Below are 115,343 nucleotides of genomic sequence, written 5' to 3'. Positions count from 1 at the left end.
GATTTCAGTATCTCCGACAAACTTTATTTCGAACCATTGACTATTGAAGATGTCATGCATGTCATCGATTTGGAAAAACCGGAAGGGGTCATCGTCCAGTTTGGCGGACAGACAGCAATCAACCTTGCAGATGGTCTTGTTGAAAGAGGAGTGAAAATCCTTGGTACTTCACTTGAAGACCTGGATAGGGCGGAAAATCGAAATAAATTTGAAAAAGCACTTAAGGATTTAGGCATTCCGCAGCCAAAGGGTAAAACCGCAACATCGGTTGATGAAGCGATCGTCATCGCTGAAGATATTGGTTACCCTGTTTTAGTAAGGCCATCGTATGTTCTCGGAGGAAGAGCGATGGAAATCGTCTATAAACAAGAAGAATTACTGCATTACATGAAAAATGCCGTGAAAATAAATCCAGATCATCCTGTCCTGATAGACCGCTACTTAACGGGTAAGGAAATCGAAGTCGATGGTATTTCCGATGGTGAAACGGTCGTTATCCCTGGAATCATGGAGCATATCGAACGTGCCGGTGTCCATTCAGGTGATTCGATTGCAGTTTATCCGCCGCAAAATTTAACGGAAAAACAAAAAGAAGTAATCATCGACTATACGACCCGATTGGCAAAAGGCTTGAATATAATTGGTCTCTTGAACATTCAATATGTCATCAGCAATGAAGAAGTGTATGTAATTGAAGTGAATCCACGTTCGAGCCGGACCGTTCCATTCTTAAGTAAAATTACGAATGTGCCGATGGCTAATTTAGCCACAAAGGTCATCTTGGGACACACACTAGAAAGCCAAGGTTACCAATCTGGGTTAGTGCCAGAACAAACTGGGGTCTTTGTGAAAGTGCCGGTCTTCTCTTTTGCAAAATTAAGAGGCGTGGACATTTCTCTCGGACCTGAAATGAAATCGACTGGTGAAGTAATGGGGAAAGATAGCACCCTTGAAAAGGCTTTATATAAAGGGTTGGTCGCTTCCGGCTTCAAAATTAAGGGGCATGGTTCGGTGTTATTGACGATATCGGATAAAGATAAGCAAGAAGCGCTACTTTTAGCAAGACGTTTCCATAATATCGGTTTCAAGCTGATAGCCACCAGCGGAACTGCGGCCCTATTGCAGCAATCGGGCATCCCGACTGCGATTGTAGGTAAAATTGGCGAAGAAGGTACAAACCTGCTGGATGTTATCCGGAACGGGGAAGCGCAATTTGTCATAAATACTTTGACAAAAGGCAAGCAGCCGGCCCGGGATGGTTTCAGAATCCGACGTGAATCGGTTGAAAATGGAGTGACATGCTTAACATCACTTGATACGGCAGAAGCTATTTTAAGAGTGATAGAATCCATGACCTTCTCGGCAGAAGCAATGGGAAAAACGGAAAAAAGTCGTGAGGTGAGCTATATATGATCAAGAAGGAAAGAATGAAGGTGTTAAATCATAAGGAGCTGGCCCCATCCATCTTTGAACTTACTCTGCAAGGTGAATTGGTTTCAGAGATGAAGCAACCAGGCCAGTTTGTCCAGGTCAAGACAACAGAAGGCACTGAGCCATTGTTAAGACGCCCGATTTCAATTTCTTCTTACAACAGCAGTGAAAAACAGTTCACGATGATATACCGGGCTGAAGGGAAAGGAACGACGCTGTTATCACAGCGTAAAGAGGCGGAAGCGGTCGATATTCTTGGACCCCTTGGCAACGGATTTCCCGTTCATGAGGCCAAAAAGGGAGAAACGGCATTATTGGTTGGCGGCGGGATTGGTGTCCCGCCCCTGTATCAACTTTCACAGATGTTGGTTGCGAAAGGTGTTAAGGTAATCCATGTATTGGGCTTCCAGACCAAGTCAGCCATCTTTTACGAAAAAGAATTCAGTGAATTAGGTGATACCCATATAGCCACGGTGGATGGTTCATATGGGACAAAAGGATTTGTTACGACTGTAATAGACAACCTGGAGCAAGAGTTTGCAACGATCTTTTCCTGCGGGCCTACACCAATGTTAAGAGCGTTGGAAGCGGGCTATCGTGAGAAAAAGCTTTACCTGTCCCTCGAGGAAAGGATGGGCTGCGGCATCGGTGCATGCTTTGCCTGCGTGTGTCATACAGGGGATGATCCAACTGGATTCAGTTATAAAAAGGTATGCAGCGATGGACCCGTATTCCGGGCAGGAGAGGTGGTACTATGAGCAGGCTTTCAGTTGAATTACCAGGATTACATTTGAAAAACCCAGTCATGCCAGCATCTGGATGCTTTGGATTCGGCCGTGAATACAGTCAATTTTTCGACTTGGATATTCTTGGGGCGATCATGATCAAAGCGACCACTCCTGAGCCGAGGTTCGGTAACCCTACTCCGCGTGTTGCGGAAACCTCTTCGGGAATGCTCAACGCCATCGGTCTGCAGAATCCAGGTTTAGAAAAGGTCATCAGTGAAGAGCTGGACTGGCTAGGTGGGTATGATGTTCCCATCATCGCCAACGTTGCAGGTTCGCAAATAGCTGACTATGTAAAGGTTGCCAGGGAAATAAGCAAGGTGGGGAATGTAAAAGCACTTGAATTGAATATCTCTTGTCCGAATGTAAAAGAAGGAGGCATAGCTTTCGGTACGGTACCGGAAGTTGCCAAAGAGGTAACCAAGGCGGTCAAGGAAGTATCTTCCGTTCCTGTATATGTGAAGCTTTCACCGAATGTCAGTGATATTGTGGAGATGGCCAAAGCTGTAGAAGAAGGCGGGGCCGACGGGCTGACAATGATAAATACATTAGTCGGCATGCGGTTGGATTTAAAGACTGGTAAACCGATTCTTTCGAACAGAACGGGAGGTTTATCTGGTCCTGCAATAAAACCTGTTGCGCTCCGGATGATTTATGAGGTAAGCCAGCAAGTGTCGATTCCAATAATCGGAATGGGCGGCATCGCTACAGCGGAAGACGTCATTGAATTTTTCTATGCGGGTGCCAGTGCTGTTGCGGTGGGAACCGCGAACTTCGTGGATCCCTTTGTATGCCCGACCATCATTGAAGAATTACCGAAATTGTTGGATGAGCTGGGATTTGACCATATTTCAGAATGTACCGGAAGGAGCTGGAAGCAGAATGAAACAGTCACTAATTATCGCTCTTGATTTCCCTGACTTCATTCAAACGGAGAAATTCCTAAAACAGTTCCACTCGGAAAAACTGGCTGTTAAAGTGGGGATGGAATTATTTTATCAGAATGGACCATCAATAATCTCTTTCGTAAAAGAGCAAGGCCACGATGTGTTTTTGGACTTGAAGCTTCATGATATTCCGAATACGGTCAAAATGGCCATGACAGGATTGGCAACTTTAGGTGCCGACTTGGTCAATGTACATGCGGCGGGTGGCCAAAAGATGATGGAAGCAGCCATCGAAGGCCTGGATAAGGGAACGTCCGCTGGTAAAAAACGTCCATTATGCATAGGGGTTACCCAACTGACCAGCACATCACAAGAACAAATGAATGTTGAGCAAAACATTGCCGGATCTCTGGAGGATTCGGTCCTCCATTATGCAAAACTTACTAAACAGGCAGGATTGGATGGCGTCGTCTGTTCCACCCATGAAGTAAAGAACATACATGAACGCATCGGTCATGAATTTTTAACGGTCACACCTGGAATCCGAAATGCAGGAGGACAGACGCATGATCAAAAGAGAATTGCCACGCCTGAACAGGCTAGGGAATTTGGAGCGGATGCCATCGTTGTAGGAAGAGCCATAACGGGGGCTGAAGATCCATTAAGGGCTTATTTGGATATGAAAGCAGCTTGGGAGGGAATATCATGTTAAATAATAAGATAGCTGAACATCTATTGGAAATAAAAGCAGTGTACCTACAGCCGAATGACCCATTTACTTGGGCATCTGGAATTCAATCACCCATTTATTGTGACAACCGCTTAACCCTTTCATACCCAGAGGTTCGCAATGAAATAGCGGAAGGATTGAAAGGATTGATTGAACAGCACTTCCCTGAGGCTGAACTGATTGCAGGCACAGCAACTGCCGGCATTCCGCATGCAGCTTGGGTGAGTGAAAAATTAAATGCACCGATGTGCTATGTTCGATCCAAAGCCAAGGAGCACGGAAAGGGCAATCAAATCGAAGGCCGCGCTGTTCCAGGACAAAAAGTGGTGGTTGTGGAAGACTTGATTTCAACCGGCGGAAGTGTAATTACTGCTGTTAACGCGCTGAAGGAAGCAGGCTGTGATGTTCTAGGAGTCGTTTCGATCTTTACTTATGAATTGGAAAAGGGAAAAGAAAAATTCGATGCTGAGGGCATTATTAACCATTCGTTGAGTGACTACTCGACTTTGATAAAAGTCGCTAATGAAAAAGGGTACATCACGGCAGATGAATTGGAAAAGCTAAAAAAATGGCGGGAGAATCCGGCTGATACAGCTTGGATTTCAGCATGAAAATAGAGGCGGCCCAATCATGGAGGATTGGGCCGCCTCTATTTTTTTACTCCTTTACCGCTTCCTTTAAGCGTATGACGGTATCGGCATCAGGTGTAATATATACGGTCTGCTGCTGCTCATAGATTACGAACCCGGGCTTGGAACCATTCGGTTTCTTAACATGGCGAACTTGTGTGAAATCAACGGGCACTGAGCTCGATTGCTTAGCTTTACTGAAGAAAGCTGCTAATACGGCTGCCTCTTTTATCGTTTCTTCACTTGGCGATTCATTTCGAATCACAACATGTGAGCCAGGTATATCTTTGGTATGAAGCCATATTTCATCACGGCGTGCAAACTTATTGGTTAGGTAATCATTTTGTTTATTATTCTTCCCGACAAAAATGAGATCTCCATCTGTGGCATAATATGTTTCAAGCTGCGGTTTTGCATTTGCAGGCTTTTTCATGCCTTTTTTCTTTTTTTGCCGAATGTATCCTTCTTCCTGAAGTTCTTCGCGAATCTCCTCTATATCTCTGGGTGACGCTGATTGAAGCTGCTGATGCAAGGCTTCAAAGTAGGCCAATTCCAATTTTGTTTTTTCGATTTGTTCTTGGACGACTCCGACTGCATTTTTGGACTTTTGGTATCTGGAGAAGTACTTTTGTGCATTATCTGATGGATTTTTTAACGGGTCAAGCGGGATGGTGACCATACTTTGATCTTCATCATAATAATTGACGACTTCTATTTCCTTCATGCCTTTTTTCATTTGATATAGATTAGCTGTAAGCAGCTCACCGAACAACTGATACTGTTCCCCGCGTTCCGTATCTTTTAATGTACGTTCGAGTTTCCCGATTTTTTTTGAGTTCTTTTCGATTTCATTTGTAATGAAACGTTCTACATCCTGGCTCTTTTGCTTAACCCGATCTCTTTCTGCCTTTCCGAAGTAATAGCGGTCGAGCATCTCGCTCAATGAAGAAAACGTACGTTGATTGCCAGTCAGATGCTCTAGTGAAAGCATATAAAAAACTTCTTTATTTCCATCTTGTTTGATCGTGGCGGCATACTTCTGCTCCGAGATTTCCTGGATAATACTTAAAAATGCTGAAGGAAGGGTCGTGCTGTTGGCAAGTCCAGACCGGTAGACGGCTTCCTTTGCAACTAATGGTGAAACTCCGGAAAAATGGGCAACAAGCTGTCGATCCAGCTTTCCTGCATTGAAGTCGATATTCTTCCTGATATCGTCCTCGGTAGCATCGAAGGGATTATTCTTTTCTTGTGCGGGTGGAGCCTTATATTCCTGGCCGGGCAATATCGCCCGATAACTGTTTACTGCATGTGAAACATGCTTAATGCTGTCCAAAATCATATTCCGTTCTTTATCGACTAAAACAATGTTGCTGTGACGCCCCATGATTTCGATGATTAACTGCTTTTGGGAGACATCACCAAGCTCATTGCGGCCCTTCACTTCAAAAATGATCATCCTATCAAGTTCATATTGATAAATATTTTCTATCGTGTAGCCTTCGAGGTGCTTCCTAAGAAGCATGCAGAACATGGGGGCTTCTTTGGGATTTTCATAGCTTTCTTCAGTCATTTGCACCCTCGAATAACTTGGGTGGGCTGACAATAAGAGCTTATGGTTCTTACCTCCAGCACGAACAACCAGTATTACTTCATTTTTATAAGGCTGATGTACCTTATTGATTCGTCCACCTTTTAATATAGAAGCGATTTCTTCAGTCATCGCTTTCGTAAATAATCCATCAAATGACATTCTATTTTTACTTCCTTTACATAAGATTTTCTAAGATACTCATTTTGCTAGGCGTTATCAGTGCATCAGGACTGCCCATTTTAGCTAATCACAAATTTTAAGCGAACTGGGTGAAAAGCTGAAGCTGCCGTTCGGGAATATTGAATGGATGCTATTTTTATAGGTACCTGAGATTAATCCTAAATTTGACCATCCATCATGATTAGCTCTCGTTCATTCATTATATTATCCGCATCGTTCTTCTTTCCGCAATTCTGTTTAATTATAGCATTATTTTGGACGAGTCTGAATAATCATGGAAGAAGAGCAGGTTGTTTTATGTATCGGTAAGCAGGCAGGTGTTGGATGGGTAAAGCAAAAAGCGCCTGTTGAGATGTATACAGGAGCCTATTTCATTCTATTCAAAGGGATGTGTGATACTTGATGGAGTTCAAGGAAATGAATAATCAAGAAATGGAGAAAGCGCTTCAAACAAACGTTACACACGGTTTGGACGATGATGAAGTAAAGGACAGGCTGCGAAAGCATGGCTTTAACGAATTGAAGGAAGGAGAAAAACAGTCTGCCATTCTTTTATTCTTCGCCCAATTCAAAGATTTCATGGTCATCGTTTTACTTGCCGCGACATTGGTCTCCGGGATATTGGGTGAATATATCGATGCGATTGCCATCATGGCGATTGTTTTTTTGAATGGATTACTTGGCTTTTTTCAAGAACGGAAGGCAGAAAAATCCTTGGATGCCCTAAAGGAAATGGCTGCGCCGCAAGTTAACGTGCTTCGAGGTGGACAGTGGCTGAAAATCCCTTCGAAAGAAGTCGTTGTGGGGGATATCCTGAAGTTTTCGAGCGGTGACCGAATTGGTGCCGATTTACGGATCGTCGACCATTCAAGCCTTGAAATAGAAGAGTCTGCACTTACCGGCGAGTCACTCCCGGCCGTTAAATGTTCCGATCCATTGATGAATGAAGTCGAAGGTATCGGTGATCAGGAAAATATGGCTTTTATGGGAACGATGGTGACAAGAGGAAATGGAGTCGGAATCGTAACCGCTACAGGTATGAATACGGCGATGGGCAAGATTGCGGATCTCCTGCAGACTGCAGAAACAAAAGAAACACCGCTTCAGCGGAGGTTGGAGCAGCTAGGCAAAATTTTGATAGTCACGGCTTTAATATTAACTGTAATTGTGGTCCTGACTGGTGTCATTCAAGGGCATGACCTCTATACGATGTTTTTGGCCGGGGTATCATTGGCTGTTGCGGCGATTCCCGAAGGCTTGCCAGCCATTGTGACCGTAGCCTTGTCTTTAGGCGTTCAGCGTATGATCAAACAAAAAGCGATTGTCCGCAAACTTCCTGCCGTAGAAACACTAGGCTGCGCAACGGTGATTTGCTCAGATAAGACAGGAACACTGACCCAAAACAAAATGACGGTGACGAAGATTTGGAGTGGAGGGAAAACTTGGGATGTCAGCGGTACTGGTTATAAACCTGTCGGAGAGTTTTCTTTAGAGGGAGTTTCAGTTGCCCCGAGAAACCATAATGCATTGCTGCAAATAATTACATTCGGCATGCTCTGTAACAAAGCTGAGTTAAAGGAAAATGGTAAACAATATATTTTAGACGGTGATCCGACAGAAGGGGCGATGTTGGTCGCGGCAATGAAAGCAGGGTTGACGAGGGAACACCTGTCTAAGAGGTTTACGATAGTCAAGGAGTTTCCGTTTGACTCGAGCCGCAAAATGATGAGTGTCATAGTGAAGGATGATAAAGATAATCATTTTGTCATCGCAAAAGGGGCCCCTGACGTATTGATCGCCCAGTCCGATACGATTCTTTGGGAAGGAAGGTCGGAAATATTAAATCGGGAGAGTAAGGAAAGGGTACAGCAGGACATGAATGAGCTTGCCTCGCAGGCACTTCGAATGATTGCTGTTGGTTATAAACCCCTTTCAAAAGGAACGATTTTGCTTCAAGAAACCGAAGCTGAACGCAATTTGACCTTCATGGGACTGCAGGGCATGATCGATCCCCCGCGTCCGGAGGTGAAGCAGGCAGTTAAGGAATGCAGGGATGCCGGGATTAAAACTGTCATGATTACTGGCGACCATGTAATAACCGCAAAGGCAATAGCTAAAGAACTAGGTATTTTAAAAGGAAAAGACCGTGTACTTGAAGGACGGCAATTGGCGGACATGGATGTCGGGGAACTTGAGGAAGTAGTTGAAAGTGTTTCGGTATTTGCCCGCGTTTCCCCAGAACATAAGTTAAAAATCGTAAAAGCCTTGCAAAATAAAGGACATGTCGTTGCAATGACAGGGGATGGAGTCAATGATGCCCCTGCAATAAAATCAGCGGATATTGGTATATCCATGGGCATCACGGGTACTGATGTCTCGAAGGAAGCTTCTTCCTTGATATTGGTTGACGATAATTTTGCCACAATTAAATCGGCCATCAAAGAAGGCAGGAATATTTATGAAAACATCAGGAAGTTCATCCGTTATCTGCTTGCTTCCAATGTGGGGGAGATTTTGGTCATGTTTTTTGCGATGCTATGCGCCTTGCCTTTACCTTTGATACCAATCCAGATCTTATTCGTGAACCTTGTAACCGACGGACTGCCCGCGATGGCGTTGGGGCTGGATGCCGCCGAAGAAGATGTAATGAAAAGAAATCCAAGAAATGCCAATGAAGGTGTTTTTGGAAGAGGGCTTGGCTGGAAGATCATCTCACGCGGTTTTCTGATCGGGGTTTCTACATTGATCGCATTTTATGTTGTATATCGTGCAAATCCCGAAAACCTTGCTTATGCACAAACGATTGCGTTCGCTACCTTGGTACTGGCTCAGCTTATACATGTATTCGATTGCCGAAGTGAACGTTCGATCTTCTCGAGAAATCCATTCGGTAACCTTTATCTAGTGGGGGCGGTATTATCCTCCCTATTATTGATGGTAGCCGTCATGTATGTGCAGCCTTTACAAACAATCTTTCATACGGTACCGATTTCGGGAAGGGATTGGCTATTAGTAATAGGAATGGCATCCATTCCAACTTTTTTACTGGCTGGAACCTTTTTAGCAAGAAAAGCACAATGATATATGATATAATCTTTAAGGTGGTAGAGTCTTGCTCTATTGCCTTTTTATTTTTGTAGTATTTTATTTGTGAGCTAAAGTTTTCGTGCTGTAGCTAATATATAATGAATGTTAAAGGCTAAATTACTACATTATGTTTGATAGGATGTGGAACCATGGTTACCAGTATGACGGGCTATGGAAGAGAAGAAGCGGAAAACGAACAGGTCAAGGTTTTTGCTGAAATTAAGACCGTGAACCATCGTTTTTGTGAATATACCATTCGAATGCCGCGCCAGCTTTTGGTTTTGGAAGAAAAGGTGAAAAAAAAGGCGAATCAATACATAAGAAGGGGACGCGTGGAAATCTTCATTACAGTTGAAGGTGAGAGCCTGGTTTCCAAAAAGGTGAAGATCGATTGGGATCTTGCTGATCAGTATGTGGGATTGATGGAAGAAGTCAAGGGAAAATACAATCTGGAAAGTTCCATTACATTACAGGATATGCTGCAACTTGAATCGATTTTCATAACGGAGGAAGTACCTGCGGTTCCTGCCGATTTGGAATCCCTGTTATTGAAGGCTGTCACGGGGGCATTGGAAAATCTGAAAAAAATGCGGAATCTGGAAGGTCAGGAACTGGCCTTGGACATGAAACGCCAGCTTGAAAAGTTTGGTGAGATTGTAGCAGGGGTCAAAATGCATGCACCTTCAGTCGTCGAAAAATATAAAGCCCGCTTGGAAATCAAACTGGCAGAGTTGACTGAAGGATTGATCGAAGATAGCCGCATTGTGACAGAAGCGGCCATTTTTGCTGATAAATGTGATATAAATGAAGAACTGACCAGACTCGATAGCCATGTACAGCAATTTTCAAGGACGCTTACCCATAGTGAACCAATTGGAAGGAAACTTGACTTCCTTGTCCAGGAAATGAATAGGGAAGTCAATACGATTGGATCAAAGGCAAATGATTCGGCCATTACCAAAGAAGTGGTGGAAATGAAAAGTCTGCTTGAAAAATTAAAGGAACAGGTTCAAAATATCGAGTAGTCAGTTTATGATGAACCTAACAAGGTGACAATAGATATGAATGGGGGACAAAAATGTCAATTAAGCTCATTAATATTGGTTTTGGGAATATCGTTTCCGCAAACCGGATCGTATCCATCGTGAGCCCTGAATCGGCTCCGATCAAAAGGATCATCCAAGATGCCCGAGACCGCGGATCCTTAATAGATGCTACATATGGTAGAAGGACTAGGGCCGTTATAATTACAGACAGCGACCATGTTATCTTATCTGCCGTTCAACCGGAAACGGTTGCCGCACGGCTTCAAGATAGAGATGACAGCGTAGAAGAGGGGTAACTGAAACAATATGAGAGAAAAAGGTTTATTAATCGTTTTGTCCGGTCCATCCGGTGTTGGTAAAGGAACTGTAAGAAAGGCGATTTTTTCTCAGCCAGGAACGGCATTCGAATATTCGATTTCGATGACCACACGGCTGCCTCGCCATGGTGAAGTGGACGGAGTGGATTATTTCTTCAAAAAACGCGAGGAATTCGAAGCACTGATCGAAGAAGGAAAATTGCTGGAATATGCAGAGTTCGTCGGTAATTATTATGGAACACCCGTGGATTATGTCCGTGAAACAATCGATTCCGGAAAAGATGTATTTCTGGAAATTGAAGTTCAAGGAGCTAAACAGGTCCGGGAGAAATTCCCTGAAGGACTTTTCATTTTCCTTGCTCCTCCGAGTTTGACCGAACTCGAAAGCCGCATCGTTACTCGCGGAACCGAGACGGAGGAAGCGATAAAAGGACGGATGAAAGTGGCCAAGGAAGAAATAGAACTTATGGATCTGTATGATTATGTTGTTGAAAATGATCATGTGGATGCCGCATGTGCTAGAATTAATGCAATTGTAATAGCCGAGCATTGCCGTCGGGAAAGAGTTGCTGTTTTATATAAAAAAATGTTGGAGGCGGAATAAATTATGTTATATCCATCAATTGATTCTCTATTACTTAAAATCGATTCAAAATACTCACTTGTATCAGTGGCAGCTAAGCGTGCCAGGGAAATGCAAATTAAAGATAATTGCCTCATAACGAAACCGGTTTCCCATAAATCAGTAGGTCGTGCCCTTGAAGAGATTCATTCCGGTAAGTTGACTTACGATAATTCTTACGAGGAAAACTAAAAGAACACATAGCTTGACCTATCGGGCCTGACACCCTAAAGCAAACAGGAGCGTAACATTTGGAAAGTGCTTCCTTCCTGCGGCCAAGGTGTCAGGCCTGTTTGTTTTGGTTTTAAAAAAGTCCGGAAGTCATTGATGAAAGCAGGCAGAGATATGGAATGTTTAGGGAAATCCATATGTTATTGCGCATTTCGAATGAAATTTCTTCGGTTTTCCGTCATAATTAGAAGAAAATAGAATGTATAGTTAGGGGAAATTTGCATGCTTATCGATAAAAAAGTACTTCTTTGTGTCACCGGCGGGATTGCTGTATATAAGGCTGCTGCCCTGACAAGTAAATTAACTCAGGAAGGTGCACATGTTAAAGTGATCATGAGTGAATCGGCACGTAAATTCGTGACGCCGCTCACCTTTCAAGCACTTTCGAGAAATGATGTGTACACAGATACTTTTGATGAGAAGGATTCATCAGTCATTGCCCACATCGACTTGGCTGATTGGGCTGATATCATCCTGTTGGCTCCTGCTACAGCCAATGTCATCGGAAAGGTAGCCAATGGAATCGCGGATGATATGATTACGACCACACTTCTGGCAACGGAAGCGCCTGTCTGGGTTGCGCCGGCAATGAACGTGCACATGTACGCCCACCCAGCGGTTCAGAAAAATATGGAGACACTTCGGTCGTTTGGATATCAATTCATTGAACCGGGTGAAGGGTATTTGGCCTGCGGTTATGTAGGGAAAGGGCGATTGGAGGAACCGGAAACAATCGTAGAACATCTTAATCGATATTTCGATGAACGCAAATCACACCAACAGCCTCTTAAAGGAAAGAAATATTTAATAACGGCAGGACCGACTCGTGAAGCAATCGATCCCGTGCGTTACGTGACGAATCATTCCAGCGGCAAAATGGGCTATGCCCTAGCTGAAAAGGCAATCGAAATGGGCGCTGAGGTGACATTGATCACTGGCCCAGTGAACTTGACACCACCTTCCAAGGCCAAAGTAATACCAGTGGTATCAGCAGCAGATATGTATGATTCGGTATTCGATCAGTTCGATTCCAGTGACGTCGTAATCATGACAGCTGCAGTGGCGGACTATAAACCGAAGATTTATCATGCTCAAAAGATGAAAAAGCAGCCAGGGGAAAATGTGATTGAATTTGAACGGACAAAGGATATCCTCATGGAACTCGGTGAAAATAAAACTCATCAGTTCTTGGTAGGCTTTGCGGCTGAAACGAACAATGTTGAAGAATACGCAAGAGGGAAATTAGCCAAAAAGAATGCAGATATGATCGTTGCCAATAATGTTACTGCACAAGGGGCAGGATTTGGAACGGATACGAACATCGTGACTATTTACGATAAAGATGGAAGTGCGACCGAACTTCCAAAAATGAGTAAAGCGGATATAGCTAAAAGCATCCTGGCAGAAGTATCTCGCATGCAAAAGGAATGATGTCATATGGATATAGCATCCGTCATCGTGGATGTACCTGCTAAACAAACGGATCGAGAATTCGACTATCGCATACCTGAAAAGTGGAACCAAGTCATCAAACCCGGAATGCGGGTCATCGTCCCATTCGGTCCAAGAATGGTTCAGGGATTCGTCACAGGCTTAAAAGCTAAAAGCGAATTTGCGAAATTACGCTATATAAAAGAACCAATGGATTTGGAGCCCATTCTTAATGATGAATTGCTTCAGCTGGGTGACTGGTTGACCAAAGAGGCGATGTGTTTTAAAATTTCAGCGCTACAGGCCATGCTTCCGGCAGCGATGAAAGCAAAGTATGAAAAAGTGATCAAAGTCGTTGAAGATAAAAAGGATCAGCTGCCTCCCTTCATTCAAAACCTTTTCGGGAAAAATGATTCAATATCTTGGAAAGACGTGATTGAAGGGGAGAACGCCTCCCTTTTCCAAAAGGAAATGGAAAATGGCAATCTTGAGCTTGTATATAATGTGAAAAACCGACTTAATAAGAAGACAGTCCGTGTCATAAAATCTTTGCTTTCCCCTAAGGAACTGAAAGAAATGGCATCAGCCATGTCAAGCAATGCAAAAAAACAACAGGAACTCCTTCAATACTTTACTGAACATCAAGAACCCATTCCGTTAAAAGAATTGCTTGAATTGATGAACACATCAAGCGGTACCGTCAAATCCCTAGTGTCAAAAGGGGCCTTGGCGGAAATGGATCAAGAAATATACCGAGATCCTTATGAAAACCGTGTGTTCGAAAAATCCACTCCCTTTACACTTACAGCTGAACAAACAGCTGCCTTGAAGCCTATCCAAGAGAAAATATATCATGATGAACATGATGTTTTCCTTTTATATGGTGTAACCGGAAGCGGGAAGACGGAAGTGTATCTACAGGCTATTGCCTCTGTCATTGAAAAAGGGAAGGAAGCCATCATGCTTGTACCTGAAATCTCTTTAACTCCACAGACGGTGAAGAGGTTTAAGGAAAGGTTTGGGGAGCAGGTAGCTGTCATGCATAGCGGTTTATCCGTAGGTGAAAAATATGATGAATGGCGGAAAATTCACCGTAAAGAAGTAAAAGTTGTGGTGGGCGCGCGTTCCGCCGTGTTTGCTCCTTTTGAAAACCTGGGGCTGGTCATCATTGATGAAGAGCATGAATCCAGTTATAAGCAAGAAGAAACGCCAAGGTACCACGCCAGGGACGTTGCCATTGAAAGAGCAAAATCATATAGGTGTCCGGTTATTCTTGGCAGCGCGACACCTACACTTGAATCTTTTGCGCGAGCCAAGAAAAATGTCTATAAATTATTGACACTTAGCCAGAGGATGAATAAAAATGCGTTGCCAGCAGTGGATATTGTAGATATGCGCGAAGAACTAAGAACGGGAAATCGTTCCATGTTTTCGGAACTGCTCTTTACCAAGCTGAAAGACCGGCTTGAGAAGGGGGAGCAAACAGTTCTGATGCTAAATAAAAGGGGGCATTCTTCCTTTGTGATGTGCCGAAGCTGCGGATTGGTCATCAACTGCCCTAATTGTGACATTTCACTCACATATCATCGCTTTAATGATATAATGAAATGCCATTATTGCGGTTTTGAAGAGGGAATGCCTTCCGCTTGCCCTGAATGTGAAAGTGAACATATAAGGTTCTTCGGTACAGGCACTCAAAAGGTTGAAGAAGAGCTTGCGAAAATCCTCCCTGAAGCACGGGTCATACGGATGGATGTTGACACGACGAGTAAGAAGGGTTCGCATGAGCGGTTGCTGAATGCCTTTGGTGAAGGGAAGGCCGATATATTGTTAGGCACCCAAATGATTGCCAAGGGCCTTGATTTTCCTAATATCACCCTTGTTGGAGTCCTTTCAGCCGATACGATGCTGCATCTGCCTGATTTCCGTTCTTCGGAAAAGACATTCCAGCTGCTGACACAGGTCAGCGGAAGGGCAGGACGTCATCAGCTTCCGGGAGAAGTGGTCATCCAAACCTATACACCTGAGCACTACAGCATCGAGCTTTCTGCCTTTCAGGATTATGATGCTTTTTATGAACGGGAGATGCATCTAAGGAGGCAAAGTCATTACCCTCCCTATTATTATGTTGTCCTTATAACCGTTTCACATGAAGATTTAATGAAGACAGTGAGTGTTACTGAGAAAATCACGAATTATTTAGGCTCACGATTGAATCGGGATTCTATCGTACTAGGTCCGGTTGCTTCGCCCATTAGTCGAATCAACAATAGATATCGCTATCAATGTCTGATAAAATACAAACGAGAGCCGGACCTGAATCAGCATTTACGCACACTTTTGGAGCATTACCAAAAAGAAACCGCTCAGAATCAGCTGCAGATTTCAATAGATTTAAATCCACAGATCATGATGTAATTGTTTAAGAGATGGATGATTACCGCGAGCTGTTACAGCTTGCGTTTTTATATAATGAAGTGTTGTTTTTCATATCTAGGAGGTTACCTTTAATTTTGGCTATTTTACCGATTGTCTTGTTTCCTGAAAAAATTTTACAACAAAAATGCGATAAAGTAACAAGTTTTGATAAAAAGTTGGCAAAGCTGTTAAATAACATGTATGAAACGATGGTGGAGGCGGATGGCGTTGGACTTGCAGCACCTCAGGTTGGCGTGAAAAAGCAAGTGGCCGTCGTTGAAATAGAGGAAGGAGCAGGTGCAATCGAACTGATTAATCCGGAAGTGCTGGAAATGGAAGGCGAACAGACAGGTGTTGAAGGATGCTTGAGCTTCCCGAGTTTATATGGCGAAGTAACGCGTCCATACCGTGTCAAAGTCCGGGCACAAGACCGAAAAGGATCTTTTTTCGAGATAGAAGCGGAAGATTTCCTTGCAAGGGCCCTTCAGCACGAAATCGATCATCTGCAAGGAGTTTTATTTACAAGTAAGGTTTCCCGGTATATTTCGGAAGAAGAGTTAGAAAGGTATGGAGAAGAATGACGAAAATAATATTTATGGGTACACCGGACTTTTCAGTGCCGGTATTGAAAAGAATCATTGATGAAGGATATGATGTGATCGCTGTTGTCACACAGCCCGATCGTCCAGTAGGCCGAAAAAAGGTGCTAACGCCGCCTCCAGTTAAGGTCGAAGCCGAAAAGCATGGGATTCCCGTTTATCAGCCCGAAAAAATCCGTGAAAAAGAAGAACTTGAAAAGATCATCGCATTGAATGCTGACTTGGTGGTGACGGCGGCTTTCGGACAAATCCTTCCGAATGAATTGCTGGATGCCCCTAAGTACGGATGTATTAATGTACATGCCTCCCTGCTTCCAGAACTGCGTGGAGGGGCGCCCATTCATTATTCCATTTTACAGGGGAAAGAAAAGACTGGGATAACCATCATGTATATGGCGGAAAAATTGGATGCCGGTGATATATTAACTCAGGCGGAAGTTGCTATAGAGGAACAAGATAATGTCGGAACGCTGCATGATAAATTAAGCAAGATAGGGTCGGATTTACTTGCAGAGACACTTCCGAAACTTATTAATGAGGAGTTACAGCCGATCAAGCAGGATGAGGCCAGAGCGTCTTTTGCACCTAACATCAAGCGGTCAGAGGAAAGAATCGACTGGTCGAAATCAGGGGAAGACATCTATAACCATGTACGCGGCCTGAATCCTTGGCCTGTTGCTTATACAACCTTAGACGGGTCCATTTTGAAGATTTGGCAGGTAAAGAAACTTGAAGATGGCAATCAGGCTGTGCCGGGCACGGTCATTGATGTACAAAATGATGGATTCATCGTTTCGACAGGCAATGAGACGGCAATACTGGTTACAGAACTGCAGCCTTCAGGAAAGAAAAAAATGCCGGCGAAAGATTACTTGCGCGGAGCCGGATCGTTCATTAAAGCAGGCATGAAGTTAGGAGAACAGAATGAAGCAAACTAAAAAGGGAGTACGTGAAATCGCTCTCGATATTTTGGAATCTGTAGAGAAAAACCAATCCTACAGTAACCTATTATTGAACAACTTGATTAAAAAGCACCAGTTATCCGTCGTGGACAGCGGTTTGCTTACAGAAATAAGCTACGGTACCATACAGCGTAAGATGACTTTGGATTATTATTTGAACCCATATATTAAACAACCTAAAAAAACGCAAAGCTGGGTCATCAATTTACTTAGGCTTTCCGTTTACCAAATGGTCTATTTAGATAAAGTGCCTGATCATGCAATCATTTTCGAGGCTGTCGAAATTTCCAAAAAACGCGGACACAAGGGTACATCTTCGATGGTCAATGGAGTGCTTCGCAACATCCAAAGGAATGGTGTTTCTTCTTTAGATGAAATTAAAGATGATCTGGAACGGCTTTCCATAGAAGTAAGTCATCCAATTTGGCTTGTAAAGCGCTGGGTAGAGCAATTTGGCTATGAAAAAACCAAGGAAATGTGTGAAATCAACTTAACTGCGCCATTACAGACGGGTCGGGTTAATTTAAAGAAGGTTTCACGCCGTGAACTGATCAGCATATTAACGGAAGAAGGATATGATGTTGAAGCAAGTGAAGTCGTTCCCGAAGCAATTGTCAGCTATAAAGGGAATCTTGCTCATTCAGAAAGCTATAAATTGGGTTATTTATCGATTCAGGACGAGAGTTCAATGCTTGTTGCCCATGCATTGGGTGCAAATGAAAATGATGCTGTACTCGATTGCTGTGCCGCACCTGGAGGGAAAACGACACATATCGCAGAAGGCTTGACCACTGGACAAGTATATGCGCTCGACCTTCATGAGCATAAGGTCAAGCTCATTAAAGAGCAGGCGGAGCGCCTAAAGCTCAGAAACAATATTAAGACAATGGCCCTTGATAGCAGAAAAGTGCAAGAACACTTCAATAAGGAAGGTTTTGACAGGGTCCTGATCGATGCACCATGTTCCGGGTTGGGAGTCATGCGCCGGAAGCCTGATGTAAAGTACACTAAAACAAAAGATGATATAATGAAACTCTCAAGTATACAAAAACAATTATTGGAATCGGCTGCCCCGCTTGTTAAGCAAGGCGGACGGTTAGTATATAGTACCTGTACGGTGGATAAAGAAGAAAATGACAAAGTCGCTGCAGCATTTTTGGAAAGCCACCCGGATTTTGAAAGCGATGCAACCTTGTCCGCAAGAATGCCTGAAAGCGTTCAGCCATTCATCGAGGGTCATACGCTGCAAGTTTTTCCGCAATATTTTAGCAGTGACGGATTCTTTATTGCGAGTTTTAGAAAGAAGGTGCTGTAATGGCAGAAATCACTAAATCATCTAGAGTAAGAAAAGATACGACACCAGAAAAACCGTCGATTTACTCATTGGAGCTACACCAAATTAAAGAATGGCTTGTTCAAAATGGAGAAAAGGCATTCCGGGCCGATCAAGTATATGACTGGCTTTATAAAAAACGTGTCTCCAGTTTTGAAGATATGTCCAACCTTTCGAAATCATTACGGGATAAGTTGGAATCGCAATTCACCTTCACAACTTTGAAAACTTTGATTCAGCAAACGTCCAATGACGGAACGATGAAGTTTTTATTTGAACTCCAAGATGGTTATTCGATAGAAACGGTGCTGATGCGCCATGAATACGGAAACTCCATTTGCGTGACAACGCAGGTAGGATGTAGAATTGGCTGTACATTCTGTGCGTCGACATTAGGCGGTTTAAAGCGGAATCTTGAATCAGGGGAAATAGTTGCCCAGGTCGTAAAAGTTCAGCAAGCACTTGACGAATCGGAAGAACGTGTTAGTTCTGTCGTAATCATGGGTATAGGTGAACCGTTTGATAACTACGATAATATGATGTCATTCTTGAAGAACATAAACCATGAAAAGGGCTTGAACATCGGGGCACGTCATATTACCGTTTCCACAAGTGGAATCATTCCTAAGATCTATAAGTTTGCCGAAGAAAGCATGCAAATAAACTTTGCTGTTTCCCTTCATGCACCAAATACGGAATTGAGAAGTAAATTGATGCCGATCAATAAGGCCTACAAACTTCCAGACTTGATCGAAGCAATCAAGTACTATACAGAAAAAACAGGTCGCCGTGTAAGTTTTGAATATGGTCTATTCGGTGGCGAGAATGATACAGTGGAGCACGCTGAAGAATTAGCAGCTTTAATAAAAGGGATAAAATGCCATGTTAACTTAATACCGGTTAACTATGTACCTGAACGCAACTATGTACGAACACCTCGGGACCAAATTTTTGAGTTTGAAAAAACATTGAAGAAGCGCGGCATAAATGTAACGATCCGAAGGGAACAAGGCAGTGATATTGACGCAGCCTGCGGCCAGCTTCGGGCCAAGGAGCGCAAAGAAGAGACGAGGTGACCCTATGAGGGCAATATTTAAGACAGACCGTGGAAAAGTCCGCCAGCATAATGAAGATAATGGCGGAATCTTTAAGAACTCGGAAGGCGTTCGCCTTGCCATCGTTGCAGATGGCATGGGCGGCCACCGTGCCGGGGATGTAGCCAGTGCAATGACGATAGACCTTCTGAAAAAGGGCTGGGAAGTATCAACCGGAATCGAAACGGCAAATGATGCCGAGGATTGGCTGAAGCAGCAAATCTTCTCGGTCAATCAGTTGCTTTTTGAATATGCAGAAGCGAATACGGAATGTAAGGGCATGGGGACCACCATTGTTGCAGCCATTTGCACCGACAAGTTTGCTACGATTGCCAACATCGGGGACAGCCGGTGCTATTTGTATAATGAGAGCGGTTTTAAGCAGGTCACGGAAGATCATTCACTCGTTAACGAATTGGTCCGTTCCGGTCAGATTTCGAAGGAAGATGCCGAAAACCATCCACGGAAAAATGTTTTATTACGAGCCTTGGGGACAGAAATGCAAGTGGAAATGGACATTATGACGGTCATCTTCGAAGAAAATGATTTACTGTTGCTTTGTTCGGATGGATTGACGAATAAAGTGAGTGAACAGGAACTGGAAGAAACGGTAACCAATGGACAGTCACTTGAAGAAAAGGCGAATTCATTAATAAATAAGGCCAATCACTACGGTGGGGAAGATAATATCACACTTGTGCTTGTTCAATTTACTGAAGAAAGTGAAAGCAGGTGAATTGAATGTTGATTGGTAGAAGAATCAACGGCCGTTATAAACTGATCGAGATGGTCGGTGGCGGCGGTATGGCGAATGTTTACCTTGCAAGGGATATGATCTTAGATAGGGATGTCGCATTGAAAATCCTTCGCATGGATTTTAATAATGACGAAGAGTTCATCAAGCGCTTTAATCGGGAAGCCCAATCGGCAACCAGTTTGGCCCATCCCAATATCGTAAGTATTTATGATGTTGGTGAAGAAGATTCCATCTATTATATTGTAATGGAATACGTTGACGGGTTTACACTTAAGCAATACATACAAAAATATTATCCAATTCCAGTTGATGAAGCCTTGGATATCATGAGGCAAATCACGGCAGCGATTTCCCATGCCCATCATAATGGGATCATTCATCGTGATATCAAGCCACAGAACATTTTGATTGATAAAGAAGGAACCGTCAAGATTACGGACTTCGGCATTGCATTGGCACTAAGTGCAACAAACATAACGCAGACCAACGCAGTCTTGGGCTCGGTTCATTATTTATCTCCGGAACAGGCCAGAGGCGGTATGGCCAATAAGAAGTCGGACATTTATTCACTTGGCATCGTCATGTTTGAATTGTTGACGGGAAGATTGCCATTTTCGGGTGAATCAGCCGTGTCGATAGCTCTTAAACATTTACAATCGGAAACTCCGTCGCCAAAACGCTGGAACTCTGAAATACCCCAGAGTGTGGAAAATATTATCTTGAAAGCGACAGCTAAAGATTCATATTACCGCTATGAGAGCGTAGACTCGATGGAAGATGACATACGGACGTCGCTTAATCCTGAGCGTTCAAATGAACTGCCTTTTGCCATTCCCGAAGATCATGATGCAACAAAAGCCATCCCCGTAATAACGGATGATCAGCTTTCCAGCGTCGATGAGACAATCATAAGGGGTCCTGAAAAAAATACTTTAGTTTATGCGGATGATGAGGAAAGTGATTCTGAAGCAGAGAGTAAATCGAATAAGAAACAGAAGAAACAGAAAAAACAAAAAAACAAGTCGGAACATAATGGTAAAAAACGAAAGAACATGCCTGCAATCCTGGTGACCACCTTTTTAGTTCTCGCCCTGCTTGCTGTTTTATCTGTCACTGTTTTACCTCCCCTCCTTGTCTCTAAGGAAGTGACGATCCCGGACCTAAATGGGGAAGAATTGGATGATGCCATTACTGAATTGCTTGAATTGGATTTGAAAGTTGGCGAAACGATCGAGATTGAAGATGAAGAGGTTGAAGCTGGTCTTGTGATCAAAACCAACCCTAAGGAAGGTAGGACGGTCAAGGAAGGTGCAGTGATCGATATTTATCAAAGCATTGGTAAAGAGACGATTTCATTGTCCAGCTATGAAGGTCGAGACTACTCTGATGTTAAATCCCTGCTTGATAAAATGGGATTCAAAAACATAAGCGTGACCGAAAAATATGATGACAGTGCAGCCGGCACGATCATTGAACAATCGCCCTCGGGTGCCTCTGAGGTCGTACCATCCGAAACGGAGCTAGAGTTAACGGTCAGTAAAGGGGCAGATCTGCTGAGCTTGAAGAACTTAACGGGGTTCAATGAAGCTGGCCTTACTGATTATTCCAATGAGAGTGGAATAAAGATCGATGTTGAAGAAAAAATCTATGATGATTCCGTAGCGGAGGGGCTAGTCATTTCCCAGTCACCCGAACCTGCTACGAAGGTGGAAAAGGGCAGTACAGTGAAAGTGGTCATTTCAAAAGGGAAAGAAGAGATTCCTCCCGAGAGTGTAACGGAGGAAATCAAAATCGAGTATGATCCGGTTGAGCCAGGCAAAACGCAAAAAATACAAATTTTCATCGAGGATATCAACAATAGCATGACGGAGCCTAAAGAAACATTCTATATATTGGAAGATGCGAAGAGAACGATTGAATTAATGGTTTCCCCGGATAAGAAAGCAGGATATAAAGTCATGCGGGACAATCAGGTCATCATCGATCAATCCGTCTCATATCCAGAATAAATTTAATAATTAGGAGTGTGGTTATGCCCGAAGGAAAAATTATCAAAGCATTAAGTGGATTTTATTATGTCCTTGATGGTGAAGAGGTTTATCAATGCCGTGGAAGGGGCCTGTTCAGGAAGAATAAGGTAACTCCGCTCGTGGGTGATTATGTTGTTTTTGAAGCGGAAAATAAAACGGACGGGACCGTGACCGAAATAAAACCACGAAAGAATGAATTGATACGTCCGCAAATCTCAAATGTAGACCAGGCAATCCTTGTCTTTTCAGCAGTAGAACCTGATTTCAGTCCGGCATTGCTCGATCGATTTCTCGTACTGATTGAAGATAACGAAATCGAACCGATTATCGTCGTGACGAAACTGGACTTGGTTACAGCTGAAAGCCAAAAGAAATTGTCTCAGTATATCAATGACTATCAGAAACTTGGCTATACTGTACTGGAAACATCTTCTGTTACCGCTGGAGGAATTGAAGAACTAGTGCCTTATTTAGAAGGAAAAACCAGTGTATTTGCCGGGCAGTCAGGTGTTGGGAAATCGTCTTTGCTGAATGCAATCAATCCTGAATTGGCTTTAAAGACGGATGATATTTCTTCACACTTGGGACGTGGGAAGCATACCACCCGCCACGTCGAATTGATTCATATCGGCTCTGGACTTGTCGCGGATACTCCAGGGTTCAGTTCACTTGAATTCATGGAAATGGAAGCTGAACGGTTATCCTATTGCTTCCCGGAAATGCATAAGCATGGGGAAGACTGTAAATTCAGGGCCTGCCTGCACGATAAAGAACCGAAGTGTGCAGTGAAGGAAGCAGTTGATGCCGGGGAAATTCCACGTTATCGATATGAGCATTATATGCAATTCTTAGAAGAAATCAGAGATAGAAAGCCGAGGTATTAAAATGGTTAAAATCGCACCATCCATTTTATCAGCTGACTTTGCAAAATTGGGAGAAGAAATTCTTGATGTGGAAAGGGGCGGAGCGGATTTAATCCATGTAGATGTCATGGATGGGCATTTCGTGCCGAATATAACGATAGGCTCACTAATTGTCGATGCTATCCGCCCCATAACAAAGCTTCCGCTTGATGTTCATTTAATGATCGAACAACCAGATCGTTATATCGAGGCCTTTGCGAAAGCGGGAGCCGATTATATAACTGTACATGTAGAGGCATGCACACATTTGCATCGGACGATCCAATTGATTAAATCTTTTGGTGTAAAGGCAGGCGTGGTGCTTAATCCAGCCACTCCAGCTTCCTTGATCCAACCTATAATCGAAGATATTGACATGGTATTGTTGATGACGGTCAACCCTGGTTTTGGCGGACAAAAGTTCATTAAATCCGTTCTTCCCAAAATTGCCGAAGTGAAGGCGATGGCGGAAATGTATAATCAAAGTCTGGAAATAGAGATTGATGGTGGAGTAAATGAAGAAACGGCTAAACTATGTATTGAACAAGGGGCGACAATCCTTGTGGCAGGCTCGGCAATATATAATCAAGAAGATCGAAACGCAGCGATTCAAAAGATTCGGGGAAAGTGATATAAGCCGACACTATCATATTCGTATGATGGTGATCGGCTTTTTTTATCAATCAAACATAGGAATCTTTGATATGAATATGTATAGAAAAGGATGATTTCGATGATTATTAGTATTATGGCTGGAGGTCCGGAATGTTTTTGGCCGGATCTGACATGGTATAAGGAGAAGACTGACCTTTGGGTCGGGGTTGACAGGGGAGTATGGTCTTTACTTGAAAAAGGTATCGAACCTAGATGCGGTTTTGGGGATTTTGATTCAGTTTCGGAAGATGAATACAGGAAAATTGAGCAAAGGCTGGAACAAATCAATCTATATTCTTCGGAAAAGGATGAAACGGATTTAGAGATCGCATTTAAATGGGCAATAGGGCAAAAGCCAAGTGAAATTCACATTCTGGGCGCAACAGGGGGAAGAATGGACCATTTTCTTGGGAATATCCAGCTGCTCCAAAAAGAAAGTGTCCTCCCTCATCATGGCGATATGGATATATACATAGTCGATCGGCAAAATATATTCACGGTAAAGACAGCAGGTTCATATGAGGTCACTGCTTTGAAAGATAAGAAATACTTGTCATTGCTCCCCGTAACGGCTGAAGTCACCGGCATTACACTTTCGGGATTCAAATACCCGCTGGATGATGCAAGCTTGGAAATAGGTTCGACGCTTTGCATCAGCAATGAACTAATTTCCGAATCTGGGAATGTTTCATTTGAGAAAGGCATATTAATGGTGATAAGAAGCAGTGATTAAAATTCATGCTTAAAGCAGATTCGGATATAATTACGATCATCCTATATCCGCTTAAAAGCTTATGTTGTAATAGAAAAATTCCACTTCATCTTTAATTGTGGGATGCAAAGAGGAGGGGCATGATGAAATTTTATACGATTAAATTGCCAAAAGTTCTGGGCAGTTTGGTAAGGGCTATGCTCGGAGCGTTTAAAAAAGGCTGATACTTATCTCCATGACACCTCTCAAATTAAGGGAGGTGTTATTTTTTCGGTAAAAAGGGGCGGCCATCCATTAATGGGTGAAGGCTCCCTCCTTGATGCAGGAAAGACCCGATCAACGAATTGAAACCATACCCATTAAATACCGGCCATTACAAGTAAAAAGGCATCCTAAGAGGATGCCGTAACATTATACGCGTTCTACTTTGCCCGATTTAAGAGCTCTTGCAGAAACGTATACACGTTTAGGTTTACCGTCAACTAAAATACGTACTTTTTGAAGGTTAGCGCCCCATGTACGCTTGCTAGCGTTCATTGCGTGAGAGCGGCTGTTACCAGAACGAGTTCTTCTTCCAGTGATTACACATTTACGTGCCATGTCAAATTCCCTCCTAACTACAACAAGCTTAAGTTTTTCGCAGTCGTCTTAAGTCTTTGTAAAATACTTTAATAATTTATCATACCTACCGTTAGAATGCAATACTTCAGTTAATTACTTTCAAGAAAAAAACCTTGACATACATACTTCAAAATTGATTTATATATAGTACCGTAAGACATTTACTTTTAAAACCATAGACATTATAGTAAAATGTCTTTAGTTGATTTGATTTTTGGGAGGGAAAAGAAAATGTCTATCGAATTACAAACGAAGTATGGACAAATTGATATCTCTAATGAGGTTATCGCTACTGTAGCAGGCGGCGCAGCCGTTGATTGCTATGGAATTATAGGAATGTCTTCCAAAAAACAATTTAAAGACGGCATTGCCGAAATTTTAAGAAAAGAAAACTTTACTAAGGGTGTAATTGTCCGTCAAGAAGAGGAAGAAGTTCACATCGATATGTATATTATCGTAAGTTATGGAACTAAAATCTCGGAAGTTGCACATAATGTGCAATCAAAGGTAAAGTACACCCTGGACAAAACTGTAGGATTAGCTGTTGATTCCGTCAACATTTTTGTACAGGGAGTTCGTGTGACGAACCCTTAAGTATAGGAGGAAAGTTTTGTGTCAATTACAAGTTTGAACGGAAAGCGCTTTGCAGAAATGATCATTCAAGGTGCCAACCATTTAGCGGCTAATGCCCAAATGGTTGATGCGTTGAATGTTTTCCCTGTTCCAGATGGGGATACAGGAACGAATATGAATTTATCGATGACTTCGGGTGCGAAGGAAGTGCAAAATAACGTCCAGGAACACATCGGGAAAGTGGGTGCGTCACTTTCAAGAGGACTGCTAATGGGCGCACGCGGCAATTCGGGAGTTATCCTTTCTCAACTGTTCCGCGGTTTTGCTAAAGCGATTGAACATAAATCGGAAATCAATAGTGAAGAATTTGCCCAAGCTTTTGAAGCGGGGGTTCAGACAGCTTATAAAGCCGTTATGAAACCTGTTGAAGGAACCATTTTAACGGTTGCAAAAGATGCAGCCAAGCAAGCGGTTTCATCAGCAGCAAAGCATATAGACCTTATTCAGGTGATGGAAGAAATCGTTACGGAGGCCAATGCTTCATTAAAGCGCACACCGGATCTGCTTCCAGTCTTAAAAGAAGTGGGAGTCGTTGATAGCGGCGGGCAAGGGTTGGTGTTCGTTTATGAAGGTTTCCTTGCTGAGCTGAAAGGTGAGGCCCTCCCAGTCCGACCTGCAAATGGCCCAAGCATGGATGACATGATCAATGCCGAACATCACATGAATGTACAAGGGCATATGAACACGGAAGATATCGTGTATGGCTACTGCACGGAATTCATGGTCCGATTGGAAAATGAAAAACTTGCCAATAAATCATTTGATGAAGAAAAATTCAGAAATGATTTAAGTGAATACGGAGATTCTTTATTAGTCATCTCAGATGATGAAGTCGTCAAGGTACATATTCACTCTGAACAGCCTGGCACGTGCCTGAATTATGGACAGCAATATGGTAGCTTAATAAAAATGAAAATCGATAATATGCGTGAACAGCATACTGCGATTTTAGGTAAGACGAATACACCGCTTCAAACTAAACCGTCCACCAAAGAGAAGTACGCTGTAGTGTCAGTGGCGATGGGTGCTGGCATCAGCGAATTATTCAAAAGCATCGGCGCTAAGTCCGTCATCGAAGGCGGACAAACGATGAATCCTAGCACGGAAGATATCGTTAAAGCTGTCGAAGAGGCATATGCAGATCATGTGATCATCTTGCCTAACAATAAAAATATCATCATGGCGGCCGATCAGGCTGCAGATGTACTTGGGGATCATGTGACTGTCATCCCAACGAAAACAGTACCACAGGGAATGGCTGCATTGCTGGCTTTCAACCCTTCACTTGATGCTGAAGAGAATAAAAAAGCGATGATCGAAGCCCTTTCGCATGTGAAAACGGGCCAGATTACTTATGCTGTCCGGGATACCAACATTGACGGTCTTGCAATCGAGACCGGGGACTTCATGGGAATTGCTGAAGGCACCATCAAAGTGAAGGATAAAGACATGACTCAAGCGGCAAAAGATCTTCTTTCCGATATGATTGACGAAGATTCAGAAATCCTTACCATTTTATATGGAGAAGATGCCACTGCTGAAAATGTCGAAAGTCTTGTTGCGTTTTGTAATGAGAATTTCGAAGACGTTGAAGTTGAAGTGCATAATGGGAAACAACCTTTATATTCTTTCATTTTTTCAATTGAATAAGTAGAGAACCGTGAAGATGAGGGAGACTTATTCGTCACAATGTTTGAGGATCCTGAAAAAAATAAAAGGCAATAAACTGCATATGTCATTAGGCTATGCAGTTTTATTTTTTATGAAAAGAAGGATTACGGACAGCGTAATTGTAATTACAATATATCAGGCTTTATTATTAAACTGACTCCCAGTGTATAGAAGGAGGAGCAAGTCATGAAATTTAGAAGTGTATTCGATATAATTGGTCCTGTTATGATCGGCCCCTCTAGTTCCCATACGGCAGGAGCTGCAAGGATCGGCAGGGTTGCCAGGAATTTATTCGACCGGGAACCAAAATGGGCCCATATTTCTTTTTACGGATCATTTGCCAAAACCTATAAAGGCCATGGAACGGATGTAGCCATTGTAGGAGGCTTACTTGATTTTGATACATTTGATGAGAGAATCAAAGAATCCCTGGAAATAGCACGTAAAAAAAAGATGAAAATTACTTTTCGGGAAGAAGAAGCCGTACCGGAACATCCCAATACAGCAAAAATAACGGTTGGTGATGATGATGGTGAACTGGAACTTGTCGGAATATCGATAGGCGGGGGGAAAATCGAAATCGTCGAACTGAACGGGTTTAAATTGAGGCTCTCCGGGCACAACCCTGCCATACTCGTCGTTCATGATGATCGATTTGGTGCCATCGCAAATGTTTCAAACATATTAGCCAAGCATCAAATCAATATTGGCCAGATGGAAGTCTCCCGAAAAGAAAAAGGGAAGATGGCCTTGATGACGATTGAAGTGGACCAAAACCTGGAGGATCACGTCATCGCTGAAATTACAGCACTCCCCAACATCACTCAAGTAGCGAGGATTGTGGATTGATAGGGCAATCGTTTCCACTTAGGAAGGAGAAGAAATCATGTTTCGTAATGTAGCGGAATTAGTAGAATTAGCTGAATCAAAGCAAAAAAAAATTTCAACGCTGATGATAGAACAGGAAATGGAAGTAACGGGAAAAAGCCGTGAAGAAATCATCCGCCAGATGGGAGTCAACCTGGATGTAATGGAACAGGCAGTTGAAAAAGGACTTCAAGGTGTCCGGTCCGTTTCCGGCCTGACGGGAGGGGATGCAGTCCTTCTTCAGACTTACATTAAATCAGGAAATTCCTTATCCGGTGAACTGCTGCTGGATGCGGTAAGCAAAGCGGTGGCAACGAACGAAGTGAACGCAGCCATGGGAACGATTTGTGCGACGCCTACTGCCGGATCTGCCGGTGTTGTGCCTGGAACCCTTTTTGCTTTGCAAAATAAATTAAAGCCGAATCGGGAACAGAAAATTGAGTTCCTATTTACAGCAGGGGCGTTTGGTTTTGTTGTAGCGAATAATGCTTCGATCTCTGGAGCCGCAGGGGGCTGTCAGGCTGAAGTCGGTTCTGCTTCGGGCATGGCGGCGGCAGCCATCGTTGAAATGGCAGGAGGGACACCTGCGCAAAGTGCAGAAGCGATGGCAATCACATTAAAGAACATGCTTGGCCTTGTGTGTGACCCTGTTGCTGGGCTTGTGGAGGTGCCTTGTGTGAAGCGTAATGCCATGGGTGCAGCCAATGCTATGGTTGCCGCAGATATGGCGCTAGCGGGGATCACAAGCCGCATACCGTGTGATGAAGTGATTGATGCGATGTACAAAATCGGGCAAACGATGCCATCGGCTCTTAGGGAAACTGCACAAGGAGGTTTAGCGGCTACACCGACTGGACGGGAGTTGGAAGCCAAAATCTTTGGCTTGCCGCTGAATAAGAAGTGAACCCCGCTTTACAGAAACCCATAACAGCAGTAAAGGGCATTGGGGCCGAAACGGGGGCAGCTTTGGGGGAAATGGAGATCCATACCGTCGCGGATCTCCTTGAGCACCTTCCATATCGCTATGAAGATTACCGCTTGAGGGATTTAGAAACGGTCGAGCATGATGAGCGGGTTACCATAGAAGGCAAAGTTCATACGGTGCCTACATTAGGGTACTTCGGAAAGAAAAAATCCAGGCTTACGATTAAAGTGTTAAGCGGGAGATATTTAATAAATGTGATTTTTTTTAACCAGCCATATCTGAAGCCGAAGCTTGCGATAGGCGAAACTGTAACGGTAACGGGAAAGTGGGATCGTCATCGCCAAACCATTACAGGCTCGGAATGCCACGTTGGCGATCGTAGCCGGGAGAAAGAGTTCGAACCGGTATACTCAGTGAAGGGCAGCATTACTGTCAAAGGGCTCCGTCGCTTTATCTCCAATGCATTTTCTGAATATGGGGCAATGATAGAAGAAAATCTGCCCCCGCAATTATTGTCGGCATACAAACTGATGCCGCGTAACGACGCTCTTCGTACCATGCATTTCCCTCAATCGGCCAATGAGGTGAAAAAGGCTCGCCGCCGTTTTGTGTATGAAGAATTTTTATTATTTCAACTTAAAATGCAGGCACTTCGTAAAGTGCAGCGGGAGCAGTCAAAAGGAATTGGCCAAGAGTTTGACATGGAGCAGCTCGAAGCCTTTGTTGGAACTCTCCCTTTTCCTTTGACGAACGCTCAGAATAGGGTCGTCGAGGAAATAATGAATGACATGAAATCTCCCTACAGGATGAATCGCCTGCTTCAAGGGGATGTCGGGTCTGGAAAAACGGTGGTTGCCGCGATATGCCTGAAGGCGACGATTACAGCAGGTTTCCAAGGTGCATTAATGGTCCCGACGGAAATCTTGGCTGAGCAGCATACTCAATCGCTGAAGGCGATGTTGGAACCGAGTGGAGTGAAGGTCGCATTGCTGACAAGTTCGGTAAAAGGTAAAAAGCGCAAGGAACTATTGCAAATGCTGGAATCCGGGGAGCTAGATCTTTTGATAGGAACACATGCATTGATACAGGATGAAGTGAATTTTCGGAACCTGGGACTTGTCATAACGGATGAACAACATCGTTTCGGAGTGGAGCAGCGCCGGATCCTTCGTGAAAAGGGTACAAATCCAGATGTACTTTTCATGACGGCTACACCGATTCCGCGAACGCTTGCAATTACAGTGTTTGGGGAAATGGACGTCTCGACGATCGATGAAATGCCTGCCGGGCGTAAAGCGATAGAAACCTATTGGGCAAAACACCAAATGCTTGATCGGATCTTAACATTTGTCGAAAAGGAACTAAAGAAAGGGAGACAGGCTTACGTTATCTGTCCGTTGATTGAGGAGTCGGAGAAACTCGATTCTTTACAGAATGTTCTCGATGTTCATGCAATGCTGACTCAATACTTTGCGAACAGGTACAAAGTGGGACTTATGCATGGCCGGCTGCCCGCGGATGAAAAAGACGAAGTGATGCAGCAGTTTAGTGCCAATGAAGCACAAATCCTTGTTTCCACGACGGTTGTCGAGGTTGGGGTGAATGTTCCAAATGCAACGGTAATGGTCATTTATGATGCGGAGCGCTTTGGGCTTTCACAGTTGCATCAGTTGCGCGGAAGGGTTGGACGGGGAAGCGATCAGTCCTTTTGCATCTTGCTGGCTGATCCGAAAACGGAAGTCGGCAAAGAACGGATGAAAATCATGACCGAGACAAACGATGGATTCGCCCTTTCCGAAAAAGATTTGGAACTACGCGGCCCCGGGGACTTCTTCGGTAAAAAACAAAGCGGCCTTCCCGAGTTCAAGGTAGCCGACATGGTCCATGATTACAGGACCTTGGAAGTGGCAAGGGAAGATGCTGCAAAATTGATTGCCTCCCAAAGCTTTTGGCATTCCCCTGAGTATGCACCGCTGCGGAACTATTTAGCGGGAACGGGAGTATTCACGGGAGAAAAGCTGGACTGAACTGAATAAAAAACCCAATAGCAGATTGTGAGATTTCACTCAATATCTTGCAATCTGTTTTTAAAATATATATACTACTATTAGTACCTAGTCATAATACTACGGATGGTGACCTTCAAATGCGAAGAAATAAGAAGGAACGCCAGCAATTATTAATCGAAACGATTAAACAGAATCCTTTTGTAACGGATGAGGAGCTGGCTGAAAAATATTCGGTGAGCGTCCAGACCATTAGGCTTGACCGTCTTGAATTATCGATACCGGAACTGCGTGAACGTATTAAAAGCGTGGCCGAGAAAAAATTCAGTGACGAAATCAGGGCATTGCCTTTGGATGAAATCATCGGGGAAGTAATTGATCTTAATTTAGATGACAATGCAATTTCGATTTTGGATATAAATAAGGAGCATGTCTTTAAACGGAATGGAATTGCAAGGGGACATCACCTTTTTGCCCAAGCAAATTCATTGGCTGTAGCAGTCATAAATGATGAATTGGCATTAACTGCGAAAGCATCCATTTTATTTACTCGTTCTGTAAAGGAAAATGAAAGAGTGGTAGCTAAAGCTAGGGTTAAAAACGTGGACCACACCAACGATCGTTCCGTGGTGGAGGTTAGAAGCTACGTGGGTAATGAACTGGTTTTTAAAGGCGAGTTCGAAATGTATCGCTCTTAACTTGCTAGTAAAGGATGAAAGATAATGAAGATAACGATAGATGCAATGGGTGGCGATAATGCTCCCAAGGCACAGGTTTTGGGAGCGATGAAAGCTGTCGAGGCTTTTTCCGATGTGGAAATCACCTTGATAGGCAATGAATCGGAGATCGACCAATACTTAGCGAAACATGGCCGTATAAAGGTTATACATACTGATGAAAAAATATTAAGCACCGATGAACCTGTTCGTGCGGTTCGCCGCAAGAAAAGCGCCTCGATGGTATTGGCTGCACAGCAAGTGGCTGACGGAGAAGCGGATGCATGCATTTCTTCAGGCAATACAGGGGCGCTAATGGCTGCAGGCTTGTTTGTGGTCGGAAGGATAGAAGGCATTGAACGTCCGGCGTTGGCTCCAACCCTTCCGACAATCGATGGCAAAGGTTTTGTACTACTGGATGTAGGCGCAAACTCCGATGCGAAACCGGAGCATCTCCTTCAATTCGCCATAATGGGGTCTGTTTATGCTCAAAAAGTGCGGGGAATCGAAAAGCCCCGAGTCGGATTACTTAATATCGGAACAGAAGAAAAAAAAGGGAATGAACTGACTAAGCATGCCTTTACATTACTGCAGCAATCATCGGAGATATCCTTTATAGGCAATGTAGAGGCCAGGGACCTCCTAAGCGGGCCGGCAGATGTTGTCGTGACCGACGGCTTCACGGGAAATATGGTGTTAAAGACGCTTGAAGGTACTGCTATGAGTGTATTTAAAATGGTGAAAACGGCCTTGATGAGCAACCTCAAGAGTAAGCTGGCTGCAGCAATGGTAAAGCCTGAACTAAAAGGCATAAAAAATAAAATGGATTACTCGGAGTATGGCGGTGCCGGCCTCTTCGGTTTGAAGGCCCCTGTCATTAAGGCTCATGGTTCTTCAGATGCGAATGCAGTCTATAATGCAATACGCCAGACTCGCGATATGGTTGGTAATGACGTCATATCGACAATTGCGGAGACGATAGAAAAACAATAATAAATCATAGAGGCAGGGGAGTAACATATGGGTAAAATTGCTTTTGTCTTTCCAGGACAAGGATCACAATCAATAGGAATGGGGCATGGATTATTTCAGGAAAACGAGCGTGCTCAGCAAATTTTTCGATCAGCCGATGAAAAACTTGATTTTCCACTTTCCGAATTGATCTTTAATGGCACACAACAAGAATTAACGGTGACTTATAATGCACAGCCTGCTTTATTGACCACGAGTTATGCTTTTGTCAAGGAGCTGGAAGAAGCGGGGATCAAACCCGATTATACAGCCGGGCACAGCTTAGGTGAATATACGGCATTAGTGGCATCTGGCGCAATTTCTTTTGAAGATGCCGTATATACAGTACGTAAACGTGGTGAATTCATGGAAGCTGCGGTACCGAATGGCCAAGGCTCAATGGCTGCGATATTGGGAATGGACCGTGAAGCTTTATCTGAAGTCACTTCTGAAATTACGGCCACTGGTGAATCCGTTCAATTGGCCAATATTAATTGTCCAGGGCAAATCGTCATTTCAGGCACCTCCGAAGGGGTTAAACTTGCAAGTGCAAAAGCCAAGGAAAATGGGGCTAAACGGGCTCTTCCTCTTGAAGTGAGTGGACCGTTCCATTCGGAATTAATGAAACCGGCAGCAGAAAAGTTACAGGGGGTCCTCGATGAAGTAAGCTTCAAACAGGCAGAAATTCCTGTCATTTCAAACGTAACGGCTAAGCCCATTACAGCACCTGCTGAAATTAAAGAAAAATTAATCGAACAGCTGTATTCACCGGTCCTTTGGGAAGACAGCGTGAAAAATCTGCTTGAATTGGGCGTGGATACGTTCATCGAGGTGGGGCCGGGGAAAGTATTGGGCGGATTGATAAAGAAAATCGATCGTTCCGTTCAAATTCATTCGGTTTCCGATATAGATACTCTAACTAAAACAATTGAAACATTGAAGGGGGTACAAGCATGATCCTCGAAGGTAAAAAAGCACTTGTAACGGGAGCTTCACGAGGTATTGGCAGGGAAGTTGCATTGGAACTTGCCCGTCAGGGAGCAGACGTTGCCATCAACTATTCCGGCAGTGAAGCTAAAGCGAATGAAGTGGTTGATGAAATCAAGGCATTGGGCCGTAAAGCATTCGCCGTCCAATGCGATGTTGCAAATAGTGAATCGGTGACAAGCATGATCAAAGAGGTCATCGAACAGTTTGACAGAGTGGATATCCTGGTTAATAATGCAGGTATCACACGTGATAACCTATTGATGCGTATGAAAGAAGATGAATGGGATTCTGTGATCAATACGAATCTTAAAGGCGTGTTCCTATGCACAAAGGCGGTTACAAGGCAAATGATGAAGCAGCGCAGCGGCAGGATCATCAATATGGCATCGATCGTCGGCGTCAGCGGAAATGCAGGGCAGGCTAATTATGTAGCGGCTAAAGCTGGTGTGATCGGTTTGACTAAAACCACGGCAAAGGAACTTGCTTCAAGAGGCATTACGGTCAATGCGATTGCCCCAGGTTTCATCTCTACGGATATGACTGGGGAATTGCCTGAAGACGTCCAAAAAGCCATGCTGGACCAAATTCCGCTTGCGCGGTTCGGTGACCCTAAAGATATTGCTGCAGTGGCGTCTTTCCTCGCTTCCGATGCCAGCAAATATATGACTGGGCAAACTCTTCATGTAGATGGCGGCATGGTCATGTAAGTTTTCTTGATTTTTTTCGAAATTAATTTATAATGTCTTGAGGGGAGGTGAACACATTGGCAGATGTATTAGAAAGAGTAACTAAAATCGTTGTAGATCGTTTGAACGTAGAAGAATCAGAGGTAAAACTTGAAGCTTCTTTCAAAGAAGATCTTGGTGCCGATTCCCTGGATGTAGTTGAACTAGTCATGGAATTCGAAGACGAGTTTGATATGGAAATTTCGGACGATGACGCTGAAAAAATCGCCACAGTAGGTGATGCTGTGAATTACATACAAAGCACTATGTAATGAATTGTCATTTGACTAAAAGCTCCGTTTTTTAACGGGGCTTTCTCTTATTGCTAAAGAAGTTTGATGCCGCGTCAGATAAGGGAAGAGCATGTACATGGGTAAGCACCGCCTGCATGGCAATGGTCTTTTGCCATTAGTTTTCTTTAAGCGGATAATAATGTATGATGGTACATAGGAAAGCTTGACAGGAATTCCTGCCAGGTTTCTTTTTATATATTGGAAAAATATGCTTTTTGAACCGTTGTGGAGGGTTTTGTGTGATGCGTAGGAACGGAAATAATCGTAAACCATCAATCAAGGATAATAAATTTAAACAGTTGCAAGAAAGTCTGGGTTTTCATTTTAAAGATGAAAATTTATTGAAACAAGCTTTTACACATTCATCTTATGTGAATGAGCATCGCCGTAAGCCTTATGAAGATAATGAAAGGCTTGAATTCTTGGGGGACGCTGTACTTGAACTGACCATCTCTAAATACTTATATCAAAAATATCCGATGATGAGCGAAGGTGAACTTACCAAACTGAGGGCAGCCATTGTATGTGAGCCTTCACTTGTTGCTTTTGCCAATAGTCTTTCTTACGGGGAATATGTATTGCTCGGAAAAGGGGAAGAAATGACAGGCGGAAGAGAACGCCCTGCCATGCTTGCGGATGTATTCGAAGCCTATATTGGTGCTTTGTACCTTGATCAAGGATTAGAGCCAGTGGTGCAGTTTTTGACGAATGTCGTGTTTCCGAAGATAGACGAGGGTGCTTTTTCTCATGTGATGGATTATAAGAGCCAGCTTCAGGAGCTGATCCAGCGTGATGCCATCGGTGTCCTGCAATATAAGATCTTGCAGGAAAAAGGACCGGCTCATAATCGGGAGTTTGTTTCGACCGTCTCCTTGAATGGGGAAGAGCTGGGCTCTGGAATAGGAAAGTCCAAAAAAGAAGCGGAGCAGCATGCTGCCGAGCATGCATTGATCGTTTTAAAAGAAAAAAAATCAACAAGATAGTTGAACAATAGAGGGGGAAAGGTCATGTTCCTCAAACGTTTGGACGTTGTAGGATTTAAATCTTTCGCAGAGAAAATTTCGATTGATTTTGTACCTGGTGTCACGGCAGTGGTTGGACCAAACGGAAGCGGTAAAAGTAATGTGACCGATGCAGTCCGATGGGTACTTGGAGAGCAGTCTGCGAAATCACTGCGTGGAGCAAAAATGGAAGATATCATCTTTTCGGGAAGTGACACGAGGAAAGCGTTGAATTTTGCGGAAGTATCATTGACCCTTGATAACGAGACCAATTCCCTGCCGATTGACTTTCATGAAGTCAGTGTGACAAGACGTGTATATCGATCGGGAGAAAGTGAATTTTTCATTAATAATCAAGGTTGCCGTCTGAAAGACATCATAGACCTTTTCATGGATTCTGGTCTTGGGAGAGAAGCGTTTTCCATCATCAGCCAAGGGAAAGTGGAAGAAATCCTTAGCAGCAAGGCTGAAGAAAGACGAGTGATTTTTGAAGAAGCAGCCGGTGTCCTGAAGTATAAAACGAGAAAACGAAAAGCGGAATCGAAGCTGACGGAAACACAGGATAACTTAAACCGTGTCCATGATATCCTCCATGAATTGGAGGGGCAGGTGGAGCCGTTAAAAATTCAGTCTTCCCTCGCCAAGGAATTTTTGGCGAAGAAAGACGAGCTTGAGCAAATAGAAGTGGCTTTAACCGTTTTTGAAATAGAAGAACTTTATGAAAAATGGGAAAAACTATCACAAGAACTTGAAAAACATAATGAAATGGAACAGCAAATGGCAGGACAGCTTCATGATAGGGAAGCTCATCTCAAAAAGCTAAGGGATAGTCTTGCGACGCTTGAGACATCGATCAATGGTCTTCAGGAAATTCTCCTGAATGCCAGCGAAGAACTTGAAAAGCTTGAAGGCCGTAAAGAAGTTTTGAAAGAACGGAAAAAGAATGCCGCCCAAAACAAGTCACAGCTGGAAAAAGCGATTGTGGAAGGTGAGGCTGCTGTCGAGCGTCTGTCTTTGCAAAAGGAAAGAGAAACGGAAATCCTGAATGCACTGAACTTGGAAGTGAAAGGGATTTCTGAAACCTTACATGAAAAACAAAAAAGCCTGGGCCTATTCAATAGTGACATCGAAGCGATGATCGAAGCGAAAAAGAGTGACTATATCGAGTGGTTGAACAAGCAGGCATCGGCTAAAAACGAAAAACAATACCTGCTCCAGCAGCTAACACAGCAGGAACATAAAAATGCTAAACTTGACATGGAAAATGAAAAGTTCTTAACCGAAAGAATGGATATCACTGCTAAAAAAATGGAATATTCAAAGCTGATGGACGATATGACCAAGCAGCTTGAAGAGCATGTCACTTATTTCCGAAATCAGCAGAATAAATTGAATGCGGCAAAAGATACGTATCAAAAACAAGAAACTACCCTTTATAAGGCCTATCAATTCCTTCAACAGGCAAAATCACGTAAGGAACTGCTTGAAGAAATGGAAGATGATTATGCAGGCTTCTTTCAGGGTGTAAAAGAGGTTTTGAAAGCGAAAGAAACCCTTCCAGGCATTGAAGGGGCAGTTGCGGAATTGATAAAGGTTCCAAAGGAATATGAAACGGCCATCGAAACGGCTCTGGGCGGAGCGATGCAGCATGTTGTCGTGGAACGCGAGGAGCATGCACGGGAAGCCATTTCCTTCTTAAAGAAAAATAGGTATGGGCGTGCGACGTTCTTGCCTTTATCAGTCATAAAGGCAAGAGAGATATCAGCTAACCAATTATCAATGCTGAAGAGCCATTCAGCTTTTGTAGGGACTGGTTCCTCATTGATCCAATATGATGATAGGCATGCAGCGATTGCTGAAAACCTATTGGGAACCGTGATGATCACTACAGATTTAAAAGGTGCAAATGACCTGGCGAAAATGATGCAGCACCGTTTCCGCTTCGTAACGCTTGAGGGGGATATCGTCAATCCAGGCGGTTCAATGACCGGCGGAGCCTTAAAGCAAAAAACGACCTCCCTGCTTTCAAGGAAAACGGAATTGGAAGAGCTCCAACAAAAACTTGCTGCCATGGAAGCTAAAACGAATCAGCTAGAAAAGCAAGTCAAACAGCTCAAAGTGGATGTGGGTGTTCAAGAGCAAACGCTTGAACAAACCAGAAAAACAGGAGAGAGACTTCGATTACAAGAACAAACCCTTAAGGGCGAACTCCGTGAAGTGGAGCTGCAGGAAAGAAATGTGAATGAACGGCTGCATCTTTATGATTTGGATAAAAATTCATATTTAGAAGAACAACAGCAAAAAACAGCAAGACTTGAAGAGCTGGAAGAACTTTTGGACTCATGTAAATCGGAAATTGAAGGGCTTGACAGGTTGATTTCCGAAATGACCGAACAAAAGCAATCTCAACAATCCTCAAAAGAGAGCCTTGCTGAAGAAACGAATGAACTGAGGGTAATGCTTGCCTCTAAGCGTGGCCAGCTGCAAAACCAAAAAGAGAAGATGGAACGCATTGAATCGGATCTTTCAAAGGAAACAAGCAGGCTTGCCGAAAACAAAGATGATTTAGGGCTCCTGACCAATGAAATGACAGACAGTTCAAGCGGGGAAGAGTCACTGGAAGATATGGCTCAGCAGAAATTGCTCGACAAAAATGGGGCAATTGAAGGAATCACCATAAAAAAACAGGAAAAAAACGAGCTTCTAAAGGAAGTTGAATCGCTTGAACTGTCCTTGAAAGAAGAAAATCGACTTTATAGAGGCATTGTCGAAGTGATAAAGGATGAAGAAGTGAAATTAACTCGTCTGGATGTCGAACTGGAAAATCGTCTCGACCACTTGAGAGAAGAATATACCCTTTCCTTTGAAGGTGCTAAAGAACAGTATCCATTGATGATGCCTGCAGAAGAAGCTCAAAAAAGGGTGAAGCTCATCAAGCTTGCAATCGAGGAACTGGGGACGGTGAATCTAGGTGCAATTGATGAATACGCACGTGTAGCTGAACGCTATGAATTCCTTCTAAGTCAAAAGGAAGACCTTCAACAGGCGAAGGATACATTATTCCAAGTCATCGATGAAATGGATGATGAAATGAAGCGGCGCTTTGCGGATACCTTCTATTCGATCCGTGAAGAATTCGAACAAGTCTTCAAAGCTTTATTTGGCGGAGGCAGAGCCGAGCTGAAACTGACAAATCCGGATGATTTACTAAATACAGGGGTAGATATCATTGCACAGCCTCCCGGGAAAAAACTGCAAAATTTGAGCCTCTTATCCGGGGGGGAACGAGCATTGACAGCCATAGCCCTTTTATTCTCCATTCTAAAAGTGCGTCCGGTGCCTTTCTGTATCCTTGATGAAGTCGAGGCAGCGCTTGATGAGGCGAATGTTGTCCGGTTCAGTCAATTTTTAAGGAAGTTCAGCAGGGAAACGCAGTTCATCGTGATTACTCACCGCAAAGGCACGATGGAAGAAGCAGATGTCCTATATGGCATTACGATGCAGGAGTCAGGCGTCTCCAAACTTGTTTCCGTCCGGATGGAAGAATCAGAAAACTTTATTGAAGTTTAAAATTCATGAATTAGAGGAAGTGGGACAATGAGTTTTTTCAAAAAGCTAAAAGAGAAATTTACGACCCAGGAAGAAAAAGAAAAATCGGTTGAAGCAGAAGTATCCATAGGGGAAAAATTCAAGCAAGGTTTGACAAAGACGAGGAATTCCTTTACTGGAAGGGTTAATGAACTTGTTGCCCGTTATCGGAAAGTGGATGAGGACTTTTTTGAAGAACTTGAAGAAATCCTGATACAGGCTGATGTAGGCTTTGATACTGTGATGGAACTGATTGATCAATTGAAAAGGGAAGTCAAGCTTCGTAATATCTCTGATACGAGGGAAGTGCAGTCCGTTATTTCCGAAAAGCTAGTGGAAATCTACCAAGGTGATGATGAAACGACTTCAAGCCTGAATATACAAGAAGAAGGTTTGACGGTCATTTTGTTTGTAGGGGTCAATGGGGTAGGGAAAACGACAACCATTGGTAAACTTGCCCATAAATTCAAAACGGAAGGTAAATCTGTCGTTTTGGCTGCCGGGGATACCTTCCGTGCCGGTGCGATTGAACAGCTTGAGGTTTGGGGAGAGCGTGTCGGCGTCAGTGTAATCAAACAGGGTGAAGGTTCTGACCCTGCTGCGGTCATGTTCGACGCCATTCAGGCCGCCAAGGCACGAAAAGCGGATATCCTGATCTGTGACACTGCCGGTCGCTTACAGAATAAAGTGAACTTAATGAAGGAATTGGAAAAGGTGAAACGTGTAATTGAACGTGAAGTACCAGGTGCACCACACGAGGTGTTGCTTGCCCTTGACGCAACAACTGGACAAAATGCCCTCATTCAGGCCAAGACATTCAAGGAAGCGACCAATGTTTCCGGTATTGTTTTAACAAAGCTTGATGGCACCGCAAAAGGCGGAATTGTTTTGGCAATTCGCAATGAATTGGCCATTCCCGTTAAATTTGTCGGGCTAGGTGAAAAAATGGACGATCTACAGGAATTCGATGCTGAGAAATATGTTTATGGCCTTTTTGCTGATATCATCGATAAAGAAGAGGTTTAAGAAAAATTGTAAGCCGGAAGAGATAATTCTCTTCTGGTTTTTTGTTCACTGTGCAAATTAGGGAAACAATTGCATAAAGGTCTAAAAAAGCGGAAAAAAAGAAAAAAATAATGCTTTGCAAACAAGTGGTAAGGAGTTTAACTTGACATCAAATAAACAAGGCTTTACAATATAAACTTGTAAAGGGTTTTCACTTAACAGCAGGGAGGCTTGCTAAGATGCTTGAAAAGACAACGCGGATTAATTATTTGTATGACTTTTACCAATCGTTGTTAACAGAGAAGCAGCAGAGCTACATGTCCCTCTACTATCTGGATGATTACTCTCTTGGCGAGATTGCCGATGAATACGAAGTCAGTAGGCAGGCAGTCTATGATAATATAAAAAGAACAGAAGCGATGCTTGAGGAATATGAAGCAAAGCTATTGTTATTTCAAAAATTTCAAGAGCGTAACCAGTGGATTGCGAATATGAAGGGACTCATAGAAAAGGAATCCTTTTCAAAAGAGAAGCTGCTAGACGCAATCACAACGCTTGAGAAGTTGGATTAGGAGGCGGCAATATGGCATTTGAAGGATTGGCCGACCGACTGCAGAGCACGATGCAAAAGATCCGTGGAAAAGGGAAAGTCAACGAAGCGGACGTTAAAGAAATGATGCGTGAAGTTCGATTGGCCCTGCTTGAAGCGGATGTTAACTTTAAAGTCGTGAAGGATTTTGTAAAACGTGTCAGTGAACGTTCGGTAGGTCAGGAAGTGCTGAAAAGCTTAACCCCCGGTCAACAGGTAATAAAGGTAGTCAAGGAAGAATTGACGGAGCTGATGGGCGGCGAACAAAGCAAGATTGCCGTTGCCTCGAAACCACCGACTGTCATCATGATGGTAGGTCTTCAAGGTGCAGGTAAAACGACGACCACCGGAAAGCTTGCCAATCTTCTAAGGAAAAAATACAACCGCAAGCCATTGCTCGTTGCGGCTGATATTTACCGTCCGGCGGCGATTAAGCAGCTTGAAACACTTGGCAAACAATTAAGCATGCCTGTTTTCTCCCTTGGGGACCAGGTGAGTCCTGTTGAAATTGCCAAACAGGCAATTGAAAAAGCTAAGGAAGAACATCATGATTATGTGTTGATTGATACCGCAGGCCGCCTTCATGTTGATGAAAACTTGATGGGCGAACTGAAGGATATCAAAGAGTTGACAAAACCAGATGAAATCTTCCTGGTTGTCGATGCGATGACCGGTCAGGATGCGGTCAATGTAGCCCAAAGCTTCAATGAACAGCTGGGCCTGACAGGAGCCGTATTAACGAAACTTGATGGGGATACACGTGGTGGTGCGGCACTTTCAATTCGTTCAGTCACCAACACGCCGATTAAATTCGTCGGTATGGGTGAAAAATTGGATGCACTTGAAGCGTTCCATCCGGAACGGATGGCCTCAAGGATCCTCGGCATGGGTGATGTATTGACCCTTATCGAAAAAGCACAGGCCAATGTAGATGAAGAAAAAGCGAAAGAATTAGAGAAAAAGATGCGTACAGCCACTTTTACCTTTGATGATTTCCTTGATCAGCTCGGTCAGGTGCGGAATATGGGACCGCTTGATGATATTCTGAAAATGATTCCAGGTGCGAATAAAATGAAAGGGATGGACAACCTTCAGATCGATGAGAAACAAATCGGTCATGTTGAAGCTATCATCCGTTCAATGACAACGCATGAAAAGGAACATCCGGAAACCATGAATGCTTCCCGCAAGAAACGGATTGCCAAAGGAAGCGGCAGATCGATTCAAGAAGTGAACCGTCTACTGAAGCAATTCGAAGAAATGAAAAAGATGATGAAACAGGTTACGAACATGCAAAAAGGAAAGAAAAAGGGATTCAAATTCCCGTTCATGTAAGGTTTATTTCAGCTCGGAACTAAGGTGAAATACGGGTCGAAGCCATGTATTTCAACACTTTTTTTACCTGTTAAGAAAAAAACCTTTACAAACATGCAAGACATTTGATATTATACTATCTTGTGTGAAACTATTCGGAGGTGCTTATTTAAAATGGCAGTAAAAATTCGCTTAAAACGTATGGGAGCTAAAAAATCTCCTTTCTATCGTATTGTAGTTGCAGATTCTCGTTCACCACGTGACGGACGTTACATTGAAGTGGTAGGAACTTATAACCCGGTGGCTCAACCAGCAAAAGTTGATATCAACGAAGAGCTTGCTCTTAAATGGTTACAAGATGGAGCTAAACCATCTGATACAGTTCGTAACTTATTCTCAACACAAGGCATCATGGAAAAATTCCATGTTGCAAAAAACAGCAAGTAATCGACGGTAGTTGATGAAAGCACTGATTGAAACGATTGTTTCAGTACTTGTGGATCATCCGGAAGAGGTCATCGTGACCTCCAAGGAAGAATCCGACCGGATTGTTTATATCCTCTCCGTTCATAAAGAGGATATGGGCAAGGTGATCGGTAAACAAGGGCGTGTTGCTAAGGCGATTCGGACTGTGGTATATGCAGCAGGATCTTCACAGCAGAAGAAAATCTATTTGGAGATTTCCGAATAAGGAGGGTTAATACCCCTCCTTTTTTTGTACTTCAAGAAAGCTTAGATCCCAATTGATCAAATTCGGACTTTAAACTTTACGCCTTTTAAGACGCATCTTTTACCGATTTACGTTATACTTAAGAGAATGACCCCCATTTCAAAAAGATTACCCCATCATACATATTTTTAGAAGGAAATACGAAATCATAGATAATAGGAGGTGCTGGAATGAAAATTCTCCAAAATGTAATCGTTAACCAAGTATTAACGGAATCCAGCAAGAATCAGCTCCTCGAGAAATACAAGTCAAAACGCCTTCAGCTTCAAAAAGAGAGTGAACAGCTTCGCTTTGAACTGAAAAAACTTGAAAAAACAAGAACTCTCCAACCTGCTAGTCTCCGTGCTCATTTCGAAAAAGAAATAAACCAGAGGCAAGAAAAAATTAAACTGCTTGAATTTCAAATGGAGCAGTTGGAGATCCTTCCCGCCGGAAGTGAATTGAAGGAACGGGAAGTTCAAAGTATCATTGATGTGGAAATTGGGGCAGATTGGGACGAAATCATGGCAACGAAGACCATTGTCATTAAAGATGGAATCGTCTCCGAAATTCGTTAGAGGTGAAAGAATGGAAAAATGGTTTAATGTAGGTAAAATTGTCAACACACATGGTCTTTTAGGAGAAGTCCGTGTTATTTCTTCAACAGACTTTCCGGAAAAACGGTACAAAGTGGGAAATACTCTGTATTTGTTCAGGGACACTGAGAAAAAACCTTTGCCGCTTGTCATCAGGTCGCATCGCACCCATAAAAACTTTAACCTATTGACGTTCGAGAACTATTATAACGTCGGACAAGTCGAGGCTTTTAAAAACGGGGTCCTTAAAGTCAAGGAAGCACAGCTTGGTAAATTGGACGAAGGTGAGTTCTACTTCCATGAAATCATCGGCTGTTCGGTATTTACGGATGAAGGCATGGAAGTTGGGGAAATCATTGAGGTTCTTACGCCTGGTGCCAATGATGTTTGGGTCATTAAGAAAGCTGGCAGTAAGGACGTTCTGATTCCTTATATTGAACAAATTGTAAAAGAAGTGGATATTTCCGCTAAAAAGGTCATCATTACACCGATGGAAGGACTTTTAGACTGATGAAAATCGATGTGCTTTCGCTTTTTCCAGAAATGTTCGAAGGGGTATTTGGCTCGTCAATCTTAAAAAAGGCTGCGGAAAAGCAGGCTGTCAGCTATAAGGTGACCAATTTCCGAGATTATGCAGATAATAAGCATTCGACGGTAGACGATTATCCGTATGGCGGCGGTGCCGGAATGGTATTGAAGGCACAACCGATCTTTGATGCCGTGGAAGCTCTTAAAGGGCAAGCTGAGCTAACCCCAAGGGTAGTCCTGCTTTGCCCCCAGGGAGAGCGTTACACGCAGAAAAAAGCCGAAGAGTTAGCTGAAGAGGAACATCTCATTTTCATTTGCGGGCATTATGAAGGGTATGATGAGCGGATTCGGGAGCATGTCGTCACTGATGAAATATCGATAGGTGACTTTGTTCTTACAGGCGGGGAATTGGGCGCAATGGTCATTATTGACAGCGTTGTGCGCTTGCTGCCTGGCGTTCTTGGTAATGTTGACTCCCCGATTCTTGATTCCTATTCTTCTGGTTTGTTAGAGCATCCACATTATACTAGACCTGCAGATTTCCGGGGGATGAAAGTTCCCGATCCGTTAATATCCGGGAATCATAAAAAAATCGATGAATGGCGGATGAAGGAATCCCTGCGCAGAACTTGGATTCGACGTCCGGATTTGCTCGATAGTTATGAACTATCGGAAGTTGAAGAAAAATTATTGTCCGAGATTAAAAAAGAAGACTGATGTCTATTGCATCGACGTTTATAGTATGATAGGATATACCTTGTGACTTGGGCAAAATGCTCAGTCTTATAACGATGTTCCGCTGCAAACAATAAGTATTTGCAAGAGCGTCCAGGAGGAGTTGAAATCGATGCAAAATCTTATTAACGAAATCACAAAAGAACAACTTCGCTCAGATCTTCCATCATTCAGACCTGGTGACACAGTACGTGTACACGTAAAGGTTATTGAAGGAACTCGCGAACGTATCCAGTTGTTTGAAGGCGTTGTAATCAAACGTCGTGGCGGCGGAGTTAGTGAAACTTTCACAGTACGTAAGATCTCTTACGGCGTTGGAGTAGAACGTGCTTTCCCTGTTCACACACCAAAAATTGCGAAATTAGAAGTTATCCGTCACGGTAAAGTACGTCGTGCGAAACTTTATTACCTACGCGAACTTCGTGGTAAAAAAGCACGTATTAAAGAAATTCGTCGTTAATTCTTCGAATATCTTCATGCGGATTTACCATGATCCACATAAGGTGAATAACCAAACAGTATCATGCAAAAAGGGAGCTTGTTTATCAGGCTCCCTTTTTGCACTTTAAGAAACGATGAATACACATACGGTGAAACTATATAGAATCCTGCTCGCTATAGCGTCCGCAACATGTTAAAATAATTGTTGATATGCTTCAAAAAGGGTGGGTAAGGATGGCGAAAAAGAAAAATGAATTGTGGGAATGGACAAAGGCGGTCATAATCGCGGTTATAGCGGCGACGATGATTCGTTATTTCCTTCTGGCTCCTATTGTTGTGGACGGTAATTCCATGATGCCGACATTAAAGGATACGGACCGCATGATCGTTAATAAAATTTCCTATTCGATTGGCGAACCGAAAAGATTCGACATTATCGTTTTCGAAGCTCCAGAAGGCAAGGATTACATAAAGCGTGTCATCGGATTGCCAGGGGAAAAAGTCGAATATAAAAATGATACTCTTTACGTGAATGGAAAAGCTTATGATGAGCCATACTTGGATGAATATAAAGAACAATTGATTGATGGCGGGGACTTGACGGAACCTTTTACATTAAGTGATATCATAGAACAAGAAACGGTGCCTGAAGGCCACCTATTTGTCCTGGGGGATAATCGCCGTTTTAGTAAGGATAGCCGCCATATTGGCGTAGGTGTCGTTCCTTACGATAAAGTGTTAGGAAAAACTAAATTAGTTTATTGGCCGATCGAAGACTTTCGATTGGCGGAATAGTAGGAAGGTGCATTCCATTGACAATACAGTGGTTCCCTGGCCATATGGCCAAAGCAAGACGGGAAGTGACAGAGAAATTAAAACTGATCGACATCATCTTTGAACTTGTGGATGCCCGGATACCGGCATCTTCACGAAATCCGATGATCGATGAAATCATTCAGCATAAACCAAGGGTCATCCTTTTGAATAAAGCTGATATGGCCGATCCGGTAAAAACGAATATGTGGCTTGAACATTATAAATCGCAGGGGAAAACGGCGATTGCCATTAACTCACAGGCGGGAAACGGTTTAAACCAGATTACAGCTGCTTCCAAAAAACTTTTAAAAGAGAAGTATGAGCGGATGGAATCAAGAGGAATAAAGCCGAGAGCGATCCGTGCCATGATAGTGGGCATTCCGAACGTGGGGAAATCGACTTTAATCAATCGACTTGCCAAAAAGAACATTGCCAAAACAGGGAATACGCCTGGCGTCACGAAAGCGCAGCAATGGATAAAAGTTGGCAAGGAATTGGAATTGCTCGACACGCCGGGGATTCTCTGGCCGAAATTCGAGGATCAGGAAGTAGGCTTGAAGCTTGCGTTGACAGGTGCGATTAAAGATACGATTTTAAACTTGCATGAAGTCTCATTATACGGTCTTCGCTTTTTGGAAAAAGAATATCCGGATAGGTTGAAATCCCGTTATAACCTGGATGTAATTCCGCAGGAAACGCTCGAATTGTTCGATGCGGTCGGAAAGTTCAGGGGCTGTTTAGCATCTGGGGGCTTCATCGATTATGACAAAACCGCAGAGTTGGTCGTACGTGAAATCCGTTCAGAAAAGATGGGTCCGCTTACGTTTGAGGTCCCTTTGGATTATGAAGAGAATGATATCCCCGAATAACATTAACATTGACCTGATGTTGAAGACAATCAGTGAAAAGGATTGATACGGAGCTGGAGTTGGATATCGAAAAGGCTTACTCTTTTTGATGTCTCTTTTCCGCTCCGTATTTTTGTCTGAACTGTAGAAAGGGAGCAAGGCTGCCGATAATTAATATGATGGGTGATAAAGATGATAACCGAAATGAGCATTAAGGAAATCTCCTCAAAGCTAAAGACAATAAGAGAGCCCGAAGATTTATTTTTACAGAAATGCCGGGAGGACGGACGAAAGGGAGTAACCGACTTAGTAAGCAAATGGCAAAGAGCTTATGAAAAAGAACAACAGGTAAGGGATGCTTTCACGGAAATGACGGAGTTTGAACGTCAATTGCGAAAACAGGGGTTTTCCATTCTGGCTGGTATCGATGAAGTTGGAAGAGGACCTCTGGCAGGACCAGTTGTGACAAGTGCAGTCATCTTGCCTGAATCTTTTTATTTGCCGGGGCTTAATGATTCCAAAAAGATTCCAGAAGCAAAAAGGGAATTGTTTTATGAAATGATTTTTAAGGAAGCACTATCCATAGGTGTAGGTGTTGTACATAGCGAAGTGATTGATGAAATCAATATATATCAAGCTACGAAAAAGGCAATGGTGGCCGCATTGAACGATCTGTCGGAACTTCCTGATCATTTGTTGATCGATGCAATGGAACTGGATGTGCCGATTCCGCAGCTTTCGCTCATAAAGGGGGACGCAAGAAGCATTAGCATCTCTGCGGCATCCATAATAGCGAAAGTGACCCGTGATAGAATGATGAAGGAATATGGTGAAAAATATCCGGAATATGGTTTTGAAAAGCACATGGGTTACGGGACAAGCCAACATTTAGAAGCGCTAGACACGCACGGGCTTACACCTTGGCATAGAAGGAGTTTTGCGCCAGTTAAGGAAATAGCTGCACGAACGAAGGATTAAGGGGGGATGAGTGGTGCAATCCATAACAAGCGGTCAACCGTTATCTTCACCCATTGAAATAAAAGGAACTGCGAGTTGGAAAAACGGGCAAATCCTTTTCGGGCAGGTGAATAAGGTTTTTCCTAACCAAACCGCCGAGGTACAGATTGGCCATCAAAAAATGATTGCCACTCTCGATATCCCGCTTCGGACAGGAAAAAGGCATTGGTTTCGAGTGCAGCACCCAATTGAGGGGGGGCTCGTGTTAAAAGCGTTAGATTCCCCCGATTTGAACGATTCCGGCATAAAGGGAACGGCTGCAAAATTAATCGCTCATCTCGGCATAACGCCCGAACCGTCCGCAACGAAGCTTGCCGAATATCTCCTGACAAATCGCCTCCCGATAACCAAGGAAACTTTTCAGCCCGCCATGCAATGGTTAAAAGCTGCTGATGCTGCAGAAGTCGGTCTGCCTGTAATAAAAACGATGTTCATTCAGCAACTGCCTTTTGTAAAAGATGTATTTGATGCTTTATTTACACAGTCCAAAAGTGAACCTTTCCATAAACTCCTCAGTGGCTTCAAACAAAGGCTGGAGGATGGTGGGGCAGCAACGAGGACTGCCGTCAAGCTGATGGAAGTATTGGACTCCTTACATGTTGCTAAACAGAACCAGTTTCAACAAATCGGTTTGCAAAAACTAGTCACCACTTGGCTGGATTCCGATTCAACGCCAGAAATGAAATCCGGTGCATTCTCCCTGCTTCAAAAGACGGGTTTCATTCCAAAGGAAATGACGGAATCTGTCTTTCTGGAGAATTTAATTGATGGAGCTGAAGCTAGGTCAGGTATTGCTAAGAATTCAGCGGTTGATAAATTACACCAAGGATTACAGCTGCTTTCCGAGGCAAAAAGCGGAGCATTTGCAAAAGTTGAAGAAATCGATACTGCTATTAATCGCATATTGTACGGTCATGAACATGTGGGGGCAAAACTGCCAATTGATATCCACTCGATGCCGAGAAAAAACATTACTGCAGAAAAACTTTCCTCTCTTGCCTTTCATTTACTCCAGAGTTCTTTTACCGAAGCAACAGCTAAAAAGGCAGTAGGCGGAAAGATGGAAGTGAATGACCTTATAGGCTACTTGAATAAGGACACAGATCAAGTAGCTGAGTCGAAGGGTAAGGCGGCTGAATTATTGTTCCAGTCGCTTAATGGGCTTCCTGAGGCCCAATACGCTAAGATTAATGAGAAGCTGGTCCTTTCACTTGTATTGGAATCTGAGTTTCAAGCGATTTCACCGATGACCTTCTGTTGCACATCAACTGAAAGAAATGACCAAGATCCTTGGTCTTCAGCTGGAACATGCACTCATTAACCTTTCTGGAGATGATATGGCGGAGTTCCCGAAGGATTTGGAGACACTTAAACCACTGCTGCTTAAATTGCTGAATGAGCAAATTCCGGCATCTATGAAGGAGATGGCAGAACAAATCCTAAATCGGATTACTGCGCAACAGATCCTTTCACAGGAAAATGGACCGATTCAGAATTTACTTCTTACACTTCCACTCAATCTGGGGTCTGCTCAAACGGATCTGACTTTACAATGGAGCGGAAGAAAAACAAAAGATGGCAAAATTGACCCGGATTACTGCCGTGTCCTATTTTATTTAGAATTGGAACGCCTTGAAGAGACGGTCATCGACATGCAGGTTCAAAACCGAATCATCAAAGTGACGGTCATCAATGGGAATGGTGCGGTCCTTGAAGAGGCAGCCGGTCAATATCTTGACATCCTGAGAGAGAAACTTGAAAAACTGGATTACAGATTGTCAGGGGTTTCCTTTGTAAATCCCGTGCATGAAAAAGAGCGGGACCATGGGGTGAAACCGATTCCTTTTTCAGAAGCCTGTTCGTATAGTGGAGTGGATATTCGAATATGAAGAATGATAAACGAAAAGAAGCGATTGCCTTAAAGTATGATCAAAAGACATCTAAAGCGCCCTACATATTGGCGAAGGGAAAAGGTAAAACGGCTGAAAATATTCTGGAAAAGGCGATGAAACTGGATATACCGGTCCAAAGGGACGAATCGCTTGCTGCACTTTTAGGTCAAATGGATATAAATCAAACGATTCCGGAAGAATTGTATGGAGCTGTTGCAGAGGTATTCGCATTCATTTATAAAGTTGACAAGGACATGAATCGGTAGTTTCCTAATTTATCCAGGCCATATCGCTAAATGGATTACTGTTAGTTTATGTAGAATATTAGGGAAATCACTGACGAATTTTCATTATATTAAAAAAATACTAAAGTAAAAGCAAAAGGACAAGGCCATGGCTTTGTCCTTTTGCTTTTACTTTGAATCAATACAAGGATAATTGTAATTTATCAATGAATCGACCTCTGGGTTAATGTAGTGAAAAGGCTTTCATAGAGGTGCTTTTAGAAGATTTATAACTGTAATGACTTTTTTGGAAATAGATTTTTAGAACTAAAATATATGAATTTAATAAGAAAAAAACACAACGGCGAAGAAGGTTTTCTCCATTTTAAACATGGGTATAGAAGTATATTGTAATAATATTTTAAAAATTATGTGAAAGAAAATTATGCACGAAGGAGAATTTTGTTGTAATATGTTAGAGAAAACACGCATTAAATTTCAAAGTTGTTTTTTAGTAGATAAGGAGGATGGGAAATGAATATCCATGAGTATCAGGGGAAAGAGATATTGCGACAATACGGGGTATCCGTTCCAAATGGCCGGGTTGCCTTTACTGTTGATGAAGCAGTGGAAGCAGCGAAGGAGTTAGGTACGGAAGTTGTTGTCGTCAAAGCTCAAATTCATGCGGGTGGCCGCGGGAAAGCCGGCGGAGTCAAGGTAGCGAAGAATCTTGATGAAGCGCGTACATATGCAGAAGAGATTCTTGGCAAGACATTGGTGACCCATCAAACAGGTCCTGCAGGCAAGGAAGTTAAGCGTTTACTTATTGAAGAAGGCTGCGACATTACAAAAGAATATTATATCGGGCTGGTCCTTGACCGTGCTACGGACAGTGTCGTATTGATGGCTTCTGAAGAAGGCGGAACGGAAATTGAGGAAGTGGCCGAAAAGACACCAGAGAAAATTTTCAAAGAAGTAATCGATCCGGTTGTCGGCCTGACTGGTTTCCAGGCACGGAGGATTGCATTCAATATCAATATTCCGGCTTCACTTATAAATAAAGCTTCCAAACTGATGGTTAACTTATATACAGCTTTCGTTGATAAAGATTGCTCAATCGCAGAAATCAACCCATTAGTGGTAACTGGCGACGGCGATGTAATGGCGCTTGATGCTAAATTGAACTTCGATGATAATGCGATTTACCGCCATAAAGACATCGCGGAGTACCGTGATTTGGATGAAGAGGATGCAAAAGAGATTGAAGCATCAAAACATGGCCTTAGTTACATATCGCTTGACGGAAATATCGGATGCATGGTTAATGGTGCCGGTCTTGCTATGGCGACGATGGACATCATTAAACATTATATGGGAGATCCGGCTAACTTCCTTGACGTTGGTGGCGGCGCCACTGAGGAAAAAGTGAAAGAGGCTTTCAAAATCATCCTTTCCGATCAAAATGTTAAAGGCATCTTCGTTAATATCTTCGGAGGAATCATGAAATGTGACATCATCGCTACAGGCGTCGTGGCTGCTGCTAAAGAACTTGGCCTGGATGTCCCTCTTGTTGTTCGTCTTGAAGGAACGAATGTGGACCTTGGCAAAAAGATTCTAAAAGAGTCAGGTTTAAATATTACGTCTGCTGAATCAATGGCAGATGGAGCACAAAAAATAGTATCACTTGTAGGATAATAGGCAGGGGGGAACATAATGAGCGTTTATATTAATAAAGATACGAAAGTGATCGTTCAGGGAATCACTGGTGCAACAGCATTATTTCATACAAAACAAATGTTGGAATACGGCACGAAAATCGTTGGAGGAGTCACTCCGGGTAAAGGTGGAACAGAAGTGGAAGGGGTACCTGTATTCAATACAGTTTCCGAAGCTGTCACTGAAACCGGTGCGAATGCATCTGTTATCTATGTACCGGCTCCATTTGCTGCCGATGCAATTCTAGAAGCCGTAGACGCAGAACTTGATCTTGTCATTTGTATCACGGAACATATTCCTGTCCTGGATATGGTCAAGGTTAAGCGCTACATGGAAGGCAAAAAAACTCGCTTGATCGGACCGAACTGCCCAGGTGTCATTACTCCTGAAGAGTGTAAGATTGGTATCATGCCAGGGTATATCCACAAAAAAGGCCATGTAGGTGTAGTTTCACGTTCTGGAACTTTGACGTATGAAGCCGTTCACCAATTATCGCAAGCAGGCATTGGGCAATCTTCGGCTGTCGGTATCGGTGGAGATCCCGTTAACGGAACGGATTTCATTGATGTTTTGAAAGCGTTCAATGAAGATCCGGAAACACATGCGGTGATCATGATTGGGGAAATCGGCGGAACGGCAGAAGAAGAAGCAGCAATCTGGGTGAAGGAAAATATGACTAAGCCAGTTGTTGGTTTCATTGGTGGCCGTACGGCTCCAGCCGGTAAACGCATGGGTCATGCTGGTGCCATTATCTCAGGAGGAAAAGGGACTGCTGACGAGAAAATCCGCGTTATGAACGAATGTGGAATTAAAGTTGCCGAAACTCCATCCGTAATGGGTGAAACATTGATCTCCGTCTTGAAAGAAAAAGATATTTACGAACCTTGTAAAACACATTGATTCAAGCTGGGCCGCCCTTTTTTGGGGTCGGCCTTTTTTTCCTCCAATTTCCTCGGGAGACACCAAGTACATCACTATCAACCTACTTAAAAAAATATCCGATTAGGGGCGTTTCCAATTGAATAAAAAAGAAAAGTTAATCCATCTCCATCATTGCCGCGGAGCAGGATGGAAAACAATCCAAATAATCATGTCCAAAGACCCGTCATTATCTTCCCTGTTCACGACGAATCACGCTGAATGGGCAAAAATGCTCCCTATCCCCTCTAATAAGCTCAACCTCTTTCTCAAAGATTTACATTCACTCAATACCATCGATAAACTTAATATATACGAAGATAGCCAAATTCATTGTTTGACGATCTTCGATGATGAATACCCTTTTCTGCTGAAGCAAATATTCGATCCTCCGTGGGTTCTTTATTTTAAAGGCGATAAGAGGCTTTTAACAAGGAAGAATACGCTAGGTGTTGTTGGAACACGTAAGCCAACCTCGTATGGTCTGGAGGCCTTAAAAACGATTCTATTACCGCTTGTAAAGAAAAAGTTCGTGATCATAAGTGGAGTGGCGGCTGGAATCGATGCAGAGTCACATAAGATCACATTAAGCGAAGGCGGAGATACGATTGGGATTTTAGGAGGGGGGGCTTATGCAAATATATCCAAAATCCAATGAACCCCTTGCTGAAGAAATCATCAAAAAAGGCTTGCTTATATCTGAGACTCCACCGGAAATGAGGGCGGAACCTTGGATGTTTCCGCTTCGGAATCGAATCATCAGTGGATTATCACAGGGAGTATTCGTGGTCGAGGCAAAAGAAAGAAGCGGATCCCTTATTACGGCACAAGCTGCATTGGAACACGGCAGGGATGTGTTTGCGCTTCCTGGTAATGTTACGAGCCCTGAATCGCTGGGGACCAACCAATTGATTTCTGATGGTGCCAAACTTGTTTTGAGTGCCAGGCAGATCGAGGAAGAGTTTTGAACAATATAATATAGAAGATAGACGGAGAATCAAACGGGAAAATATAGAAAAAAAGGTGGTTTTTTAAAAGGATGGGTTGAATTATTAGACAAAAAGGTTGAAAATATTGTAAAACTGTTATAAGTTTTGCAAATGACACCTCTTGTCAAAATACCTATAAATAAATGAATCAGCAAGCTTTGAAAAGTAAAGAGGTGTTGACAAATGATTTTTGAATGATTAATAATAGTGAAGATTTATATTACCTCTTTGAGGAGGATTTATTGGATGTCAGAATACTTAGTGATTGTGGAATCGCCCGCAAAGGCGAAAACAATAGAACGTTACTTGGGAAAAAAATATAAAGTAAAGGCTTCCATGGGGCATGTACGCGATTTGCCTAAAAGTCAAATGGGTGTCGATGTTGAACATGAATATGAACCTAAATATATAACTATCCGCGGCAAAGGCCCGGTTTTAAAAGAATTGAAAACCGCTGCAAAAAAAGCGAAAAAAATCTATCTCGCGGCTGACCCCGACAGGGAAGGAGAAGCCATTGCCTGGCACTTGGCTCACAGTCTTGATGTTGACGTTAACTCAGATTGCCGCGTGGTATTCAATGAGATCACGAAAGAGGCTATCAAAGAATCATTTAAATCACCTAGGCCGATAAATATGAAATTGGTTGATGCACAGCAGGCAAGAAGGGTCTTGGATCGTTTGGTCGGATACAATATAAGCCCGCTATTGTGGAAAAAGGTGAAAAAAGGCTTAAGCGCGGGACGGGTCCAATCGGTTGCTGTACGGATGATCATTGACCGGGAGAAGGAGATCAAAGATTTTATCCCTGAAGAGTATTGGACAATCAAGGCTGATTTTGTAAAAGGAAAAGAACAGTTTGAAGGTTCCTTCTTCAGCATTGGCGGTGAGAAGAAGGAGTTGAATAACGAAGAGGACGTCAAAAAAGTGCTCGCTTCTTTAAATGGCGGCGAATTTACGATAGGAGCTGTCGCTAAAAAAGAAAGAAGGCGCAATCCAGCCGCTCCTTTTACGACTTCTTCCCTGCAACAGGAAGCGGCACGTAAATTGAATTTCCGTGCAAAGAAAACCATGATGCTTGCTCAGCAGCTTTATGAAGGAATCGAGCTTGGTAAGGAAGGTACAGTCGGGTTAATCACTTATATGAGAACCGATTCGACCCGGATTTCCGATGTTGCGAAAGAGGAAGTCCATACTTTCATTCAAAATAATTATGGTAAAGAGTATGTTCAGGTTGAACAGCGCAAAGAGAAAAAACAGACTAATGCCCAGGACGCCCATGAAGCGGTCAGGCCAACAAGCACATTACGTGAACCGGGTGTAGTCAAGGAGTTCTTATCCAGAGATCAATTCCGTCTTTATAAATTGATTTGGGAACGATTCGTTTCTAGTCAAATGTCTTCGGCGGTCATGGATACGATGAGCATCGACCTGCATAACGGGGACGTCATCTTCAGGGCAAATGGTTCAAAAATTAAATTCCCGGGTTTCATGAAGGTATATGTTGAAGGGTCCGATGACTCGGTGGAAGAAAAGGAAAATGCACTTCCGGATGTGAAAAAAGGGGATCAATTCTTTTCAAAAGATATCGAGCCGAAGCAGCATTTCACACAGCCTCCGCCTCGATATACTGAAGCCCGTCTTGTCAAAACCCTAGAGGAACTGGGAATAGGCCGTCCTTCTACATATGCTCCTACCTTGGATACGATTCAAAAACGGGGCTATGTTACCTTGGATAATAAACGGTTCATCCCTACAGAGCTTGGTGAGATCGTTCTTGAATTGATACGCGAATTCTTCCCGGATATTCTTGATGCAGAGTTCACTGCCAAGATGGAACAGGAATTCGACAGCGTCGAGGAAGGCAGTATCGAATGGATAAAGGTCATCGATGAATTTTATAAGGAATTTGCAGTTCATTTGGCTAAAGCTGAAGTCGAGATGGAGAAAATTGAAATCAAGGATGAACCTGCAGGTGAAGATTGCGTGGAATGCGGACATGGGATGGTCTTTAAGATGGGGCGTTATGGAAAGTTCATGGCATGCAGTAATTTCCCGGATTGCCGTAACACAAAGCCAATCGTTAAAGAAATCGGTGTTAAATGCCCAAAATGTAAAGAAGGAAACATCATTGAAAGGAAAAGTAAAAAACGCCGCATATTTTACGGGTGTGATACCTATCCTGGATGTGACTTCATATCTTGGGATAAACCGCTGCCGCGGAGTTGTCCAAAATGTGAAGGGACACTTGTTGAGAAAAAACTCAAAAAAGGCGTCCAAGTACAGTGCATGGATTGTGATTTCAAGGAATTGCCCCAAGCATAGAAAAGACCGTGAAATCGTTTACTATCATTGTGAACTATCGAAAAAACCTAAATATAAATTGACTCGGCATCTGCCGAGTTTCTTTATGTTCAGGAAAGTATGATATCATGATAGTATGTGGATTTACTTCAAAGAAGAAAATGGATAAAGCTTGAAACTTTTTTATTTAAGCCATGTGATGTAAAATTCAGTGGACAAGTACATTCTTTTAAAGATATAATTCCTATTTGTGTCCGTTACCCTTTTTAGAAGAAATGGATTGCAGGAAGAATGCCGGCTATCTGGCATATTCTTTAAATTATCGTTAGCAGGAATGAGTATTTCGGGTATAAATACATAGATATCGTTAAAAATGAAACTTTTATGAAAGCAGTTTTAATGATAAATGATCCTGTCTTATCATATCTATACATGGAGGTTCGAAAAATGAAAGAAACAAAAGTAAGTGTAATCGGTGCTGGGCTTGCTGGAAGTGAAGCGGCGTGGCAGTTAGCTAAAAGAGGAATTAAAGTCGATCTATATGAAATGCGCCCTGTAAAACAAACGCCAGCCCATCATACCGATAAATTCGCTGAACTTGTTTGTTCCAATTCACTTCGGGCAAATACGTTAACAAATGCAGTTGGTGTATTAAAAGAAGAAATGCGTATTCTGGATTCGGTCATCATGTCAGCAGCAGATGCTTGTGCTGTACCGGCTGGCGGTGCTTTAGCTGTTGATCGTCATGAATTTGCCGGTCTTGTTACGGAAAGGGTCAAAAATCATCCAAATGTAACGGTCATCAATGAAGAAGTGACGGAAATTCCGGAAGGTCCTACCGTCATTGCAACCGGTCCGCTTACAAGTCAGTCACTATCTGACAGCTTAAAGCAAATCATGGATGAAGAATACTTGTACTTCTATGATGCTGCCGCACCAATTCTTGAAAAAGACAGCATCAATATGGATAAAGTATATTTGAAATCCCGCTATGATAAAGGCGAAGCAGCTTATCTGAACTGTCCGATGACGGAAGAAGAGTTTGACCGCTTTTATGAAGCATTGATTGCTGCTGAAACAGTTCCACTTAAAGAATTCGAAAAAGAAATCTTTTTTGAAGGTTGCATGCCCATTGAAGTGATGGCATCACGCGGGAAGAAAACGATGTTATTTGGTCCACTGAAGCCTGTTGGCTTAGAAGATCCAAAAACGGGAAAACGTCCTTTTGCTGTAGTTCAATTGCGTCAAGATGATGCTGCAGGAACACTTTACAATATTGTTGGTTTTCAGACACATTTGAAATGGGGGCCGCAAAAAGAAGTATTGCAGCTCATACCTGGATTGGAAAATGCGGAAATTGTCCGTTATGGAGTTATGCATCGAAACACTTTCATAAACTCACCTAATGTTTTGAAGCCTACGTACCAATTCAAGAATCGGGATGATTTATTCTTTGCCGGACAGATGACTGGCGTCGAAGGATATGTAGAATCGGCTGCATCGGGATTGGTTGCAGGTATCAATGCTGCAAGGATCGTTCAAGGATTAGATCCTATCATTTTCCCTGCAGAGACGACGATGGGCAGCATGGCAAGGTACATAACTTCGACGAGTGGTAAGAGCTTCCAGCCGATGAATGCCAATTTTGGATTGCTTCCAGACCTTGAAGTGAGAATCAAATCCAAAAAAGAGCGGAATGAAACGCATGCTAAACGCGCTTTAGACACAATTCAGAACTTTGTGAAAAATTTGTAAAATATTTGCCTGCTGTTTTAAAGTATGATACTATTTATTAGCCTTTGCGAGGTGTTTCCATGATTAATCAAAAAAAGGCATTATCATCCTTCATCGAATATTTACAAATTGAAAAGAACAGTTCACATTACACCATTGAAAATTACAAACGTGATATTCACGAATTTTTTCTGTTCCTTAATGAACAGGGCATTGAGGACATCACGTCCGTTGAATATCTTGATGTCCGGTTATATTTAACGAATTTATATGAGAAAAAACTCTCTAAGCGCACTGTAGCAAGAAAAACTTCTTGTTTGCGGAGCCTTTATAAATTTTTACTACGTGAAGGTGATGTGAAGGATAATCCTTTTTCCCTTGCTTCTTTACCTAAAAAGGATCAAAGACTGCCACGTTTTCTCTATGAGAAGGAAATGGATCAGTTGTTTTCTTCTTTAAAGAAAGATTCACCGATAGGAATAAGGAACAATGCCTTACTGGAATTATTATATGCTACAGGCATTCGCGTAAGTGAATGTTGTGATATTAAACTGCAGGATATCGATCTTTCCTTAGGGACGGTACTGATCCATGGAAAAGGAAAAAAAGATCGCTACGTTCCGGTTGGTAGATATGCACAGGATGCGATAGATTTATACATACGTACAGCCAGGATGGAATTGACTTCGTCTGACGCCAAGGCGCATGTTTATTTATTTGTTAATTTTCGTGGAGACCCTCTGACACCTAGGGGAGTTCGCTATATATTGAATGAATTGATTAAAAAGTCAGCCGCTGATGGAAGTCTTCATCCCCATATGCTAAGGCATTCGTTTGCTACACACCTATTGAATAATGGGGCGGACATTCGCACGGTTCAGGAATTGCTTGGTCATTCAAAAATTTCATCAACGCAAGTGTATACGCATGTTACAAAAGACCAATTGAAAAAAGTCTACAATGCATCACATCCGCGGCCTTAAATGTTGAAAGGGGACACTTTATGACAACGATATTTGCAGTGCATCATAAAGGTGAATGTGCCATGTCCGGTGATGGGCAGGTTACTTTAGGAAATTCAGTAGTGATGAAGCATACAGCGAGGAAAGTAAGAAAAATCTTTAATGGTAATGTCCTTGCAGGTTTTGCAGGTTCCGTTGCAGATGCTTTCACTTTATTTGAGATGTTCGAAGCTAAACTTGAAGAGTATAATGGCAATCTTCAGCGCGCTGCCGTTGAAATGGCAAAGCAATGGAGAAGTGACAATGTATTGAGAAAGCTTGAAGCCATGCTAGTCGTGATGGATAAGAACCATTTACTGCTCGTTTCTGGCACCGGGGAAGTAATTGAACCGGATGACGGGATTCTCGCCATAGGATCGGGAGGGAATTATGCATTGGCTGCAGGCAGGGCATTAATGCGGTTTTCCAGTGACCACTTATCGGCAAAGGAAATCGCTCAATCATCTTTACAAATTGCAGCGGAAATTTGTGTATTTACAAATACGAATATAATCGTGGAAGAGTTGTAAGGAGGAGCGCAAATGTCAAAAAAAGCTAATTTAACACCGAGGCAAATCGTTGAAAAACTGGATCAGTATATCGTAGGGCAGCGTGAGGCAAAACGGGCAGTGGCAGTGGCTCTTCGGAATCGCTACCGACGTTCCCTTCTCTCGGATCAACTTCGTGACGAAGTCGTTCCGAAGAATATATTAATGATTGGACCGACAGGTGTTGGGAAAACAGAAATAGCTCGGAGAATGGCTAAATTGGTAGGTGCTCCTTTTGTAAAAGTTGAAGCAACGAAATTTACGGAAGTCGGGTATGTCGGCCGGGATGTAGAGTCCATGGTCCGTGACTTGGTGGAGACTTCCGTCCGCCTCGTGAAGGAAGAAAAGATGGCTAGCGTAAAGGAACGGGCAGAAGAAAATGCAAATCGCCGTTTAATAGAGCTATTAGTGCCATCCACTAAAAAACAGAGTAATTTCAAGAATCCTCTTGAAGTCTTTTTTGGAGGCAATAACAATCAAGACGAACAGGACCCGGAAGAAAATTCCGAAGATTTAAGTTTGCAGGAAAAAAGAAAAATCGTCGCTGAAAAGCTGGCTAATGGTGAGTTGGAAAGTGAAATGATAACGGTCGAAGTGGAAGAACAGGCTGCTTCGATGTTTGATATGCTCCAAGGTTCGGGAATGGAACAAATGGGGATGAACATGCAGGACGCTTTAGGAAGCTTGATGCCGAAAAAAAGCAAGAAGCGCAAATTGAAAGTAAGTGAAGCGAGAACCGTTTTAACAAATGAAGAAGCGGCAAAATTGATTGATATGGATGAAGTCACTTCCGATGCAGTATACGGGGCTGAGCAAAATGGGATTATCTTTATTGATGAAATAGACAAAATTGCAAGTAAGCAATCTGGAAGTTCATCAGCGGATGTATCAAGAGAGGGTGTTCAAAGAGATATCCTGCCAATTGTTGAGGGTTCGACAGTTGTGACTAAATATGGGTCAGTTAAAACGGATCATGTCCTATTTATTGCTGCTGGGGCCTTTCATATGGCTAAGCCATCCGACCTTATCCCTGAATTACAAGGTAGATTCCCAATTCGTGTTGAATTGAACAAACTGACTGTAGACGACTTTGTACGGATTCTTCATGAACCGGATAATGCCTTGTTAAAACAATATGTTGCTTTATTAGAAACTGAAGGTATAGAAATTGAATTTTCTGACGATGCTGTTCGTAAGATAGCTGAAGTGGCCTTCGAAGTAAATCAAAACACTGACAATATTGGTGCAAGAAGACTTCATACCATTTTGGAACGGTTGCTTGAAGACTTATCGTTTGAAGCTCCGGAAATAACGATGGAGAAGATTACAATTACCCCCCAATATGTCGAAGGTAAGCTTGGTTCTATCGCCCGGAACAAAGATTTAAGCCAGTTTATCCTTTAATTAAGAAACAATTGGGCAATGATTTGCCTACGCAATGAACATAAAATTACGGAAATACAACTTCATAGTTATTGTGAACCATGGTATTTTTAGGAGGAACAAATCAAATGAACTTATTAGCAAAAACAAGAAAAATCAATGCAATGCTCCAAAAAGCAGCAGGTAAAGCAGTTAACTTCAAGGAAATGGCTGAAAGTTTAAGTGAAGTTATCGAAGCGAATGTATTCGTCGTCAGCCGCCGCGGGAAATTACTTGGCATAGCAGTAAGTCAGCAAATTGAAAACGAACGCATGTACAAAATGTTGGAAGATAAACAATTCCCTGAAGAGTACACAAAAAACCTTTTCAATATTCCCGAAACCTCTTCGAACCTTGATATCGAAAGCGAATATACTGCTTTCCCAGTCGAAAATAAAGAGCTTTTCGCAACTGGATTAACAACGATCGTACCGATTATGGGTGGGGGAGAACGTTTAGGAACATTGGTACTTGCCCGATTACAAGAAAAATTTCACGATGATGATTTAATTTTGGCTGAATATGGTGCGACTGTAGTCGGCATGGAAATCCTGCGTGAAAAATCAGAAGAGATAGAAGAAGAAGCACGTAGTAAAGCTGTCGTTCAAATGGCAATATCTTCGTTATCTTACAGCGAATTGGAAGCAATTGAGCACATCTTTGAGGAGCTTAAAGGTAATGAAGGTCTGCTTGTAGCATCCAAAATTGCAGACCGTGTCGGCATCACCCGTTCCGTTATCGTAAATGCACTAAGGAAACTGGAAAGTGCAGGAGTCATTGAATCACGCTCTCTTGGAATGAAAGGTACTTATATCAAAGTATTGAACGATAAATTCCTACTTGAATTAGAGAAGCTTAAAAATAATTAACAGACTAAAAAGGCAGTCCTTGAAAAAGGGCTGCCTTTTTTTGTGATATTTGGATCTGTTGCTGTTCTGGGACTAACAGGCAAATGCGGGTGAATGACAGGGGTAGAAACGAAAAAGAGGTAATTCGGATTAAAATGAAATGTGAATATAGGCATGTTTTCTATTAGAAGCAGTAAAGATAGTTAAATATTTCTTGAAAAGGGTAATTATATTATTATAACTGTCGATATGATGAAAATGAAGATGATGTTACTTTTTGATTATAAAAATCCTATGGATAACGGGTTTCAGCCAGCTAGGAATTTTGTCGAATGGATCATAACTTTAAAAAACATCGTTTTTTTCAAAAAAAGAAAAAATGCAGTAATCATTTGTTTTCTTAAGAATCCTTTATTTAAAAGGGTGAAATCAACTAAAATGAAATAATTAATTTAAAATAAACTTAAAAATTAGTTCTAAAGTATCAGGTATATAGATTTGTTTTTCGATATGATATATAATCTAATAGAAGTAAAATTTGGGTAATATGTAGAATATCATAATAAAATGTAATATAACGTCATATTAATCCTTTAATTATACTAATAAAAACGACAAATTTGAGCAAGTTTTGACAATTTTCGACGATAATGGGTCTAAAGTCCGTGTATTATTTATGGACATAGTTATAATGTTTCTTTAAAATTAAAACGTAAATGCGCTGGGTTAATTTATTGATAAAGTCATTATCTGTTAATTATAGAAAGAGGTGATCGATGTGGAATTATTTTCGAATACTTTTCAATCACTTGAAAATGCCCTTGATTATTCTAATGCCAAACAAAAAGTCATTTCACAGAACATAGCCAATTCGGATACGCCTAATTATAAAGCTAAAGAGGTCGACAAAATACAATCCTTTAAGGGAGAACTGGAATCTTCCCTGGAGTCATATCGTACCGATGAACGACATTTTACCTTCAAATCAGAGGGGAGGCATGCTTCTCACATCGTGACGCAGAAAAATGTCCGATATAACAATAATGGAAATAGCGTGGACGTTGATAAGGAAATGACGGACCTTGCTGCCAACCAGATTTATTATAATGCAGTAACCGACAGGCTTTCAGGTAAGTTTCAATCATTGCAGAATGTAATTAGAGGAGGTAAGTGATGGGAATCTTTCAAAGTATAAACATGACCGGATCTAGCCTGACGAGTCAAAGGGTAAGGATGGATGTAATCTCCGCTAATATGGCTAATGCCGATACTACCAGGGCGGAATATGACGCTGAATCAAAAACATGGAAGCCATACACAAGAAAATCGGTTGTGCTGCAAAGTAAGGAAAACGGTTTTTCGAGTTTCTTAAACGCAGCATCAGGAAAAACGAGCGAGGTAGGGAATGGAGTGAAGGTGACTGGAATAGTAAAAGATGAAACACCTTTTGAACTGGATTACAATCCCGAACATCCTGATGCGAATGAAGATGGTTATGTTGAAATGCCAAATGTCGACCCGCTTCGGGAAATGGTTGATTTAATGAGTGTCACACGCTCATACGAAGCAAATGTGACAGTTTTAAATGCATCAAAGGGAATGATGATGAAAGCTTTGGAAATCGGGAAATAAAAGTTTGAAAGGAGATTGTTGATATGGAGGGGATTTCTCTTTCTGCAGTGAACAATGCAAGTAATGTTCTGAAAAAAGAGCGAAACAATACTAATACACCATACGAAGCACAGCAAGATTTTGCGTCGGTATTAAAAGAATCAATGAATAAAGTTAACGAAACGCAAGTGGCATCTGATGATCTTACAACCAAATTGGTTAATGGGGAGGATGTTGAGCTTCATTCGGTGATGATAGCTTCACAAAAAGCCAGCGTAACCATGCAGGCTACATTAGAGGTTCGGAATAAGGTTGTGGAAGCCTACCAGGAAATGATGAGAATGAGTATATAGCATTCATTTTTTAACCTCATTATATATAGAAAAATGACCAGGGGGAAAAGTAATCCCCCAATCATAAATTCATAGACTGACCGGGGGATTTAAATGAATGAAGTACTAGTGAACTTTAAAAACAAAATAACTGCTTACTGGACAAGCCGCAGTAAAAAACAAAAATTCATGATGATTGGTTCAGCGGCATTAATTATCATCATCATTACGGCAGTTTCAATTTTAACCACGCGTACGACGCTGGTGCCCTTATATTCCAACTTAACTCCTTCGGAAACGGGGAGCATTAAAGAAAATTTAGACAGTCAAGGGATTATGAATGAAGTTTCTGAAAATGGAACGACCATAAAAGTTCCAGAAGAAAAGCTGGATTCACTTAAAGTGGAGCTGGCAGCTGAAGGAATTCCGGAATCAGGCAGTATTGACTATTCCTTTTTTAGTCAAAGTGCCGGTATCGGAATGACCGAAAATGAATTCAATGTCATTAAACTTGACTCGATGCAAACGGAATTGGCCAGTTTAATAAAAAAGATTGATGGAGTAGAAGATGCGAGTGTTATGATCACTCTTCCTGATAAAGGAGTTTTTGTCAGTGATTCAGCTGGGGAAGCGTCGGCATCCATTGTATTGAATACGAAACCCGGTTATAAATTTGAAGAAAGTCAAATCAATTCCCTTTATCATCTGGTCTCAAAAAGTGTTCCGAATCTCCCTACAGATAATATCGTCATTATGAACCAAGAGTTTGAGTACTTCGATCTTGAAAATGAAAATTCTTCTTTCGCGTCCGCATTTGCAACCCAAAACGATATAAAAAAAGAAATAGAACGCGATATTCAAAGACAGGTACAAAATATGCTTGGAACGATAATGGGGAGAGACAAAGTGGTTGTTTCAGTCACGACAGACATTGATTTCACTCAAGAAAATCGGGAAGAGAATTTAGTGGAACCGGTCGATGAAGAAAATATGGCTGGAATTGAAATTTCTGCGCAAAGGATCAATGAAACGTATAGCGGGGACGCAGCTGGTGCAGGAGGCGTTCCGCAAAGTGAGGATTCCTCAGATTCATTGGGATCGAGTTACGTTGATGGCACAAACGGATCCGGTGATTATGAAAAAGTGGATGAAACGATAAATAGTGAAGTGAACCGAATCAAGAAAGAAATAGTAGAAAGCCCATATAAAGTCAAAGATTTAGGTATTCAGGTCATGGTCGAACCGCCCACAGCTGACGATCCGAATTCTTTATCTCAACAGAGTATGGATGATATTACACAAATCCTTGGTACGGTAATCCGTACGACAATCGAGAAAAAAGCTGAAGGGGAAGAGCTGACGGACGAGGAGCTTAATAATAAAATCGCGATTTCCGTTCAGCCGTTTAACGGAAAAATGAAGTTGCAAAAAGATGAAACGAAACCTTCGTTACCGATATGGGCATACGTCGTCGGCGGAGTGCTAATACTTGCCATTATCATTCTCTTAATCTTATTCCTCCGTTCCCGAAAGCAAGCTGAAATGGAAGAGGAGTACGTGGTTGAAGAGGAAGAAGTCGTATTCGATGTTCCGGATCTGAACAAAGAGAAGGAAACGGAAGCATCTTTAAAAAGAAAACAACTGGAGAAGCTGGCAAAAGAAAAGCCGGATGAATTTGCAAAATTATTAAGAAGCTGGATAGCAGAAGACTAGGAGGCTTAAGAAAATGACAGATAGAAAAAAAAAAGCCGGATTGACTGGCAAACAGAAAGCTGCCATCCTCCTTATTTCCTTAGGCCCGGATGTTTCTGCATCCGTTTATAAGCATCTTTCCGAAGAGGAAATTGAGAGATTGACCCTTGAAATTTCGGGAGTGAGGAAAGTGGACTCCCAAGATAAAGAGGAAATTCTGGAAGAATTCCATAATATTGCTTTAGCACAGGATTACATCTCCCAGGGCGGGATAGGATATGCCAAGCAGGTTCTTGAAAAGGCATTAGGTACTGATCAGGCAACCGCCATCATTAACCGTTTAACATCATCCTTGCAGGTTCGTCCATTCGACTTTGCGAGAAAGGCAGATCCTGGACAGATCTTGAATTTCATTCAGAACGAGCATCCGCAGACCATTGCATTGATCTTGTCCTATCTTGATCCCACACAGGCTGGACAAATATTGTCTGAGCTTCCGCAAGAGGTGCAGGCCGATATTGCAAGAAGGATTGCTTTAATGGATAGCACTTCTCCGGAAATCATAAATGAAGTGGAGCAAATACTTGAAAGGAAACTTTCAGCGACTGTAACCCAAGATTATACACAGACTGGTGGAGTGGAAGCCGTTGTAGATGTGTTGAATGGTGTTGACCGCTCAACGGAAAGAACGATCTTGGATGCACTTGAGATCCAAGATCCGGAGCTTGCTGAGGAAATCAAGAAACGAATGTTTGTTTTTGAAGATATCGTGACCCTTGATGGCAGAGCGATTCAGCGCGTTGTCAGGGAATCCGATAACGAAGATCTTAAACTTTCTCTTAAAGTGGCTAGTGATGAAGTGAAGGAAATCGTTTTCCGAAACATGTCAAAACGTATGGTTGAAACGTTCCAGGAAGAAATGGAATATATGGGGCCAGTACGTTTGCGTGATGTAGAAGAAGCACAATCAAGAATTGTTGCCGTCATTCGACGACTGGAGGAAACTGGAGACATCGTGATTGCCCGCGGCGGAGGGGATGATATCATTGTCTAGGATTATCAAATCCCAGCAGGCTAACCAGGAGAAAAGCAAAAAGATAGCGATAAAAGTTCGCCCTTTTGACTTTCTTCAAAATGATGATGCAGATGAGCGAAAAAACCTTCATTATATTCAATCTGATGAATTTCTCAAAGATGCCAAACAGGAAGCGGAAACGTTATTGCTCGATGCTAAGCAAAAAGCCCAAGCGATTGCTGCTGAAATCCAGCAAGACCGAGAGCAATGGGAGAATCAAGAAAAAGCAATGTTTATCGAACAAGCTCAAAAAGAAGGGTATCAGCAGGGCGTCGAAGATGGGATCCAAAAGGGTTATAGCGAGATTGCCGCGGAAATGGCTTTCGCAAAAGAAGTGGTGGAGTCCTCTAAAAAAGATTATCGGCACCATATCGAATCATCTGAAACCGTTATTTTGAATCTTGCCCTGAAGGTGGCAGAGAAAATTATCGGGCAACAGCTTGAAAAAGATGAAGAGTCTTTTTTATCCATAGTCAAAAGAGCCATCAAAGAAGTGAGGGATTACCGTGAAGTGCAATTGCATATCCATCCGATCCGATATCAATCGATTCTTTCTCATAAAGATGAGTTGGTGGCAATCTTTCCGAAAGATACTGAGCTGTATATCTTTCCGGATGATGAGCTTGGAGAAAGCAGCTGTATCATCGAATCCGAAAACGGAAGGATGGATGCGAGTGTCGACAGTCAGCTGCAGGAAATAAAAGTGAAACTAACTGAATTGCTGGAAGGGGAATAAAGATGAAAACTAGAGACCTATTGCCCTTGGTTGATGAAGTTGATCCATTCAAACATTATGGACGGGTCAAACGTGTCGTGGGGTTAATGATAGAATCTCAAGGCCCTGAAAGCTCTGTAGGTGATGTTTGTTATATCCATACAGGCATACAAAAAAAGAAAAACCGAATCTTAGCCGAAGTGGTCGGTTTCCGTGATGAAATGGTTATTTTAATGCCATTTACAGCAGTTAGTGATATTGCTCCGGGCTGTATCGTGGAAGGAAGCGGACGGAGTCTTGAGATAAAGGTGGGAAGTGGGCTTATTGGCAAAGTAGTCGATCCATTGGGACATCCCATTGATGACTCACTTCTTCCCAAAGGTCTGGCGACAATTTCTGTGGATCAAGATCCGCCGAATCCGATGAAACGACCTCCCATTAATGAACCGATAGATGTAGGAGTCCGGGTGATTGATAGTTTATTAACAGTTGGAAAAGGACAACGTGTTGGTATCTTTGCAGGAAGCGGCGTCGGGAAAAGCACGTTGCTTGGTATGGTAGCAAGGAATACGACGGCTGACTTAAACGTAATCGGTCTCATTGGAGAACGTGGCCGTGAAGTTCGTGAATTCATTGAGAAAGATCTTGGACCGGAAGGGCTGGCACGATCAATCGTTGTAGTGGCGACATCTGACCAGCCAGCGTTGATGAGGATAAAGGGTGCTTTGACGGCAACTGCCATCGCGGAATATTTTCGTGATAAGGGATTGAATGTGATGCTGATGATGGATTCGGTCACGAGGGTTGCGATGGCCCAGAGGGAAATTGGGCTTGCCATCGGGGAACCGCCGACGACCAAAGGGTATACCCCCTCCGTTTTCGCCATCCTGCCAAGGTTACTCGAAAGAACGGGTACAAATCAGCTTGGTACCATTACAGCTTTTTATACGGTACTCGTCGACGGTGATGATATGAATGAACCGATTGCTGATGCTGTCAGGGGAATTTTGGATGGTCACTTCATACTGGACCGAAACTTAGCCAATAAAGGACAGTTTCCAGCGCTCAATGTATTAAAGAGCATTAGTCGTGTCATGAACAATATAGTTTGTGACAAGCAAAAAAACGCCGCGGAAAAATTACGGGCAAGTTTATCAACCTATATGGAGTCGGAAGATTTGATTAATATAGGAGCTTATAAGAAGGGTTCTTCCAAACAAATTGATAACTCGATTACACGCTATCCGGAAATCATTTCATTTTTGAAGCAAGGAACCCATGAAAAAGCTACCAAAGATAATAGTATCAATGCCCTTGTCGAATTGATGGAGAAAGGTGATTAATAATGATTTATCAATATAAATTCGAGAAGATCCTGACCATCAAAGAAAAAGAAAAAACCGATGCACTAGCTAAATATAATGCTGCTTTAAAAAAATTTGAAGCAGTGGCAGAAAAGCTATATAAGCTTTTAAAGAAAAAGGAAGAGTTGCTTGAGTTTCAACAGGAAAAGCTGCGAAATGGATTATCCATACAGGAAATTCGTCATCATCAGTTATTTATGGACAACTTGGAAAAACTCTTAAACAACTGTCAACAGGAAGTCATTGAAGCGCGATACAAGATGAGTATTCAACGGGATATATTAATGGAAAGAAATATCGAGGTTAAAAAGTACGAGAAAATGAAAGAAAATGATTTTCTTAAATTCCTCGATGTCATTAAGGAAGCTGAGAACAAACAAATGGATGAAATATCAATCCGGCAATTCTTAAGTAAAGGCGTAAGGTGATGGAATGCGTAAAAAAAGTGAATCTAATGGATTGGAAGAATTGGAAGAAAGCAAGGTAAATAAGTTTCAATGGTTTCTTGTCATCTTCATTCCGTTAATCTTTGCGGTAACTGTTGCGTTGATCGTTTTTACAGTTGCAGGGGTGAATGTAGTGGAAAAGGCAAAGGATATGTCTGCGAAAATACCCTTCATTGAATCGGATCAAAAGGATGAAGAGAAAGATAAACCAGCCAAGAGTGATGAGAAAGTTTCCATGAAGCTAGAAAAATTAGAAACCGAGATTGAAAACAAGGAAAAAGAGATAGAAAAGCTTGAGAGCATCATCGATACACGTGACAAGGCCATTGAAAAAGCAGAAGCGGAAAAACAGCAGCTTCAAACAGAAATGAATCAACTTAAAGATAGTCAGAATAATAGTAAACAAGCGTTCAAAGATATAATCCGTACTTATGAAACGATGGCTCCCAAGAAGGCTGCACCTATCATTACTGAAATGAATGATGAAGATGCAGTGGAGATTCTCTCAAGTATGAAAGCAGCCACTTTAGCTAAGGTTTTGGAGCAAATGACAACGGCTGATGCTGCAAGGTTAACGAAGAAACTAACGGAACAAAGTTCTTAAGTGGAAAGAGTTAGGGGGTGAATATATGAATTCTGCCATTAATTCTTTACTTCCCTTGGCATCATTAAGTCTAAATGTACCAATTAAGCCAAATCAGCAAACTAATTCAGGGTTTGGGTCAGTCCTTCAATCAGCGATAGGGGCAGAACCTCCTATTCCATCGGATATATGCGGCAACCCTGAAAGACGAATGTCTGAAATAAACGATTTGTTTGGTTTTTTGAAACTTGAAAGGTTAAGTGATACAGGGGAAGAGAGTCCTGCAGAGACCCCTTCAGTAAACAAACAAGACAGCAACCTTATTTTACAGGTCCTAAAAAATATAGTTGGAAATGATGAGGGTGCCCTTGATGATTTCTTTGCGAGCATCGAAGAACTGGATTTGGAACAAGAAGGTGATGACATCAGCCTGAATCCACAAAGTTTGTTATCAGCCAATGTCATGGAACTGTATACCGCCCTGAAAAAAGTTACTGTATTGAGCGAAGAAGAATGGCATGACCTCCCATTATCTGGTGTGGTGAATCTTTTGAAACTGGTGAAAATTCAAGATCTTCTCTCGGAGAATAAGGATATGACACAAGATGAAGCGGCCATCCAGAAACCAATGAAACACCTGCTTGAAGGGATAACGGGGAAGCTGGAGAAATGGCTGTCCAATCAGTCAAAATCAAAAACAGAACCTGACCAATCCAACACTTTGGAGAAAGGGCAAAGTAAAGCAATAGAGACATTTAAAAGCGCATTCTTGCAATTATCTGGGACTGCCAAGGTAAATAAAGACGGGACAGTCGCTAGCAGTGTGACTTTGCAAAGTCCGGATAGTGGTAAACATCAAGGGTCTGGTATGCCTTTTCTCATGACAAAGCTGGAGCAATTCGTCTTGGCGGCTCCCAAAGTTGAGCAAACTGCCAGTCAAGGAGAGTTTGTTAAGCAATTTGAAAATATTTTAAGTAAGGCGAACTTTAGCGTAACTAACGGTGTAAATAAACTGTTGATCAGATTGAATCCTGAACATTTAGGGTCCCTAAGAATCGAGCTGATTCAAAAGGATGGTATGCTGTCAGCCAAGATTCTGGCTACTACTGCACAGGCCAAAGATATGCTGGAGAATCAGATTCATGGTTTAAAACAAGCGTTTAGCGGACAAAACATTCAAATTGAAAGAATTGAAATAATACAAGCCTTCAATGCTTTTAACTCTGAGAAATTCAGCCAGAAAGATGCGGATGAACATAATGAACAACAGGAGAGTAAGGAAGAAAGCAATGATGAGACGGAAAGCGAGTTTACGGGATCCCTTGCCGATGCTCTGTTAAATCTGGAAGTGTAGGTGAAAAAATGACGACCATCGATACGTCACTATTATTATCAAAATCCCAAACTGAAAACAGAAAAACCGGGGATGCATTGGGAAAAGATGATTTCTTGAAATTGTTGCTTACCCAGCTTCAAAACCAAGATCCGTCAAGTCCGATGGACAATACGGAATTCATCGCCCAAATGGCCACTTTTTCTTCTCTGGAACAGATGATGAATATGGGAGCCCAAATGGAAGAAATAATCGGGATCAATCAACAAAATAGTTTAATGAACTATAACTCTTTTGTCGGAAAGGAAGTCACTTGGCACAAATTGGATGAAGGCGATGATGACCTTGCGATAGAAGAAGGAACAGGCATCGTTAAATCGATCCAATATAAGGGTGATGGCGTTTATTTTCTTTTAGAAGATGGCACAAAGCTAGAACCCGCAAATATTTCGGCAATGAAACAAACAAGTTCCACGTCGAATAGCTTGACGGCGGCAAGTGAATTAATAGGCAAGCGCGTTTCCTGGGTGGATGAAAAAAATGGAGAGACATCAGCTGTCGTAATCTCGGTATCCATGAGTGATGGCAAACTGCAAATTGAAGTGGATGATGAAAACAAAACCAAGTTATCATCAGAGCAATTGATAAAAATCGCTGAAGCTTAAGGGGCGGGAATATGAATAAACTTGGTTTTCAAGCAAATTCCGCTCAAGCGATGACACAAACAAAATTACCGTTAAGGCAAAGGCAGATGATCTAGCAAGGCTTTCAACTGCATTTTCAAGCTGCTGTCTCCACAAATGAAAAAATGACCATCAGTAAACATGCTCAATTTCGGATGAGTCAAAGGAGTATAGAAATAGCGTCACAAACTTGGGACAAAATAGCCCTTAAAGCCAATGAGGCCAAAAAAATGGGTGTAACCGAATCTCTTATCATTACAGAGAATGCGGCACTGATAGTAAGCACGAAAAACTATAATGTCATCACAGTCATGGACAGGGAAGAAGCAACATCACAAATTTTCACGAACATCAATGGAACCATAATTTTAGATAAATAGGCTGGACCTGAAATAGGAAGCCTGGACTGCGGAATGACGGAAGCAGTCTTTATATGAAAGGGGAGCTTTTACATGCTTCGTTCAATGTATTCGGGAATAAGCGGATTAAAAAACTTACAAACAAAATTGGATGTTATCGGTAATAACGTCGCCAATGTCAATACATATGGTTTCAAAAAAAGCCGTGTGACATTCAGCGATGCGATGAACCAAACGGTATCTGGTGCAAGTGCAGCAACAGCCAATAAAGGAGGAACCAATTCTAAACAAATTGGATTGGGTTCCACGATTGCTACAATCGATACGATCCATACACAGTCAAGCCTGCAAACCACCGGCCGCGATCTTGATTTAGGAATATCTGGTGATGGCTATTTCGTCGTCAAGCAAGGCGATTCTCTTTCATATACACGTGCAGGAAACTTTTATCTGGATGATAATGGTACGCTTGTCAACGCGAATGGTTTGAAAGTGCAGGCTTACAAGGTTGATGAAAACGGGAAACGATCAAAAACGATTGGCGACGTTGCTGTTAACGTCAATGCGATTTTACCTGCCATTACAACTACTAAAATATCAGTAAGTGGAAATCTAGCTGCCGACGCAATTGATGGTACCGTATTTAGCCAGCAAATGAAAGTTGTGGATGAAAAGGGTAAAGAACAAACGGCAACTATCTATTTCCAAAAAAACGGTGATGATAAATGGGAGCTTTTTGATGAAGAACCTGCTGCTTTGGGGGATACATCAGCTACTAAACCAAAACCCTTCACAACGGTTAATTTCGACGCTAATGGTCAGATAGTGGCAGCCGATAAAACCCAGTCAGGTCAAACCATAAACATTTCAAGCGGCAAAGAGGATGACTCGGATACACCAGGTGATGAAAGCGTACAAAAAGTTAATTTGGATTTTGATTTCTCGAATCTTACTCAAGTTAAAGGTTCCACCACTGCTCTTGTCAATCCGAATGGTAATAAAGAAGGTAAACTGGAAAGCTTTAATATTGGTTCATCAGGGGAAATAAATGGCGTTTATTCCAACGGTCTGATCACTACCTTAGGCCAACTGGCCGTCGCCAAGTTTTCCAATGCATCTGGCTTGACGAAAACCGGTGGCAATACTTTTCAGGAATCAATAAACTCAGGTACTGCAAATATCAATATCGCAGGTGAGGGGCGCGGTGTTATTGCATCAGGTTCTTTGGAAATGTCCAATGTGGATTTATCCGAAGAGTTTACTGAAATGATCGTTGCTCAACGAGGTTTCCAGTCGAATTCGAGGATCATCACGACGTCGGATGAGATTTTGCAGGAATTGGTTAACTTAAAACGATAGGTTAAGGGAGGGAGGAGCCAGGTGCTTTTTGCCCTGGCTCCTAAATATCATTATCAAAGTCACAAGGCTCAATGGAAAATGCTTTTATATCAATGCATTGTACATAGACACAGTCGAGTCATTGCCAGATACGACCATTACTTTTACAAATGGTAAGAAAATCGTTGTGCTAGAGAAGGAAGAGGAACTGGTTGAAGCTATTATACAATTTTATCGTACCGTTAATATTCTCGGTTTTCGTAAGGATGTGGAGGAAAGTTCATGAAAAAAAATCTATTGACCATTATGTTAATCATACTCGTGGCTATAACGCTTGTTGGTGTCATAGCGGTCGTGGTTGTGACAAAGTTATCTGATCCCACATCTGCCGAAGATAAACCTAGCATTGACGAAATTGTCAAATCATCAGTTGAGATTCCTGAAATTACTACGAATCTTGCCGGCAATGATTATATCAAAATCTCATTTATGGTCCAAACAGAAAATAAAAAAGCAAAAGAAGAGTTGGAAAAAAGAAATTTTCAAGTGAAGAATATCATCATTACCGAACTATCAGAAATGAAAGCGGCAGAGTTAACCGGTAAAAAAGGCAAGGAAAAGCTTCAAGAAGCGTTAAAGACTAGAATGAATGAATTAATGGAAGAAGGAAAAGTTGAAAAGGTTTATATAACCTCCTCGATTCTGCAATAAGAACATCCTTGCTTCATTAAATAAGAAGGAGAAGCTTTGGAGGTGAGTGTTAATGTCCGGGGAAATATTATCGCAAAATGAAATCGATGCTTTGTTATCGGCCATTTCCACAGGTGAAATGGATGCAGATGATTTAAAAAAAGAAGAAGTAGAAAAAAGAGTGAAAGTATACGACTTTAAAAGGGCGCTTCGGTTTTCTAAGGATCAAATACGGAGTTTGACCAGGATACACGAGAACTTTGCAAGGCTCCTGACCACATACTTTTCTGCTCAGCTTAGAACATATGTCCAAATATCCGTTGCTTCGGCAGATCAGATACCTTACGAAGAATTTATCCGATCGATTCCTAAAATGACCATCATGAATGTTTTTGAGGTGCCGCCCTTGGATGGCCGAATCATTCTTGAGGTCAACCCGAATATCGCTTATTCGATGATGGATCGTGTTTTGGGCGGGCGGGGCATAAGCGTGAATAAGGTGGATAGTTTAACGGAAATAGAAACGAAAATCATGTCGAATTTATTCGAGAAGGCTTTTGAAAATTTACAGGAGGCTTGGGGAACGATTGTTGACATCGAACCGGTGATGACAGAGTTCGAGGTGAATCCACAATTTTTACAACTGGTTTCGCCCAACGATACTGTTGTGGTCATTTCCTTGAATACACAAATCGGCGAAACGAGCGGAATGATTAATGTTTGCATTCCTCACGTCGTATTGGAACCGATCATACCAAAGTTATCCGCTCATTATTGGATGGAAAATTCCCAAAAGGAAAAAATCCCGGAGGAAATCATGATTTTGGAAAAGCGTATCCGAAACGCAGATCTTCCCATTATTTCCGAACTTGGTTCCACGGACATCACCATCGAGGATTTTTTACTGCTTGATGTTGGCGATGTCATCGATTTAAATAAGGCAATCGATGAACCTTTGACGATTACAATTGGAGGAATCCCAAAATACAGCGGGCAGCCAGGAAAAGTAGGAAAAAAACATGCTATCCAGATTCTTGATATTTTGAAAGGGGGAGACGAAGATGGTAAGTGATGGAATGCTTTCACAAGACGAGATAGATGCCCTTTTAAAAGGTACAAGTGATATTGAAGATGAGGTGTTCCCTCTCTCGATTGACGATTATTTATCGATGATGGAACTCGACGCCCTCGGTGAAATCGGTAATATCTCCTTCGGAAGTTCGGCCACTGCCCTATCCACTTTGTTGAATCAGAAAGTGGATATCACCACTCCGACGGTTACATTGATTGAAAGGGGACAGATCGCGGAAGAATTCCCGCATCCGTATGTAGCGATTCAAGTGCAATATACAGAAGGTTTTTCAGGTATAAATATGCTGGTCATCAAGCAGAGCGATGCTGCTATCATTGCGGATTTGATGCTTGGCGGAGATGGGGAGAATCCTTCTGACCTGCTTGGGGAAATTCAATTGAGTGCTGTCCAGGAAGCCATGAACCAAATGATGGGTTCTGCTGCGACTTCCATGTCGACCATTTTCAGTAAAAAAGTGGATATTTCTCCACCTAGCATAGATTTACTTAACTTTTTAAATGGTGAAGGTGAAAATGCGATACCGAACGAGGATTTATTTGCAAAAATCTCATTCCGTCTCCGTGTCGGCAGCTTAATTGATTCCAGTATCATGCAGTTGTTGCCGTTAGAGTTTGCTAAAGGGTTAGTCTCTGAATTATTAAATGGGACGAGCGAAAGCGATCCTGCCGAGATGAAAACGCAAAAAATACTAAGTGAACCAGTAACAAACATTCCAACTCAGGAGCCGGCACCATTCCAGGACACCCGGTCTGATCGATCGTCAAATGAAACTTATGGACAAGGCGGTCACCAAACCCAATCTAAGAACCAAATGCCGAATGTACCACAACATTTTGGCGTTTCATCCGTACCAACAGGACAACCGGTAAATGTTCAGCCTGCCAGTTTCACCAGTTTTCAGCCTTATCAGCTTCAGGAGTCTGAAACAAAAAATCTCAGCATGCTGATGGATATCCCTTTGCAGGTAACAGTGGAGCTTGGAAGAACGAAACGCTCCGTCAAGGATATTTTGGAGCTGTCCTCCGGATCGATCATCGAATTGGATAAATTAGCGGGAGAGCCAGTGGATATCCTGGTAAATAGCCGCTTGATAGCAAAAGGCGAGGTAGTGGTGATTGATGAAAACTTTGGAGTACGTGTTACGGATATCATGAGTCAAAGTGACCGATTAAATAAAATAAGATAATTTGGGGGACGAAAAATTATGGCTAATAGAATTTTAATTGTGGACGATGCAGCATTTATGAGAATGATGATTAAGGATATCCTTTCAAAAAATGGTTTTGAAATAGTCGGGGAAGCAGCAGATGGCGCCCAAGCAGTGGAAAAATATAAAGAAACTCATCCGGATCTTGTAACGATGGATATTACCATGCCTGAAATGGATGGAATTACAGCATTAAAGGAAATCAAAAAGGTAAATCCTCAAGCTAAGGTCATCATGTGTTCAGCGATGGGACAGCAAGCCATGGTCATTGATGCGATCCAGGCGGGTGCAAAAGACTTTATCGTGAAGCCATTCCAGGCAGACCGTGTTTTGGAAGCCATAAATAAAGCATTAAGTTAAGAGGGTGTCTTCATATTGTTTTTAATAAAAAAATGGCTTCTGGTCTCACTGATGATAGCAGTATTCTTCTCTGGGGCCATACAGGCCCATGCGGAAGATCTTGAAAAAACAGTGAAGGATGTTTATGAACAGCCAGATGATTTAAAGGTGGATAAAGGTGAATCAAAAGGCTCGAAATCTACCAAACAGACAACGAATCCTGACAAAGTGGGGATAACCGTTTGGGAGTTTCTGAGGATGATATTTGCTACTATTTTTGTAGTGGCCCTTCTATATATCCTATTAAAGTTCATCAATAAAAAAAGTAAATCGTATCAAAAGGCAAATTCAGTGGAGAATTTAGGCGGTACGGGCCTTGGCGCAAATCGTTCTGTCCAGCTTGTTAAAGTCGGCGGGAGAATATTGGTGATCGGGGTCGGTGAAAATATTCAGCTCTTGAAAGAAATAGATGATCCCGAGGAATATGAACAGCTTTTGAAAGATCACAACGATAAGATCGATCAAATGATCCAGCCTGGGGAATTTGCAATGAAGTTGAAAAATAAGTGGTTGAAGAAAAGCGGATCCGAAACCGCCAGTTTCTCTGCAGAGTTCAAAAATCAACTTGATCAATTGTCTGATAGCAGGAAAAAGCTGTTAAAGGAGCTTGATAGGAAAGGAAGAGACAATGAATGAATTCATGGAGTTCTTTAATAACAGTGATCCCACTAATGTCTCTACTTCCGTCAAACTTGTTCTACTGATGACTGTCTTATCGCTGGCTCCAAGCATATTGATCTTGATGACCTGTTTTACAAGAATCATCATTGTCCTGAGCTTTGTGAGAACATCGCTAGCTACACAGCAGATGCCGCCGAATCAGGTGTTGGTCGGCCTGGCACTTTTCATGACATTTTTCATAATGGCACCGACTTTTCAGGAAGTGAATGAAAAGGCATTAACCCCGTTATTTACTGAAGAGATAGATTTAGAAGAAGCATATGTACAGGCCTCGATACCATTTAAGGAATTCATGAGTGCCCATACAAGGCAGAAGGACCTTGAGCTATTCTTGGAATATGCCAAGGTGGATAAGCCTGAAACGATACAGGACATTCCCTTGACTGCCTTTGTACCAGCTTTTGCAATCAGTGAAATCAAAACAGCTTTTCAAATAGGTTTCATGATTTTCATTCCCTTTTTGGTTATTGATATGGTCATTGCAAGTGTCCTGATGTCGATGGGGATGATGATGTTGCCGCCAGTCATGATTTCCCTGCCATTTAAAATCCTCCTTTTCATTCTTGTAGACGGATGGTATTTAGTGGTGAAGTCTTTATTACAGAGTTTTTAAGCAGGTGAGAAAAAATGAGTGCAGATTTTGTTATTGATATAGCAGAAAAAGGAATTTATATGGTATTGATTATCGCTGGCCCATTGATGGTAATCGCTCTTATTGTAGGACTATTAGTAAGCATCTTTCAGGCGACTACACAGATTCAGGAACAAACCTTGGCATTTGTTCCGAAAATCGTGGCAGTCTTATTGGGACTCATTTTATTGGCTCCATGGATGTTGAGCCACCTATTATCATATGCAAATGAAATATTCGGTAATCTGAATCGATTTGTAGGGTAGGGCATGGAGGAATTGTTTCCGCACTTTCCCGCCTTTTTATTAATTGTGGTCCGGGTCACTACATTTTTCGTGGCCATGCCGATTTTTTCGTACCGTTCAATACCGGTACAACATCGGGTCGGGCTTGGAATCTTCCTTGCCTGGATCATGTACTACACCATTGATGCTCCGGTTCTGGAATTGGATGTCACATTTTATTTATTGATCATGAAGGAAGCGCTTGTTGGCCTTTTCATTGGGTTTGCAGCGTATATGATTTTATCGGCCGTTCAAATCGCTGGCGGATTGATTGATTTTCAAATGGGTTTTTCAATAGCGAATGTCATCGATCCCCAAACGGGGGCACAAAGCCCGTTGATGGGACAATACCTTTATACAATCGCTTTATTATTCCTATTGAGTACTAATGGCCATCATTTGCTTTTGGATGGAATTTTTTATAGTTATCAGTTCATCCCGATTGACCAATTATTTGTACCATTCGGAGATCATGCGCTGATAGAATATTTGGCCAAAGCTTTCAGCAAAGCTTTCATGATTGCTTTTCAAATGTCCATACCTGTGGTGGGAAGTATTTTCTTAGTGGATGTCACGCTAGGAATACTTGCCAGGACAGTTCCTCAATTAAATGTGTTCGTTGTTGGGATTCCAGTGAAAATCATTGCCGGATTAGCGGTTATCATACTCGTAATGGGGATGATGATGACGGTTGTTACCCAACTCTTCAATTTCTTGCTTTTGACCATGCGTCACCTAATGCAGTTGATTGGAGGCGTTTGATATGGAGAGGTATCAGCTGGATTTGCAGTTTTTCGCTGGTGAAAAGACCGAAAAGGCGACTCCCAAAAAACGTCAGGATTCGAAGAAAAAAGGTCAGGTGGCAAAGAGTCAGGATGTAAATACCTCTGTGAATTTAATTGCAGTGTTTTCAGTGTTATTGCTTATGGGTCCGTACATGTATAATCATTTGCTCGGTCTTATGAAAGAATATCTGCAGCATTTTACCTTGGCTGGATTCAGTGAGGAGAATATGCAAATTATCATGATAGAGGTTTTAAAGGAGATGGGCCTTATCCTAGGACCCGTTTTTGCAGCAGCGATAGTGGCTGGGATATTGGCTAATGTCATGCAAGTCGGGTTTTTGTTTTCGACTGAATCCATACAGTTCAAACTTGATAAATTGGACCCCATTAAAGGATTGAAACGTATTTTTTCAATGAGGGCTATTGTTGAATTATTGAAATCCATTCTTAAAATATCATTTGTTGGTTTCGTTGCCTTTTATGTACTATGGCAGCGCAAGGACGAGATGATGATTTTATCACAGATTTCTGTGGAAGAAGCGATGGCAACATTGGCGGATATTACGATTAAAGTAGGATTTTATGCTGCCGTGGCTTTATTGTTCATTGCTCTATTAGACTATTTGTATCAAAAATATGACTTTGAAAAAAACATCCGGATGTCCAAACAGGATATTAAGGATGAGTATAAAAATTCCGAAGGGGACCCGCTCATCAAATCCAAGATAAAGCAAAAGCAGAGGCAGATGGCCGCTCAAAGAATGATGCAGGAAATTCCCCATGCGGATGTCGTCATCACTAACCCGACGCATTTTGCTATTGCTTTAAAATATGACGAAGAAAAAGCGGAGGCTCCGTATGTAGTGGCAAAGGGCGTTGATTTTGTTGCCCAGAAAATTAAATTCATTGCCAAAGAAAACGATGTGATCATGGTGGAAAATCGGCCTTTGGCCAGGTCTTTATATGATCAAGCTGAATTAGGCCAGGCGATACCTGAAGAGTTTTTTAAGGCGGTCGCTGAAATACTGGCCTTTGTATATAAAACCAAAGGTAAACTGTAAAGAAGTAATTGGGTAACCCGCTAGTTAGGAGAGAAAAACATGCGAGCAAGAGATTTAGTTGTTATATCGAGCGTCATCATGATCGTTGCCATGTTGGTCATTCCATTGCCAACATGGTTGTTAAGTATTTTACTCCTTTTAAATATCTCTCTTGCGTTGCTGGTTCTATTGACTACGATGAATATGAAAGAACCTCTCGAATTTTCAATCTTTCCTTCCTTGCTCCTTTTACTGACATTGTTCAGGCTGGGGTTGAATGTTTCGACGACTCGTGCCATTTTGACCTATGGTGATGCTGGGGGAGTTGTAGAAACCTTTGGGTCGTTTGTAGTCGGCGGTAACGTGCTTGTAGGATTAGTTGTATTCATCATTTTGGTCATCATCAATTTCATCGTCATCACGAAAGGTTCCGAACGGGTCTCGGAGGTAGCGGCAAGGTTTACGCTGGATGCGATGCCGGGGAAACAGATGGCCATCGATGCAGATTTAAATGCTGGGATGATCTCCGAAAACGAAGCACGTGCCAGAAGGGAAAAAATTAGTAACGAAGCAGACTTTTATGGATCCATGGATGGGGCGAGTAAGTTTGTTAAAGGGGACGCCATAGCGGGCATCATCATTGTCATCATTAACTTGATTTTCGGTATGATCATTGGCGTCATGCAATTGGACATGAGCTTTGGAGAAGCAGCCGTCCATTTTTCCATGTTATCGGTTGGTGACGGTATCGTGAGTCAGTTACCAGCTTTATTGATTTCTACAGCTACGGGAATTGTCGTAACCCGGGCAGCCTCGAATGGAAACCTCGGAGCGGATATTGTTGAACAGTTATTTCAATTTCCCAAAATGCTTTACCTAACAGCAGCAACCATTTTCCTTTTAGGGTTATTCACTCCCATTTCCGACTTGTTCACCATTCCGATCGCAGCTTTATTAGTCGTTGGAGGGTATACAATTTCAAGGATACCGAAGCAGGACGAAAGTGAAATGCAAGAAATGGAAGAAGTGCTGGAAACCGATGAAATGAAAAGTCCAGAAAGCGTTGTTAACCTTTTAAGTGTCGACCCGATCGAATTTGAGTTTGGATATGGATTGATTCCGCTTGCAGATGCCAATCAAGGGGGAGACCTACTGGACCGGGTCGTCATGATCCGCCGGCAGCTTGCAATTGAGTTGGGGCTCGTGATCCCTGTCGTCAGAATACGTGATAATATTCAGTTGAATCCTAATGAGTATCGGCTGAAGATTAAGGGAAGTGTCATGGCAAAGGGGGAATTGCTCCTTAATCATTTGTTGGCCATGAGTCCAGGGATGGAGGATGATTCAATAGAAGGAATCGATACGATAGAACCGTCTTTCGGTTTACCGGCCAAGTGGATTACGGATGATATGAAAGAACATGCCGAGATGCTGGGTTATACAGTTGTCGACCCGCCAAGTGTTGTATCCACTCACTTGACGGAAGTCATAAAGTCCAATGCGCAGGAATTATTGGGCAGGCAGGAAACGAAACAATTGATCGATCATCTCCACGAATCGGCACCTATACTAGTAGAGGAAGTCACTCCGAATCCCTTGTCTATAGGAGATGTACAAAAGGTATTGGCAAAATTATTGAAGGAAAAAGTTTCGATAAGGAACTTACCGATCATTTTCGAAACGCTTGCTGATTATGGCAAGTTATCGACTGACACAGATTTGCTTACTGAATATGTAAGGCAGAACTTAGCCAGACAAATAACGAATTCTTTTATTTCGGATGAAAATAGAATTAAAGTCATAACATTATCGGGGAAAGTTGAAAAGACCATCGCGGATGGTGTACAGCAAACCGAACATGGTAATTTTTTATCGTTGGATCCAACTATATCGCAATCCATATTGGAGGCAGCTGCAGCCAAATTGGAAGAGCTGACCCTAATGGATCACCAACCGATTTTACTCTGCTCTCCAGCAGTAAGGATGTATGCCCGGCAATTAACTGAACGTTATTTTCCTAATGTACCGATTCTTTCATACAATGAACTCGAATCAAATGTAGAAGTACAAAGCGTAGGGGTGGTGAATATCGATTGAAGGTAAAGAAATATTTGGCTCCATCAATGAACGAGGCAATGAAGCGAATAAGGGCGGAACTAGGCAGTGATGCAGTAATCTTAAGTTCGAAGGCTGTATATAATGGTGGTTTCTTAGGATTATTCAAAAAGAGGAATGTTGAAGTCATTGCAGCCATAGACCCTGTGTCCCAGCCTATCCACGCCGTAACCAAGCAAAAATCGAAGAAGTTGGCATCAAAGCTGGAAATGGCAAGTCATGCCCCTGAACCTAATGAAGGGAATAGGGAAAGTGCTGACTTATTAAAAGAAATCGAAGGTTTGAAAGATATGATAAAGAGTTTGCAAATCTATTCAACTGATAAAAAATATCCGGGGAAGCTGGAGAAAATCCACGAATACCTAACCGAGCAGGAAGTGGATATATCACTTCGGTCCCAAATCATGGATGAATTGTTTGAAAAATGGTTCGTTTTTAAACAGCAATCCACTGATGAAGAGGTTCAAGTTTGGTTGGAAGAAGCCATGCTCGGGATTTTGGAAAAGGTTGAAAACGGGAAACCCGGGCTGCAAAAAAAATATATTAATATTGTTGGCCCAACAGGTGTGGGAAAGACAACGACCTTGGCAAAAGTAGCTGCGGAAACCATGTTGAAGCATGATAAAAAGGTGGCTTTCATTACGACGGATACGTACAGGATTGCTGCAATAGATCAACTTAAGACATATGCCAAGATTTTAAACGTTCCAATTGAAGTCGCTTATAATTTGGAAGACTTCAAAAGGGCTGCTGAACGCTTCTCCCATTATGATTTTGTTTTTATTGATACGGCCGGAAGGAATTTCCGTAACCCGCAATATGTCAAGGATCTTAATGAAATCATCCATTTTACAGATGAGATGGAAACCTATTTAGTATTGTCATTGACCTCTAAACAAAAGGATATGGAAGATATTTATCGACAGTTTGCTGCCATACCTATTAAACAGGTCATTTTTACAAAAGCGGACGAAACCTCCACTTTCGGGCAGATATTCAATTTTATACACACTCATAAATTAGGAGCCGCCTATATAACAGATGGACAGAATGTACCAGACGATATTGAAATAGCTACATCATCACAGTTATTGAAAATGGCTATTGAGGCTAGTAAATATGAAAGATCAAGCTGAGAATTTACGAAGAAGATTGGAAGCCCGCCAAAATCGATCAATGGCCAAAACGATTGCCGTTTTAAGCGGGAAAGGTGGAGTGGGAAAATCAAACTTTTCTTTGAATTTTTCGATTGCCTTATCCCAAAGAGGCAAAAAAATACTGTTGTTCGACATGGATATCGGCATGGGGAATATTGATATTTTGATCGGGGAACAATCTCCCAGCAGCATTATTGATTTTTTTGAAAACGATTGTAGTTTGAAGGATATCATCATGGCAGGACCGGGAAACATTTCAATCATTACAGGTGGTACGGGGTTGACGAATCTCTTTTCACTTGATGAAGAAAAGTATACCCGGTTTAATGAGGAATTCAGTTTATTGTTGGCGAATTACGATTATATCTTATTTGATATGGGTGCAGGCATCACTCAGGATTCCATGAAATTCCTGTTATGTGTGGATGAATTAGTCGTTATCACGACACCTGAACCCACTTCTATCATGGATGCATATTCCGCAATGAAATATATCCATTCAGTAAATAAAGAGATTCCATTGTTCCTGATTTGCAATCGGGTTTTCACGAGTAAGGACGGCAAAGAAACGATTATGCGCCTCCAAAATGCACTAGTGAAATTTTTGGGACTGGAAACTGTAGCTCTTGGGTACTTGCCAGATGATAGAACCGTACCCAATTCTGTTACCAAACAAATCCCCTTTCTCCTTTTCGATTCTGAAGCCGATGTATCCAAAGCCATTATGGACATTGCTTCGAGATATGCAAATCATTCATTTGGGGAAGAATTGACTTTGCAAAAAAGCCATTTCCTCCAAAATATGAAGAGATATTTTTTGGGAAAGTAGGACTCCTTATATGAGTAAAGTAAAAGTGCTGATAGTGGACGATTCTGCGTTTATGAGAAAGTTAATTTCAGAGTTTTTAGCAGAAGATAGCAGGATGGAAGTCATCGGGACTGCCAGGAATGGAAGAGATGCCATAGACAAAATAAAGGCTTTAAAACCCGATGTCGTGACTTTGGATGTGGAAATGCCGATTATGGACGGATTGGAAGCATTAAGCCGGATCATGAATGAATGTCCAACCGCTGTAGTCATGTTATCAAGCACAACGAAAAAAGGAACGGAAAATACATTTGCCGCCATGAACAGTGGAGCCTTTGACTTTGTGGCTAAACCTTCGGGTGCCATTTCATTGGATTTACATAAAATCAAGAAAGAACTCCATGAAAAAGTTATGGCTGCCAGCAGGGCAAATGTTCACAAACTAGAAAAAAATGCGATGAATATAGAAAGAAGCCCATCCGTTTGGGGAAAATATAGTAAAATAGATTCAAAAGAATCGTCGAAAATTGAAAGAAATCAAGAAAAATGGTCCTATGGGTACAAAAAGATAATAGTCATCGGTACATCAACAGGAGGCCCGAGAGCTCTGCAGACCGTCTTGGCAGGACTCCCGGAAGAAGTTGATGCTCCCATACTCATTGTCCAGCATATGCCCCCCGGTTTCACAAAATCCTTGGCAACACGCCTGAATTCATTATGCAAGATTAAAGTGAAGGAAGCTGAAGAGGGGGAACTGATTCAAAAAGGTGTCGCCTATATCGCACCTGGAGGTTTTCACTTGAAAGTGAGGAAAGTCGGAATGAGCTGGGCAATCCTTTTGGATCAATCCGAATTTCGTAATGGACATCGCCCGTCGGTTGATGTGCTATTTGAATCGGTAAGTGAAATGAATGATTCTGCGAAAATAGCCGTTATCATGACCGGGATGGGGATGGACGGGTCGATGGGACTCATGAAGCTTAAACAGGAGGGTCCTTCAAAAGCGATAGCCGAATCACAGGAGACATCAATCGTTTTTGGTATGCCTAAGGCGGCAATCAATACCAAGTTAATAGATAGCATAGAGGATGTAGAAAAAATAGCTAAAGCGATAATAAGCTATTGTTAACACGTGGAGGTGTGAGATTGTATGGATATGAATCAGTATTTAGAGATTTTTATAGAAGAAAGTAAAGAACATCTTCAAACGTGCAGCGAACAGTTGCTGGTACTCGAAAAGAACCCGGAAGACCTCTCGATCGTAAACGAAATCTTTCGTTCCGCCCATACCTTAAAAGGGATGTCGGCGACTATGGGGTATGAGGATCTAACCAATTTAACTCATAAAATGGAGAATGTGTTGGATGCGATCCGAAATAGTCAAATCGCTCTCTCTCCAGAATTATTTGATGTGATATTTTTAGCGGTTGATGATTTAGAAGCGATGGTCATGTCAATTGCTGAAGGAGGAGATGGAAAAAGAAATGTGGAGGAGGTTGTCCATCAGCTGGAAATGATTGAAAAAGGGGAGTCGCCCGTTTCTTTCACCATTGCAGAGATTGCAGCAGCTTCTGCCGTCCTTGAAAAAGAGGAAATGACTGCGGGTGAGTACGATGAATTTGAATGGACAGTGCTTCAGCAGTCCAAAGATCAAGGCTTCAACAGCTTCGAAATCTCGATAGGGTTGTGTGAGGACTGTCTTTTAAAAGCTGCCCGGGTGTTTATGGTTTTCGAGGTGCTTGAAAAGTCAGGTGAAGTAATCAAGTCAAACCCACCCGTCGAACTTTTAGAAGAAGAGCAATTCGATCAGCAATTTACGGTCACGATGGTAACAACAGAATCGAGTGATGAGATAAAGGAAAAAATCATGAAGGTTTCCGAAGTGGATCAAGTTGTGGTAAACGCCCTTGATCTTGAGGGCTTGAGGCATGCAGACAATTCTATAGAGGATCAAGTTGCTGAAATAACGGAACAAGAGACAAATAAAGCCGTGCTTCCAACTGATAATGATGATAAGAAAAAACAGGCACCCGTTAAGCCGGCATCAAGCAAGACCATTCGGGTGAACATTGAGCGGCTTGATATATTAATGAACCTATTCGAGGAACTAGTAATCGATAGAGGCAGACTTGACCAAATTTCCAGTGATTTGGATAATCAAGAATTGCATGAAACAGTAGAAAGAATGTCCCGTATAACAAGTGATTTACAAACAATCGTTTTGAATATGCGGATGGTGCCCGTTGAAACTGTATTCAATCGTTTTCCTAAAATGGTTCGTCAATTAGCAAGGGATTTAAACAAGAAAGTCAATTTGGAAATCAACGGTGCTGAAACGGAACTTGACCGTACAGTCATTGATGAAATCGGTGATCCTCTCGTCCATTTATTAAGAAACGCAATGGATCATGGAATTGAAACACCTGAAGAACGTTTGGCGAAAGGAAAGAATGAAGAAGGTAAAATTCTGTTAAAAGCCTACCACAGCGGCAATCATGTTTTCATTGAAATCGAGGATGACGGTGCAGGAATCAATAAAGAGCGAGTCATGAACAAGGCGCTATCCAGTGGGATATTAACCAAGGAAACTGCCGCCACCCTAACGGATAAGCAAATCTATGAATTGATATTCGCTTCTGGTTTCTCAACAGCGGAAACCATTTCAGATGTATCGGGGCGCGGTGTTGGACTGGATGTGGTTAAAAATACTATTGAGTCTCTCGGTGGATCTGTCACGATCGATTCCAAAGAGAATGAAGGATCCATCTTCCTTATTCAGCTTCCGCTTACATTGTCCATTATCTCTGTCATGCTGGTTGCAATCCAAAACGAAAAATATGCCATACCGCTTTCTTCCATAATAGAAACAGCAATCATAAAAAAAGCAGATATCTTGAATGCCCATAATCAACAGGTTATTGACTTCAGGGGAAAGATTCTGCCGCTTCTGTTCTTGAAAGATATATTTGAAGTGCCTATCAGTCAGGAAGAAGAAGAGTCCCTCTCTGTGGTCATTGTAAGAAAAGGCGATAAATTAGCCGGATTAGTCGTTGATTCATTCATCGGACAGCTGGAAATCGTTCTGAAATCACTAGGTAATTATTTAAATAGCGCATTTGCAATATCGGGGGCAACGATTCTTGGTGATGGGCAAGTTGCTTTAATCATAGATTGCAACACATTGATTCATTGAATGATAGATAAATGGGGCAGGGGAATGGGACGTTGGTTCAACCGTTTCGATGCAGGTTTTCGTTAAGACTGCACAACAATCATGAGTTTATTAAAAGGAGGGGAATAGATGTCGGAGGATATGAAAGTAATCGTATTTCAAATTAAGGATAAAGAATATGCAATTCCAGTGGATAAAGTCAGCGGTATCGAAAAGATTCTGCATATTACCAGAGTTCCAAAGGCTGTAAAGTTTGTTAAGGGAGTCATAAATCTAAGGGGTGTAATCACTCCAATTATTGATTTGCGGGTGCGTTTTGGTTTCGAAGAGGTGGAATACGATGAATCAACAAGGATTATCATCGTCATTCTGGATGATATGGAAGTTGGGTTAATAGTGGACTCTGCCAATGATGTTTTGGATATTCCAGTGGATAGTATCGAACCTCAGCCTGAAGTTGTGGGACATTTGGCTTCAGAATACATTAGCGGAGTGGCTAAAATTGAAAAGCGACTGCTCGTCCTAATCAATTTGGAGAAGGCTCTAAGTCTGGAAATGTCTGAAAATATGTTAAGAGAAGGATAATCATATGTCGTTCATTGAGAAAATCAACCCTTTTCAACTCGATATTTTGAAGGAAATCGGCAATATTGGTGCAGGGAACGCAGCAACTGCGCTTTCTGCCATCCTTAATAGGAAAATTGATATGAATGTTCCTAATGTCCGAATCGTTTCCTTTGATGAAATGATGGAAATGGCTGGCGGGGCAGATCACGTCGTTGCCAGCGTTTTCCTTAGAATAGAAGGTGATGCTTCAGGGAGTATGTTTTTTATCCTTTCGCTTCCTGTAGCTGAATACTTGATTCGTAAGATGACTGGTGATGAAACCTTTTTGATGGAATCCGCACCCTATACTGAATTGGCGCTTTCTTGCCTTCAGGAATTAGGGAATATCTTATCGGGATCCTATCTCTCTTCCCTTGCTGATTTCACCCGATTGAATTTCTATCCATCCGTTCCATCCTTGAGCATCGATATGGTAGGGGCAACGATCGGTTACGGATTATTGGAATTATCCATAGTAAGTGACGCAGCCATCGTCATTGATACTGTGCTTGAAAAAGACCAGCTTTTCGCTGACTCCATTAATGGTCATTTCTTTTTATTACCTGATCCCGAATTTTTTGATATCATTTTTTCCGCTTTAGGAGTGTCACCTAATGACTGAATTGTTAAAGGTCCAGGTTGTTAAGGTTGGAATAGCGGATATGAATATAATAAAGCCTCCCTATACGATTCGCACTTCCGGATTGGGGTCGTGTGTTGGTGTTGTAATTTATGATGAGAAAAAAGAAATTGCAGGTTTGGCACATATTATGCTGCCTGACTCTTCACTAGCTAAATCGGGGCAGATCAACGTTGCCAAATTTGCAGATACGGCGATAAAGGAATTAGTGCAGCTCTTAGTAAAAGAAGGCGCAAGAATGCCATTCCTAAAAGCGAAGTTGGCTGGCGGAGCACAAATGTTTCAATTTGCCTCCGGAGGGGATTTAATGAGAATAGGACCCCGGAATGTGGAAGCTGTACGGAAAGAGTTATCTGACTTGCGCATTAGAGTCGTCGCCGAAGATGTTGGCGGGAATAGCGGAAGAACGATTGAATTCAATTTAAGTGATTGTTTGCTAAATATACGGACCGTTACAAAAGGGACTAAAAACATATAGGATCGGATTTGGCTTTTGAAAAGCCAAAAATATGACAGGTACACTTGCAATCGAATTATTATTTCATTTATGGCTTTAGGGGCCGTATCGATCACAAATCGTATAACAATGTTAGGAGGATGTCCAATGTCTCATCTGACCATCGAAGAAGAGCAGTTATGTTGGAAGAATTGGGTGGATCGCAGAGATCCGCTAGCCGGGGACATTTTGGTAAAGAAATACATACCTCTCGTATCGTATCATGTTCAACGCATTTCAGTAAGTCTTCCTAAAAATGTGAGCCGGGATGATATAAGAAGTTTAGGGATGATGGGGTTATTCGATGCCCTGGAACGTTTTGACACGAAGCGTGACCTGAAGTTTGACACATATGCATCATTTAGAATACGTGGTGCTATTTTAGATGGATTAAGAAAAGAGGATTGGCTTCCGCGGAGCGCAAGAGATAAAGCCAAGAAAATTGAAGCTGCCATAGAAAAGCTGGAGCAGCAATACATGAGGAACCTTTCGCCAAACGAGATTGCCGCTGAATTGAATATTCCCGAAGATGAAGTATACGCTGCATTAAATGAGAACTTCTTTGCCAATGTACTATCAATGGATGAAAATCCCCAAGAAGACGATAAAGAAAGCGCGAATTTTCATATTAAAGATGAAAAGGCGGATTTACCTGAGGAACATGTGTTAAGGGATGAACTGTATGTTGAATTAGCCAAAGTCATAGAAACCCTTAATGAAAAAGAACAGTTGGTTTTACAGCTTTTTTATAAAGAAGAACTAACATTGACCGAAATCGGGCAAGTGATGAGCCTATCTACATCCCGGATATCCCAAATTCATTCAAAAGCGATATATAAATTAAGAAACACGATGCAAGATCAAAAAAATTAATCAGGATATTTTATTGAAGGGGGCTACGGTGTCTGGGAAGCATAAACTCCCAATTGAACGAAGAAAGCCCCCTGCCAGCTTGAAAGAATTGATACGGGTACCCTCATCAATAAATGCTGCGAAATCACAGAATGTTTGAACTGTACTTAGTCAATAAGAGCAAAACAACAGATTGACTATTCCGGTTAATTAGGAGGCAACATGACAGCATTTTTTTTATTTCTGTTGTTTGTATTAAACATATTCACCATTTTCGCCATCATCGTTTTATATCTTCGGCAAAATCGTTTAAGTAAGTTGGAAAAAGACCAAAAAGCCATCATTGGAGAAATGGAACAACTTTTGTCTGGTTATTTAATGGAGATGAAAGAGGATAACGAGACATTGGTAAAGGCATTCACCAATTCGGTGGCAATGAATCACGAGCATGGTCAAAAAGGACAAGTACATGGCTCGATCAAAGAAACAAAGGAAGATAATGAAGAAAAACAAGAACAAAACATGCTGCTAGAGTATAAAGAGGGAAGCCGCGCAGCTGCTAAAAAGCAGGCGATCAACGCCTATGAAATTATGCCTGAAGAAAATGAAACCAATGCTTTACCAGTAAAAGTCGAGGACAAATTGGAGCTTTCATCGGCAGCCGCTTCTCCAAAAAACGAAGGGAAGCCGGCAGGCATGGAATTTTCGGACATGCTGCAGGCTTCTTTAAATGAACGATCATTAAATGAAAAAGTGGATATGTTAGCGAATCAAGGACATTCAGTAGAGGAAATCGCCAAAAAGTTAGGTCGCGGTCAAACCGAGATAGAGCTATTACTAAAGTTTCGCATGAATAGATAAAGTTATCTCTTGATTGTGCAGAGCCATTATGATATATTATGAAATGGTGTTAATACACACGCCCCGTGATTCTTGCAGATGGTGCTGTTACGACAGTTTCTGTATGAAAATGATCGGTGCGGAGGAAAAACAAAACCATTTAGGAGGAACTAAAATGTCAGTCATTTCTATGAAACAATTGCTTGAAGCTGGTGTGCATTTCGGACACCAAACACGTCGCTGGAACCCGAAAATGAAGAAATATATCTTCACTGAGCGTAACGGCATCTACATCATCGACCTTCAAAAAACAGTTAAAAAGGTTGAAGAAGCTTATAACTTCGTGAAAGAACTAGCTGCTAACGGTGGTACTGTTCTTTTCGTCGGAACTAAAAAACAAGCTCAAGAATCTGTTAAAGAAGAAGCTATCCGTTCTGGTATGTACTATGTAAACCAACGTTGGTTAGGTGGAACTTTAACAAACTTTGAAACAATCCAAAAACGTATCGCTCGTCTTAAAGATATCGAAAAAATGGAAGAAAACGGAACTTTCGAAGTGCTTCCTAAAAAAGAAGTTATCCAACTTAAAAAAGAATGGGATCGCTTAGAGAAATTCTTAGGCGGTATTAAAGATATGAAGACTCTTCCAGATGCGATCTTCGTTATCGACCCACGCAAAGAGCGTATTGCTGTTGCGGAAGCACACAAATTACACATTCCACTTGTTGGTATCGTTGATACAAACTGTGATCCGGATGAAATCGATGTAGTTATTCCTGCGAATGACGATGCAATCCGTGCTGTTAAATTATTAACAGGTAAAATGGCAGATGCTATCTTAGAAGCTAAACAAGGCGAAGAAACAGCAACTGAAACAACTACTGCTTAATAAGTAAAAAAGGTTGCTTATTCAGTAAGAAAAAAAGGTGATAAGAGGATAATGCCTTTTATCCCTTTTTTTTGCACTAAATAAACATACATAAAATCACTGTACGTAATGTCTTTTTTAAAAGGTATGGGCGATTTTTAAGGGATGAAAATCATCAGCTGGTTTAGTACCGTCAAATTGACTGAAAAAGTGGATGTTTTTAAATATTGTCAAGGCTCGTTATTTTCTTTGAGGATAACAAGTATTTTTTGGCAATAATGGGTAAAGATTGAATAAACTGCATTTAATTTGAGGAGGATATATATTATGGCAATCACTGCACAATTAGTTAAAGAATTGCGTGAAAAAACTGGTGCCGGTATGATGGACTGTAAAAAGGCACTTGTACAAACAGAAGGCGATATGGAAAAGGCAATCGATTTCCTACGTGAAAAAGGAATTGCAAAAGCCGCTAATAAAGGCGACCGTATTGCTGCTGAAGGTTTAACTTCAATCGTTGTAGAAGGAAACCAAGCGGTTATTCTTGAAGTGAACTCAGAAACTGATTTCGTTGCTAAAAATGAAGGCTTCCAAACTCTTGTAAAAGAATTGGCTGCATTCCTTCTTGCTAACAAACCTGAAAGCGTTGAAGCAGCTCTTGAGCAAACAATGGAAAATGGAGCAAAAGTTGCAGATCATATCAATGCTGCTGTTGCTAAAATCGGGGAAAAATTAACTCTTCGCCGTTTCCAAGTCGTTTCTAAAACAGATAACGACGCATTTGGTGCATACCTTCACATGGGTGGGCGTATCAGCGTACTATCAGTTCTTGAAGGTACAACTGACGAAGAGGCAGCTAAAGGCGTTTCAATGCATATCGCTGCAATCAACCCTAAATATATCTCTCGCGACCAAGTAGATGCTAGCGAATTAGAACGCGAACGCGAAGTTCTTACGCAACAAGCGCTTAATGAAGGCAAACCTGAAAAAATCGTTGCAAAAATGGTTGATGGACGTATCAATAAATTCTACGAAGAAATCTGTGTTAACGAACAAGCTTTCGTTAAGAACCCAGATCAAAAAGTGGGACAATTCGTTGAATCTAAAGGCGGAAAAATCCAATCATTCGTTCGTTATGAAGTAGGGGAAGGTCTTGAAAAACGTCAAGAAAACTTTGCTGAAGAAGTAATGAACCAAGTTAAAAAAGACTAATTGTCAGATAATTAATAATAGGGAACACTCTGGTGTTCCCTATTTTTTGAAATGTCATGAATTTTTGGTAGTATTGCAAGAAAGCATGATGAACGAATGAAAAGATTACATAGTTGGAGGTTCTCATGAGTAACGCTAAATATAAACGTGTCGTTTTAAAACTAAGTGGCGAAGCATTAGCCGGTGAAGAAGGATTTGGAATTAACCCTGCAGTAATTAAATCTATTGCTGAACAAGTCAAGGAAGTGGCTGAGCTTGATGTGGAAGTGGCTGTTGTTGTCGGCGGCGGAAACATTTGGCGCGGGAAAATAGGCAGTGAAATGGGCATGGATCGTGCTAATGCCGATTATATGGGTATGCTGGCTACAGTCATGAACTCATTGGCATTACAAGACAGCCTTGATCAGCTTGGAATTGAAACGCGCGTGCAAACTTCCATTGAGATGAGGCAAGTCGCAGAGCCATACATTAGACGCCGTGCTATCAGGCATCTAGAGAAAAAGAGAGTGGTGATTTTTGCAGCTGGTACAGGTAATCCATACTTCTCAACGGATACCACTGCCGCCCTGCGTGCTGCTGAAATTGAAGCTGATGTCATCTTGATGGCGAAGAATAATGTGGATGGCGTATACAATGCAGATCCGGTTAAGGACAAAAATGCAGTGAAGTATGATAAACTTTCCTACCTTGATGTGATTAAAGAAGGGTTAGAAGTAATGGATTCAACTGCGTCCTCACTATGCATGGACAATGATATTCCATTGATCGTCTTCTCGATAATGGAAAAAGGTAATATTAAACGGGCCGTATTAGGCGAAACGCTTGGTACTATTGTAAGGGGGAAATAAAAGATGCCGAAACAAGTTATTTCGAATGCGAAAACGAAAATGGAAAAAGCCATTGGAGCGTATACACGTGAATTAGCAAGCATCCGTGCCGGAAGGGCAAATGCCTCATTGCTTGATAGAATCTCGATCGATTATTATGGATCGCCGACACCAGTCAATCAGGTGGCAGGAATTTCTGTCCCGGAAGCTAGACTATTAGTCATTCAACCATATGATAAAACGGTTTTGGGTGAAATCGAAAAGGCGATTTTGAAATCAGACTTGGGATTGAATCCTTCTAATGATGGATCGGTCATCAGGATAGCCATCCCAGCCTTAACGGAAGAGCGCAGAAAAGAGCTTGTGAAAGTCGTTAAAAAAGAAGCGGAAGAAGCGAAAATAGCTGTCCGTAATGTGCGTCGCGATGCTAATGATGATTTGAAAAAGCTTGAAAAAAGTGGTGAAATCACTGAAGATGATTTACGTGGCTATGCAGATGACATCCAAAAGATGACAGATGGCAATATCACGAAAATTGATGAAATTACAAAAGATAAAGAAAAAGAAATTATGGAAGTATAATTCCCACTGAAGAATTGATTAAATAAAGAGGGCCGAATCCATACTGGGTCATGTCTTGGTTCTAACATATAGGTGTGCTTAAAGGAGAAAACTGTTATAATAAGGTTTCTCCGATAATGATTACTCCTTGAGTTAGTATGTTGCATGCAAACGTTGGAGGTGGTCCTTTTTTTGCATTTTTCATGGTAATCATAACCGGTTTTAGAAAAAAAGAAGTAATAATTTCTCCCTTTCTAGCTTCTAATGAAGAAATAATTTTCATATTAATAATATGAGAACCAGTTTTTTTTTGATATTATAATATAGATTCTTTTTAAGCGGCAGAAAGCTTGATATACATAGTGCACGAAAACTTTGCCTTTGTAGAGAGATAAGTACAACCTGATGGGGGACTAACATATGTATTCACTTTGGAAGCGTTTCGTTAAAAAAGATGCTTCTTCCGATGTAACAAATAGGATTCAGCATATTAAACAGTTTGATGTTCCTCAGCATATCGCCATCATTATGGATGGGAACGGCCGTTGGGCCAAAAAGCGTGCATTGCCACGTGTGGCGGGTCATCATGAAGGAATGAAAACCGTTCGTAGAATTACTAAAGTTGCCAATAAATTAGGGGTCAAAACTTTGACAGTCTATGCGTTTTCCACTGAAAATTGGAAACGTCCGAAAAGTGAAGTCGACTTTTTGATGAAGCTTCCCCAGGAATTTCTGGGGACATTTTTACCCGAGCTCATTTCAGAAAATGTAAGAGTTGAAACGATAGGGGACTTGTCACTCATTCCGTCACATACTCAAAGTGCCGTTAAACGGGCAATGGAAGACACGAAAGACAATGATGGGATGATTCTGAATTTTGCCCTGAACTATGGAAGCCGTGGGGAGATTGTATCTGCAGTGAATAGCATCATTCAAGATGCTAAGAATGGTATAATAAAGGAAAATGTAACTGAGGAAATGCTATCCAGTTACCTGATGACCAATCATTTGTCGGATCCTGATTTACTGATCCGTACAAGCGGTGAAATCCGTTTAAGCAATTTCATGCTTTGGCAGGCGGCTTATACTGAGCTGTGGTTTACTGAGGTGCTATGGCCGGATTTTAGTGAAGAGCATTTATTGCAGGCAGTTGAGGAGTATCAAAAGCGTTCACGAAGATTCGGTGGCGTTTAATGTAGAAGGCGAGGAAAATGGAATAATGAAACAACGAATTATTACGGCGGTCGTAGTTGCCGCTATCTTCATTCCACTAGTCATTTTAGGGGGCACTCCCTTTTTACTGACGGTATATCTGTTAGGGTCAATTGGTTTGTATGAACTGATGAAAATGAAAAAGTTACGTGTACTGTCTTTTGAAGCATTTCTTTCCTACATATTATTGTGGGTGCTTTTATTGCCTAATGAGCATACCGCTTTTTTAGCAGAAATAAATTACGATAAAGTTCAAGTCTTCTTAATCGGGGTTTTGCTGCTGTTGCTTTATACAGTCGTTTCAAAAAACCGTTTTACTTTTGATGACGCAGGCTTTCTAGTGATCTCAATCCTATACTTGGGGATAGGCTTCTATTACCTATTTGAAACACGTGACTCATTGGGGTTGGGGCTGATCTATATCCTGCTTACCCTATTTACGATCTGGGCAACCGATTCCGGGGCCTACTTCATAGGTAAATCACTTGGTAAAAGAAAGCTATGGCCAGAAATAAGTCCAAACAAGACGGTGGAAGGATTTATCGGCGGGTTATTTTCCGCGATGGTAGTGGGGGTTCTATTTTACGCCTTCTCCAGCCTTGATTACACATTAGTACAATTATTATTGATTTCATTAATCATTGGGGTATTCGGCCAATTGGGCGATCTCGTCCAATCGGCGTATAAACGGCATTATGGCGTTAAGGATTCAGGAACGCTTCTCCCGGGACATGGTGGAATTTTGGACAGGCTTGATAGCGTGATATTCATTTTACCGATTTTGCATTTATTGCACGTTTTATAATATAAATATAGGCAAGTGTTATCTGAATTAGGAGATGAACAATTTGAAAAATATCAGCCTTTTGGGCGCGACAGGATCGATTGGTCAACAAACAGCGGATGTAGTAAGGTCCCATCCAGATCAATTCAAGATCGTGGCGCTTTCTGCTGGAAAGAATATAGAATTGGTCAGGACTTATATAAAAGAGTTTGAACCGAAACTGGTTTCAGTCCAGACGGAAGAAGATTATCATGTTTTGAAAAGTGAATTCTCCAGCCGCAAAGATATCGAGTTCATGTATGGGGATGAGGGTTTGACTGCTGTTGCCGTTTATGGTCAAGCGACGATATTGGTCAATGCCGTAATCGGAAGCGTGGGTCTTTATCCGACACTTCAAGCAATAAAGGCTAAAAAAGATATTGCGATCGCCAACAAGGAGACTTTGGTGACGGCAGGTCATTTGGTCATAAGTGAAGCAAAAAAAGCGGGGGTTAGATTGCTGCCGGTTGACAGTGAGCATTCCGCTATTTTTCAGGCATTGCAAGGTGAAAAGGAAAAAAATATAGAACGACTTGTCATTACTGCTTCAGGAGGCAGTTTTCGAGATCGGACCAGGGAAGAATTGAAGGATGTAACAGTGGAAGAGGCACTGAACCATCCGAACTGGTCAATGGGAGCTAAAATCACGATCGATTCGGCATCAATGATGAATAAAGGATTGGAAGTAATTGAGGCCCACTGGCTATTCGATCTTCCCTACGATAAAATTGATGTATTGCTACATAAGGAGAGCATCATCCATTCCATGGTTGAGTTTCATGACTCTAGCGTGATAGCACAACTGGGGACACCGGATATGCGGGTGCCGATACAATATGCACTTACTTATCCAGACCGTATTCCGCTGGCAGGGCGCAAACGGCTTAACCTTGCTGAAGCAGGCAAACTGCATTTTAGCGATATGGATTTCACCAGATATCCTTGTTTGCAATTCGCTTATAAAGCGGGTAAAATGGGCGGAACGATGACTACTGTGCTGAATGCCGCCAATGAAGCCGCAGTCTCTGCATTCTTATCTGGAAAGGTAACCTTCCTTGATATTGAAACATTGATTGAAAAAGCGCTGAATCAGCATTCCATCATAGCCCTTCCAGATTTAGAAACGATTCAGGAAGTCGATCATATGACAAGGCAGTATATAGAATCTTTAGTGAAAGATAGGTGACCGGAACATGCAGACTTTAGAAACGATTATAGCGTTCATCATCATTTTTGGAGCTCTAGTTTTTTTCCATGAGCTTGGGCACTTAGTGTTTGCAAAGCGAGCAGGAATTTTATGCCGTGAGTTCGCAATCGGTTTCGGGCCAAAAGTATTCACATATAAAAAGAAGGAAACCGTTTATACCATTCGATTGCTTCCTCTTGGCGGCTACGTGCGTATGGCTGGTGAAGACGCAGAGAATATAGAATTGAAGCCCGGCTATCGAGTAGGATTAATGTTTGATAATGAAGAGAATGTTACAAAAATCATTTTGAACAATAAAGATAAATATCCTGATATTCGTCTTGTGGAAGTTGAAGTGATCGACCTTGACCATAAATTGATCCTTACTGGTTATGAAGAGGGCGAGGAAGAAACACTAAAAACATTTGCCATTCATAAAGAAGCGGTGATCGTTGAAAATGGTGTAGAGAACCAGATTGCTCCTTATGACCGGCAATTTGCCTCAAAGTCGCTTGGGCACCGTTTCTTAACGATTGTAGCTGGACCGGCAATGAATTTCGTTTTGGCTTTTGTCATTTTTGTGTTGATCGGCCTGTTTCAAGGAGTCGTAGTGGATGAAGCGAAACTTGGTGAGTTGACACCGGATGGCTCGGCTGTAAATGCCGGTTTAAAATCGGGGGATGTCATTCAATCCATAGAAGGGACGGAAGTCTCCACTTGGGGAGATGTTCAGGAAAGCATTCAAAAGAACCCTGGGCAAGAGATCGAGTTCGTCGTTGACAGGGACGGGAAAACATTAGAAGTTCCGGTTGTTCCGCAAGAAGTGGAGAGGGAAGGGAAGAAAATCGGGATTATAGGTGTCTACCCTCCGGTTGAAAAAGCACCGATTAAAGCTATACAATATGGTTTTACAGAAACGTATTTTTGGACAAAACAAATCTTCATCATCCTTGGTGACCTCGTAACGGGTGGGTTTACGATCGACAGTTTATCTGGTCCTGTAGGAATATATAAATCAACTGAGGAAGTGGCGAAACAAGGTTTATTCACGTTAATGAAATGGGCAGGGCTGCTCAGCATTAACCTGGGAATCATGAACCTGCTTCCGCTACCGGCATTGGATGGAGGAAGACTGTTATTCTTTGTGGTCGAATTCTTGAGAGGGAAGCCGATCGATCGTCAAAAAGAAGGAATGGTCCACTTCATCGGCTTTGCTTTGCTGATGTTATTGATGATTGTCGTCACATGGAATGACATCCAGCGCTTCTTCCTGTAAGACATGTTTGGATAATGCAAAACAGGCCAGCAGATTTATCTGTTGGCCGTTTTCTTATCTGAAGGATTTCCTAGTTTTTTAACCGTTTTGGGAAAATTGTTTGTTTTCTAGGGAAATCGTAAGTATAATCGAGAATGAGTATATTAAATTAGCTTTTCTGAATAACGCGGAAAGTCTTTTTTGTATGAAATGACCGTATTAATGTTGCGGGATTAAATTTACCGTAGCTGCAAGTAATTTAAAGGAAATATTGAAGAGGTGCAGATATGAAACAAAGTATGACGTTGATCCCTACATTGAGGGAAGTGCCTGCAGATGCTGAAATCAAAAGCCATCAGCTGCTATTACGTGCAGGATTTATGAGACAAAACTCCAGCGGGGTTTATAGTTTTATGCCGCTTGGAAAAAAGGTGCTTCAAAAGGTTGAGGCTATCGTTCGGGAAGAGCTGGAAAATGCTGGTGCAGTAGAATTGTTGATGCCGGCTTTACAACAAGCCGAATTCTGGCAGGAATCTGGACGCTGGTATACCTATGGTCCAGAGTTGATGCGACTTAAGGATCGCAACAATCGTGAATTTGCGCTTGGTGCCACACATGAAGAAGTGATAACCAGCTTAGTTCGTGATGAGGTGAAGTCCTATAAGCGTCTTCCATTAACGGTTTACCAAATCCAAACCAAATTCCGTGATGAAAAAAGACCGCGTTTCGGATTGCTGCGTGGACGTGAGTTCATCATGAAGGATGCTTATTCTTTCCATGCCAATCAAGAAAGCCTGGATGCTGTCTATAAAAATATATATGCGGCATATTCGAATATATTTAGCCGTTGTGGGTTGAACTTCCGTGCCGTCATTGCCGATTCTGGGGCAATGGGTGGTAAGGATACACATGAATTCATGGTCCTGTCTGACATTGGGGAGGATACCATCGCATATTCGGATACTTCCGATTATGCAGCTAATATTGAAATGGCACCTGTGAGTGTAAACTATGAAAAAAGCAACGAAGAACAAATTGCACTTGAAAAAATTCATACACCAGGTCAAAAATCGATTGAAGAAGTTGCATCATTCTTGAATACTGCTGCAGAGAAACTAATAAAATCGTTATTGTTTAAAGTGGATGAAAAGTATGTGCTTGTGTTGGTACGAGGAGATCATGAAGTCAATGATATCAAGCTGAAGAATTTCTATAACGCTTCAATCGTTGATTTGGTCGATCCAAATGAGACGAAGGAAGTCTTAGGATGTACAATTGGATCTCTTGGACCAATCAATGTCACTTCTGAAGTTGAAGTGATTGCGGATGTTGCCGTCGAAGCCATGGTTAATGGAGTTTGTGGTGCGAATGAGGAAGACCACCATTATGTGAACGTAAATCCCGCTCGTGATTTTAACGTGGCCAATTATATAGATCTACGTTTCATCCAAGAGGGTGACCCATCACCGGACGGAAACGGAAAAATTAAATTTGCCAAAGGGATTGAGGTAGGTCACGTATTCAAACTAGGAACTAAATATTCCGAAGCTATGAATGCGACATTCCTAGATGAGAATGGACGGTCGCAGCCTATGATCATGGGATGTTATGGTATTGGGGTTTCCCGTACACTTGCAGCTGTTGCTGAACAATTCAACGATGAAAAAGGATTGGTCTGGCCAGCGAATTTAGCGCCATACCAAGTCCATTTGATTCCAATCAATATGAAGGATGAGTCTCAGGCTGCACTGGGAGAAGATTTATATAATGATTTAAAGGCACAAGGCATGGAAGTTCTAATGGATGATCGTCAAGAACGTGCGGGCGTAAAATTCGCAGACTCTGACTTGATCGGTCTTCCTGTCAGGGTGACTGTAGGTAAAAAGGCATCTGACGGAATCGTCGAAGTGAAAATCCGTAAAACGGGTGAGGTTCTTGAAATTGAAAGAGCTGAACTAACTCAAAAGCTTCACGAAATACTGGGGTAATTTAAAAATAGGGGAATTAGGCATCATTCAATTGGATGATGCCTTTCCTTTTCATGGATTTGGATACTAGTGAAACATTCATGATATGTTATAATAGCCTCTGATATCAAAACGAAAATGATAGTGAATAATAACTAAAGAGATAATAGATAGGGGAGAGAGGGAATGGATCAAAATCCAAATAGCGGTAGAGAGAGATTTCAACTCTTGCTCCAGCAAATGGACTTGACTGAGGATGCCTTTGTGAATTATTTCATAGGTGCCGAAATTGATAAACTCTCAATCGAGAGGGAGTCCAAAACATGGCATTTTGCCTTTAATATACCTGCATTAATTCCTTGCAGTGTTCATACAAGACTTGCTACTCATTTAGCAAGTACGTTTTCCCATATTGCAAAGGTCACATTCAACTTGAATGTGGCCAATCCGCAGGTGACGGAACAATTGGTGAAAGAGTATTGGAAAAACTGCATTGGCGAGCTTGAAGGCATGTCTCCAGCACTGTTATCACTTCTGAATGAACAAGTGCCAACGGTGAATGGATATAAGCTTATCGTAAGCGCCCGAAATGATACGGAGGCTGGTCAGTTGAAACGAAAATACTCCGGCATCATTTCGAATATCTACCAAACATTCGGTTTTCCTCCGTTGACACTTGAAGCGGAAGTGAAGGAAACGGTTTCGAATCCTGATTACCAAAAGTTTTTAGAAGAGAAACAAAAGGAAGACGCGGAAAAGGGACTTGCCGCCCTAGTGGAAATGCAGAAGAAAGAATCGGAAAAAGGCGGCGACGATGGCGTCTACGAAGGACCGGTTAAAATTGGCTATACGATTAAAGAAGATGCGGATTTCCGCAGAATCGAACAGATTATCGATGAAGAGCGCAGGATTGCCATCGAAGGCTTCGTATTTGATGCAGAAGTGCGTGAGTTACGCAGCGGACGAAGCCTGCTGACCTTTAAAGTCACCGATTATACGAGCTCGATATTGGTCAAAATGTTTTCGCGTGATAAAGAAGATGCCGCCATACTTGCCCGAGTGAAAAAAGGGATGTGGGTACGTGCCCAAGGCAGCATTCAAAATGATACATTCGTACGTGACCTTGTAATGATCGCAAATGATATAAATGAAATTTCTAAACAAGGACGGCAGGATAAGGCCCCAGAAGGGGAAAAGCGTGTAGAACTGCATATGCATACCCCAATGAGCCAGATGGATGCAGTGACACCTACTTCTGCGCTTGTTGCCCAGGCTGCAAAGTGGGGGCATAAGGCTGTGGCCATTACAGATCATGCTGGAGCACAATCATTTCCTGAAGCTTATAGTGCCGGTAAAAAGAATGGTATCAAAATCCTTTATGGCGTCGAAGTGAATCTTGTAAATGATGGTGTACCCATTGTTTATAATGAGGCGCATATCGCTTTGGCAGATGCCACATATGTTGTGTTTGACGTAGAGACGACAGGCCTGTCAGCCGTTTATGATACGATCATTGAATTTGCCGCAGTGAAAATTCGTGACGGTGACATCATTGATCGATTCGAGTCATTTGCGAATCCGCATCACCCACTTTCCAATACGACGATAGAGTTGACTGGAATCACTGATGATCTTGTACAAAATGCTCCAGAAGTCTCGGAAGTACTAGAAAAGTTCAAGGACTGGGCGGGCGATGCGATCCTGGTTGCCCACAACGCAGCCTTCGATATGGGCTTTTTGAATATAGGTTATAAAAACTTGGGTTATCCTAAAGCTTCCAATCCAGTTCTTGATACATTGGAACTTGCCCGTTTCTTATATCCAGAGTTTAAAAATCACCGGTTAAATACATTATGTAAAAAGTTCGATATTGATTTGACCCAGCATCATAGGGCCATTTATGACGCCGAAGCTACAGGTTACCTTATGCTGAAGATGCTGAAGGATGCAATGGAAAAGGAGATTACCCATCATGATCAACTTAATGACAATATGGGTAAAGGAAATGCTTATCAGCGTTCCCGGCCGTCCCATTGTACGCTGATTGCGCAAACACAGGCTGGGTTAAAAAACCTTTTCAAATTAATTTCAATATCACACATCGATTATTTCTATCGTGTGCCCCGGTTACCGCGCTCACAACTTAAAAAGTACCGTGAAGGAATCTTGGTAGGATCGGGTTGCGATAAAGGGGAAGTTTTTGAAGGGATGATGCAGAAGGGTTTTGAGGAAGTCGTCGATATCGCCGAATTCTACGATTATCTTGAAATCCATCCGAAGGAAGTGTATCAGCATTTGATTGAGCTTGAATATGTACGGGATGATAAATCATTAGAAACGATCATCTCCAATATCGTCAAGCTTGGTGAAAAATTGGACAAGCCAGTCGTAGCTACGGGAAATGTGCATTATTTGGATCCGAATGATAAAATTTACCGTAAAATCCTCGTGAATTCACAAGGCGGCGCCAATCCGCTGAATCGTCATAAGCTTCCTGACGTACATTTTCGGACAACAGATGAAATGCTGCGGGAATTCTCCTTCCTCGGTTCCGAGAAGGCCAAAGAGGTCGTGGTGACCAACACGAATAAAGTCGCTGATATGATTGAAGAAATCAAGCCAATCAAGGATGAGTTATACACACCTAAAATTGAAGGTGCAGATGAAGAGATGCGTGAAATGAGTTATGGCATGGCAAGGAAGATTTATGGAGAGAACCTGCCGGAAATCGTGGAAGCCCGTCTTGAGAAAGAATTGAAAAGCATCATTGGTCACGGTTTTGCCGTTATTTATTTAATTTCTCACAAACTTGTTAAAAAATCATTGAATGATGGTTATCTAGTTGGTTCAAGGGGATCGGTTGGATCATCTTTCGTTGCCACCATGACTGAAATTACAGAGGTAAATCCGCTTCCGCCGCATTATGTATGTCCGGAGTGCAAGAAATCCGAATTCTTCAATGACGGTTCTGTAGGTTCCGGGTTTGACCTGCCCGATAAAGACTGTCCCGATTGCGGCATTGCTTATACAAAAGACGGGCATGATATCCCGTTCGAAACCTTCCTTGGGTTTAAAGGGGATAAGGTTCCCGATATCGACTTGAACTTCTCCGGTGAATATCAGCCGAAGGCCCATAACTATACGAAAGTCTTATTCGGAGAAGATTATGTATATCGTGCAGGGACGATTGGTACGGTCGCTGAAAAAACGGCTTATGGATATGTAAAGGGGTATTCCTCTGATAATAACATCCATATGCGTGGAGCCGAGACTGATCGCCTTGTTGCCGGCTGTACTGGTGTGAAACGGACGACAGGACAGCATCCGGGCGGAATCATCGTTGTTCCGGATTATATGGATATCTATGATTTCACACCTATTCAGTTCCCTGCGGATGACAGGAATTCCGAATGGAAAACTACTCACTTTGATTTCCATTCCATTCACGATAATATTTTGAAACTTGATATACTTGGACACGATGATCCGACTGTAATCCGGATGCTTCAAGATTTAAGCGGCATCGATCCAAAGACCGTTCCTACCGATGATCCAGAAGTAATGAAAATATTCAGCAGCACTGAATCTTTAGGAGTTACCGAAGAACAGATCATGTGTAAAACGGGTACGCTTGGCATCCCGGAATTTGGTACGCGCTTTGTCCGGCAAATGCTTGAAGATACGAAACCTACGACATTTTCCGAGCTTGTTCAGATTTCGGGGCTTTCCCATGGTACGGATGTATGGCTGAGCAATGCACAGGAACTGATTCACAACCGTATATGTACACTAAGTGAGGTTATAGGCTGCCGGGATGATATTATGGTCTATCTGATTTATCAAGGTCTTGATCCTTCCCTGGCGTTTAAAATCATGGAATCTGTACGTAAAGGGAAAGGGCTCTCTGAGGAATTCGAAGAGGAAATGAGGAAAAATGAGGTACCCGAATGGTATATCGATTCATGTAAGAAGATTAAATACATGTTCCCGAAAGCCCATGCTGCAGCTTACGTCTTAATGGCTGTCCGGATTGCCTATTTTAAAGTCCATCTGCCTTTATTGTATTATGCAGCCTATTTCACAGTGCGTGCCGATGATTTTGAAATCGACGCCATGACTCGGGGATCGCAGGCCATCAAATCAAAAATGGAAGAAATCATGGTAAAGGGATTGGATGCATCCACCAAGGAAAAGAATACATTGACGGTTCTCGAACTTGCTTTGGAAATGTGTGAACGCGGATATTCCTTCGCTAAAGTTGACTTGTACAAATCCAGTGCAGATCAATTCTTAATTGAAGGAAATACATTGATACCGCCTTTCAATTCGATACCGGGTCTTGGGACGAATGCGGCGATCAATATTGTCAATGCACGGAAAAATGGTGAATTCCTCTCCAAAGAAGACCTTCAGCAACGTGGAAAGGTTTCGAAGACCATCCTTGAATACCTTGATAAACAAGGCTGTCTGGAGTCATTGCCTGAACAAAATCAGTTATCCTTATTTTAAAGAGGGAACTGATACCAAAAAGGAAGAAACAGACATGATATTTGCATAAATATCTTGATTATGGTATATTTTTATTGGAAATACTAAGACGAACCAATGGAAAGAGTGGGGAAACCCACTCTTTCGTGTTGTATTGACCATTTAATTTTGAATCCGAAACCAAGCGCATACAACGCACGTATGGAGGAAACAAATGAGTAAAAAGGTAACGGAAGTCGTAGAGGAATTAGCATTACCAATTCTTGAAGAATTGCAGCTTGAATTAGTCGAAGTGGAGTATGTGAAGGAAGGTAAAAGCTGGTTCCTTCGAGTGTACATTGATAAAGAAACAGGCGTAGATATTGATGATTGCGGAAATGTGAGTGAAAAACTCAGTGAAAAGCTTGATGAGGTTGATCCGATTCCACAAAATTATTTTCTCGAAGTTTCATCACCCGGAGCTGAAAGGCCTCTGAAAAAAGAGAAGGATTTCCTTAATGCTATCGGTAAAAATGTTTACATAAAAACATACGAGCCCATTTTAGATGAAAAAGAATTCGAAGGAATCTTAACCAGTTTCGATGGTGAAGAAGTGACACTCGAAGTCAGAATCAAGACAAGAAAGAAAACGATCGTCATACCATTCGAAAAGGTAGCGAAAGCAAGATTGGCGATTACCTTCGCTTAAGTCAAGCAAATCATTAATTTAAATATCCGTAAGGGGGATCACCATGGGCAATGAGTTATTGGATGCTCTCTATATTTTAGAAAACGAAAAAGGAATTTCCAGGGAGGTTTTGATCGACGCGATTGAATCTGCCCTTATATCGGCATATCGCCGTAACTTTAACCAAGCACAAAATGTACGTATCGACTTGAATCTTGGTAAAGGGACTATGCGTGTATTTGCCAGAAAAGACGTTGTTGACGAAGTGTTCGATTCACGTCTGGAAATTTCTGTTGAAGAAGCAAGAGCAATTGATCCCAACTATCAGTTAGAGGATATTGTCGAAATGGAAGTAACACCTAAGGATTTCGGCCGTATTGCTGCACAAACAGCAAAACAAGTCGTCACTCAAAGGGTGCGTGAAGCGGAACGGGGCATCATTTATGCCGAATTCATCGATCGTGAAGAGGATATCATGACTGGCATCGTTCAACGCCAGGATTCCCGATTCATTTATGTGAGCCTAGGTAAAATCGAAGCTTTGCTCCCGGTGAATGAGCAAATGCCGAATGAACAGTATAAGCCACATGATCGCATTAAAGTTTTCATCACTAAAGTTGAAAAGACTTCCAAGGGCCCGCAAATTTTTGTATCCCGTTCACATCCTGGCCTTTTAAAACGTTTATTCGAAATTGAAGTGCCTGAAATTTTTGATGGTACAGTAGAAATTAAGTCAGTTGCCCGCGAAGCAGGCGACCGGTCAAAAATCTCCGTGCACTCCGATAACGAAGAAGTAGATCCAGTCGGTTCTTGTGTAGGCCAAAAAGGACAGCGTGTCCAGGCCATCGTCAATGAATTGAAGGGTGAAAAAATCGATATCGTTAAATGGTCGGAGAATCCGGTCATTTTCGTTGCGAATGCTTTAAGCCCTTCAAAAGTACTTGAAGTTATTGTTAAAGAAGAGGAAAAGGCGACGACTGTAATCGTTCCGGATTATCAACTTTCCCTGGCAATTGGTAAGCGTGGACAAAATGCCCGTTTAGCTGCCAAGCTTACAGGCTGGAAAATTGATATCAAGAGTGAAACGGAAGCCCGCGAAGCTGGTATTTATCCTGTGGAAGAACGGGAATTCCTTTTGAGCAGAGATAGTTATGTTACTGAAGAGGAAACAGATTTCGAAGAGGATAACGAGTAATTCGAGGTGAAAAAAGATGAATAGCCGAAAAAAAATCCCGATGCGTAAATGTGTGGCTACTGGCGAAATGAAGCCGAAGAAAGAACTCATTCGCATCGTTCGATCTAAAGAAGGGGAAGTCAGCCTGGATCCTACCGGAAAGAAATCTGGAAGGGGAGCTTATTTGACTCTTGATCGGGATGTTATCGAGCTGGCCAAAAAGAAAAATGTGCTGGCTAATCACCTTAGTACCCAAATCGATTCTTCCCTTTATGAACAATTGCTTGAATTAGTGAATAAGGAGAAAAACTAACACCATGACCCAACAACAACAATGGATGTCTCTATTAGGTTTGGCCAATCGAGCACGCAAGCTAATTTCGGGTGAAGAATTAGTGGTTAAAGAGATTAGAAGCGGTAATGCCAAAGTTGTTATTTTATCCGCGGACGCTTCAAAAAACACTGAAAAAAAAATATCTGATAAGTGCGCATTTTATCAGGTTCCTTTAAAAAGAGTCGAAAGCAGGTCATTGCTCGGCCATGCGATAGGCAAGGATGCTAGAGTTGCCGTCGCAGTTCTGGATGAAGGTTTTGCACAAAAACTCCGAACGCTGCTCGATTAAATTTTACGGGGGTGAACGTATGACAAAATTGCGTGTATATGAATATGCAAAACAAAAGAACGTTTCAAGCAAGGATGTAATAAATAAACTTAAAGAAATGAATATAGAGGTAACAAACCATATGACAGCATTAGACGATTCAACTGTAAATAAATTAAACGATTCAATCAAACCTAAAAACGAAGATAAAAGCCAAGAACCAAAAGCTAACGCTACGGTTGCGAAGTACGAAGCTGAAGCGGATGAAAAGAGCACAGTCAATAAAGAAAAACTGAAGAAGAAACCACCAGTTAAACCTGTAGGGACGAAAAAACCAACAGGTCAGTTCAACAAAGGTCGCAATAACAAGAATAAAAATAATAAACAAAGACAACAAGCGCCTCAGGCACCTGTAACAAAACGTAAAGAAAGGGAACTTCCAGAGAAAATTACGTTTTATGAGTCTTTGACGGTTATGGAACTTGGAAAAAAACTTCACCGTGAACCTTCTGAAATCATTAAAAAGCTCTTTATGCTTGGTGTTATGGCAACAATCAACCAGACTTTGGATAAAGATGCAATTGAATTGATATGTGCGGAATACGGTGTAGTGGCCGAAGAAGAGATTCGTATCGACCTAACAGACCTGGAATCACTTGTCACTGAGGACGCTTCTGAAGATTTGATCGAACGTCCGGCTGTCGTGACGATCATGGGTCACGTCGACCATGGTAAAACGACATTGCTTGATTCTATACGCCATACAAAAGTAACTGAAGGCGAAGCGGGCGGAATCACTCAGCATATCGGTGCTTATCAAGTTAAAGTTAACGATAAGAAAATAACATTCCTGGATACACCAGGCCATGCTGCTTTTACAACAATGCGTGCCCGCGGTGCACAAGTTACCGATATCACCATCCTTGTCGTCGCTGCGGATGATGGCGTTATGCCTCAAACGATTGAAGCGATCAACCATGCTAAAGCGGCAGAAGTTCCAATTATCGTCGCTGTCAATAAGATGGATAAAGAAGCTGCCAATCCGGACCGTGTCATGCAAGAATTGACAGAACACGGTTTAGTTTCTGAAGCATGGGGCGGAGACACGATCTTCGTACCAATTTCAGCTAAAAACGGTGAAGGCATCGACAGCTTGCTTGAAATGATTCTTCTTGTCAGTGAAGTGGAAGAGTATAAAGCTAATCCATCTCGTAAAGCAAATGGAACTGTCATCGAAGCACGTTTGGATAAAGGGCGCGGATCGGTTGCCACTTTGCTAGTTCAAAACGGAACGTTGAAAATCGGCGATCCGATTGTTATCGGTAATACATTCGGACGTGTTCGTGCTATGGTTAACGATCTTGGACGCCGTGTTAAGGATGCAGGTCCATCAACACCGGTTGAAATCACTGGATTGAACGAAGTGCCACAGGCCGGCGATCGTTTCATCGTCTTTGAAGATGAGAAAACGGCCCGTCAAGTTGGGGAAGTGCGTGCACAAAGGCAACTTGCTTCACAACGTAATGAAAAATCCCGTGTAACCCTAGATACATTGTTCGAGCAAATGAAAGAAGGGGAAATAAAAGAATTGAACATCATTTTAAAGGCTGATGTTCAAGGTTCTGCGGAAGCAGTAGCCGCTTCCCTGAATAAAATAGAAGTGGAAGGCGCTAAAGTGAAAATCATACACACTGGCGTCGGTGCTATCACAGAGTCTGACATCATCCTTGCTACAGCTTCGAATGCAATCGTCATCGGATTCAACGTCCGTCCTGACGTGAATGCGAAGCGTGCAGCTGAATCAGAAAATGTTGATGTCCGCCTTCACCGCATCATCTATAAAGCGATCGAAGAGATCGAGTCGGCTATGAAAGGGATGCTTGACCCTGAATTCGAAGAAAAAATTATCGGTCAGGCTGAAGTCCGTACGACTTTCAAAGTATCCAAGGTGGGTACGATTGCCGGTTCTTACGTTACAGAAGGAAAAATTACCCGTGACAGCGGAATTCGCTTAATTCGTCAAGGTGTCGTCATTTTCGAAGGTGAAATTGATGCATTGAAACGCTTTAAAGATGATGTAAAAGAAGTGGCAACGAACTATGAGTGCGGTATTACGATTAAAAATTACAACGACCTTAAAGAAGGCGATGTAATTGAAGCGTATGTTATGGAAGAGATTGAACGTAAATGATCGTTGGCTCTGTCCAATGTGAATGCATCATCCATGACACCCATTCTTTGAAAGAAAAACGGGCCGTGCTTCAGCGTGTCATGACACGGCTTAAGCAGAAGTTCAATATTTCTGTAGCAGAAACCGATTTTCAGGATTTATGGCAGCGGACAAAGATTACTATCGTTACCGTAACATCCTCGAGGAAGGCTACAGAACGGGAACTTCAAAATGCCCTTAAATTTCTAGATTCTTTTCCGGAACTAGAGCGAACAATAACAGATATAGACTGGCTTTAGGCTATCGAGGTGATATTATGAGCCTTCGTTCAAATCGTGTTGGCGAACAAATGAAAAAAGAGCTGAGTGAAATTATCGGCCGAAAAATTAAAGATCCAAGAATCGGATTTGTTACTGTGACGGATGTCGCGGTTACAGGCGATTTACAACAGGCAACAGTTTATATTTCCGTTTTGGGTGACCAGGAACAAAGGGAGAAAACCCTGCAAGGTCTAGCTAAGGCGAAAGGATTCATGCGTTCAGAAATTGGGCAGCGGATCCGCCTTCGCAAAACCCCTGAGCTGTTTTTTGAATTTGATGAATCGGTCGATTATGGTAATCGTATCGAGTCGTTGATTTCCCAAATCAATAAACCGGCTGAAAAAGACGAGGAATAAGCAAGCAGTAAAAGGTGGCCGACTCAATAAGTGCTTTGCACTTCTTGAAGTCGGTCTCTTTTTTTTGAAAAATGGATATGTAAAAAAGCGAAAAACACCTATAGGGTGTTTTATAAATGATGAGGTGAAAGCGTGAACGGTATTCTTCCATTATGGAAACCCAAGGGATTGACATCCCATGATTGTGTTTTTAAATTAAGAAAGATCTTAAAGACAAAAAAGGTTGGGCATACAGGTACTCTAGATCCTGATGTAACAGGGGTATTACCTATTTGTATTGGCAGGGCAACCAAAATAGCCGAATATTTGACAGAAGCCGGTAAAGCGTATGAAGGGGAAGTTACCCTTGGTTTTTCCACGACAACTGAAGACGCAAGCGGTGAAAAAGTGGAAGAGAAAAAGGTTGATCAAGTGATTCAGCGTAAACGGATTCTGGAAGTGCTGGAATCACTGACTGGAAAGATTGAACAGACGCCGCCAATGTATTCAGCAGTAAAGGTAAACGGGAAGAAGTTATATGAATATGCCCGTGCAGGGGTGGAAGTGGAGAGGCCGACAAGGGAGGTCACCATTTATGATATTACCCTTCTCGATGATCGTTCTGAATTTAAAGGGGAAACCATTTCTTTTCGGTTTCGCGTCAAATGCAGCAAAGGAACATATATTAGGACGCTTGCAGTCATGATGGGGGAAGAATTGGGTTTTCCTGCCCATATGTCAGACTTGACACGTATTGAATCAGCAGGTTTTAAGCAGGAGGATTGTTTCACATTTTCTGAAGTGGAAGACTTCATGGAAAGTGGACAAACGGATAAATTTCTGCTGCCTTTGGAACGGGGATTATTTCATTTGCCCAAATTTCAGATTAGTGATAAAGTAGCAAAGAAAGTACTTAACGGTGCGGTATTGGAACAAACAAAGGATGTTGTTGTTGATAAAGGGATGCCTTTTGTTATGGTCGACCCTTCAGATAAGGCCATTGCCATTTATCAAATACATCCGACAAAAGAGGGATTAATTAAACCTGTAAAAGTATTGGCACAAGAATTATAGACCTTTTTACCGCCGGAAAGAGGAGATTGAAAGGTGAAAGTGATCGCAATAGAGCATCCTCATCAATTTAATTCGGATGATTTTCCCGAGCTTGTAATGGCGCTTGGATTTTTTGATGGTATACATAAAGGTCATCAGATTGTTATTCAGACCGCCAAGCAAAAAGCCGATGAAATGAATCTTAAGTCAGCAGTAATGACATTTGACCCGCATCCTTCTGCAGTACTGGGTAGGAAAACGGAAAATATCCGCTATATCACTCCACTTGAAGATAAAGTGGATATCATAGAGTCGATGGAGATAGATTATTTATTCATTGTCCATTTCAGCAAGGAGTTTGCTTCGGTACTGCCGGAACGGTTCGTTGACGAATACATTGCCGGGCTGAATGTCCGTCACGTAGTTGCAGGCTTTGATTATTCCTACGGTCGCTATGGTCAAGGATCGATGGAAGATTTGCCTGTTTATGCACAGGGCAGATTTTCACAGACAGTCGTCGCAAAACAGACAATTGAAGATGAAAAGGTTAGCTCGACAAGAATCAGGGAAACTCTCGGTAATGGCAGCTTTACCGACTTTTATCATTTGGCTGGCCGCCGCTATTTAACGAAAGGTCATGTCGTTCACGGTGAAAAGCGGGGCAGGAAATTGGGTTTCCCCACCGCTAATATTGAAGTGGGTGATGATTATATTTTTCCTGCTGCAGGCGTATATGCCGTCAGGATCAAAATAAGCGGTAAATGGTATAAAGGGGTTTGCAATGTCGGCTACAAACCTACCTTCCACGAAGAAAAACCTAAATATCCGACTGTAGAGGTTCATGCCTTGGAGTTCTCGGGAGATATTTATGGCAACCAGGTCTCGGTTGAATGGCATACAAGACTTCGGAGTGAGCAGAAATTTTCCGGACTTGAAGCATTGGTTGCTCAGATCGAAACGGATAAGCAAAATGCCATAGCCTATTTTGCAAAGCTTGAAGGATAAAAGACAAGACTTGCAATTTTAATGAAAAACATGTATTCTATTGTATGTATGAAAATAACCATTGCTTGGCTAGTCGAGACTCCGACGCTGGCTCGGTAATAGGTGATTTTACAGAATTTTAGGAGGAATAATAACATGGCAATTACACAAGTACGCAAAAACGAACTTATCGCTGAGTTCAGAACTCACGATACTGACACTGGTTCTCCAGAAGTTCAAATCGCAGTATTAACAGAAGAAATCAACAACTTGAACGGTCACTTACGCACACACAAAAAAGACCACCATTCACGTCGCGGTCTTCTAAAAATGGTAGGTAAACGTCGTAACCTTTTAACTTACCTACGTAACAAAGACGTTACTCGTTACCGTACACTAATTAACAAATTAGGTCTACGTAGATAATTTTTTCAGGAAGGCGGGAAATTTCCCGCTTTTTTGATGTTAATCAAATGATTTGGACGTATTCTACTTAAGGCTGGGCCTTCGTCCTTGGGACTCGGCAGGAGCCGGGTCCTTTTCCATTTATAAATGATCAGGATATACATAATCAAATGAATGAAATTTTTATTCATTTTACTGTTAATGCTTGTTTTTTTCGTGCATAATAGGAATAGTTTGGTTTTAACTCGAGTTCAGTTACTTTTCACATATAAATGATTTATCCAATACAGGTTTAGGTAAACTAAGCCTCTAAGTGAAGATTCAGAGAGGGGTTTAATAAATGGGACAGGAAAAACATACGTATTCATTTGACTGGGCCGGCCGTAATGTAACGGTAGAGATAGGGCAATTGGCCAAACAAGCGAACGGGGCAGTTTTAGTCCGTTATGGAGAAACTGCTGTATTAAGTACAGCAACGGCTTCGAAGGAACCTAGAAATGTCGACTTTTTCCCTTTGACAGTCAACTACGAAGAAAGACTTTATGCAGTCGGTAAAATTCCGGGAGGCTTCATTAAACGTGAAGGACGACCGAGTGAAAGGGCAATTCTTGCAAGCCGCTTGATTGACCGTCCAATCCGTCCGCTTTTCGCCGATGGCTTCAGGAATGATGTTCAGATCATCAGCATGGTCATGAGTGTCGATCAAGATTGCTCTACGGAAATGGCAGCTATGCTTGGTTCTTCACTTGCACTTTCAGTTTCCGATATTCCGTTCGAAGGTCCAATTGCCGGAGTTGTAGTGGGGAGGATCAATAATGAATTCATTATTAACCCTACTGTCGACCAACTAGCTAAAAGTGACATCAATCTGACGGTTGCCGGCACTAAAGATGCTATCAACATGGTTGAAGCCGGAGCAAATGAAGTACCAGAGGAAACGATGCTTGAAGCAATCATGTTTGGACATGATGAAATCAAGAAGATCATTGCATTCCAAGAGAAAATCGTTGCTGAAATCGGCAAGGAAAAAATGCAGGTCACTTTATATCAAGTGGATGCAGAACTGGAAGCAGAAGTGAAAGGCCTATGTGAAGCAGACTTGAACAAAGCTGTACAAGTTCAGGAAAAACATGCCCGTGAAGACGCGATCAAAGAAGTAAAAGATCGTGTATTGGGTCATTATGAAGAAGAAACTGATGAAGAAAAATTAAAGCAAATCAAAGAAATCCTGAATAAATTGGTCAAATCCGAAGTCCGCCGTTTAATCACGGAAGAAAAAGTGCGTCCGGATGGCCGTAATCCTGACGAAATCAGACCATTATCATCAGAAGTTACCATTCTGCCACGTACACATGGTTCCGGATTGTTCACACGCGGACAAACCCAAGCTCTATCCATCTGTACATTAGGTGCACTTGGTGATGTGCAGATTCTGGACGGACTTGGAACCGAAGAGTCAAAACGTTTTATGCACCACTATAACTTCCCGCATTTCAGTGTCGGTGAAACTGGCCCTATCCGTGGGGCAGGACGCCGTGAGATCGGTCATGGTGCACTTGGTGAAAGGGCATTGGAGCCTGTTATTCCAAACGATAAAGACTTCCCTTATACAATCAGACTTGTTTCTGAAGTGCTTGAATCAAACGGTTCAACATCACAAGCAAGTATCTGTGCAAGCACGTTGGCAATGATGGATGCAGGTGTTCCATTGAAAGCTCCAGTTGCCGGTATTGCCATGGGTCTTGTCAAATCAGGTGAGCACTATACAATCTTAACGGATATTCAAGGCATGGAAGACCATCTGGGAGACATGGACTTTAAAGTCGCAGGTACTTCAAAAGGTGTTACTGCCCTGCAAATGGATATTAAGATTGAGGGTCTTTCAAGGGAAATCCTTGAAGAAGCTTTACTTCAAGCCAAACATGGCCGGATGCATATTTTGGAATCAATGATGTCAACAATCAATCAACCGCGTGAGCAGTTATCCAAATATGCTCCAAAAATCGTTACAATGTCCATAAATCCGGATAAGATCCGTGATGTGATTGGACCGAGCGGAAAACATATCAACAAAATCATTGAAGAAACTGGCGTGAAAATCGACATCGAACAAGATGGAACGGTATTCATATCTTCTACTGATGAACCAATGATTCAAAAAGCGAAGAAAATCATTGAGGATATCGTACGTGAAGTCGTAGTGGGCGAACTATACTTAGGTAAAGTTAAACGTATCGAAAAGTTCGGTGCCTTCGTTGAAATCTTCAACGGTAAAGACGGTTTGGTACATATTTCTGAACTGGCTGAAGAAAGAGTCGGAAAAGTGGAAGATGTCGTTTCACTTGGCGATGAATTATTGGTCAAAGTTACTGAGATCGATAAGCAAGGAAGGGTAAACCTTTCCCGTAAAGCGGTCTTGAAAGAGCAAAAAGAGGCAGCCAACCCTTCTCAATCGTAAGAAAAATGAAAATCCGGCATGCGGTTCCTTGTGAATCTGCATGCTTTTTTTGTTTAAAAGTATGGGAATATCCATAGTGTGAA

The 115,343-nt window shown here is 42.1% G+C and carries 116 protein-coding genes (1 of these 116 only partly in view); 114 read left to right on the top strand and 2 right to left on the bottom strand.

What is annotated here, in order from left to right; genetic code table 11:
• The 5 genes in view from carB to pyrE are tightly spaced (each overlapping or abutting the next) and all read left to right on the top strand, a layout consistent with a single transcriptional unit that may run on beyond the window.
• Window positions 1–1,413: the 3' portion of a carbamoyl-phosphate synthase large subunit gene (gene carB, locus ACIQZD_RS07680; RefSeq protein ID WP_402900393.1), read on the top strand. The gene continues 1,794 nt to the left of window position 1, outside the view; the window shows 1,413 of its 3,207 coding nt (coding positions 1,795–3,207); the start codon falls outside the window, past its left edge; its stop codon occupies window positions 1,411–1,413.
• The gene (locus tag ACIQZD_RS07675; RefSeq protein ID WP_352921538.1) at window positions 1,410–2,189 is read left to right on the top strand and encodes a dihydroorotate dehydrogenase electron transfer subunit; all 780 of its coding nucleotides are present in this window, start codon (window positions 1,410–1,412) and stop codon (window positions 2,187–2,189) included. The genes carB and ACIQZD_RS07675 overlap by 4 nt, the downstream gene beginning before the upstream one ends.
• Window positions 2,186–3,127: a dihydroorotate dehydrogenase gene (locus ACIQZD_RS07670; RefSeq protein ID WP_402900388.1), complete on the top strand. Its 942-nt coding sequence runs from the start codon at window positions 2,186–2,188 to the stop codon at window positions 3,125–3,127. The genes ACIQZD_RS07675 and ACIQZD_RS07670 overlap by 4 nt, the downstream gene beginning before the upstream one ends.
• Entirely contained in the window at window positions 3,099–3,815 is a 717-nt protein-coding gene (gene pyrF, locus ACIQZD_RS07665; RefSeq protein ID WP_402900385.1) for an orotidine-5'-phosphate decarboxylase, read from the top strand. The genes ACIQZD_RS07670 and pyrF overlap by 29 nt, the downstream gene beginning before the upstream one ends.
• On the top strand, window positions 3,809–4,444 hold the full coding sequence (gene pyrE, locus ACIQZD_RS07660) for an orotate phosphoribosyltransferase (RefSeq protein WP_101224604.1): 636 nt from the start codon (window positions 3,809–3,811) through the stop codon (window positions 4,442–4,444). The genes pyrF and pyrE overlap by 7 nt, the downstream gene beginning before the upstream one ends.
• Window positions 4,445–4,490: 46 nt before the next feature.
• Here pyrE and ACIQZD_RS07655 read toward each other — a convergent pair whose 3' ends face one another.
• Window positions 4,491–6,212 (bottom strand): Rqc2 family fibronectin-binding protein, encoded by a 1,722-nt coding sequence (locus ACIQZD_RS07655; RefSeq protein ID WP_402900382.1) that lies wholly within the window; start codon window positions 6,210–6,212, stop codon window positions 4,491–4,493.
• A gap of 295 nt (window positions 6,213–6,507) precedes the next feature.
• Here ACIQZD_RS07655 and ACIQZD_RS07650 point away from each other — a divergent pair, with 295 nt between their 5' ends.
• From ACIQZD_RS07650 to spoVM, 18 genes are all read left to right on the top strand, one after another.
• Window positions 6,508–6,636 (top strand): hypothetical protein, encoded by a 129-nt coding sequence (locus ACIQZD_RS07650; RefSeq protein WP_260357047.1) that lies wholly within the window; start codon window positions 6,508–6,510, stop codon window positions 6,634–6,636.
• Window positions 6,636–9,314, top strand: a complete 2,679-nt coding sequence (locus ACIQZD_RS07645) for a cation-translocating P-type ATPase (protein ID WP_402902008.1) — start codon at window positions 6,636–6,638, stop codon at window positions 9,312–9,314. Before ACIQZD_RS07650 ends, ACIQZD_RS07645 begins: the two co-directional genes overlap by 1 nt.
• A gap of 155 nt (window positions 9,315–9,469) precedes the next feature.
• A complete protein-coding gene (locus ACIQZD_RS07640) occupies window positions 9,470–10,345 on the top strand; it encodes a YicC/YloC family endoribonuclease (protein WP_137018775.1) in 876 nt (291 codons plus the stop codon).
• Between the two features lie 53 nt (window positions 10,346–10,398).
• On the top strand, window positions 10,399–10,662 hold the full coding sequence (gene remA / locus ACIQZD_RS07635) for an extracellular matrix/biofilm regulator RemA (RefSeq protein ID WP_034313813.1): 264 nt from the start codon (window positions 10,399–10,401) through the stop codon (window positions 10,660–10,662).
• Between the two features lie 10 nt (window positions 10,663–10,672).
• On the top strand, window positions 10,673–11,287 hold the full coding sequence (gmk, locus tag ACIQZD_RS07630) for a guanylate kinase (protein WP_034313809.1): 615 nt from the start codon (window positions 10,673–10,675) through the stop codon (window positions 11,285–11,287).
• A gap of 3 nt (window positions 11,288–11,290) precedes the next feature.
• Window positions 11,291–11,497, top strand: coding sequence for a DNA-directed RNA polymerase subunit omega (gene rpoZ / locus ACIQZD_RS07625; protein WP_101224607.1), 207 nt, complete (start codon window positions 11,291–11,293; stop codon window positions 11,495–11,497).
• Between the two features lie 261 nt (window positions 11,498–11,758).
• Complete coding sequence (gene coaBC, locus ACIQZD_RS07620) at window positions 11,759–12,967, top strand: bifunctional phosphopantothenoylcysteine decarboxylase/phosphopantothenate--cysteine ligase CoaBC (protein ID WP_402900378.1); 1,209 nt, start codon at window positions 11,759–11,761, stop codon at window positions 12,965–12,967.
• Window positions 12,968–12,973: 6 nt separating this feature from the next.
• On the top strand, window positions 12,974–15,385 hold the full coding sequence (gene priA, locus ACIQZD_RS07615; protein ID WP_402900375.1) for a primosomal protein N': 2,412 nt from the start codon (window positions 12,974–12,976) through the stop codon (window positions 15,383–15,385).
• Between the two features lie 95 nt (window positions 15,386–15,480).
• Window positions 15,481–15,966: a peptide deformylase gene (def, locus tag ACIQZD_RS07610; RefSeq protein ID WP_402900373.1), complete on the top strand. Its 486-nt coding sequence runs from the start codon at window positions 15,481–15,483 to the stop codon at window positions 15,964–15,966.
• Entirely contained in the window at window positions 15,963–16,922 is a 960-nt protein-coding gene (fmt, locus tag ACIQZD_RS07605; RefSeq protein ID WP_402900370.1) for a methionyl-tRNA formyltransferase, read from the top strand. The genes def and fmt overlap by 4 nt, the downstream gene beginning before the upstream one ends.
• The gene (gene rsmB, locus ACIQZD_RS07600; RefSeq protein WP_402900367.1) at window positions 16,909–18,261 is read left to right on the top strand and encodes a 16S rRNA (cytosine(967)-C(5))-methyltransferase RsmB; all 1,353 of its coding nucleotides are present in this window, start codon (window positions 16,909–16,911) and stop codon (window positions 18,259–18,261) included. The genes fmt and rsmB overlap by 14 nt, the downstream gene beginning before the upstream one ends.
• The gene (gene rlmN / locus ACIQZD_RS07595) at window positions 18,261–19,355 is read left to right on the top strand and encodes a dual-specificity RNA methyltransferase RlmN (RefSeq protein ID WP_402900364.1); all 1,095 of its coding nucleotides are present in this window, start codon (window positions 18,261–18,263) and stop codon (window positions 19,353–19,355) included. Before rsmB ends, rlmN begins: the two co-directional genes overlap by 1 nt.
• 4 nt (window positions 19,356–19,359) lie before the next feature.
• Window positions 19,360–20,109 carry a Stp1/IreP family PP2C-type Ser/Thr phosphatase gene (locus tag ACIQZD_RS07590; protein ID WP_402900362.1) on the top strand — a complete coding sequence of 250 codons (750 nt, stop codon included), beginning with the start codon at window positions 19,360–19,362 and terminating at the stop codon, window positions 20,107–20,109.
• 5 nt (window positions 20,110–20,114) lie between these two features.
• Window positions 20,115–22,139 (top strand): Stk1 family PASTA domain-containing Ser/Thr kinase, encoded by a 2,025-nt coding sequence (pknB, locus tag ACIQZD_RS07585; protein WP_402900359.1) that lies wholly within the window; start codon window positions 20,115–20,117, stop codon window positions 22,137–22,139.
• Between the two features lie 23 nt (window positions 22,140–22,162).
• Window positions 22,163–23,044 carry a ribosome small subunit-dependent GTPase A gene (gene rsgA, locus ACIQZD_RS07580; RefSeq protein ID WP_402900356.1) on the top strand — a complete coding sequence of 294 codons (882 nt, stop codon included), beginning with the start codon at window positions 22,163–22,165 and terminating at the stop codon, window positions 23,042–23,044.
• A gap of 1 nt (window position 23,045) precedes the next feature.
• Window positions 23,046–23,693, top strand: coding sequence for a ribulose-phosphate 3-epimerase (gene rpe, locus ACIQZD_RS07575; protein ID WP_402900353.1), 648 nt, complete (start codon window positions 23,046–23,048; stop codon window positions 23,691–23,693).
• A 102-nt stretch (window positions 23,694–23,795) separates the two neighbouring features.
• Window positions 23,796–24,449 carry a thiamine diphosphokinase gene (locus ACIQZD_RS07570; RefSeq protein ID WP_402900349.1) on the top strand — a complete coding sequence of 218 codons (654 nt, stop codon included), beginning with the start codon at window positions 23,796–23,798 and terminating at the stop codon, window positions 24,447–24,449.
• Between the two features lie 122 nt (window positions 24,450–24,571).
• Window positions 24,572–24,652 carry a stage V sporulation protein SpoVM gene (gene spoVM, locus ACIQZD_RS07565; protein WP_034313769.1) on the top strand — a complete coding sequence of 27 codons (81 nt, stop codon included), beginning with the start codon at window positions 24,572–24,574 and terminating at the stop codon, window positions 24,650–24,652.
• 187 nt (window positions 24,653–24,839) lie between these two features.
• On the opposite strand, the gene rpmB is transcribed toward spoVM, so the two are convergent.
• A complete protein-coding gene (gene rpmB / locus ACIQZD_RS07560; RefSeq protein ID WP_034313767.1) occupies window positions 24,840–25,028 on the bottom strand; it encodes a 50S ribosomal protein L28 in 189 nt (62 codons plus the stop codon).
• 252 nt (window positions 25,029–25,280) lie between these two features.
• Between rpmB and ACIQZD_RS07555 the strand changes: the two genes are divergently transcribed.
• The 91 genes from ACIQZD_RS07555 (at window position 25,281) to pnp (ending at window position 115,260) form a co-directional block, all read left to right on the top strand.
• Window positions 25,281–25,643 carry an Asp23/Gls24 family envelope stress response protein gene (locus ACIQZD_RS07555; RefSeq protein ID WP_034313762.1) on the top strand — a complete coding sequence of 121 codons (363 nt, stop codon included), beginning with the start codon at window positions 25,281–25,283 and terminating at the stop codon, window positions 25,641–25,643.
• 18 nt (window positions 25,644–25,661) lie between these two features.
• Window positions 25,662–27,332 carry a DAK2 domain-containing protein gene (locus ACIQZD_RS07550; RefSeq protein ID WP_402900343.1) on the top strand — a complete coding sequence of 557 codons (1,671 nt, stop codon included), beginning with the start codon at window positions 25,662–25,664 and terminating at the stop codon, window positions 27,330–27,332.
• Between the two features lie 207 nt (window positions 27,333–27,539).
• A complete protein-coding gene (gene sdaAB / locus ACIQZD_RS07545) occupies window positions 27,540–28,202 on the top strand; it encodes an L-serine ammonia-lyase, iron-sulfur-dependent subunit beta (protein ID WP_137018761.1) in 663 nt (220 codons plus the stop codon).
• Between the two features lie 37 nt (window positions 28,203–28,239).
• Window positions 28,240–29,124 (top strand): L-serine ammonia-lyase, iron-sulfur-dependent, subunit alpha, encoded by an 885-nt coding sequence (gene sdaAA / locus ACIQZD_RS07540; protein WP_101224621.1) that lies wholly within the window; start codon window positions 28,240–28,242, stop codon window positions 29,122–29,124.
• A complete protein-coding gene (gene recG, locus ACIQZD_RS07535) occupies window positions 29,121–31,172 on the top strand; it encodes an ATP-dependent DNA helicase RecG (RefSeq protein ID WP_402900337.1) in 2,052 nt (683 codons plus the stop codon). Before sdaAA ends, recG begins: the two co-directional genes overlap by 4 nt.
• 119 nt (window positions 31,173–31,291) lie before the next feature.
• The gene (gene fapR / locus ACIQZD_RS07530; protein ID WP_034313744.1) at window positions 31,292–31,849 is read left to right on the top strand and encodes a transcription factor FapR; all 558 of its coding nucleotides are present in this window, start codon (window positions 31,292–31,294) and stop codon (window positions 31,847–31,849) included.
• A gap of 24 nt (window positions 31,850–31,873) precedes the next feature.
• Complete coding sequence (gene plsX, locus ACIQZD_RS07525) at window positions 31,874–32,860, top strand: phosphate acyltransferase PlsX (protein ID WP_402900334.1); 987 nt, start codon at window positions 31,874–31,876, stop codon at window positions 32,858–32,860.
• Between the two features lie 27 nt (window positions 32,861–32,887).
• On the top strand, window positions 32,888–33,835 hold the full coding sequence (gene fabD / locus ACIQZD_RS07520; protein WP_101224624.1) for an ACP S-malonyltransferase: 948 nt from the start codon (window positions 32,888–32,890) through the stop codon (window positions 33,833–33,835).
• On the top strand, window positions 33,832–34,575 hold the full coding sequence (fabG, locus tag ACIQZD_RS07515) for a 3-oxoacyl-[acyl-carrier-protein] reductase (RefSeq protein ID WP_137018757.1): 744 nt from the start codon (window positions 33,832–33,834) through the stop codon (window positions 34,573–34,575). Before fabD ends, fabG begins: the two co-directional genes overlap by 4 nt.
• A 56-nt stretch (window positions 34,576–34,631) precedes the next feature.
• Window positions 34,632–34,865, top strand: coding sequence for an acyl carrier protein (locus ACIQZD_RS07510; RefSeq protein WP_034313729.1), 234 nt, complete (start codon window positions 34,632–34,634; stop codon window positions 34,863–34,865).
• A gap of 263 nt (window positions 34,866–35,128) precedes the next feature.
• Window positions 35,129–35,869: a ribonuclease III gene (gene rnc / locus ACIQZD_RS07505; protein ID WP_402902005.1), complete on the top strand. Its 741-nt coding sequence runs from the start codon at window positions 35,129–35,131 to the stop codon at window positions 35,867–35,869.
• Between the two features lie 24 nt (window positions 35,870–35,893).
• A complete protein-coding gene (gene smc / locus ACIQZD_RS07500) occupies window positions 35,894–39,457 on the top strand; it encodes a chromosome segregation protein SMC (RefSeq protein WP_402900329.1) in 3,564 nt (1,187 codons plus the stop codon).
• A gap of 27 nt (window positions 39,458–39,484) precedes the next feature.
• A complete protein-coding gene (ftsY, locus tag ACIQZD_RS07495) occupies window positions 39,485–40,501 on the top strand; it encodes a signal recognition particle-docking protein FtsY (protein ID WP_402900325.1) in 1,017 nt (338 codons plus the stop codon).
• 218 nt (window positions 40,502–40,719) lie between these two features.
• Window positions 40,720–41,052 (top strand): putative DNA-binding protein, encoded by a 333-nt coding sequence (locus ACIQZD_RS07490; protein ID WP_034313718.1) that lies wholly within the window; start codon window positions 40,720–40,722, stop codon window positions 41,050–41,052.
• A gap of 11 nt (window positions 41,053–41,063) precedes the next feature.
• A complete protein-coding gene (gene ffh, locus ACIQZD_RS07485; RefSeq protein ID WP_101224630.1) occupies window positions 41,064–42,404 on the top strand; it encodes a signal recognition particle protein in 1,341 nt (446 codons plus the stop codon).
• Between the two features lie 153 nt (window positions 42,405–42,557).
• The gene (gene rpsP, locus ACIQZD_RS07480; protein ID WP_057913437.1) at window positions 42,558–42,830 is read left to right on the top strand and encodes a 30S ribosomal protein S16; all 273 of its coding nucleotides are present in this window, start codon (window positions 42,558–42,560) and stop codon (window positions 42,828–42,830) included.
• 13 nt (window positions 42,831–42,843) lie between these two features.
• Window positions 42,844–43,074 carry a KH domain-containing protein gene (locus ACIQZD_RS07475; RefSeq protein ID WP_402900320.1) on the top strand — a complete coding sequence of 77 codons (231 nt, stop codon included), beginning with the start codon at window positions 42,844–42,846 and terminating at the stop codon, window positions 43,072–43,074.
• Window positions 43,075–43,283: 209 nt separating this feature from the next.
• A complete protein-coding gene (locus tag ACIQZD_RS07470; RefSeq protein WP_034313711.1) occupies window positions 43,284–43,670 on the top strand; it encodes a YlqD family protein in 387 nt (128 codons plus the stop codon).
• Window positions 43,671–43,680: 10 nt separating this feature from the next.
• Window positions 43,681–44,199, top strand: coding sequence for a ribosome maturation factor RimM (rimM, locus tag ACIQZD_RS07465; RefSeq protein ID WP_402900317.1), 519 nt, complete (start codon window positions 43,681–43,683; stop codon window positions 44,197–44,199).
• On the top strand, window positions 44,199–44,933 hold the full coding sequence (trmD, locus tag ACIQZD_RS07460) for a tRNA (guanosine(37)-N1)-methyltransferase TrmD (RefSeq protein WP_101224632.1): 735 nt from the start codon (window positions 44,199–44,201) through the stop codon (window positions 44,931–44,933). The genes rimM and trmD overlap by 1 nt, the downstream gene beginning before the upstream one ends.
• Window positions 44,934–45,063: 130 nt before the next feature.
• Entirely contained in the window at window positions 45,064–45,411 is a 348-nt protein-coding gene (gene rplS, locus ACIQZD_RS07455) for a 50S ribosomal protein L19 (protein ID WP_034313702.1), read from the top strand.
• A 215-nt stretch (window positions 45,412–45,626) separates the two neighbouring features.
• Window positions 45,627–46,187 carry a signal peptidase I gene (gene lepB / locus ACIQZD_RS07450; protein WP_402900313.1) on the top strand — a complete coding sequence of 187 codons (561 nt, stop codon included), beginning with the start codon at window positions 45,627–45,629 and terminating at the stop codon, window positions 46,185–46,187.
• A gap of 17 nt (window positions 46,188–46,204) precedes the next feature.
• Window positions 46,205–47,077, top strand: a complete 873-nt coding sequence (ylqF, locus tag ACIQZD_RS07445; RefSeq protein WP_402900310.1) for a ribosome biogenesis GTPase YlqF — start codon at window positions 46,205–46,207, stop codon at window positions 47,075–47,077.
• A gap of 174 nt (window positions 47,078–47,251) precedes the next feature.
• The gene (locus tag ACIQZD_RS07440; protein ID WP_230177691.1) at window positions 47,252–48,034 is read left to right on the top strand and encodes a ribonuclease HII; all 783 of its coding nucleotides are present in this window, start codon (window positions 47,252–47,254) and stop codon (window positions 48,032–48,034) included.
• 13 nt (window positions 48,035–48,047) lie between these two features.
• A complete protein-coding gene (locus ACIQZD_RS07435; protein WP_402900307.1) occupies window positions 48,048–49,394 on the top strand; it encodes a hypothetical protein in 1,347 nt (448 codons plus the stop codon).
• Complete coding sequence (locus ACIQZD_RS07430; protein WP_402900304.1) at window positions 49,351–49,962, top strand: hypothetical protein; 612 nt, start codon at window positions 49,351–49,353, stop codon at window positions 49,960–49,962. The genes ACIQZD_RS07435 and ACIQZD_RS07430 overlap by 44 nt, the downstream gene beginning before the upstream one ends.
• Window positions 49,959–50,231 (top strand): EscU/YscU/HrcU family type III secretion system export apparatus switch protein, encoded by a 273-nt coding sequence (locus ACIQZD_RS07425; protein ID WP_402900301.1) that lies wholly within the window; start codon window positions 49,959–49,961, stop codon window positions 50,229–50,231. Before ACIQZD_RS07430 ends, ACIQZD_RS07425 begins: the two co-directional genes overlap by 4 nt.
• A gap of 492 nt (window positions 50,232–50,723) precedes the next feature.
• Window positions 50,724–51,884 (top strand): ADP-forming succinate--CoA ligase subunit beta, encoded by a 1,161-nt coding sequence (gene sucC / locus ACIQZD_RS07420; RefSeq protein WP_101224636.1) that lies wholly within the window; start codon window positions 50,724–50,726, stop codon window positions 51,882–51,884.
• Window positions 51,885–51,902: 18 nt separating this feature from the next.
• Complete coding sequence (gene sucD, locus ACIQZD_RS07415; protein WP_241591141.1) at window positions 51,903–52,805, top strand: succinate--CoA ligase subunit alpha; 903 nt, start codon at window positions 51,903–51,905, stop codon at window positions 52,803–52,805.
• Between the two features lie 118 nt (window positions 52,806–52,923).
• Complete coding sequence (locus ACIQZD_RS07410; protein WP_402900297.1) at window positions 52,924–53,481, top strand: DNA-processing protein DprA; 558 nt, start codon at window positions 52,924–52,926, stop codon at window positions 53,479–53,481.
• On the top strand, window positions 53,456–53,791 hold the full coding sequence (locus tag ACIQZD_RS07405) for a DNA-processing protein DprA (RefSeq protein ID WP_402900294.1): 336 nt from the start codon (window positions 53,456–53,458) through the stop codon (window positions 53,789–53,791). The genes ACIQZD_RS07410 and ACIQZD_RS07405 overlap by 26 nt, the downstream gene beginning before the upstream one ends.
• A gap of 267 nt (window positions 53,792–54,058) precedes the next feature.
• Window positions 54,059–56,134 (top strand): type I DNA topoisomerase, encoded by a 2,076-nt coding sequence (gene topA, locus ACIQZD_RS07400; RefSeq protein ID WP_402900291.1) that lies wholly within the window; start codon window positions 54,059–54,061, stop codon window positions 56,132–56,134.
• Between the two features lie 426 nt (window positions 56,135–56,560).
• Window positions 56,561–57,868, top strand: coding sequence for an FADH(2)-oxidizing methylenetetrahydrofolate--tRNA-(uracil(54)-C(5))-methyltransferase TrmFO (gene trmFO, locus ACIQZD_RS07395; protein WP_402900288.1), 1,308 nt, complete (start codon window positions 56,561–56,563; stop codon window positions 57,866–57,868).
• A gap of 59 nt (window positions 57,869–57,927) precedes the next feature.
• Complete coding sequence (gene xerC / locus ACIQZD_RS07390) at window positions 57,928–58,830, top strand: tyrosine recombinase XerC (RefSeq protein WP_402900285.1); 903 nt, start codon at window positions 57,928–57,930, stop codon at window positions 58,828–58,830.
• A gap of 20 nt (window positions 58,831–58,850) precedes the next feature.
• Window positions 58,851–59,378, top strand: coding sequence for an HslVU peptidase proteolytic subunit (gene hslV, locus ACIQZD_RS07385; RefSeq protein WP_048684874.1), 528 nt, complete (start codon window positions 58,851–58,853; stop codon window positions 59,376–59,378).
• 12 nt (window positions 59,379–59,390) lie between these two features.
• Window positions 59,391–60,800, top strand: coding sequence for an ATP-dependent protease ATPase subunit HslU (gene hslU / locus ACIQZD_RS07380; RefSeq protein WP_048684871.1), 1,410 nt, complete (start codon window positions 59,391–59,393; stop codon window positions 60,798–60,800).
• A 107-nt stretch (window positions 60,801–60,907) separates the two neighbouring features.
• Complete coding sequence (gene codY / locus ACIQZD_RS07375; RefSeq protein ID WP_057278408.1) at window positions 60,908–61,687, top strand: GTP-sensing pleiotropic transcriptional regulator CodY; 780 nt, start codon at window positions 60,908–60,910, stop codon at window positions 61,685–61,687.
• Between the two features lie 757 nt (window positions 61,688–62,444).
• A complete protein-coding gene (gene flgB / locus ACIQZD_RS07370) occupies window positions 62,445–62,840 on the top strand; it encodes a flagellar basal body rod protein FlgB (protein ID WP_402900280.1) in 396 nt (131 codons plus the stop codon).
• Window positions 62,840–63,298 carry a flagellar basal body rod protein FlgC gene (flgC, locus tag ACIQZD_RS07365; protein ID WP_402900277.1) on the top strand — a complete coding sequence of 153 codons (459 nt, stop codon included), beginning with the start codon at window positions 62,840–62,842 and terminating at the stop codon, window positions 63,296–63,298. Before flgB ends, flgC begins: the two co-directional genes overlap by 1 nt.
• Window positions 63,299–63,321: 23 nt before the next feature.
• Window positions 63,322–63,630, top strand: a complete 309-nt coding sequence (fliE, locus tag ACIQZD_RS07360; protein ID WP_402900274.1) for a flagellar hook-basal body complex protein FliE — start codon at window positions 63,322–63,324, stop codon at window positions 63,628–63,630.
• A gap of 93 nt (window positions 63,631–63,723) precedes the next feature.
• The gene (gene fliF / locus ACIQZD_RS07355) at window positions 63,724–65,322 is read left to right on the top strand and encodes a flagellar basal-body MS-ring/collar protein FliF (RefSeq protein WP_402900271.1); all 1,599 of its coding nucleotides are present in this window, start codon (window positions 63,724–63,726) and stop codon (window positions 65,320–65,322) included.
• A gap of 13 nt (window positions 65,323–65,335) precedes the next feature.
• Window positions 65,336–66,355, top strand: coding sequence for a flagellar motor switch protein FliG (gene fliG, locus ACIQZD_RS07350; protein ID WP_101224644.1), 1,020 nt, complete (start codon window positions 65,336–65,338; stop codon window positions 66,353–66,355).
• Window positions 66,348–67,112 (top strand): flagellar assembly protein FliH, encoded by a 765-nt coding sequence (fliH, locus tag ACIQZD_RS07345; protein ID WP_402900268.1) that lies wholly within the window; start codon window positions 66,348–66,350, stop codon window positions 67,110–67,112. Before fliG ends, fliH begins: the two co-directional genes overlap by 8 nt.
• Window positions 67,113–67,114: 2 nt before the next feature.
• The gene (gene fliI / locus ACIQZD_RS07340; RefSeq protein ID WP_402900265.1) at window positions 67,115–68,434 is read left to right on the top strand and encodes a flagellar protein export ATPase FliI; all 1,320 of its coding nucleotides are present in this window, start codon (window positions 67,115–67,117) and stop codon (window positions 68,432–68,434) included.
• A gap of 2 nt (window positions 68,435–68,436) precedes the next feature.
• Window positions 68,437–68,883 carry a flagellar export protein FliJ gene (gene fliJ, locus ACIQZD_RS07335; RefSeq protein ID WP_402900262.1) on the top strand — a complete coding sequence of 149 codons (447 nt, stop codon included), beginning with the start codon at window positions 68,437–68,439 and terminating at the stop codon, window positions 68,881–68,883.
• 4 nt (window positions 68,884–68,887) lie between these two features.
• The gene (locus ACIQZD_RS07330; protein WP_402900259.1) at window positions 68,888–69,505 is read left to right on the top strand and encodes a MotE family protein; all 618 of its coding nucleotides are present in this window, start codon (window positions 68,888–68,890) and stop codon (window positions 69,503–69,505) included.
• Between the two features lie 25 nt (window positions 69,506–69,530).
• Window positions 69,531–70,838: a flagellar hook-length control protein FliK gene (locus ACIQZD_RS07325; protein WP_402900256.1), complete on the top strand. Its 1,308-nt coding sequence runs from the start codon at window positions 69,531–69,533 to the stop codon at window positions 70,836–70,838.
• A gap of 8 nt (window positions 70,839–70,846) precedes the next feature.
• A complete protein-coding gene (gene flgD / locus ACIQZD_RS07320; RefSeq protein ID WP_402900253.1) occupies window positions 70,847–71,482 on the top strand; it encodes a flagellar hook assembly protein FlgD in 636 nt (211 codons plus the stop codon).
• A 107-nt stretch (window positions 71,483–71,589) separates the two neighbouring features.
• Window positions 71,590–71,880: a TIGR02530 family flagellar biosynthesis protein gene (locus ACIQZD_RS07315; protein WP_402902000.1), complete on the top strand. Its 291-nt coding sequence runs from the start codon at window positions 71,590–71,592 to the stop codon at window positions 71,878–71,880.
• Between the two features lie 72 nt (window positions 71,881–71,952).
• Window positions 71,953–73,218, top strand: a complete 1,266-nt coding sequence (locus ACIQZD_RS07310; protein ID WP_402900250.1) for a flagellar hook protein FlgE — start codon at window positions 71,953–71,955, stop codon at window positions 73,216–73,218.
• A 49-nt stretch (window positions 73,219–73,267) separates the two neighbouring features.
• Complete coding sequence (locus ACIQZD_RS07305) at window positions 73,268–73,483, top strand: flagellar FlbD family protein (protein WP_241591309.1); 216 nt, start codon at window positions 73,268–73,270, stop codon at window positions 73,481–73,483.
• Complete coding sequence (gene fliL / locus ACIQZD_RS07300) at window positions 73,480–73,908, top strand: flagellar basal body-associated protein FliL (protein WP_402900245.1); 429 nt, start codon at window positions 73,480–73,482, stop codon at window positions 73,906–73,908. Before ACIQZD_RS07305 ends, fliL begins: the two co-directional genes overlap by 4 nt.
• A gap of 52 nt (window positions 73,909–73,960) precedes the next feature.
• Window positions 73,961–74,959, top strand: a complete 999-nt coding sequence (gene fliM / locus ACIQZD_RS07295) for a flagellar motor switch protein FliM (RefSeq protein WP_402900240.1) — start codon at window positions 73,961–73,963, stop codon at window positions 74,957–74,959.
• Entirely contained in the window at window positions 74,949–76,166 is a 1,218-nt protein-coding gene (gene fliY, locus ACIQZD_RS07290) for a flagellar motor switch phosphatase FliY (RefSeq protein WP_402900237.1), read from the top strand. Before fliM ends, fliY begins: the two co-directional genes overlap by 11 nt.
• A gap of 18 nt (window positions 76,167–76,184) precedes the next feature.
• The gene (cheY, locus tag ACIQZD_RS07285) at window positions 76,185–76,547 is read left to right on the top strand and encodes a chemotaxis protein CheY (RefSeq protein WP_063231856.1); all 363 of its coding nucleotides are present in this window, start codon (window positions 76,185–76,187) and stop codon (window positions 76,545–76,547) included.
• 15 nt (window positions 76,548–76,562) lie between these two features.
• On the top strand, window positions 76,563–77,222 hold the full coding sequence (locus tag ACIQZD_RS07280; RefSeq protein WP_402900235.1) for a flagellar biosynthetic protein FliO: 660 nt from the start codon (window positions 76,563–76,565) through the stop codon (window positions 77,220–77,222).
• On the top strand, window positions 77,215–77,880 hold the full coding sequence (gene fliP / locus ACIQZD_RS07275) for a flagellar type III secretion system pore protein FliP (RefSeq protein WP_402900232.1): 666 nt from the start codon (window positions 77,215–77,217) through the stop codon (window positions 77,878–77,880). Before ACIQZD_RS07280 ends, fliP begins: the two co-directional genes overlap by 8 nt.
• Window positions 77,881–77,894: 14 nt before the next feature.
• Window positions 77,895–78,164 (top strand): flagellar biosynthesis protein FliQ, encoded by a 270-nt coding sequence (gene fliQ, locus ACIQZD_RS07270; RefSeq protein ID WP_101224658.1) that lies wholly within the window; start codon window positions 77,895–77,897, stop codon window positions 78,162–78,164.
• 3 nt (window positions 78,165–78,167) lie between these two features.
• Window positions 78,168–78,944 (top strand): flagellar biosynthetic protein FliR, encoded by a 777-nt coding sequence (gene fliR / locus ACIQZD_RS07265; RefSeq protein WP_241591184.1) that lies wholly within the window; start codon window positions 78,168–78,170, stop codon window positions 78,942–78,944.
• Between the two features lies 1 nt (window position 78,945).
• Window positions 78,946–80,028: a flagellar biosynthesis protein FlhB gene (gene flhB, locus ACIQZD_RS07260; RefSeq protein ID WP_402900227.1), complete on the top strand. Its 1,083-nt coding sequence runs from the start codon at window positions 78,946–78,948 to the stop codon at window positions 80,026–80,028.
• Between the two features lie 39 nt (window positions 80,029–80,067).
• Window positions 80,068–82,104 carry a flagellar biosynthesis protein FlhA gene (flhA, locus tag ACIQZD_RS07255; protein ID WP_402900224.1) on the top strand — a complete coding sequence of 679 codons (2,037 nt, stop codon included), beginning with the start codon at window positions 80,068–80,070 and terminating at the stop codon, window positions 82,102–82,104.
• Entirely contained in the window at window positions 82,101–83,258 is a 1,158-nt protein-coding gene (gene flhF, locus ACIQZD_RS07250) for a flagellar biosynthesis GTPase FlhF (protein WP_402900221.1), read from the top strand. Before flhA ends, flhF begins: the two co-directional genes overlap by 4 nt.
• Window positions 83,242–84,108, top strand: a complete 867-nt coding sequence (locus tag ACIQZD_RS07245) for a MinD/ParA family protein (protein WP_402900218.1) — start codon at window positions 83,242–83,244, stop codon at window positions 84,106–84,108. The genes flhF and ACIQZD_RS07245 overlap by 17 nt, the downstream gene beginning before the upstream one ends.
• A 10-nt stretch (window positions 84,109–84,118) precedes the next feature.
• Window positions 84,119–85,216: a protein-glutamate methylesterase/protein-glutamine glutaminase gene (locus tag ACIQZD_RS07240; protein WP_402900215.1), complete on the top strand. Its 1,098-nt coding sequence runs from the start codon at window positions 84,119–84,121 to the stop codon at window positions 85,214–85,216.
• Between the two features lie 21 nt (window positions 85,217–85,237).
• Window positions 85,238–87,280, top strand: coding sequence for a chemotaxis protein CheW (locus ACIQZD_RS07235; RefSeq protein WP_402900212.1), 2,043 nt, complete (start codon window positions 85,238–85,240; stop codon window positions 87,278–87,280).
• Window positions 87,281–87,388: 108 nt separating this feature from the next.
• The gene (locus tag ACIQZD_RS07230) at window positions 87,389–87,844 is read left to right on the top strand and encodes a chemotaxis protein CheW (RefSeq protein WP_402900209.1); all 456 of its coding nucleotides are present in this window, start codon (window positions 87,389–87,391) and stop codon (window positions 87,842–87,844) included.
• A gap of 4 nt (window positions 87,845–87,848) precedes the next feature.
• Window positions 87,849–88,487: a chemotaxis protein CheC gene (locus ACIQZD_RS07225; RefSeq protein ID WP_402900206.1), complete on the top strand. Its 639-nt coding sequence runs from the start codon at window positions 87,849–87,851 to the stop codon at window positions 88,485–88,487.
• The gene (locus ACIQZD_RS07220) at window positions 88,480–88,983 is read left to right on the top strand and encodes a chemotaxis protein CheD (RefSeq protein WP_402900203.1); all 504 of its coding nucleotides are present in this window, start codon (window positions 88,480–88,482) and stop codon (window positions 88,981–88,983) included. Before ACIQZD_RS07225 ends, ACIQZD_RS07220 begins: the two co-directional genes overlap by 8 nt.
• A 126-nt stretch (window positions 88,984–89,109) precedes the next feature.
• A complete protein-coding gene (locus ACIQZD_RS07215; RefSeq protein WP_101224668.1) occupies window positions 89,110–89,874 on the top strand; it encodes a FliA/WhiG family RNA polymerase sigma factor in 765 nt (254 codons plus the stop codon).
• 201 nt (window positions 89,875–90,075) lie between these two features.
• Window positions 90,076–90,714: a DUF6115 domain-containing protein gene (locus ACIQZD_RS07210; protein ID WP_402900200.1), complete on the top strand. Its 639-nt coding sequence runs from the start codon at window positions 90,076–90,078 to the stop codon at window positions 90,712–90,714.
• Window positions 90,715–90,868: 154 nt separating this feature from the next.
• Window positions 90,869–91,582, top strand: coding sequence for a 30S ribosomal protein S2 (gene rpsB / locus ACIQZD_RS07205; protein WP_034313644.1), 714 nt, complete (start codon window positions 90,869–90,871; stop codon window positions 91,580–91,582).
• Window positions 91,583–91,888: 306 nt separating this feature from the next.
• A complete protein-coding gene (tsf, locus tag ACIQZD_RS07200) occupies window positions 91,889–92,773 on the top strand; it encodes a translation elongation factor Ts (RefSeq protein WP_402900195.1) in 885 nt (294 codons plus the stop codon).
• Window positions 92,774–92,898: 125 nt separating this feature from the next.
• A complete protein-coding gene (gene pyrH, locus ACIQZD_RS07195) occupies window positions 92,899–93,621 on the top strand; it encodes a UMP kinase (RefSeq protein ID WP_034313639.1) in 723 nt (240 codons plus the stop codon).
• 3 nt (window positions 93,622–93,624) lie between these two features.
• Window positions 93,625–94,182, top strand: coding sequence for a ribosome recycling factor (gene frr / locus ACIQZD_RS07190; protein WP_101224671.1), 558 nt, complete (start codon window positions 93,625–93,627; stop codon window positions 94,180–94,182).
• Between the two features lie 399 nt (window positions 94,183–94,581).
• The gene (locus ACIQZD_RS07185) at window positions 94,582–95,355 is read left to right on the top strand and encodes an undecaprenyl pyrophosphate synthase (RefSeq protein WP_402900188.1); all 774 of its coding nucleotides are present in this window, start codon (window positions 94,582–94,584) and stop codon (window positions 95,353–95,355) included.
• 25 nt (window positions 95,356–95,380) lie between these two features.
• Window positions 95,381–96,178 carry a phosphatidate cytidylyltransferase gene (locus ACIQZD_RS07180; RefSeq protein WP_402900185.1) on the top strand — a complete coding sequence of 266 codons (798 nt, stop codon included), beginning with the start codon at window positions 95,381–95,383 and terminating at the stop codon, window positions 96,176–96,178.
• Between the two features lie 43 nt (window positions 96,179–96,221).
• A complete protein-coding gene (dxr, locus tag ACIQZD_RS07175) occupies window positions 96,222–97,382 on the top strand; it encodes a 1-deoxy-D-xylulose-5-phosphate reductoisomerase (RefSeq protein WP_402900182.1) in 1,161 nt (386 codons plus the stop codon).
• A 7-nt stretch (window positions 97,383–97,389) separates the two neighbouring features.
• Window positions 97,390–98,658: an RIP metalloprotease RseP gene (gene rseP, locus ACIQZD_RS07170; RefSeq protein ID WP_402900179.1), complete on the top strand. Its 1,269-nt coding sequence runs from the start codon at window positions 97,390–97,392 to the stop codon at window positions 98,656–98,658.
• Window positions 98,659–98,924: 266 nt separating this feature from the next.
• Window positions 98,925–100,625 (top strand): proline--tRNA ligase, encoded by a 1,701-nt coding sequence (locus tag ACIQZD_RS07165; RefSeq protein WP_402900176.1) that lies wholly within the window; start codon window positions 98,925–98,927, stop codon window positions 100,623–100,625.
• 165 nt (window positions 100,626–100,790) lie between these two features.
• Complete coding sequence (locus tag ACIQZD_RS07160; protein ID WP_402900173.1) at window positions 100,791–105,113, top strand: PolC-type DNA polymerase III; 4,323 nt, start codon at window positions 100,791–100,793, stop codon at window positions 105,111–105,113.
• Between the two features lie 193 nt (window positions 105,114–105,306).
• Complete coding sequence (rimP, locus tag ACIQZD_RS07155) at window positions 105,307–105,780, top strand: ribosome maturation factor RimP (protein WP_048684765.1); 474 nt, start codon at window positions 105,307–105,309, stop codon at window positions 105,778–105,780.
• A 43-nt stretch (window positions 105,781–105,823) separates the two neighbouring features.
• On the top strand, window positions 105,824–106,954 hold the full coding sequence (gene nusA, locus ACIQZD_RS07150; RefSeq protein ID WP_402900169.1) for a transcription termination factor NusA: 1,131 nt from the start codon (window positions 105,824–105,826) through the stop codon (window positions 106,952–106,954).
• 16 nt (window positions 106,955–106,970) lie between these two features.
• The gene (gene rnpM, locus ACIQZD_RS07145; RefSeq protein ID WP_061462443.1) at window positions 106,971–107,246 is read left to right on the top strand and encodes an RNase P modulator RnpM; all 276 of its coding nucleotides are present in this window, start codon (window positions 106,971–106,973) and stop codon (window positions 107,244–107,246) included.
• Window positions 107,247–107,250: 4 nt separating this feature from the next.
• A complete protein-coding gene (locus tag ACIQZD_RS07140; RefSeq protein ID WP_034313614.1) occupies window positions 107,251–107,556 on the top strand; it encodes a YlxQ family RNA-binding protein in 306 nt (101 codons plus the stop codon).
• A gap of 19 nt (window positions 107,557–107,575) precedes the next feature.
• Entirely contained in the window at window positions 107,576–109,726 is a 2,151-nt protein-coding gene (gene infB, locus ACIQZD_RS07135) for a translation initiation factor IF-2 (protein WP_101224678.1), read from the top strand.
• Window positions 109,723–110,004: a DUF503 domain-containing protein gene (locus tag ACIQZD_RS07130; RefSeq protein ID WP_057913375.1), complete on the top strand. Its 282-nt coding sequence runs from the start codon at window positions 109,723–109,725 to the stop codon at window positions 110,002–110,004. Before infB ends, ACIQZD_RS07130 begins: the two co-directional genes overlap by 4 nt.
• Before the next feature lie 17 nt (window positions 110,005–110,021).
• Window positions 110,022–110,381, top strand: coding sequence for a 30S ribosome-binding factor RbfA (rbfA, locus tag ACIQZD_RS07125; protein WP_101224680.1), 360 nt, complete (start codon window positions 110,022–110,024; stop codon window positions 110,379–110,381).
• Between the two features lie 132 nt (window positions 110,382–110,513).
• Window positions 110,514–111,434 carry a tRNA pseudouridine(55) synthase TruB gene (gene truB / locus ACIQZD_RS07120; protein ID WP_402900163.1) on the top strand — a complete coding sequence of 307 codons (921 nt, stop codon included), beginning with the start codon at window positions 110,514–110,516 and terminating at the stop codon, window positions 111,432–111,434.
• Between the two features lie 33 nt (window positions 111,435–111,467).
• A complete protein-coding gene (gene ribF, locus ACIQZD_RS07115; protein ID WP_402900160.1) occupies window positions 111,468–112,418 on the top strand; it encodes a bifunctional riboflavin kinase/FAD synthetase in 951 nt (316 codons plus the stop codon).
• A 135-nt stretch (window positions 112,419–112,553) separates the two neighbouring features.
• Complete coding sequence (gene rpsO, locus ACIQZD_RS07110) at window positions 112,554–112,823, top strand: 30S ribosomal protein S15 (RefSeq protein ID WP_053345367.1); 270 nt, start codon at window positions 112,554–112,556, stop codon at window positions 112,821–112,823.
• 319 nt (window positions 112,824–113,142) lie between these two features.
• Window positions 113,143–115,260, top strand: a complete 2,118-nt coding sequence (gene pnp / locus ACIQZD_RS07105) for a polyribonucleotide nucleotidyltransferase (protein WP_230177479.1) — start codon at window positions 113,143–113,145, stop codon at window positions 115,258–115,260.
• The last annotated feature ends 83 nt before the right edge of the window (window positions 115,261–115,343 follow it).

The sequence above is a fragment of the Peribacillus sp. NPDC096447 genome (genome assembly GCF_044762725.1).
Lineage (GTDB): Bacteria > Bacillota > Bacilli > Bacillales > DSM-1321 > Peribacillus.
This window is presented reverse-complemented; position numbering and strand designations above follow the sequence as displayed.

Excerpts from the sequence above, each read along its gene's own strand:
- ACIQZD_RS07675 (WP_352921538.1), top strand. The coding sequence starts at position 1,410 with ATGATCAAGAAGGAAAGAATGAAGGTGTTAAATCATAAGGAGCTGGCC.
- ACIQZD_RS07670 (WP_402900388.1), top strand. The coding sequence starts at position 2,186 with ATGAGCAGGCTTTCAGTTGAATTACCAGGATTACATTTGAAAAACCCA.
- pyrF (WP_402900385.1), top strand. The coding sequence starts at position 3,099 with ATGAAACAGTCACTAATTATCGCTCTTGATTTCCCTGACTTCATTCAA.
- pyrE (WP_101224604.1), top strand. The coding sequence starts at position 3,809 with ATGTTAAATAATAAGATAGCTGAACATCTATTGGAAATAAAAGCAGTG.
- ACIQZD_RS07655 (WP_402900382.1), bottom strand. The coding sequence starts at position 6,212 with ATGTCATTTGATGGATTATTTACGAAAGCGATGACTGAAGAAATCGCT.
- ACIQZD_RS07650 (WP_260357047.1), top strand. The coding sequence starts at position 6,508 with ATGGAAGAAGAGCAGGTTGTTTTATGTATCGGTAAGCAGGCAGGTGTT.
- ACIQZD_RS07645 (WP_402902008.1), top strand. The coding sequence starts at position 6,636 with ATGGAGTTCAAGGAAATGAATAATCAAGAAATGGAGAAAGCGCTTCAA.
- ACIQZD_RS07640 (WP_137018775.1), top strand. The coding sequence starts at position 9,470 with ATGGTTACCAGTATGACGGGCTATGGAAGAGAAGAAGCGGAAAACGAA.
- remA (WP_034313813.1), top strand. The coding sequence starts at position 10,399 with ATGTCAATTAAGCTCATTAATATTGGTTTTGGGAATATCGTTTCCGCA.
- gmk (WP_034313809.1), top strand. The coding sequence starts at position 10,673 with ATGAGAGAAAAAGGTTTATTAATCGTTTTGTCCGGTCCATCCGGTGTT.
- rpoZ (WP_101224607.1), top strand. The coding sequence starts at position 11,291 with ATGTTATATCCATCAATTGATTCTCTATTACTTAAAATCGATTCAAAA.
- coaBC (WP_402900378.1), top strand. The coding sequence starts at position 11,759 with ATGCTTATCGATAAAAAAGTACTTCTTTGTGTCACCGGCGGGATTGCT.
- priA (WP_402900375.1), top strand. The coding sequence starts at position 12,974 with ATGGATATAGCATCCGTCATCGTGGATGTACCTGCTAAACAAACGGAT.
- fmt (WP_402900370.1), top strand. The coding sequence starts at position 15,963 with ATGACGAAAATAATATTTATGGGTACACCGGACTTTTCAGTGCCGGTA.
- rsmB (WP_402900367.1), top strand. The coding sequence starts at position 16,909 with ATGAAGCAAACTAAAAAGGGAGTACGTGAAATCGCTCTCGATATTTTG.
- rlmN (WP_402900364.1), top strand. The coding sequence starts at position 18,261 with ATGGCAGAAATCACTAAATCATCTAGAGTAAGAAAAGATACGACACCA.
- ACIQZD_RS07590 (WP_402900362.1), top strand. The coding sequence starts at position 19,360 with ATGAGGGCAATATTTAAGACAGACCGTGGAAAAGTCCGCCAGCATAAT.
- pknB (WP_402900359.1), top strand. The coding sequence starts at position 20,115 with ATGTTGATTGGTAGAAGAATCAACGGCCGTTATAAACTGATCGAGATG.
- rsgA (WP_402900356.1), top strand. The coding sequence starts at position 22,163 with ATGCCCGAAGGAAAAATTATCAAAGCATTAAGTGGATTTTATTATGTC.
- rpe (WP_402900353.1), top strand. The coding sequence starts at position 23,046 with ATGGTTAAAATCGCACCATCCATTTTATCAGCTGACTTTGCAAAATTG.
- ACIQZD_RS07570 (WP_402900349.1), top strand. The coding sequence starts at position 23,796 with ATGATTATTAGTATTATGGCTGGAGGTCCGGAATGTTTTTGGCCGGAT.
- spoVM (WP_034313769.1), top strand. The coding sequence starts at position 24,572 with ATGAAATTTTATACGATTAAATTGCCAAAAGTTCTGGGCAGTTTGGTA.
- rpmB (WP_034313767.1), bottom strand. The coding sequence starts at position 25,028 with ATGGCACGTAAATGTGTAATCACTGGAAGAAGAACTCGTTCTGGTAAC.
- ACIQZD_RS07555 (WP_034313762.1), top strand. The coding sequence starts at position 25,281 with ATGTCTATCGAATTACAAACGAAGTATGGACAAATTGATATCTCTAAT.
- sdaAB (WP_137018761.1), top strand. The coding sequence starts at position 27,540 with ATGAAATTTAGAAGTGTATTCGATATAATTGGTCCTGTTATGATCGGC.
- sdaAA (WP_101224621.1), top strand. The coding sequence starts at position 28,240 with ATGTTTCGTAATGTAGCGGAATTAGTAGAATTAGCTGAATCAAAGCAA.
- fapR (WP_034313744.1), top strand. The coding sequence starts at position 31,292 with ATGCGAAGAAATAAGAAGGAACGCCAGCAATTATTAATCGAAACGATT.
- plsX (WP_402900334.1), top strand. The coding sequence starts at position 31,874 with ATGAAGATAACGATAGATGCAATGGGTGGCGATAATGCTCCCAAGGCA.
- fabD (WP_101224624.1), top strand. The coding sequence starts at position 32,888 with ATGGGTAAAATTGCTTTTGTCTTTCCAGGACAAGGATCACAATCAATA.
- fabG (WP_137018757.1), top strand. The coding sequence starts at position 33,832 with ATGATCCTCGAAGGTAAAAAAGCACTTGTAACGGGAGCTTCACGAGGT.
- rnc (WP_402902005.1), top strand. The coding sequence starts at position 35,129 with ATGCGTAGGAACGGAAATAATCGTAAACCATCAATCAAGGATAATAAA.
- smc (WP_402900329.1), top strand. The coding sequence starts at position 35,894 with ATGTTCCTCAAACGTTTGGACGTTGTAGGATTTAAATCTTTCGCAGAG.
- ftsY (WP_402900325.1), top strand. The coding sequence starts at position 39,485 with ATGAGTTTTTTCAAAAAGCTAAAAGAGAAATTTACGACCCAGGAAGAA.
- ACIQZD_RS07490 (WP_034313718.1), top strand. The coding sequence starts at position 40,720 with ATGCTTGAAAAGACAACGCGGATTAATTATTTGTATGACTTTTACCAA.
- ffh (WP_101224630.1), top strand. The coding sequence starts at position 41,064 with ATGGCATTTGAAGGATTGGCCGACCGACTGCAGAGCACGATGCAAAAG.
- rpsP (WP_057913437.1), top strand. The coding sequence starts at position 42,558 with ATGGCAGTAAAAATTCGCTTAAAACGTATGGGAGCTAAAAAATCTCCT.
- ACIQZD_RS07475 (WP_402900320.1), top strand. The coding sequence starts at position 42,844 with ATGAAAGCACTGATTGAAACGATTGTTTCAGTACTTGTGGATCATCCG.
- ACIQZD_RS07470 (WP_034313711.1), top strand. The coding sequence starts at position 43,284 with ATGAAAATTCTCCAAAATGTAATCGTTAACCAAGTATTAACGGAATCC.
- rimM (WP_402900317.1), top strand. The coding sequence starts at position 43,681 with ATGGAAAAATGGTTTAATGTAGGTAAAATTGTCAACACACATGGTCTT.
- trmD (WP_101224632.1), top strand. The coding sequence starts at position 44,199 with ATGAAAATCGATGTGCTTTCGCTTTTTCCAGAAATGTTCGAAGGGGTA.
- rplS (WP_034313702.1), top strand. The coding sequence starts at position 45,064 with ATGCAAAATCTTATTAACGAAATCACAAAAGAACAACTTCGCTCAGAT.
- lepB (WP_402900313.1), top strand. The coding sequence starts at position 45,627 with ATGGCGAAAAAGAAAAATGAATTGTGGGAATGGACAAAGGCGGTCATA.
- ACIQZD_RS07430 (WP_402900304.1), top strand. The coding sequence starts at position 49,351 with ATGACCAAGATCCTTGGTCTTCAGCTGGAACATGCACTCATTAACCTT.
- ACIQZD_RS07425 (WP_402900301.1), top strand. The coding sequence starts at position 49,959 with ATGAAGAATGATAAACGAAAAGAAGCGATTGCCTTAAAGTATGATCAA.
- sucC (WP_101224636.1), top strand. The coding sequence starts at position 50,724 with ATGAATATCCATGAGTATCAGGGGAAAGAGATATTGCGACAATACGGG.
- sucD (WP_241591141.1), top strand. The coding sequence starts at position 51,903 with ATGAGCGTTTATATTAATAAAGATACGAAAGTGATCGTTCAGGGAATC.
- ACIQZD_RS07405 (WP_402900294.1), top strand. The coding sequence starts at position 53,456 with ATGCAAATATATCCAAAATCCAATGAACCCCTTGCTGAAGAAATCATC.
- topA (WP_402900291.1), top strand. The coding sequence starts at position 54,059 with ATGTCAGAATACTTAGTGATTGTGGAATCGCCCGCAAAGGCGAAAACA.
- trmFO (WP_402900288.1), top strand. The coding sequence starts at position 56,561 with ATGAAAGAAACAAAAGTAAGTGTAATCGGTGCTGGGCTTGCTGGAAGT.
- xerC (WP_402900285.1), top strand. The coding sequence starts at position 57,928 with ATGATTAATCAAAAAAAGGCATTATCATCCTTCATCGAATATTTACAA.
- hslV (WP_048684874.1), top strand. The coding sequence starts at position 58,851 with ATGACAACGATATTTGCAGTGCATCATAAAGGTGAATGTGCCATGTCC.
- hslU (WP_048684871.1), top strand. The coding sequence starts at position 59,391 with ATGTCAAAAAAAGCTAATTTAACACCGAGGCAAATCGTTGAAAAACTG.
- codY (WP_057278408.1), top strand. The coding sequence starts at position 60,908 with ATGAACTTATTAGCAAAAACAAGAAAAATCAATGCAATGCTCCAAAAA.
- flgC (WP_402900277.1), top strand. The coding sequence starts at position 62,840 with ATGGGAATCTTTCAAAGTATAAACATGACCGGATCTAGCCTGACGAGT.
- fliE (WP_402900274.1), top strand. The coding sequence starts at position 63,322 with ATGGAGGGGATTTCTCTTTCTGCAGTGAACAATGCAAGTAATGTTCTG.
- fliF (WP_402900271.1), top strand. The coding sequence starts at position 63,724 with ATGAATGAAGTACTAGTGAACTTTAAAAACAAAATAACTGCTTACTGG.
- fliG (WP_101224644.1), top strand. The coding sequence starts at position 65,336 with ATGACAGATAGAAAAAAAAAAGCCGGATTGACTGGCAAACAGAAAGCT.
- fliI (WP_402900265.1), top strand. The coding sequence starts at position 67,115 with ATGAAAACTAGAGACCTATTGCCCTTGGTTGATGAAGTTGATCCATTC.
- fliJ (WP_402900262.1), top strand. The coding sequence starts at position 68,437 with ATGATTTATCAATATAAATTCGAGAAGATCCTGACCATCAAAGAAAAA.
- ACIQZD_RS07330 (WP_402900259.1), top strand. The coding sequence starts at position 68,888 with ATGCGTAAAAAAAGTGAATCTAATGGATTGGAAGAATTGGAAGAAAGC.
- ACIQZD_RS07325 (WP_402900256.1), top strand. The coding sequence starts at position 69,531 with ATGAATTCTGCCATTAATTCTTTACTTCCCTTGGCATCATTAAGTCTA.
- flgD (WP_402900253.1), top strand. The coding sequence starts at position 70,847 with ATGACGACCATCGATACGTCACTATTATTATCAAAATCCCAAACTGAA.
- ACIQZD_RS07310 (WP_402900250.1), top strand. The coding sequence starts at position 71,953 with ATGCTTCGTTCAATGTATTCGGGAATAAGCGGATTAAAAAACTTACAA.
- fliL (WP_402900245.1), top strand. The coding sequence starts at position 73,480 with ATGAAAAAAAATCTATTGACCATTATGTTAATCATACTCGTGGCTATA.
- fliM (WP_402900240.1), top strand. The coding sequence starts at position 73,961 with ATGTCCGGGGAAATATTATCGCAAAATGAAATCGATGCTTTGTTATCG.
- fliY (WP_402900237.1), top strand. The coding sequence starts at position 74,949 with ATGGTAAGTGATGGAATGCTTTCACAAGACGAGATAGATGCCCTTTTA.
- cheY (WP_063231856.1), top strand. The coding sequence starts at position 76,185 with ATGGCTAATAGAATTTTAATTGTGGACGATGCAGCATTTATGAGAATG.
- fliP (WP_402900232.1), top strand. The coding sequence starts at position 77,215 with ATGAATGAATTCATGGAGTTCTTTAATAACAGTGATCCCACTAATGTC.
- fliQ (WP_101224658.1), top strand. The coding sequence starts at position 77,895 with ATGAGTGCAGATTTTGTTATTGATATAGCAGAAAAAGGAATTTATATG.
- fliR (WP_241591184.1), top strand. The coding sequence starts at position 78,168 with ATGGAGGAATTGTTTCCGCACTTTCCCGCCTTTTTATTAATTGTGGTC.
- flhB (WP_402900227.1), top strand. The coding sequence starts at position 78,946 with ATGGAGAGGTATCAGCTGGATTTGCAGTTTTTCGCTGGTGAAAAGACC.
- flhA (WP_402900224.1), top strand. The coding sequence starts at position 80,068 with ATGCGAGCAAGAGATTTAGTTGTTATATCGAGCGTCATCATGATCGTT.
- ACIQZD_RS07245 (WP_402900218.1), top strand. The coding sequence starts at position 83,242 with ATGAAAGATCAAGCTGAGAATTTACGAAGAAGATTGGAAGCCCGCCAA.
- ACIQZD_RS07240 (WP_402900215.1), top strand. The coding sequence starts at position 84,119 with ATGAGTAAAGTAAAAGTGCTGATAGTGGACGATTCTGCGTTTATGAGA.
- ACIQZD_RS07235 (WP_402900212.1), top strand. The coding sequence starts at position 85,238 with ATGGATATGAATCAGTATTTAGAGATTTTTATAGAAGAAAGTAAAGAA.
- ACIQZD_RS07230 (WP_402900209.1), top strand. The coding sequence starts at position 87,389 with ATGTCGGAGGATATGAAAGTAATCGTATTTCAAATTAAGGATAAAGAA.
- ACIQZD_RS07225 (WP_402900206.1), top strand. The coding sequence starts at position 87,849 with ATGTCGTTCATTGAGAAAATCAACCCTTTTCAACTCGATATTTTGAAG.
- ACIQZD_RS07220 (WP_402900203.1), top strand. The coding sequence starts at position 88,480 with ATGACTGAATTGTTAAAGGTCCAGGTTGTTAAGGTTGGAATAGCGGAT.
- ACIQZD_RS07215 (WP_101224668.1), top strand. The coding sequence starts at position 89,110 with ATGTCTCATCTGACCATCGAAGAAGAGCAGTTATGTTGGAAGAATTGG.
- ACIQZD_RS07210 (WP_402900200.1), top strand. The coding sequence starts at position 90,076 with ATGACAGCATTTTTTTTATTTCTGTTGTTTGTATTAAACATATTCACC.
- rpsB (WP_034313644.1), top strand. The coding sequence starts at position 90,869 with ATGTCAGTCATTTCTATGAAACAATTGCTTGAAGCTGGTGTGCATTTC.
- tsf (WP_402900195.1), top strand. The coding sequence starts at position 91,889 with ATGGCAATCACTGCACAATTAGTTAAAGAATTGCGTGAAAAAACTGGT.
- pyrH (WP_034313639.1), top strand. The coding sequence starts at position 92,899 with ATGAGTAACGCTAAATATAAACGTGTCGTTTTAAAACTAAGTGGCGAA.
- frr (WP_101224671.1), top strand. The coding sequence starts at position 93,625 with ATGCCGAAACAAGTTATTTCGAATGCGAAAACGAAAATGGAAAAAGCC.
- ACIQZD_RS07185 (WP_402900188.1), top strand. The coding sequence starts at position 94,582 with ATGTATTCACTTTGGAAGCGTTTCGTTAAAAAAGATGCTTCTTCCGAT.
- ACIQZD_RS07180 (WP_402900185.1), top strand. The coding sequence starts at position 95,381 with ATGAAACAACGAATTATTACGGCGGTCGTAGTTGCCGCTATCTTCATT.
- rseP (WP_402900179.1), top strand. The coding sequence starts at position 97,390 with ATGCAGACTTTAGAAACGATTATAGCGTTCATCATCATTTTTGGAGCT.
- ACIQZD_RS07165 (WP_402900176.1), top strand. The coding sequence starts at position 98,925 with ATGAAACAAAGTATGACGTTGATCCCTACATTGAGGGAAGTGCCTGCA.
- ACIQZD_RS07160 (WP_402900173.1), top strand. The coding sequence starts at position 100,791 with ATGGATCAAAATCCAAATAGCGGTAGAGAGAGATTTCAACTCTTGCTC.
- rimP (WP_048684765.1), top strand. The coding sequence starts at position 105,307 with ATGAGTAAAAAGGTAACGGAAGTCGTAGAGGAATTAGCATTACCAATT.
- nusA (WP_402900169.1), top strand. The coding sequence starts at position 105,824 with ATGGGCAATGAGTTATTGGATGCTCTCTATATTTTAGAAAACGAAAAA.
- rnpM (WP_061462443.1), top strand. The coding sequence starts at position 106,971 with ATGAATAGCCGAAAAAAAATCCCGATGCGTAAATGTGTGGCTACTGGC.
- ACIQZD_RS07140 (WP_034313614.1), top strand. The coding sequence starts at position 107,251 with ATGACCCAACAACAACAATGGATGTCTCTATTAGGTTTGGCCAATCGA.
- infB (WP_101224678.1), top strand. The coding sequence starts at position 107,576 with ATGACAAAATTGCGTGTATATGAATATGCAAAACAAAAGAACGTTTCA.
- ACIQZD_RS07130 (WP_057913375.1), top strand. The coding sequence starts at position 109,723 with ATGATCGTTGGCTCTGTCCAATGTGAATGCATCATCCATGACACCCAT.
- rbfA (WP_101224680.1), top strand. The coding sequence starts at position 110,022 with ATGAGCCTTCGTTCAAATCGTGTTGGCGAACAAATGAAAAAAGAGCTG.
- rpsO (WP_053345367.1), top strand. The coding sequence starts at position 112,554 with ATGGCAATTACACAAGTACGCAAAAACGAACTTATCGCTGAGTTCAGA.
- pnp (WP_230177479.1), top strand. The coding sequence starts at position 113,143 with ATGGGACAGGAAAAACATACGTATTCATTTGACTGGGCCGGCCGTAAT.